General features: G+C 44.6%; 103 protein-coding genes (1 of these 103 cut by a window edge). 32 read left to right on the top strand and 71 right to left on the bottom strand.

Going from position 1 to position 110,674, the window contains the following annotated elements:
* Positions 1 to 101 precede the first annotated feature (101 nt).
* The 4 genes from ACHUFQ_RS01165 to ACHUFQ_RS01150 form a co-directional block, all read right to left on the bottom strand.
* Positions 102 to 278, bottom strand: coding sequence for a hypothetical protein (locus tag ACHUFQ_RS01165; RefSeq protein ID WP_394172181.1), 177 nt, complete (start codon positions 276 to 278; stop codon positions 102 to 104).
* Between the two features lie 122 nt (positions 279 to 400).
* Positions 401 to 1,198, bottom strand: a complete 798-nt coding sequence (locus tag ACHUFQ_RS01160) for a hypothetical protein (protein WP_394172180.1) — start codon at positions 1,196 to 1,198, stop codon at positions 401 to 403.
* Between the two features lie 8 nt (positions 1,199 to 1,206).
* Positions 1,207 to 2,457, bottom strand: a complete 1,251-nt coding sequence (locus ACHUFQ_RS01155) for a M48 family metalloprotease (protein ID WP_394172178.1) — start codon at positions 2,455 to 2,457, stop codon at positions 1,207 to 1,209.
* Between the two features lie 156 nt (positions 2,458 to 2,613).
* Complete coding sequence (locus tag ACHUFQ_RS01150; RefSeq protein WP_394172177.1) at positions 2,614 to 3,288, bottom strand: type 1 glutamine amidotransferase domain-containing protein; 675 nt, start codon at positions 3,286 to 3,288, stop codon at positions 2,614 to 2,616.
* 255 nt (positions 3,289 to 3,543) lie between these two features.
* Here ACHUFQ_RS01150 and ACHUFQ_RS01145 point away from each other — a divergent pair, with 255 nt between their 5' ends.
* Positions 3,544 to 3,921, top strand: coding sequence for an Hsp20/alpha crystallin family protein (locus ACHUFQ_RS01145; protein ID WP_394172175.1), 378 nt, complete (start codon positions 3,544 to 3,546; stop codon positions 3,919 to 3,921).
* 65 nt (positions 3,922 to 3,986) lie between these two features.
* Here the strand turns inward: ACHUFQ_RS01145 and ACHUFQ_RS01140 are convergent, their stop codons facing one another.
* On the bottom strand, positions 3,987 to 5,000 hold the full coding sequence (locus ACHUFQ_RS01140; protein ID WP_394172173.1) for a Gfo/Idh/MocA family protein: 1,014 nt from the start codon (positions 4,998 to 5,000) through the stop codon (positions 3,987 to 3,989).
* 160 nt (positions 5,001 to 5,160) lie between these two features.
* On the opposite strand from ACHUFQ_RS01140, the gene ACHUFQ_RS01135 reads away from it, so the two are divergent.
* Together ACHUFQ_RS01135 and ACHUFQ_RS01130 are read left to right on the top strand one after the other, a co-directional pair.
* Positions 5,161 to 5,580 carry a hypothetical protein gene (locus tag ACHUFQ_RS01135; protein ID WP_394172171.1) on the top strand — a complete coding sequence of 140 codons (420 nt, stop codon included), beginning with the start codon at positions 5,161 to 5,163 and terminating at the stop codon, positions 5,578 to 5,580.
* Positions 5,577 to 5,774: a helix-turn-helix transcriptional regulator gene (locus tag ACHUFQ_RS01130; protein ID WP_138321693.1), complete on the top strand. Its 198-nt coding sequence runs from the start codon at positions 5,577 to 5,579 to the stop codon at positions 5,772 to 5,774. Before ACHUFQ_RS01135 ends, ACHUFQ_RS01130 begins: the two co-directional genes overlap by 4 nt.
* A gap of 100 nt (positions 5,775 to 5,874) precedes the next feature.
* Here ACHUFQ_RS01130 and ggt read toward each other — a convergent pair whose 3' ends face one another.
* Complete coding sequence (gene ggt / locus ACHUFQ_RS01125) at positions 5,875 to 7,530, bottom strand: gamma-glutamyltransferase (RefSeq protein WP_394172169.1); 1,656 nt, start codon at positions 7,528 to 7,530, stop codon at positions 5,875 to 5,877.
* Between the two features lie 266 nt (positions 7,531 to 7,796).
* On the opposite strand from ggt, the gene ACHUFQ_RS01120 reads away from it, so the two are divergent.
* Positions 7,797 to 8,543: a hypothetical protein gene (locus ACHUFQ_RS01120; protein WP_394172167.1), complete on the top strand. Its 747-nt coding sequence runs from the start codon at positions 7,797 to 7,799 to the stop codon at positions 8,541 to 8,543.
* Between the two features lie 14 nt (positions 8,544 to 8,557).
* Here ACHUFQ_RS01120 and ACHUFQ_RS01115 read toward each other — a convergent pair whose 3' ends face one another.
* The 3 genes from ACHUFQ_RS01115 to ACHUFQ_RS01105 all read right to left on the bottom strand — a co-directional run bounded on the left by ACHUFQ_RS01115 (position 8,558) and on the right by ACHUFQ_RS01105 (position 11,809).
* Positions 8,558 to 8,959, bottom strand: a complete 402-nt coding sequence (locus tag ACHUFQ_RS01115) for an MmcQ/YjbR family DNA-binding protein (protein WP_394172165.1) — start codon at positions 8,957 to 8,959, stop codon at positions 8,558 to 8,560.
* 135 nt (positions 8,960 to 9,094) lie between these two features.
* The gene (locus ACHUFQ_RS01110) at positions 9,095 to 10,912 is read right to left on the bottom strand and encodes a S8 family serine peptidase (RefSeq protein WP_394172163.1); all 1,818 of its coding nucleotides are present in this window, start codon (positions 10,910 to 10,912) and stop codon (positions 9,095 to 9,097) included.
* Positions 10,913 to 11,410: 498 nt separating this feature from the next.
* Positions 11,411 to 11,809 (bottom strand): hypothetical protein, encoded by a 399-nt coding sequence (locus tag ACHUFQ_RS01105; RefSeq protein WP_394172161.1) that lies wholly within the window; start codon positions 11,807 to 11,809, stop codon positions 11,411 to 11,413.
* Positions 11,810 to 12,144: 335 nt separating this feature from the next.
* Between ACHUFQ_RS01105 and ACHUFQ_RS01100 the strand changes: the two genes are divergently transcribed.
* Together ACHUFQ_RS01100 and ACHUFQ_RS01095 are read left to right on the top strand one after the other, a co-directional pair.
* Entirely contained in the window at positions 12,145 to 13,398 is a 1,254-nt protein-coding gene (locus tag ACHUFQ_RS01100) for a S1C family serine protease (RefSeq protein WP_394172159.1), read from the top strand.
* Positions 13,389 to 14,366: an FHA domain-containing protein gene (locus ACHUFQ_RS01095; protein ID WP_394172157.1), complete on the top strand. Its 978-nt coding sequence runs from the start codon at positions 13,389 to 13,391 to the stop codon at positions 14,364 to 14,366. Before ACHUFQ_RS01100 ends, ACHUFQ_RS01095 begins: the two co-directional genes overlap by 10 nt.
* An 86-nt stretch (positions 14,367 to 14,452) precedes the next feature.
* Here the strand turns inward: ACHUFQ_RS01095 and trpS are convergent, their stop codons facing one another.
* Positions 14,453 to 15,457, bottom strand: coding sequence for a tryptophan--tRNA ligase (gene trpS / locus ACHUFQ_RS01090; protein WP_394172156.1), 1,005 nt, complete (start codon positions 15,455 to 15,457; stop codon positions 14,453 to 14,455).
* Positions 15,458 to 15,501: 44 nt separating this feature from the next.
* Positions 15,502 to 16,179, bottom strand: coding sequence for a ribulose-phosphate 3-epimerase (rpe, locus tag ACHUFQ_RS01085; protein ID WP_394172154.1), 678 nt, complete (start codon positions 16,177 to 16,179; stop codon positions 15,502 to 15,504).
* A 288-nt stretch (positions 16,180 to 16,467) separates the two neighbouring features.
* On the opposite strand from rpe, the gene ACHUFQ_RS01080 reads away from it, so the two are divergent.
* From ACHUFQ_RS01080 to ACHUFQ_RS01060, 5 genes are all read left to right on the top strand, one after another.
* On the top strand, positions 16,468 to 17,112 hold the full coding sequence (locus ACHUFQ_RS01080) for a TorF family putative porin (protein WP_394172152.1): 645 nt from the start codon (positions 16,468 to 16,470) through the stop codon (positions 17,110 to 17,112).
* Positions 17,113 to 17,432: 320 nt separating this feature from the next.
* Positions 17,433 to 18,218 (top strand): gamma-glutamyl-gamma-aminobutyrate hydrolase family protein, encoded by a 786-nt coding sequence (locus tag ACHUFQ_RS01075; protein WP_394172150.1) that lies wholly within the window; start codon positions 17,433 to 17,435, stop codon positions 18,216 to 18,218.
* On the top strand, positions 18,211 to 19,554 hold the full coding sequence (locus tag ACHUFQ_RS01070; RefSeq protein ID WP_394172148.1) for a glutamine synthetase family protein: 1,344 nt from the start codon (positions 18,211 to 18,213) through the stop codon (positions 19,552 to 19,554). The genes ACHUFQ_RS01075 and ACHUFQ_RS01070 overlap by 8 nt, the downstream gene beginning before the upstream one ends.
* Positions 19,555 to 19,567: 13 nt before the next feature.
* A complete protein-coding gene (locus tag ACHUFQ_RS01065; RefSeq protein WP_394172146.1) occupies positions 19,568 to 20,941 on the top strand; it encodes an aspartate aminotransferase family protein in 1,374 nt (457 codons plus the stop codon).
* A 527-nt stretch (positions 20,942 to 21,468) separates the two neighbouring features.
* Positions 21,469 to 22,317, top strand: coding sequence for a hypothetical protein (locus ACHUFQ_RS01060; protein ID WP_138321718.1), 849 nt, complete (start codon positions 21,469 to 21,471; stop codon positions 22,315 to 22,317).
* 57 nt (positions 22,318 to 22,374) lie between these two features.
* Here ACHUFQ_RS01060 and ACHUFQ_RS01055 read toward each other — a convergent pair whose 3' ends face one another.
* Complete coding sequence (locus ACHUFQ_RS01055; RefSeq protein WP_394172144.1) at positions 22,375 to 24,093, bottom strand: amidohydrolase; 1,719 nt, start codon at positions 24,091 to 24,093, stop codon at positions 22,375 to 22,377.
* A 72-nt stretch (positions 24,094 to 24,165) separates the two neighbouring features.
* Positions 24,166 to 25,449 carry an NAD(P)/FAD-dependent oxidoreductase gene (locus tag ACHUFQ_RS01050; RefSeq protein ID WP_394172142.1) on the bottom strand — a complete coding sequence of 428 codons (1,284 nt, stop codon included), beginning with the start codon at positions 25,447 to 25,449 and terminating at the stop codon, positions 24,166 to 24,168.
* 239 nt (positions 25,450 to 25,688) lie between these two features.
* Between ACHUFQ_RS01050 and ACHUFQ_RS01045 the strand changes: the two genes are divergently transcribed.
* The 4 genes from ACHUFQ_RS01045 (at position 25,689) to ACHUFQ_RS01030 (ending at position 29,839) form a co-directional block, all read left to right on the top strand.
* On the top strand, positions 25,689 to 26,237 hold the full coding sequence (locus ACHUFQ_RS01045) for a cupin domain-containing protein (RefSeq protein ID WP_394172140.1): 549 nt from the start codon (positions 25,689 to 25,691) through the stop codon (positions 26,235 to 26,237).
* 313 nt (positions 26,238 to 26,550) lie between these two features.
* A complete protein-coding gene (locus ACHUFQ_RS01040) occupies positions 26,551 to 27,978 on the top strand; it encodes an amidohydrolase (protein ID WP_394172138.1) in 1,428 nt (475 codons plus the stop codon).
* Positions 27,975 to 29,246 (top strand): amidohydrolase family protein, encoded by a 1,272-nt coding sequence (locus ACHUFQ_RS01035; RefSeq protein ID WP_394172136.1) that lies wholly within the window; start codon positions 27,975 to 27,977, stop codon positions 29,244 to 29,246. The genes ACHUFQ_RS01040 and ACHUFQ_RS01035 overlap by 4 nt, the downstream gene beginning before the upstream one ends.
* 158 nt (positions 29,247 to 29,404) lie before the next feature.
* Positions 29,405 to 29,839: a hypothetical protein gene (locus ACHUFQ_RS01030; RefSeq protein ID WP_394172134.1), complete on the top strand. Its 435-nt coding sequence runs from the start codon at positions 29,405 to 29,407 to the stop codon at positions 29,837 to 29,839.
* 64 nt (positions 29,840 to 29,903) lie between these two features.
* Here the strand turns inward: ACHUFQ_RS01030 and ACHUFQ_RS01025 are convergent, their stop codons facing one another.
* Complete coding sequence (locus ACHUFQ_RS01025) at positions 29,904 to 31,202, bottom strand: MFS transporter (protein ID WP_394172132.1); 1,299 nt, start codon at positions 31,200 to 31,202, stop codon at positions 29,904 to 29,906.
* 30 nt (positions 31,203 to 31,232) lie between these two features.
* On the bottom strand, positions 31,233 to 32,576 hold the full coding sequence (locus tag ACHUFQ_RS01020; protein WP_394172191.1) for an MATE family efflux transporter: 1,344 nt from the start codon (positions 32,574 to 32,576) through the stop codon (positions 31,233 to 31,235).
* Between the two features lie 98 nt (positions 32,577 to 32,674).
* Here ACHUFQ_RS01020 and ACHUFQ_RS01015 point away from each other — a divergent pair, with 98 nt between their 5' ends.
* Positions 32,675 to 33,772, top strand: a complete 1,098-nt coding sequence (locus ACHUFQ_RS01015) for a polysaccharide deacetylase family protein (RefSeq protein WP_394172130.1) — start codon at positions 32,675 to 32,677, stop codon at positions 33,770 to 33,772.
* A gap of 75 nt (positions 33,773 to 33,847) precedes the next feature.
* Here ACHUFQ_RS01015 and ACHUFQ_RS01010 read toward each other — a convergent pair whose 3' ends face one another.
* The gene (locus tag ACHUFQ_RS01010; protein WP_394172128.1) at positions 33,848 to 34,498 is read right to left on the bottom strand and encodes a class I SAM-dependent methyltransferase; all 651 of its coding nucleotides are present in this window, start codon (positions 34,496 to 34,498) and stop codon (positions 33,848 to 33,850) included.
* Positions 34,499 to 34,837: 339 nt separating this feature from the next.
* On the opposite strand from ACHUFQ_RS01010, the gene ACHUFQ_RS01005 reads away from it, so the two are divergent.
* On the top strand, positions 34,838 to 35,503 hold the full coding sequence (locus tag ACHUFQ_RS01005) for a glutathione S-transferase family protein (protein ID WP_394172126.1): 666 nt from the start codon (positions 34,838 to 34,840) through the stop codon (positions 35,501 to 35,503).
* Between the two features lie 97 nt (positions 35,504 to 35,600).
* Here ACHUFQ_RS01005 and ACHUFQ_RS01000 read toward each other — a convergent pair whose 3' ends face one another.
* The 7 genes from ACHUFQ_RS01000 to ACHUFQ_RS00970 all read right to left on the bottom strand — a co-directional run bounded on the left by ACHUFQ_RS01000 (position 35,601) and on the right by ACHUFQ_RS00970 (position 43,401).
* Positions 35,601 to 35,996, bottom strand: a complete 396-nt coding sequence (locus tag ACHUFQ_RS01000; RefSeq protein ID WP_394172125.1) for a hypothetical protein — start codon at positions 35,994 to 35,996, stop codon at positions 35,601 to 35,603.
* Between the two features lie 23 nt (positions 35,997 to 36,019).
* A complete protein-coding gene (locus ACHUFQ_RS00995; protein WP_394172123.1) occupies positions 36,020 to 36,403 on the bottom strand; it encodes a hypothetical protein in 384 nt (127 codons plus the stop codon).
* A gap of 222 nt (positions 36,404 to 36,625) precedes the next feature.
* Positions 36,626 to 38,035 (bottom strand): NAD(P)/FAD-dependent oxidoreductase, encoded by a 1,410-nt coding sequence (locus ACHUFQ_RS00990; RefSeq protein WP_394172121.1) that lies wholly within the window; start codon positions 38,033 to 38,035, stop codon positions 36,626 to 36,628.
* An 84-nt stretch (positions 38,036 to 38,119) separates the two neighbouring features.
* Entirely contained in the window at positions 38,120 to 39,595 is a 1,476-nt protein-coding gene (locus tag ACHUFQ_RS00985) for an aldehyde dehydrogenase family protein (protein ID WP_394172119.1), read from the bottom strand.
* A 114-nt stretch (positions 39,596 to 39,709) separates the two neighbouring features.
* Positions 39,710 to 40,417: a cupin domain-containing protein gene (locus tag ACHUFQ_RS00980; protein ID WP_394172117.1), complete on the bottom strand. Its 708-nt coding sequence runs from the start codon at positions 40,415 to 40,417 to the stop codon at positions 39,710 to 39,712.
* 125 nt (positions 40,418 to 40,542) lie between these two features.
* A complete protein-coding gene (locus ACHUFQ_RS00975) occupies positions 40,543 to 42,033 on the bottom strand; it encodes a CoA-acylating methylmalonate-semialdehyde dehydrogenase (protein WP_394172115.1) in 1,491 nt (496 codons plus the stop codon).
* Positions 42,034 to 42,063: 30 nt separating this feature from the next.
* Positions 42,064 to 43,401: an aspartate aminotransferase family protein gene (locus ACHUFQ_RS00970; protein ID WP_394172113.1), complete on the bottom strand. Its 1,338-nt coding sequence runs from the start codon at positions 43,399 to 43,401 to the stop codon at positions 42,064 to 42,066.
* 142 nt (positions 43,402 to 43,543) lie between these two features.
* Between ACHUFQ_RS00970 and ACHUFQ_RS00965 the strand changes: the two genes are divergently transcribed.
* Both ACHUFQ_RS00965 and ACHUFQ_RS00960 read left to right on the top strand, forming a co-directional pair.
* Positions 43,544 to 44,461, top strand: coding sequence for a LysR family transcriptional regulator (locus tag ACHUFQ_RS00965; protein WP_394172111.1), 918 nt, complete (start codon positions 43,544 to 43,546; stop codon positions 44,459 to 44,461).
* A gap of 84 nt (positions 44,462 to 44,545) precedes the next feature.
* Entirely contained in the window at positions 44,546 to 44,812 is a 267-nt protein-coding gene (locus ACHUFQ_RS00960) for a DUF2970 domain-containing protein (RefSeq protein ID WP_394172109.1), read from the top strand.
* A 6-nt stretch (positions 44,813 to 44,818) separates the two neighbouring features.
* Here the strand turns inward: ACHUFQ_RS00960 and ACHUFQ_RS00955 are convergent, their stop codons facing one another.
* The 8 genes from ACHUFQ_RS00955 to ACHUFQ_RS00920 all read right to left on the bottom strand — a co-directional run bounded on the left by ACHUFQ_RS00955 (position 44,819) and on the right by ACHUFQ_RS00920 (position 52,311).
* The gene (locus tag ACHUFQ_RS00955) at positions 44,819 to 45,649 is read right to left on the bottom strand and encodes a Dam family site-specific DNA-(adenine-N6)-methyltransferase (RefSeq protein WP_394172107.1); all 831 of its coding nucleotides are present in this window, start codon (positions 45,647 to 45,649) and stop codon (positions 44,819 to 44,821) included.
* A 20-nt stretch (positions 45,650 to 45,669) separates the two neighbouring features.
* Entirely contained in the window at positions 45,670 to 46,755 is a 1,086-nt protein-coding gene (gene aroB, locus ACHUFQ_RS00950) for a 3-dehydroquinate synthase (protein WP_394172105.1), read from the bottom strand.
* Between the two features lie 6 nt (positions 46,756 to 46,761).
* Positions 46,762 to 47,280 carry a shikimate kinase AroK gene (aroK, locus tag ACHUFQ_RS00945; protein WP_394172104.1) on the bottom strand — a complete coding sequence of 173 codons (519 nt, stop codon included), beginning with the start codon at positions 47,278 to 47,280 and terminating at the stop codon, positions 46,762 to 46,764.
* Between the two features lie 148 nt (positions 47,281 to 47,428).
* The gene (locus tag ACHUFQ_RS00940) at positions 47,429 to 49,492 is read right to left on the bottom strand and encodes a type IV pilus secretin PilQ (protein WP_394172102.1); all 2,064 of its coding nucleotides are present in this window, start codon (positions 49,490 to 49,492) and stop codon (positions 47,429 to 47,431) included.
* A gap of 2 nt (positions 49,493 to 49,494) precedes the next feature.
* Positions 49,495 to 50,031 (bottom strand): pilus assembly protein PilP, encoded by a 537-nt coding sequence (locus tag ACHUFQ_RS00935; RefSeq protein ID WP_394172100.1) that lies wholly within the window; start codon positions 50,029 to 50,031, stop codon positions 49,495 to 49,497.
* Entirely contained in the window at positions 50,031 to 50,633 is a 603-nt protein-coding gene (locus tag ACHUFQ_RS00930) for a type IV pilus inner membrane component PilO (protein ID WP_394172098.1), read from the bottom strand. The genes ACHUFQ_RS00935 and ACHUFQ_RS00930 overlap by 1 nt, the downstream gene beginning before the upstream one ends.
* The gene (locus ACHUFQ_RS00925; protein WP_394172097.1) at positions 50,633 to 51,244 is read right to left on the bottom strand and encodes a PilN domain-containing protein; all 612 of its coding nucleotides are present in this window, start codon (positions 51,242 to 51,244) and stop codon (positions 50,633 to 50,635) included. Before ACHUFQ_RS00925 ends, ACHUFQ_RS00930 begins: the two co-directional genes overlap by 1 nt.
* On the bottom strand, positions 51,232 to 52,311 hold the full coding sequence (locus tag ACHUFQ_RS00920; protein ID WP_394172095.1) for a pilus assembly protein PilM: 1,080 nt from the start codon (positions 52,309 to 52,311) through the stop codon (positions 51,232 to 51,234). The genes ACHUFQ_RS00925 and ACHUFQ_RS00920 overlap by 13 nt, the downstream gene beginning before the upstream one ends.
* A 310-nt stretch (positions 52,312 to 52,621) precedes the next feature.
* Here ACHUFQ_RS00920 and ACHUFQ_RS00915 point away from each other — a divergent pair, with 310 nt between their 5' ends.
* Positions 52,622 to 55,216 carry a penicillin-binding protein 1A gene (locus ACHUFQ_RS00915; RefSeq protein ID WP_394172093.1) on the top strand — a complete coding sequence of 865 codons (2,595 nt, stop codon included), beginning with the start codon at positions 52,622 to 52,624 and terminating at the stop codon, positions 55,214 to 55,216.
* A gap of 224 nt (positions 55,217 to 55,440) precedes the next feature.
* Here ACHUFQ_RS00915 and argH read toward each other — a convergent pair whose 3' ends face one another.
* From argH to argC, 5 genes are read right to left on the bottom strand one after another with little or no spacing between them, the layout of a single operon-like run.
* Positions 55,441 to 57,330: an argininosuccinate lyase gene (gene argH, locus ACHUFQ_RS00910; protein WP_394172091.1), complete on the bottom strand. Its 1,890-nt coding sequence runs from the start codon at positions 57,328 to 57,330 to the stop codon at positions 55,441 to 55,443.
* 1 nt (position 57,331) lies between these two features.
* Positions 57,332 to 58,546: an argininosuccinate synthase gene (locus ACHUFQ_RS00905; protein ID WP_394172089.1), complete on the bottom strand. Its 1,215-nt coding sequence runs from the start codon at positions 58,544 to 58,546 to the stop codon at positions 57,332 to 57,334.
* 14 nt (positions 58,547 to 58,560) lie between these two features.
* Entirely contained in the window at positions 58,561 to 59,469 is a 909-nt protein-coding gene (locus ACHUFQ_RS00900) for an ornithine carbamoyltransferase (RefSeq protein ID WP_394172087.1), read from the bottom strand.
* Between the two features lie 31 nt (positions 59,470 to 59,500).
* On the bottom strand, positions 59,501 to 60,274 hold the full coding sequence (gene argB / locus ACHUFQ_RS00895) for an acetylglutamate kinase (protein ID WP_394172085.1): 774 nt from the start codon (positions 60,272 to 60,274) through the stop codon (positions 59,501 to 59,503).
* Positions 60,271 to 61,314 (bottom strand): N-acetyl-gamma-glutamyl-phosphate reductase, encoded by a 1,044-nt coding sequence (gene argC, locus ACHUFQ_RS00890; RefSeq protein WP_394172083.1) that lies wholly within the window; start codon positions 61,312 to 61,314, stop codon positions 60,271 to 60,273. The genes argB and argC overlap by 4 nt, the downstream gene beginning before the upstream one ends.
* A 371-nt stretch (positions 61,315 to 61,685) precedes the next feature.
* Between argC and argE the strand changes: the two genes are divergently transcribed.
* Positions 61,686 to 62,834, top strand: coding sequence for an acetylornithine deacetylase (gene argE / locus ACHUFQ_RS00885; RefSeq protein WP_394172081.1), 1,149 nt, complete (start codon positions 61,686 to 61,688; stop codon positions 62,832 to 62,834).
* Positions 62,835 to 63,194: 360 nt separating this feature from the next.
* Here argE and metF read toward each other — a convergent pair whose 3' ends face one another.
* Genes metF through metB form a run of 3 tightly spaced genes read right to left on the bottom strand, consistent with a single transcriptional unit; the run spans position 63,195 to position 67,737 of the window.
* Positions 63,195 to 64,079: a methylenetetrahydrofolate reductase gene (gene metF, locus ACHUFQ_RS00880; RefSeq protein WP_394172079.1), complete on the bottom strand. Its 885-nt coding sequence runs from the start codon at positions 64,077 to 64,079 to the stop codon at positions 63,195 to 63,197.
* Entirely contained in the window at positions 64,076 to 66,562 is a 2,487-nt protein-coding gene (gene metL, locus ACHUFQ_RS00875; RefSeq protein WP_394172077.1) for a bifunctional aspartate kinase/homoserine dehydrogenase II, read from the bottom strand. Before metL ends, metF begins: the two co-directional genes overlap by 4 nt.
* Positions 66,563 to 66,567: 5 nt before the next feature.
* A complete protein-coding gene (metB, locus tag ACHUFQ_RS00870) occupies positions 66,568 to 67,737 on the bottom strand; it encodes a cystathionine gamma-synthase (protein ID WP_394172075.1) in 1,170 nt (389 codons plus the stop codon).
* Between the two features lie 175 nt (positions 67,738 to 67,912).
* Between metB and metJ the strand changes: the two genes are divergently transcribed.
* Positions 67,913 to 68,206, top strand: a complete 294-nt coding sequence (gene metJ / locus ACHUFQ_RS00865; RefSeq protein WP_394172073.1) for a met regulon transcriptional regulator MetJ — start codon at positions 67,913 to 67,915, stop codon at positions 68,204 to 68,206.
* A gap of 51 nt (positions 68,207 to 68,257) precedes the next feature.
* Here the strand turns inward: metJ and ACHUFQ_RS00860 are convergent, their stop codons facing one another.
* From ACHUFQ_RS00860 to ACHUFQ_RS00800, 13 genes are all read right to left on the bottom strand, one after another.
* Positions 68,258 to 69,505, bottom strand: coding sequence for a malic enzyme-like NAD(P)-binding protein (locus ACHUFQ_RS00860; RefSeq protein WP_394172071.1), 1,248 nt, complete (start codon positions 69,503 to 69,505; stop codon positions 68,258 to 68,260).
* A gap of 1,186 nt (positions 69,506 to 70,691) precedes the next feature.
* Complete coding sequence (locus ACHUFQ_RS00855) at positions 70,692 to 71,009, bottom strand: hypothetical protein (protein ID WP_394172069.1); 318 nt, start codon at positions 71,007 to 71,009, stop codon at positions 70,692 to 70,694.
* Between the two features lie 236 nt (positions 71,010 to 71,245).
* The gene (locus ACHUFQ_RS00850) at positions 71,246 to 72,541 is read right to left on the bottom strand and encodes an adenylosuccinate synthase (RefSeq protein WP_394172067.1); all 1,296 of its coding nucleotides are present in this window, start codon (positions 72,539 to 72,541) and stop codon (positions 71,246 to 71,248) included.
* 132 nt (positions 72,542 to 72,673) lie between these two features.
* Entirely contained in the window at positions 72,674 to 72,862 is a 189-nt protein-coding gene (locus ACHUFQ_RS00845) for a DUF2065 domain-containing protein (RefSeq protein ID WP_394172065.1), read from the bottom strand.
* A 71-nt stretch (positions 72,863 to 72,933) separates the two neighbouring features.
* The gene (gene hflC, locus ACHUFQ_RS00840; protein ID WP_394172063.1) at positions 72,934 to 73,812 is read right to left on the bottom strand and encodes a protease modulator HflC; all 879 of its coding nucleotides are present in this window, start codon (positions 73,810 to 73,812) and stop codon (positions 72,934 to 72,936) included.
* Positions 73,813 to 73,814: 2 nt separating this feature from the next.
* On the bottom strand, positions 73,815 to 74,963 hold the full coding sequence (hflK, locus tag ACHUFQ_RS00835; RefSeq protein ID WP_394172061.1) for an FtsH protease activity modulator HflK: 1,149 nt from the start codon (positions 74,961 to 74,963) through the stop codon (positions 73,815 to 73,817).
* A 232-nt stretch (positions 74,964 to 75,195) separates the two neighbouring features.
* Entirely contained in the window at positions 75,196 to 76,482 is a 1,287-nt protein-coding gene (hflX, locus tag ACHUFQ_RS00830) for a ribosome rescue GTPase HflX (RefSeq protein WP_394172059.1), read from the bottom strand.
* A 31-nt stretch (positions 76,483 to 76,513) separates the two neighbouring features.
* Entirely contained in the window at positions 76,514 to 76,759 is a 246-nt protein-coding gene (hfq, locus tag ACHUFQ_RS00825) for an RNA chaperone Hfq (protein WP_394172058.1), read from the bottom strand.
* 224 nt (positions 76,760 to 76,983) lie between these two features.
* Entirely contained in the window at positions 76,984 to 77,919 is a 936-nt protein-coding gene (gene miaA / locus ACHUFQ_RS00820) for a tRNA (adenosine(37)-N6)-dimethylallyltransferase MiaA (RefSeq protein ID WP_394172056.1), read from the bottom strand.
* Entirely contained in the window at positions 77,920 to 79,896 is a 1,977-nt protein-coding gene (gene mutL, locus ACHUFQ_RS00815) for a DNA mismatch repair endonuclease MutL (protein WP_394172054.1), read from the bottom strand. It lies immediately after the preceding gene.
* 6 nt (positions 79,897 to 79,902) lie between these two features.
* Entirely contained in the window at positions 79,903 to 81,210 is a 1,308-nt protein-coding gene (locus ACHUFQ_RS00810) for an N-acetylmuramoyl-L-alanine amidase (protein WP_394172052.1), read from the bottom strand.
* Between the two features lie 16 nt (positions 81,211 to 81,226).
* Positions 81,227 to 81,697: a tRNA (adenosine(37)-N6)-threonylcarbamoyltransferase complex ATPase subunit type 1 TsaE gene (gene tsaE, locus ACHUFQ_RS00805; protein ID WP_394172050.1), complete on the bottom strand. Its 471-nt coding sequence runs from the start codon at positions 81,695 to 81,697 to the stop codon at positions 81,227 to 81,229.
* Complete coding sequence (locus ACHUFQ_RS00800; protein ID WP_394172048.1) at positions 81,697 to 83,190, bottom strand: NAD(P)H-hydrate dehydratase; 1,494 nt, start codon at positions 83,188 to 83,190, stop codon at positions 81,697 to 81,699. Before ACHUFQ_RS00800 ends, tsaE begins: the two co-directional genes overlap by 1 nt.
* On the opposite strand from ACHUFQ_RS00800, the gene queG reads away from it, so the two are divergent.
* Entirely contained in the window at positions 83,162 to 84,343 is a 1,182-nt protein-coding gene (gene queG, locus ACHUFQ_RS00795) for a tRNA epoxyqueuosine(34) reductase QueG (RefSeq protein ID WP_394172046.1), read from the top strand. The genes ACHUFQ_RS00800 and queG overlap by 29 nt on opposite strands.
* 214 nt (positions 84,344 to 84,557) lie before the next feature.
* Positions 84,558 to 84,719 carry a hypothetical protein gene (locus ACHUFQ_RS00790; RefSeq protein ID WP_394172044.1) on the top strand — a complete coding sequence of 54 codons (162 nt, stop codon included), beginning with the start codon at positions 84,558 to 84,560 and terminating at the stop codon, positions 84,717 to 84,719.
* Positions 84,720 to 84,861: 142 nt separating this feature from the next.
* On the opposite strand, the gene ACHUFQ_RS00785 is transcribed toward ACHUFQ_RS00790, so the two are convergent.
* The 4 genes from ACHUFQ_RS00785 to orn all read right to left on the bottom strand — a co-directional run bounded on the left by ACHUFQ_RS00785 (position 84,862) and on the right by orn (position 88,467).
* Positions 84,862 to 85,518 (bottom strand): hypothetical protein, encoded by a 657-nt coding sequence (locus ACHUFQ_RS00785; RefSeq protein ID WP_394172043.1) that lies wholly within the window; start codon positions 85,516 to 85,518, stop codon positions 84,862 to 84,864.
* Positions 85,519 to 85,589: 71 nt separating this feature from the next.
* The gene (locus ACHUFQ_RS00780) at positions 85,590 to 85,877 is read right to left on the bottom strand and encodes a hypothetical protein (RefSeq protein WP_394172041.1); all 288 of its coding nucleotides are present in this window, start codon (positions 85,875 to 85,877) and stop codon (positions 85,590 to 85,592) included.
* A 224-nt stretch (positions 85,878 to 86,101) separates the two neighbouring features.
* Positions 86,102 to 87,814, bottom strand: a complete 1,713-nt coding sequence (locus ACHUFQ_RS00775) for a hypothetical protein (protein ID WP_394172039.1) — start codon at positions 87,812 to 87,814, stop codon at positions 86,102 to 86,104.
* A 104-nt stretch (positions 87,815 to 87,918) separates the two neighbouring features.
* Positions 87,919 to 88,467, bottom strand: a complete 549-nt coding sequence (gene orn, locus ACHUFQ_RS00770; RefSeq protein ID WP_394172037.1) for an oligoribonuclease — start codon at positions 88,465 to 88,467, stop codon at positions 87,919 to 87,921.
* A gap of 204 nt (positions 88,468 to 88,671) precedes the next feature.
* Here orn and rsgA point away from each other — a divergent pair, with 204 nt between their 5' ends.
* The 3 genes from rsgA (at position 88,672) to ACHUFQ_RS00755 (ending at position 91,443) form a co-directional block, all read left to right on the top strand.
* Positions 88,672 to 89,703: a small ribosomal subunit biogenesis GTPase RsgA gene (gene rsgA / locus ACHUFQ_RS00765; protein ID WP_394172035.1), complete on the top strand. Its 1,032-nt coding sequence runs from the start codon at positions 88,672 to 88,674 to the stop codon at positions 89,701 to 89,703.
* 111 nt (positions 89,704 to 89,814) lie between these two features.
* A complete protein-coding gene (gene asd, locus ACHUFQ_RS00760; RefSeq protein WP_394172189.1) occupies positions 89,815 to 90,675 on the top strand; it encodes an archaetidylserine decarboxylase in 861 nt (286 codons plus the stop codon).
* Between the two features lie 12 nt (positions 90,676 to 90,687).
* Positions 90,688 to 91,443: a glycerophosphodiester phosphodiesterase gene (locus ACHUFQ_RS00755; protein ID WP_394172033.1), complete on the top strand. Its 756-nt coding sequence runs from the start codon at positions 90,688 to 90,690 to the stop codon at positions 91,441 to 91,443.
* On the opposite strand, the gene ACHUFQ_RS00750 is transcribed toward ACHUFQ_RS00755, so the two are convergent.
* From ACHUFQ_RS00750 to gspC, 12 genes are read right to left on the bottom strand one after another with little or no spacing between them, the layout of a single operon-like run.
* Positions 91,440 to 92,192 carry a type II secretion system protein N gene (locus tag ACHUFQ_RS00750; protein WP_394172031.1) on the bottom strand — a complete coding sequence of 251 codons (753 nt, stop codon included), beginning with the start codon at positions 92,190 to 92,192 and terminating at the stop codon, positions 91,440 to 91,442. The two genes, ACHUFQ_RS00755 and ACHUFQ_RS00750, sit on opposite strands and share 4 nt — an antisense overlap.
* Positions 92,189 to 92,659: a type II secretion system protein GspM gene (gspM, locus tag ACHUFQ_RS00745; RefSeq protein ID WP_394172030.1), complete on the bottom strand. Its 471-nt coding sequence runs from the start codon at positions 92,657 to 92,659 to the stop codon at positions 92,189 to 92,191. Before gspM ends, ACHUFQ_RS00750 begins: the two co-directional genes overlap by 4 nt.
* Positions 92,656 to 93,906 (bottom strand): type II secretion system protein GspL, encoded by a 1,251-nt coding sequence (gspL, locus tag ACHUFQ_RS00740; protein WP_394172028.1) that lies wholly within the window; start codon positions 93,904 to 93,906, stop codon positions 92,656 to 92,658. The genes gspM and gspL overlap by 4 nt, the downstream gene beginning before the upstream one ends.
* On the bottom strand, positions 93,906 to 95,033 hold the full coding sequence (gene gspK / locus ACHUFQ_RS00735) for a type II secretion system minor pseudopilin GspK (RefSeq protein ID WP_394172027.1): 1,128 nt from the start codon (positions 95,031 to 95,033) through the stop codon (positions 93,906 to 93,908). Before gspK ends, gspL begins: the two co-directional genes overlap by 1 nt.
* Positions 95,030 to 95,629 carry a type II secretion system minor pseudopilin GspJ gene (gspJ, locus tag ACHUFQ_RS00730; protein ID WP_394172026.1) on the bottom strand — a complete coding sequence of 200 codons (600 nt, stop codon included), beginning with the start codon at positions 95,627 to 95,629 and terminating at the stop codon, positions 95,030 to 95,032. The genes gspK and gspJ overlap by 4 nt, the downstream gene beginning before the upstream one ends.
* The gene (gene gspI, locus ACHUFQ_RS00725; protein ID WP_394172024.1) at positions 95,629 to 96,012 is read right to left on the bottom strand and encodes a type II secretion system minor pseudopilin GspI; all 384 of its coding nucleotides are present in this window, start codon (positions 96,010 to 96,012) and stop codon (positions 95,629 to 95,631) included. Before gspI ends, gspJ begins: the two co-directional genes overlap by 1 nt.
* Positions 95,999 to 96,565: a type II secretion system minor pseudopilin GspH gene (gene gspH / locus ACHUFQ_RS00720; RefSeq protein WP_394172022.1), complete on the bottom strand. Its 567-nt coding sequence runs from the start codon at positions 96,563 to 96,565 to the stop codon at positions 95,999 to 96,001. The genes gspI and gspH overlap by 14 nt, the downstream gene beginning before the upstream one ends.
* Positions 96,566 to 96,620: 55 nt before the next feature.
* Positions 96,621 to 97,079 (bottom strand): type II secretion system major pseudopilin GspG, encoded by a 459-nt coding sequence (gene gspG, locus ACHUFQ_RS00715; protein WP_394172187.1) that lies wholly within the window; start codon positions 97,077 to 97,079, stop codon positions 96,621 to 96,623.
* 27 nt (positions 97,080 to 97,106) lie between these two features.
* Positions 97,107 to 98,321, bottom strand: coding sequence for a type II secretion system inner membrane protein GspF (gene gspF / locus ACHUFQ_RS00710; protein ID WP_394172021.1), 1,215 nt, complete (start codon positions 98,319 to 98,321; stop codon positions 97,107 to 97,109).
* A gap of 3 nt (positions 98,322 to 98,324) precedes the next feature.
* Positions 98,325 to 99,908, bottom strand: a complete 1,584-nt coding sequence (gene gspE / locus ACHUFQ_RS00705) for a type II secretion system ATPase GspE (RefSeq protein ID WP_394172019.1) — start codon at positions 99,906 to 99,908, stop codon at positions 98,325 to 98,327.
* Positions 99,909 to 99,919: 11 nt separating this feature from the next.
* Positions 99,920 to 102,067 (bottom strand): type II secretion system secretin GspD, encoded by a 2,148-nt coding sequence (gene gspD / locus ACHUFQ_RS00700; RefSeq protein WP_394172018.1) that lies wholly within the window; start codon positions 102,065 to 102,067, stop codon positions 99,920 to 99,922.
* A 16-nt stretch (positions 102,068 to 102,083) separates the two neighbouring features.
* Complete coding sequence (gene gspC / locus ACHUFQ_RS00695) at positions 102,084 to 103,040, bottom strand: type II secretion system protein GspC (RefSeq protein WP_394172016.1); 957 nt, start codon at positions 103,038 to 103,040, stop codon at positions 102,084 to 102,086.
* Between the two features lie 371 nt (positions 103,041 to 103,411).
* Here gspC and hslR point away from each other — a divergent pair, with 371 nt between their 5' ends.
* The 4 genes from hslR (at position 103,412) to ACHUFQ_RS00675 (ending at position 107,095) form a co-directional block, all read left to right on the top strand.
* The gene (gene hslR / locus ACHUFQ_RS00690; protein ID WP_394172014.1) at positions 103,412 to 103,825 is read left to right on the top strand and encodes a ribosome-associated heat shock protein Hsp15; all 414 of its coding nucleotides are present in this window, start codon (positions 103,412 to 103,414) and stop codon (positions 103,823 to 103,825) included.
* A gap of 2 nt (positions 103,826 to 103,827) precedes the next feature.
* A complete protein-coding gene (gene hslO / locus ACHUFQ_RS00685) occupies positions 103,828 to 104,694 on the top strand; it encodes an Hsp33 family molecular chaperone HslO (RefSeq protein WP_394172012.1) in 867 nt (288 codons plus the stop codon).
* 164 nt (positions 104,695 to 104,858) lie between these two features.
* Positions 104,859 to 106,478, top strand: a complete 1,620-nt coding sequence (gene pckA / locus ACHUFQ_RS00680) for a phosphoenolpyruvate carboxykinase (ATP) (RefSeq protein ID WP_394172011.1) — start codon at positions 104,859 to 104,861, stop codon at positions 106,476 to 106,478.
* Positions 106,479 to 106,756: 278 nt separating this feature from the next.
* Positions 106,757 to 107,095, top strand: a complete 339-nt coding sequence (locus ACHUFQ_RS00675; protein WP_394172009.1) for a hypothetical protein — start codon at positions 106,757 to 106,759, stop codon at positions 107,093 to 107,095.
* 10 nt (positions 107,096 to 107,105) lie between these two features.
* Here the strand turns inward: ACHUFQ_RS00675 and envZ are convergent, their stop codons facing one another.
* The 3 genes from envZ to greB form a co-directional block, all read right to left on the bottom strand.
* On the bottom strand, positions 107,106 to 108,401 hold the full coding sequence (gene envZ, locus ACHUFQ_RS00670; protein ID WP_394172008.1) for a two-component system sensor histidine kinase EnvZ: 1,296 nt from the start codon (positions 108,399 to 108,401) through the stop codon (positions 107,106 to 107,108).
* Positions 108,402 to 108,409: 8 nt separating this feature from the next.
* Positions 108,410 to 109,135 (bottom strand): osmolarity response regulator transcription factor OmpR, encoded by a 726-nt coding sequence (gene ompR, locus ACHUFQ_RS00665; protein WP_394172007.1) that lies wholly within the window; start codon positions 109,133 to 109,135, stop codon positions 108,410 to 108,412.
* Between the two features lie 173 nt (positions 109,136 to 109,308).
* Positions 109,309 to 109,794 carry a transcription elongation factor GreB gene (gene greB / locus ACHUFQ_RS00660; protein ID WP_394172005.1) on the bottom strand — a complete coding sequence of 162 codons (486 nt, stop codon included), beginning with the start codon at positions 109,792 to 109,794 and terminating at the stop codon, positions 109,309 to 109,311.
* 174 nt (positions 109,795 to 109,968) lie between these two features.
* Here greB and ACHUFQ_RS00655 point away from each other — a divergent pair, with 174 nt between their 5' ends.
* A protein-coding gene (locus ACHUFQ_RS00655) for a Tex family protein (RefSeq protein ID WP_394172003.1) crosses the window boundary here: on the top strand, positions 109,969 to 110,674 show its start. Its footprint extends 1,616 nt past the window's final position; the window shows 706 of its 2,322 coding nt (coding positions 1-706); its start codon is at positions 109,969 to 109,971; its stop codon lies off the right edge, out of view.

The following is a 110,674-nucleotide window of genomic DNA, read 5'->3' as shown; positions in this document are numbered from 1 at the left end:
TTTCATTAATATAGAATGACTATATCAATAAAATCTATGTGGTAACTGAACCTCTGCCCTAACTCTGAGTTGTGCACTAACTTAATGTGATTGGTATTAGGCTAGCTATGGCCGAGCTCTATCTCTACTGCTTCTAAATATTCCCTTACCTGCTCGGCCTGATTAAGGCAGTTTTCGCATTCCTGAGGATGACCATTGAGCATTGCCTGCTCGGCTCTTTGGGTAAGCTGAAGATGTTCGGCGATAAGTTGCTCTACGATATCATGTTGAGTAGCCATGATGCCTCCTGAAAACTCTAAGGTGTAATGTTCAAGGCCTTACATGAGTATAACGGGAATTTTAAGCGGCAATATTAAGATTTGCAGGTTGGTCGATACCAACCTGCAAACAGATGTTAGGTCTAAGGGGTTTGAGGCGCTTCGTCAGCGTTTATCTCTTCATTTTTTGAAGCGACTTCAGGGGTATTGGTTAATTCAGATTTCCAAACTAAATCCGGTAGCTCGCTAAACACAACGGACGCTGGAACTTCGTCGGTTGTGGCACCCGGCTTGCGATTGGCCCAAATAACCTTGCCAGAATTCGCGTCCACTAACGCGACGTCTATAAACGACCCCGAGGTAGCCTGAACAGGCACGACAGCACCCATAGTTAGCACACCGACCAAAACGCTTGATGCTAAATCTTTCGCAATTAAACCTTCGGATTTTTCGAATCCAGAGTAATGCATTAACAACACAGCATCGGCGTTGGTTTTGTCTGCGATGATATTCAATACGCTACCAAAACTTGTTTGAAACTCGGCTTTCTTCTTCTCATCAACAAACCCAGTTTGGTACATATCTTCTTTAGCTTTGCCCCAGGCTTCTTTGGCTGTGGTGATTGCGTAAGCAAAATCTTCATTGGCCGCAATTTCAGTGGCAAAATCAAATTCTATAACATTAAGGTTTTCTTCCTTAAGCTTTGCTTTCGCAATCGCGTCAATGCTGTTACGAATTTGCGTCGATTTTTCCTCAAGCATTTCATTCTCACCATCAAATGTCAGAAGTTCAACTTCAACATCTGCAGGTAAAACAACGACCGTTGAAACCGTTTTCGCTACTTCTTCAAAATCCTGATGATGACGAACACTGGTTTGCGCACAACCAGTAACCCAAAGAGCTACCGCGACTATTATTATTTTTTTAAATACGTTGAACATAGTTATCCTTATAAATTATTTAACAACGATTGAATGTAACGGCGATCCGAAATCGAATCTGACTGTATATATTGGGTAAGGTACATTTTTGCCATATCCTTTTCCCCTTGATTCAGAGCTAACAAACCTTGACCTTTAAGCACATCGGCATAATTAGCTTGAAGAACTGCAGCCTGGCGATAATGTTGTGAAGCTTTGCTATACATTTCATCCTGATTTAACGATGCAACAAACAGCGTTGCATCATCTAAATCGATATCATTTAACCAGGCATGTTCCCGCGCATAGGATTCACTATCCGAGGCTTTCAAGCGATAGACTTCCCCCAGCAGATAGTGAAGGTGCGGGTCTGCATCATTAAATTGCAATTCATTATTAATCGCTCGTTCCGCCAACTCGTATTGTTTATATCTGAGTCGAATTTGAATGGCTTTTTTGGCGATGGGAGCCCGAAAATCTAAATAGGAGCTATTATCCTGTTCATTAGGTTTTGATACTGGACCGCTTAACGAATCTGAGTCCGTATATTTACTGTGTAATTTAGACAGATTTTCGATCCGAGTTTGAGTTTGTGGGTGGGTACTCCAAATCGAGAAATCCTCTTTGCCATGACTTTCCTCTTCAAGAAGCTCTAGAACCCGCACACTTTGCTGGATTGGATGTTCGGTTTTTGCGAAATAATCCAGGCCAACTGCATCGGCCTCATTTTCCATATCACGGCTGAATCGGGATAATTCATTTAGCGTTGCGTAATAGACAAAGCCGGTACCGAACAGCATTAAGTCTGCAACATGCGAAGAAACGATAGTGTTTTTTCTTTCAACTAAACTTCTCAACCCATGACGCTGCGTGACGTGCGCAACTTCATGCGCTAAAACCGATATTAACTGGGCGTCATTTTCAAATTTGGCAATTAAGCCCGCGTTGACGTAAATATTACCATTGGGTAATGCAAAAGCATTCACAGACGCTTCTTTTAAGATAAAAAACTGCAGTGATATTTGCGGATGAGTGAACTGGGGAGTAACCTGTGCGGCCAACTTTTGCAAATATTGATTCGCAGATTTTTCTTTATGAATTAGCCCCTTATTGAGGAACTGCTGATGCAATCGCGCCGAACGTTTGAAGATAAGGGTTTCTTCAGATGAGGGGCTATACGTTGCATTAGCCGACAAAGGCTGAATGTCTTTGACATCGATAGTGGACGCGCATGATACGGTAAACATACCAAGCAAAGCGATCCAGGGTTTCGTTTTCATTATTATTACCTTGACGCTTTGTCTCAATGTACAGCGAAACGAGACAGTAAAGTTATCGTCCTAAGGTAACAAAAATTGTTTCAGAAACACAATCTAAAATTCGCTTAAAAAGTCGACATACAAGACATAAATAACACAAATTTCAGAATGTTAACGTTAATCTAAAATTTTATTAACCATAGCTTCACCAACGCTTGAAGCTGATGCAGGGTTCTGACCCGTTATCAGTTGACCGTCGATTACGACATTTTCGCTCCAGGGTGCCCGTTTCACGTATTTTCTCGCCCGGCGAGTAAGTGCTTCTTCAAGCAATAATGGGATTTTGTCTATGGTACCAAACTCTACCTCCTCTTCCCGGGTAAAACCTGTTACCACATGCTTCGCTAACAGTGACTCTCCGTTTGCAAGCGTAACCGGCAGCAATCCTGCTGGGCCGTGACAAACCGCACCAATCAACCCGCCCTGCTCATAGAAGCGTGCCGTGGCTTTTGCTGTCCCCACGTGTTCTGCCAAGTCAGACAGTAAGCCAAAGCCTCCTGGATAAAAAATCGCGGAGTAATTAACAACATCTACTTCTTCCATTTTCAGGGTGTTGGCAATCTTACGGCGTACATCTTCACGGGAAAGAATCATGGCGTTAATGCTATCGCCCTCGGTATCCTCCCCATAGAGAGGTGCCTTCCCTCCGTTTATAGAAGCGATATCAAAACCAAAGCCTGCCGCGAAAAATTTTTCCAGCGCATGGGTAAGCTCAGGTGCATAGGTGCCATTGGTTTCTTCGGTTGACCCTAACGTTCCGTGATTGGTCACCACGACAAGTATTTTAATCATGTTCAGATCTCTTTCTCGACAGATGGCAGCAATTATAGTTGCTGTAGTCAAAGATTATTCGAAACAAATAAGTGATCAGATCACTTACTGGCGACAGTATTAATTCACGAAGCAAATAAACAACCAAAAAATTTTGCATATTCAGGCCCGATGGCAGGTAAAAAATAAAATCTCTGCTAAATTAACTGTTAAGTGATCTGTTGTTCTTTATCTCCCAATCACCTGATGGAACTGAAAAAAATAAAAGGAGCAATTATGACATCTTCAAATGGTAGTGAATTCTGGGACTGGCGTGCCGCTATGCCCGAATTAGCCTCCATTTCCAATAACCTCTCTGCGCAGCCGAATGTAAAAACAGAGGAGTTTGTGGATCATTATAAGGTTATCGCTAAGTTTCCAGGCAGTGTCCGGGACAACATTCGAATACAGATTCATGAAAAAGCGATTTTAATGTCGACAACGATAACGCCACACATGTTGCATTCCAGGACAAAATCGGGCTTAAAGACCGATGCAAATTTTGCAAACCGAACCATCGAACACAAAATTGAGTTCTCGACTCGTGTCAGTAGCAAGCTAGTGCACCGTCATTTTCAAAATGGCGTTCTCATTCTGATTCTCGCAAAGCGCTAAATCCTTTTGCCTTCGCGCTACACTATTTGTCATCGCTGGCGAGCCGACAATTACACGATGCCCGGCTAACTAATATTTTGCCAGCGCTGATTGGTGTGGCTTTGCTGCATAGCTTCAATCAGTGCCATTATCGTTTGTGCATCTGCGAGATCATAAGGGGCTGCCTGATGCGACAATAGTGCATTCGAGTAGTCATCAATCTGAGTTAGATAATGATCGTTATACCCTACCGATATTTTTTCTGCCTGAACTTGCCCTGATGGGAACAGCAAAATGTCGGTATCTGCCACATCCAACGCAAATGGTTCATCAATACGAATCCGTCCTCGCTCACATTGAATTTCAATATATTGACCTGCTGCCAGTTGCGTTGCGCAATTAAAGCTGGCCTGAACATCGCCAAAATCCATGAGTCCTGACGTCATTTTGTCGGTTTGAAAATCCTCATCAATCCATTGGGTTGCAATCACTCGTTTCGGTTTTTTATCGAGCAAGAGTCTCGCCACGGCCAGACAGTAACAACCAATATCATATAGGGCACCGCCGCCGATACCGGATTGATTTCTTACATTGTTGGGATCTCGATTGAAATACGTAAAGGTGACATGGATATATCCGACTTTGCCAAAGTATTGCGAATCCAAAAGGTTTTTCACGATTTGCCATCGGGGATGATGACGATACATAAACGCTTCCATGACCGCCAAATCCGGATATTGATTAGCAACACCGATCAGCTGTTGTAATTGCTGGCTCGTCAGGGCTATGGGTTTTTCACATAACACATGTTTGCCGGCATGCAGCGCGGCAATGGTCATCGGTACATGCAGATGATTTGGCAGTGGGTTGTATATAATGTCGATATCCGCATCGTTAAGTAAATCCTGATAGTCGCCAGTGCAAGCGTTTATGCCTAGCTCGTTTGCCCAATGCCTTGCATTGTCAGGGTTTCTCGAAGCCAGGGTAATATTTCCGACCAAAGTCGATTTCTTTAATGCCGGGATGACCTTTTCCCGCGCAATTTTAGCACTGCTTAAGATCCCCCAATTCAAGGTCTTTTTCTTTCCTTTCAATTTCATAGCCCCATTCAGGTATGTAAATGCGAGTAATAGATTAGCACAGAATCTCACGCCTAAATATCAACCAAACGCGACAAATAGTAAAACAAGCTTGACATAACAATCAGGTTAAGCCTTAATATAGTAAAGCTCACTTTACTTATTGACAAAGGAGATAGACATGAATAGTTCGGCACGGTCGTCAAATTGGCAAACACGCAACAAGAAAAATACTCGGAATCTCGCTATCTGGACACTGGCCTGGGTGTTAACCATGGCTTTAGCAACCTTGGGCCCACAGCTAATCTGGCAGGACGATACGCTATATAGCGTGCTGGCAATTTTATTAAATATCTTAATCGGGATTGGCATGATTTACGCCAACGCCAGGCACTTAACAGGCTTGGACGAAATGCAACAAAGAGTGCAATTACAATCGATGGGGATTACGTTAGGCGTTGGCATGGTTTTGGGGTTTGCCTACTCGAATCTGGATATTGCCAATGTTATTGCCACTGATGCCGAGATCTCTCATTTGATGATGTTAATGGCAATCACCTATATGATTTCACTATTCATTGGATTGAAGCGCTTGTCATGAAGAATAAATTAAAAGTGCTACGCGCCGAACGCAACTGGACCCAGGCGGATTTGGCAAACTACCTTGATGTATCACGACAAACAATAAACGCCATCGAAAAAGGAAAGTTTGATCCCAGTTTACCGCTGGCGTTTAAAATCGCGCGTTTGTTTACCTTAAAAATTGAAGAGGTTTTCGAGGAACAACTGGATTAATGGCCACAACATTGATAAAGCTGGGCCGATCGGCCCAGCTTTATTTTGGCGAGTTGACCATCGGCATGTGACAATCGCTTAGGCAGCAAAGATATCAGCGTTAATCAAAAACTAATGACACACCGCGTGAATACGCATTTTTCTCTGAAGCCGCACTTAGTTCATTTCCCCGATTGATGATCAGCTGCACATCACCAAACGTATCTGGCACCACCTTATATCCCATTGCCTGCAATGCACTAAGTACGTCTGCATTTATCCCGTTGTAATGCCAGATTTCATTTTCCGGCAATAATTGATGGTGAAATCTCGGTGCATTCACGGCTTGATCGGCGGTCATATTAAACTCAATGACGTTTAAAATAGATTGATAAACCGAAGTAATAATCGTTGTGCCACCCGGAGAGCCGGTAACCATCTCAACCTTACCCTCATTTAGTAAAATCGTCGGCGCCATCGAAGACAACATACGTTTGTTCGGTTGAATTTCATTTGCCGTACCGCCTACCGCACCAAAAATATTTGCAGCACCTGGCTTGGCGCTAAAGTCATCCATCTCGTCGTTCAATATAAATCCGGCACCTTCGACAACAATACCGCTGCCAAAGGTATAATTAATAGTCGTGGTATTAGAAATCGCATTTCCCCATTTATCAATGATCGAGAAGTGCGTGGTATCACGACTTTCATCTAAGCCTGGTTTAATGGTTTCGGTGGTTGAAATCCGATTTTCGGTAATATCGGCGATTCGTTTTTGTAGATAAGGCTTTGCCAGTAACTTCGATGTCGGTACATCATAAAAATCTGGGTCGCCTAAGTATTCAGCCCGATCCGCGAATACTCGTTTACCAATTTCTGCAAGAATGTGCATATACCGTTGACTATTGTGATCAATGGGTTTTTCCTGTTTGAGCAAATCAAACATCGCCAGCCACTGAATAATGGCAATACCACCAGAGCTTGGTGGTGGCGCCGTGATAATGTCATAACCACGCCAGGTTTCCCGGATAGGTTGTCGCCATTTCGACTGATAGTTAGCAAGATCTTTTTCGGTGATTATCCCGTCATTATGTTTCATAAATTGGGCAATGATTTGAGCCGTTTCCCCCTGATAAAAGCCATCACGACCATTGTCTGAAATTCTTTTAAGCGTTGCTGCCAGCTCGGGTTGCTTAAACTCTTTTCCAGCTTCAACTGCGCCAAAATAATCGGCAAAGTTAACGTTAATGTTATTCTCTTTAAAACGACGGATGGTGGTTTGTGTACCTGTTGCCAAAACAGGGTGTACAACAAAGCCATCAGACGCCAACTTTATTGCAGGTACCAGTAGTTCCTGCCATGTTTTTGAGCCATATTTTTTATGAGCCTGCCACATACCATCAACAGTACCTGGTACACCTGAAGACAAAATACTAAACGTAGACAAATGTGGGATAACATTGTTTTGTTTGTCTAAGTACATATCTCTCGAAGCCGCTAGTGGCGCAACTTCACGATAATCTAAAAAGTCGGCTTTCCCGTCATGAAAAATCGTCATGAATCCGCCACCGCCAATATTCCCAGCTTCAGGTAACGTAACAGCAAGTACAAATTGTGCCGCAATCGCCGCATCAATAGCATTACCACCCTCTTGCAGTATGTCTTTGGCAACCTGTGCACTATAGCTATCCGGCATAGCAACCGCAGCATCAAACGCATACACATTAAACGTGGAGAAACTAAAGAAAATAATGACGGAATTGAGAAGTTTTTTCATATTATGGCTTTTTATTATCAATGAAGATTACTGACCTTAGCATACACTAAATCCAACAAACACAAGGATAAAAGACAACCTAGCTTTATCGGTGAATCGGTATTGGTATTGGTGGCGAATCATATTTATTGATTGAGTCTTTATAGCAATCACTCTGAATGAGCAATAATTTAATGTGATTGCTATTAGACCAGATGCCAACATTGTCAGATCTGTTTACCCGTAGGTTATACTCAATGTTGTTATAAAATTATCGGGACAATTTGATGCTAACATCTAATATAATCAGTCACTTAAAAAACCAAAACTGGTTAGCCGCAATCATTGACTTTATTATCGTTGTGTCTGGAATTTTTGTCGCCATACAAGTGAATAGCTGGAATGAAGGCCGGGTTAGCAAACAGCAGGAAAAGGTCATTCTTGAGCAACTTTACAGCGACTTTTCCGATAATGTTGACAGTGTTAGCTCAATGGCATTATTTCATAAAAACAAAGCATCAGAACTGGACTATGTTATCGACATGGTCGCGACAGACAACCTAGAACCTACCTCCGAACGCGCCGGCAATGCGTTAATGTCGATGTTTCAAATGCCACCCATTAGTGCATCAATGGGGACATATAAATCACTTATCGCCACGGGCGATATCGGCCTTATTCAAGATCAGGAATTAAAATCACTATTAATTAATCTTGAATCAAAATTAGAATTTGAAAAAAGTATGTTGGACTACTTTCGTGATATGAATATGACAAACATAGAGTATGTCAGAGGGCTGGTTTCGGTACAGCCTAACCCTGACAGAAGTGGCACATTTATCAAAGTTGATTTTGAAAGATTTCGCGTAGATAACTACCTGCTAACGGTTGTCGCGAGTCAGGAGCGAAATCACCTCGTATTCTCGAAAATTCGGGGAGACGTTGCCCAAGAGTTCGAAAACGTAAAAACTTACATTGCTAAGACGCTTAATAAACCTCAAGACGGAACGTCAAAAGGCAATGTGGTTAATTAGCTTATCGTTAGGCGTTAATATTGATGTCCCATTAATTCGTAAAGCCGTATCGACTGTTGATCTTTTTGAGGCATTTTACTCACCACCAGATTAAATGAATTATCGATCATCCGTTCAATCTCTCCCTGAGGGATTGAGCCATCAAGGATCACGGTATTCCACAAGCGCTTATTCATATGATAGCCGGGGATCACTGAGGCAAAAATATCGCGAAGCATTACCGCTTCGTCGGGATCACATTTGAGATTCATCCACCAGTGAGCGTTGTTACCTTCTCCTCCCTTCCCCATTTTTCCAAGGGACAGGGTTGCAAACATTTTGCCCTTTACTTTGTATACTTCAACGTTATCGCCAAATGGAAATAGCTTTTCAGTAAACGGTTTTTTGAGTAAGTAATTGCGAAAATGATCTGCCATTATCGGTCTCTTGGTCGAACACCTATGATTCAATTTATATCAAACTGAGAAGATGAAACCAGCGATAATTGAATAGACACATCAAAAAAGGAGCATAAGCTCCTTTTTTGATGGTGAAATTCTAAAAATTTCTTCTTAGAAAACCACGTTCACTTCTGAAGAACAAGTTGAAGTACCCTGCTCACAGACCTTATAAGTGTAACTACCGCCACCTTTAACACCGATATTATCGGTATAAGCGCCTGAATCAGCACCGCTGAAAACTACTGAATTATCGCGGTATACATCAACATTCGCAGCACTGGTACCTTGCCAGTTCAAATCAACAACCTGAAGACCACGGCTCTTATAACCATTAGCGCTTAATGAAATATCACCACCGCCAGGACCACCGGTATCTCCACAAGCACTTGCTGCAAGGTAATCATAAGCCGCTTTGGCTTTTACGATACCGTAGCCGAAGTAAACATCATTACCGGCTGCGCCAGAATCTTCCGCTGTCGCTTTAAACGCAGCACGAATATCCTCACCACTACACTCCGGGTAGTTAGACCATACTAATGCGGCTAACCCAGCAACGGCAGGTGTTGCCATTGACGTACCGCTCATATAGCCATAATCGGTTGCAAAAATATCAACATCTGCATTCGCTGCAGCTAAGATTGCGGCACGATCTTCTAATGCGGTTCCAACGACAGGAATCGTCGTAGTATTGGTTTCTCCTAACGTACCGAAAAGCATACCTGGTTCGTTGTTGATAATAATGGCACCGACACCACCTGAATCTTCACAGTTTTTAGCCTTATCAAAGAAGCTGATATTGCCGCGATCAATCAAACAGACTTTACCGTCTGCACCAGCGTCAACCGCTTCAGCTGTACCCATAAAGTAAGTGGCACCAGAGGCACTACCAAAGTTTTCCATACCGGAAGATGCATAACCACTGCCATCTAAAGACACTGTACTCGCTGCCGCAGTACCTGCAGGGTAAGTAGATAAGGTATCTACACCACCAGCGGTAACCTCAACACAGATAGTTTCATCGGTACGAACGTTTTTTCCACGACCGGTTTCACAGCTTGGGAACTGTGAGAAATCGGCAATATTATTATCGGCATCATTAGCACCGATCATCATTACAGAGGTATAACCTGCAGGATATGAGCGAACAGCATTACCATCGTTACCCGCAGCGGCTACCACTAAACCACCATTAGCAACAAAATTCTCAAAAGCGTTCGATTCCGCGGTACTGGTACCGCCACCGCCAAGACTCATATTGATAATGTTCGCGCCGGCCTGAGCACAAAGGTCAGTTGCATGGGCCAAATCTGATGAGTATCCCCAGCCATCGGCATTGAATACTTTAATGATATGCATAGGTACGCCCGGAGCCATACCGACAACACCGAAGTTATTATCCGCAGCACCAACGGTACCGGCAACATGAGTACCGTGAGCGCCGCCAGCGTCGAACCAGTTACCCGTACCTGAGTCATTATCACCGGTGATATCTGCCCAGTTGAAATCATTATTGCTAATATCCAGACCGGAATCGATTACACACACCTTCATACCAGCAGATGCGTCAAATGCCACCTGATCAGCTTGTGACTGATAAACGGCGTAAGGCGTAATTTGTTGGGTTTGAGGATTACCCGCATCATCATTGTAGGCTGCGAAAAGCTTACGCTTTTGATCCACTTCTACCAGTTTTACATGCGGGTTATTTAACAAACCGCGAATTTCAGATACATCCTTACCAGCAAAATCTGCAGCGATGAAGTTCTTACCATCAACTTTAATTTCACCACCAAGTTGCTTAGCTAGAGCCTTTACTACACCTTTATTTGGGTTATCAACCTGAATGATTACGCGTTCGGCATGTGCCGCAGTGCTCAATGCACTTAGCACCGAAAGTCCGATTGCGGACACAGTAAACTTTTTAAACATGACGACATTCCTTAAATTAACTTAAATTTAATATTGTGATTTTATGGGGCTAACTTTGAAAACCGCATATTCATGTCAAAGTAAATTCACCTTAGCTCAAAAATAATACAAACTCTATAAGGTGACGAAAAAAATAAACCGTAACCACCTGAATATATTTACAATTTTTAAAATTAAGGAACTCTTATGTAATCGATAGGTAGAAAATTGCATTGACAATAACCTAAAAATCACGTGATTAACGTGATGTGAAGTTTAGATAAAAAGTCATGTTGCGATGACAAAAAATTTAAAATGAGGTGTCAGACCAATTATCTATACCTATGCACAAATGGACAAATGGACAAATGGACAAATGGACAAATGGACAAATGGATAAATGGACAATAGCCTTCAGAAATTGGCCTGTGCAATATGCAGCTAACCATGTCGTTAAACGATGGCGCATAAAAAAAGCGCTGATATCAGCGCTTTTCTATTCCATACAATTCTGGAACATCAAATATCGGAATACACCGTTGACAGCTCTCGCTCAAGCCAGGCAATGGCTTTGCCCCGGCCTAAATCAAGCCCATGAAACTCGCGCAAATTTAGCTTGTCGACTTTTCGCAACTCAACCAATTTCACTACATCTTCAGAATCTTGCTTGGTGTAAGAAACCACACCGATTGCCACCAAATCTTCATGAGAAGCGATGTGCAAGCGCGTTTCATACGTCATAGTATAATTGTGGATACGATTCACTAGCACCGCAAAAGGACCATGAAAATGACTCAATAGAAACTCATCATATTCTTCACACATTTCTAAGGTCATTACGACGCCTTCGTCCACCAGAACTTCAGCAATATTGTCACTAATGATATTAATATAACCAAAACTCAGGGTATATTTCATGACTACTCCAACCACTATTGTTTTTATTCACGGGGGCGTTAAATCGCGCTTAATTTGTACAAAATTACAATATTGCGCGCAAAAAAGAAACAGAATATGACATCAAATTATTCATTTGTGAATAAATAATTTCTTTTTTATGTGAGTGACTTGCAACGATTAACCTAGTAATCGCGTTAGTTTATTGTCAACTTACCCTTCTAAGCGAGTAGACAAACAGAAAAGTAAAAAATTCAATTTGCTCAAAAAAAAACCGATTATTTTTCCTAAATTATCAACTTTGCAGGCCTGCTTATTAATGGCACAATAGCTGAAACAATTATGAAGGAAGAAGAATGCGAGTTGTCGTTCTGCTATTGCTGATATTAAGCAGTACGCTCAGCAGAGCCAATGAAAATGCTGAGCAAATTTTTGCCGATATGGCGCCAGCCCTCTATCAAATTCGAATTATCGACAAAGCTACTGGTGAAAAGTCAGGTATCGGGAGTGGTTTTCAAATAGGTGAAAACGGTTATATTGCAACTAATTACCATGTGATTTCCGGTTATGCCCAACATCCGGAAAAGTACATCATCGAGTATGAAGATCATCAAGGCAATACCGGTCAATTAAGCTTACAAACCGTCGACGTCATTAATGATTTGGCGATTGTGTTGCACGAAGACAATCCACAACCGCTGCACTTTATTGTATCCGAACGTACTCCACAAAAAGGTGAACAGCTTTATTCTCTCGGCAACCCCCATGATCTTGGCATGATCGTCGTTCCGGGTACCTATAATGGTCTGAAAAAAGAAGCGTTCAATGACCGTATTCATTTTACCGGTTCGGTAAACCCTGGGATGAGTGGTGGCCCCGTGGTCAACGCCGTTGGTGACGTAGTTGGCATTAACGTTGCGACATCTGGCAACCAAATAGGCTTTTTGATCCCCCATGAAAAGCTGGCACAATTGATCAATCAATTTGATGTTCAGGTTGAGAAAACGATTAACGAGCAAATCACCGAGCAACTCGAAGCCAACCAAAGCAAGCTAATAACCTCCATTCTGGCCACGCCATGGAAAAGCAAATCGTTTGCTAAAGCCAGCATACCGGAGACGGGTGTGGACTTTATTCGTTGTTGGGGTAATTCCAATGCAGATCGTCCTGATGATCTGTTATTTCAGGCAATAACTCAGTGTCAAATGGAAGAGAGCGTCTATATTTCCGATAGTTTCAATACCGGCAAAGTGTCCATGGAATTTCATTACTTTGAAGGCGATGACATCAGTAGCTGGCGTTTTTATCAAAACTATAAGTCGTCTATTACCCAGGCAGCAGCGGATAATCAAGCTGGCAAAGATGATGTGACGGAATTTGAATGTCAACATGACATTACCCACAACAGCAATAATACGTTGACCAATAAATCCATTATGTGTGTGCGCGCCTATAAGAAATATCAGGGCTTGTATGACATCATGTTTTTAGCTGCCTCTGTCGATAAAGCCAACCAGGCTCTGGTAAGCCACTTTACGCTTGCCGGTGTTAATCAACCATTAGCGCAATCCTTTACGAAACGTTTTATGGAGGCTAGCCAATGGAATTAATTATTGAACAGATCAGCCGTGGAAATAAGCTGATTGGTCGTCATAAATATCAGGGCGACAACCTGCAAATCGGTCGCGGTTATCAAAATGACCTGATACTTTCAGATCCTCACGTCTGTGCCGAGCACCTGCAACTGCGATTCGATAATGAAGAACAGCAATGGTATGTGCGGGATTTACAAACACTCAATGGCAGTGTGAATGGTTCTGGCAAGCCAATGGAGCAAGAACAAAAGCTCAATTCCGGAGACGTGATCCGTGTTGGTAAAAGTTTGTTAAAATTTTTATCGCCAAGTCACCCTGTCGCCGAGAGCGTGAAATTCTCCAGAATGGAGCATTTTGTTGAGTTTAGTGGTCAGTGGTGGGTGATTTTGGCTTTGATGCTCGCATATACCCTCATTAGTGCCTTTTTTAATTACATCAATATCGATGTCCGGGAAATATCCTATTCGAAATTATTTATGGACTCCCTGATCGAGAGTTTGCTGATCCCTATATGGGCATTAGTTTTTGCGTTTATCGCATTTATTAATAAGCATGAAGCACGCTTGCGAAGTCAAATCGGTGTGACATTTATCATTGTCAGTCTGTTTTGGGTTACGGACTTTTTCGAAGCGCTATTTGGATTTAATACCTCCGATGCGATATCCGTTGAATGGTTAATATTTGGCATGGCCGCGTTGCTGACGTTTGCCTTATTCTGGTTCAATTTCTATATTGCTCTGCATCAAAAACCGGCGCGACGATTCAAATTCGCTGGTGGATTAACCGCGTTAATCTATGGTGGTGTTCTGTTAGTTAATGCCGGGGATGAACCTGATTTCACTCCATATCCGGAATACAACGGACAAATTATGACACCGGGATTCTTGTTAACCTCTGGCGATACAACGCAAGCGTACGTGAACAGAAGTGACGACTTGTTTACAAATACCAAGCAAGCCGCTCAGGAAAAACAGCAAGACTGATATCAATTCGTCGACAAAAACAAAAAGCCACCTTCCAGGTGGCTTTTTATTGTGACACGATTTTCAATCGGCGTATGGGTCTGTAGTTAAGGGCGAGCGATAAATCCTACCGCATCATATACCTTAGCCAATACGGAAGATGCCTGGGCAGATGCTTTATCGGCACCTTTGCGCATCACCTCATCGAGAAAAGCCTGGTCTTGTCGATACTGATGGAACCTTTCCTGAATTGGCGCCAGCATGGCAACAACCGCTTCGGCAACATCACCTTTCAAATGGCCATACATTTTATCTTCATAATCAGGAACAAGCTGCTCAACCGTTTTTCCTGTTGCACAAGACAACAAAGATAACAGGTTAGACACCCCAGGCTTTTCCTGAACATCAAAATAGATACGGGCCTGTTCGTCAGAATCGGTCACCGCTCGTTTAATTTTCTTGGTGATTTTCTTCGGATCTTCTAATAGACCAATAAAGTTACCAGGATTGGTATCTGACTTAGACATTTTTTTAGTCGGCTCTTGCAAGCTCATCACCCGGGCACCAAATTCAGGGATATAGGGGTCCGGTACCGCAAAAGTGTCGCCATAAATATTATTAAAACGATTGGCAATATCGCGCGCTAATTCAAGATGCTGTTTCTGATCATCGCCAACCGGAACCCGGTTTGCCTGATAGAGTAAAATGTCGGCCGCCATAAGTACCGGATAAGTAAATAGGCCGGCGTTCATATTCGCTTCCGCCTTTTGTGACTTATCCTTGTACTGCGTCATACGGTTAAGCTCACCCATTTGCGTATAGCAATTTAATATCCAGGCCAATTGCGAATGCTCTGGAACGTGTGATTGCACGAAAATCGTGCTTTTTTCGTGATCAACACCACACGCCAGGTATAACGCCAGACCACCTAAACAGGCATTGCGCAATGCCTTTGGGTCCTGACGTACGGTGATTGCATGCAAATCTACCAACGAATAAAAACATTGATGATCGTCTTGCATCGCAACCCATTGACGTAACGCTCCAAGATAGTTACCTATGGTTAATTCACCTGATGGCTGACAGCCACTTAATACAACAGGTTTTGACATAATTTTCCTTCACATCAGCACTCGCTTGTGCCGTTCAATCAAATTTAAATAGTTTCAAGTTGCGCTAATTTCGAACGCATCTGTGTAATGGTTGCGTGATAATCCTTGCTGGCAAATATCGCCGAACCGGCGACAAACATATCAGCCCCGGCTGCTGCCACATCTGCAATATTATCCAGATTTATGCCACCATCGACTTCCAGTTTAATCGTTAAGCCGTGTTTATCGAACAAGGCTCTTGCCTGTCGAATTTTATCCAGTGTTTGTGGGATAAAAGACTGTCCACCAAAACCGGGATTAACCGACATCAATAACAATACATCAATATCCTGAATAAAAGGCATTGCAGCTTCTAGGGGCGTCAATGGGTTCAACACCAGACCCGCTTTACAACCATTTGCTTTGATAAGTGCTATCGTCGCACCAATATCATCACTCGCCTCTGGATGAAAGGTAATGATATCCGCGCCGGCTTTAGCAAAAGGAGGTATCAGAGCGTCAACAGGCTCGATCATCAAGTGCACATCGATTGGTGCACTAACGCCATAATCTCTTAGCGCTTTGCATACCATGGGACCGACGGTTAAATTGGGTACAAAATGATTATCCATTACATCGAAATGGATAACATCAGCGCCAGCATCAAGCACGGCTGACACGTCTTCGCCAAGTCGGGCAAAATCCGCTGACAAGATAGACGGAGCAATTAAATAATCTGGCATTTTTACCCCCTTTAAATTCATGCGCTACTTTAACCAAATACGAGGTTAATGAAAAGAAAAACGCTTTGCACCATCAGAGAAAAACACGCCCAACAATAGTGCAACATCCCTGAACCTCTTTTCGAAAATGGCTCATTAACCACGGCCTTACATTTTCATAACCTTATAGAAAACGCGGCATAAAGAACAAATGTAGAATAATTATTCGAATTGGCACAATAGTTGAAACATAAACGTCAATAACAATAAAAAACAACAATTTAGTCATAATAAATCTAAGGAATAAAAATGAAACTAATGAATAAAGCTGCGCTAGCTGTTTCAGCGGCATGTATGATGACCGTATCCACTTCTGCTTCAGCAGAATTTAGTGCAAATGCCGGTGTTGTATCACAATATTTCTTCCGTGGTATCGCACAGACTTATACGGCTTCGGCCAGTGCTGGTGTGGATTATGAAGCCGGTGGTTTCTATGTCGGTACCTGGGCGGCTGACGTTCAAGACGGTATTGAAATCGATTTTTACGGCGGATACGGTTTTGAATTCGACAATGGTTTAGGTTTAAGCGCAGGCGTAACTACGTATCAATATACTGGTGATTTTGATTCTGCATACAATGAAGTTAACTTAGGCTTTAGCTTCGGATTCTTCTCTGCATCATATAACTTCGGTACTCACGAAGACGATGCGGGTCTGGGCATCCCAGAGTCAGACTATGACTTTTTATCTGTAACCTTAGAGCATGAAGGTTTCTACGGTACTTACGGTACCTTCGGTAAAGATTTTGACGGCGACTACCTTGAAGTCGGTTACGGTACTGAAGTGGCTGGTTTTGATTTGGGCGTAGCACTTATCGTCAATTCAGAAGAACTAGACGTTGAAACTGGCGAAGGTGATGAAACCTTAGTATTCAGTATTGGTAAATCTTTCTAATCAAACCATTATCATTCTCCCAATGATAACAACCGGAGGCTATGCATAGTCTCCGGTTTTTTATTGCCACTTTTTGCTTTCGGTAATTAAGTATCGATTTACGATTACCAAGAGTGTTGGCCGCTAACGTAACCAAAACGATGCTTATAGATCCTAATTCCATGGATTTATCACCCAGACATAGAGGTCCAAATTGTTTTTTTATTGTCGCTAAAAAACCTCAATTTTGTTTAATTTTCTACACATAACATCTCGACTCGGGTAGAAATACTGTGCTAGTGTGTATTAAATTGAACACTTAGCGATTAAATCGATAATTTATGACAAAACAAGGTAAACCGTGTCCTGCCAAACCGCTTGTCGGTGTTGTCTGTGATATGGAAATTATCGGCCCGCACCCATTCCATGTCGCTGGCCATAAGTACGTAAATGCCATCGTCAATGGCAGTAACTGTACGCCCGTATTAATCCCAGCACTGGGAGATTTACAACAGCTAGAGCAGCTCATTCATACTCTGGACGGGATACTACTTACGGGGGGTTATTCCATGGTAAATCCAGAACACTACCAGGGTGAGACTCCAGATCCTGAGACTAAATTGGATAACGAACGTGACAATACCACGTTACCGTTAGTCACGATGGCCCTTGATGCCGGGGTCCCGATATTAGGGATTTGCCGCGGCTTTCAAGAAATGAATGTCGCTTTGGGTGGCACCTTAATCCAAAAAATTCACGAAAACGGACAATATATCGAACACCGGGAAGATAAAAACCAGTCTTTGCATGAGCAATACGATAGTGCTCACGCGATTGAGTTAAATCCCGATGGTCAGCTGCAGACGTTATTTAACAACACCAGCATTGACGTTAACTCCCTACACACTCAAGGCGTTAAAGAGTTAGCGCCAGGTCTTATTTCGGAAGCGGTCGCACCAGATGGCTTAATCGAGGCGTTCTCGGTGCAACAATCAAAGGCGTTTGCACTTGCCGTGCAATGGCACCCGGAATGGAAATTTCACAACAACGTATACAGTCGCAAGCTATTTTCTGCTTTCGGACAAGCTTGCCAACATCGACAACAGGTAAAAAATAACCATGGATAACATTAAACAATGGCTAATCGACCATAAGATTGAAGAAGTGCAATGTGTCACCAGCGATCAAACCGGTGTTGCTCGAGGAAAAACCCTGCCAGTATCCAGCTTTATTGATGGCGCTAAGGTGAAACTAGCAGAAGGTGCGATGTTGATGGCTGGTAGTGGCGATCTTATCGAAGACAATATCTTGTTTTCACTGATTGATGAGCGGGATATGGATATGATCCTTAAACCGGTTGAACATGGCTGTTACGTTTTGCCTTGGGCAAAGAAACCGACCGCCATGATAATCCACGACGGATATTCTCACCTTGGACATGAATTTGATCTGGTGCCACGAAACGTACTTAAAAGAGTTTTAAAGCTTTATCAGCAACAAAACTGGCAACCGATAATCGCTCCGGAAATGGAATTGTATCTGACCGCCAAATGCACCGACCCAAACCAACCTTTGCAACCACCACAAGGTCGTTCAGGTTATCAGGAAATTGGCCGACAATCGTTTGGCATCGAAGCCACGGATGAGTTCGCCCCATTCATTAATGACGTCTACCAATGGGCTGAGCAAATGCAGCTGCGTCTGGATGCGGTTGTACATGAAGAAGGCCGTGCTCAATTTGAATTTAATTTGGTTCACGGTGATCCGCTGATGATGGCCGATCAGGTCTTTGTGTTTAAGCGCATGGTCAAAGAAGCGGCCAAAAGACACGGTTTTACCGCTACCTTTATGGCTAAACCCATCAGTGGGCAACCGGGTAGCGCAATGCATATTCATCAAAGTGTGGTGGATGCCACGACCGGACAAAACATCTTTGCAACAGAAGAAGGTGATACCGAGCTATTTCATCATTTTATCGGCGGTTTACAAACCTACACACCTGACGTCATGGCTATCTATGCGCCGAATGTAAATTCCTACAAACGATTTGTTGCCGGCATCGCCGCTCCGGTAAATTTGCAATGGGGATTAGAGAACCGCACCGTTGGATTGCGGGTGCCTGAATCGCCAGTGCAAGCTCGTCGAATTGAAAACAGATTGCCTGGTGCCGACTCTAATCCATACCTGGCTATTGCTGCCAGCTTGTTGTGCGGTTATCTGGGAATGATTGAGAAACTTGAGCCGTCCGAACAGACATTAACTAAATGCAACAAAACCCGTTCAACAACCTTACCGTTAAATATCGATGCGGCATTATCCCAAATGATAAACAGTGCAAAAATTAATGAGTTTTTGGGTGAGCGTTTTGTCCAGGGGTTTACCGAAACCAGAAAAACCGATTACGAAAATTATAAAAATGTCATTTCCAGCTGGGAACGACAGTTCTTACTAAATACTGTGTAAGTTGAGACTCACTATGCAATCTAAATTACAACAACTAAACAACGCCCATCACCTTCAGCCTTTTAGTGACAACAAAGCGCTGGCAAAATCCGGACCGCGAATTATTGAACGCGCTCAGGGAGTTTACTTTTATGACAGTAATGGCAATAAATTTCTCGATGGTATGGCAGGTCTGTGGTGCGTTAATTTAGGCTATGGCCGCAAAGAGTTAGCGGACGTGGCGCATCAGCAAATGAATCAATTGCCCTACTACAATCTGTTCTTTCAAACTACAACCACCCCGACAACCAAGTTGGCCTCAAAAATTGCCGAATTGGCGCCGGCGCATATGAATCGGGTATTTTTTACCGGTTCGGGTTCTGAAGCCAATGATACCAATTTTCGCATGGTCAGACGCTACTGGGATTTAAAAGGCCAACCTAACAAAAAGACCTTCATTAGTCGCACGAACGCCTACCACGGTTCAACGGTAGCGGGAGCAAGCCTTGGTGGAATGGACTATATGCACAAGCAAGGGGATTTACCGATTCCCGGCATCGTCCATGTTGACCAACCATACTGGTTTGGCGAAGGTCAGGATATGTCTGAGGATGAGTTTGGTATCAAGGCCGCGCAATCATTAGAGCAGAAAATTCTCGAAGTTGGCGAAGAAAATATCGCGGCATTTATCGCAGAACCTTTCCAGGGTGCAGGTGGTGTTATCATTCCGCCTAAGACCTACTGGACTGAAATTAAACGCATTTTAGCTAAATATGAGATCTTATTTATTCTTGATGAAGTTATCGCAGGTTTTGGCCGCACGGGTGAATGGTTTGCCTGCCAGTACTTCGACCTGAAGCCTGATTTAATTACCATCGCCAAAGGCATGTCCTCAGGTTACCAGCCCATTGGCGGTGTGATTGTTTCCGACAAGGTTGCTGATGTATTAATTGAAGAAGGTGGCGATTTTAATCACGGTTTTACCTATTCCGGACACCCGGTAGCGGCGGCCGTAGCGCTTAAAAATATTGAGATCCTCGAGCAGGAAAACATTGTTGAACGTGTTAAAACCGAGATCTCGCCTTATTTACAAAAGCGCTGGCAAGAATTAGCGGACCACCCACTTGTTGGTGAAGCCAGAGGACTTGGCATGGTCGCTGCGATTGAGCTGGTAAAAGATAAGTCGACCAACGAGCGTCTCGAGGCCGATTGCAAAGCCGGTGGCATTTGTCGGGACTTTGCGATTGCTAATGGTCTGGTTATGCGTCCGTGTGGCGATACCATGATCATTTCTCCACCATTGGTGATTACTAAAGATGAGATCGATGAACTCATAAGTAAAGCGAAGAAAACACTGGATGACACTGCTAACTTTTATGGTATAAGTAAGATGGACTCTGATAAGTAAATTGTCATCCGACGACTTTAAACAAGGGCTAGAATTTAAACAGGGTAGCCAAGCACAGTAAATGTTGGTACTAAATCCGAATTCAGGAAGTTTTGCAACGTTTCCTGAGCGTTTTGACTAGCTCCTATATAAAAATAATTGGTATACATTATACCAATCGCATTAAATTATTGCTCACTCAGTGAGAATTTAAAGGCTTTTAGACAAGGCTTTGATCGCAGAGAATGGTTATTTCATTGTCAAAATCAGTGACGTAGGATAAACGCCTTTAAAACTCACCCGTAGGGAGTTTACCAGAGGCTCATTTACGACCCTATATTTCATTAATATAGAATTGCTATATCAATAAAATCTATGTTGTAACTGAACCTCTGCCCTAACTCTGAGTTGTGCACAAACTTAATGTGATTGGTATTACCTTTGGATATGATAATTGCCGCGTCCAACAGTCACTGTTGGACGTTTCCAAAAAGAAAATAAATAAAGGAAACGCAACCATGGCAGCGGAAAGTTCTTGGAACCAGAATATGACTAAAACCATTGTTAAACATTTTCATTCCTGGGGTTATCAGGCATTTAAATATTTAGTTTACGGCCTACTTGCCTACAACGTAGCGTTGTTTTTTCAAGAAGAGTCACTCGCCGCGCAAGTCACCTTTTCTTCTGGTTTTACGTTTAATTCAATCATTGAAGCATTCTCATCAACCATAGATACCGGTGCCTGGGTAGTATTATTGCTGCTGTTTGAACTGGAAACCTATGTTCTGGAAGACAATAAAATCCATGGTGCAACCAAGTGGTCTTTACATGGCGTGCGCATTTTCTGTTATCTATTTATCCTCTATGCCTTTTATGGCTATTGCACCAAGCTGGGTTTGCTAAATGGTTTTTCCGTAACCACAATTACCGACTTGTGTTCGTTAGGTGGCAACTGGCAATACATGACCACCTTGAATGAATATGTACCCTTGACTCAGGAAAATTGCCAAACGTTTAGCAACGCAGGAGGCTTGTTCAGTAATCCTGATATCCAGGTGATCACCAATAGCGATGATATGTTCTCGACACAAGGATTGGCCTGGGTAGATGTTATCAATGCCGGTGCCTGGTTGTTTGTGGTGTTTATGCTTGAGCTTGACGTGCGCATTCAACTTGGACGGGTAAATAGCGTCTTTTGGACAAACTATAGTCATCTAATTAAGGGGATCGTTTATTCCATCCTGTTGATTGCCGCCATCTTTTGGGGATTTGAAGGCGATTTCATTGACTTTTGGGATGCATTCTTATGGCTTGTAGCATTTTTCCTAATCGAAATGAATGTATTTGAGTGGCAAGCAGAAACCGCACAAGATACACCGGATGCCCCTAACGAATAATTGCTATCAAGACATTAAAAAACCCCGTATTATTCGGGGTTTTTTACTATGCGTACTTTATTTAGCTACAAAAACAGACTCGCCGGCCAAAATCGTTTCCAGCACTTTTACCTGATGAATTTTATCCGCTTGAACATCAAACAGATTGTTATCGACAATCACTAAATCTGCCATTTTGCCAACCTCTAATGAACCAATTTGGGTTTCCATATTTAACTGAAATGCGGAACCCAGGGTATAGCCTTTGATCAAACTGGCAATATCCAGGCTTTCATTTTTATTCGGTTGAATTTTGGCATCGGGCTCTCCCGGATTTTTGCGAGTGTGACCAATTTCCATATTAAAAATCGGTGACATACCAAGACTTCCCGCGCCACTGGCAGGAAAATCACTGCCAAACGATAATGTAACACCGGCTTTGCTCAAACTATTGTAACGAAAATAGCGATTAAACTGGTCGTTGCTGACAAATTCTTTACCATATTCATCATAGGAAGCCCACAAAGGCGTGCTTTGAGCGATAACCCCTAAACTTGCAAAACGTTCAACATCCGCATCGGTCATCACCTGAACATGGCAAATTGTAAAACGGTTACGGTGCCGAGGAAACGCGTGCTTTACGGTTTCAATCGCATTGAGAGCCTGAGTAATTGCCCGCTCCCCTAACGCATGAATATGCACATCCATTTCTGCCTCTGTTGCCTGAGACAGTAATTGCACCATTTGCGGTTCACTAAACACGGTTTCACCACGATTACCGGGTTCTCCCTGATAATCTTCATGCATGGCAGCGGTCTTTCCCTCGATAGTGCCATCATTCATAATTTTCAGCATGTTAATGTGATAACCATCACCTTGCGATTGCGAACGCTTTGCAATCGCTCTATCCACACCTGTGGCAAAATGTTCCTGCGAGTTAATCATATGAGAACCGATATAGCGCACTGTTAACTGCTGATTCTGGGCAAGGTTTTCCAGAACAGATAACTGCACATTATCGACATCCATGGCGCCAGCATCAAAAACGGAGGTGATGCCGTAACTGTTCATAATGTCAATCACATCGCCGGTTCCTAACGCGACGCTGTCGGCGGTAATAATGCCCAGTTTCGCGACCGCATCCATCGCCGTATCTTCGAGAAGATATCCTGTAGGCTGATTATTAACATCACGTTTGTAGTAGCTAAATCCCGGAACTGGATCCGGCGTATTAGCGTCGATACCTAAAACCTCCAACGCTTTTGAGTTGACCCATCCGCCATGAAATCCTTCATCCAAAATCAATATGGGTTTGTCGGCAACAATCTCATCAAGGCGGCGCTTTGATGGGCCATCAGAGCCAAACGCACTGGCAAGAAAACCATATCCAAATAAAATCTCATCATCCTTGTGCTGCTGCGAATATTCCTCAATTTGCTGATACCAACGTTCTGGGCCTGCAAAGGTATCCAAAGACAAACTGCGTATATACGCGCCCCCCATTACCGGATGCGCATGCGAGTCGATAAACCCGGGTAACAGCATATTGTCGCCAAGTTGTTGTACGGCGGTAGTTTCGCCAATGTAATTTTCGACGTTTTGCTTATCACCAACGAAAATTATCTTGCCATCTTTAACGGCAATGCTCTGCGCCCAGGCATTTTGTTCATCAACCGTATAGATATGCTCGCCAATAAAGACTCTATCGGCAATCATTGTTGACTGTGGCTCGCTATCCGATTGACTGCAACCGGCGAGTAGCGTCCATAAACCGGCTATAACTATGCTCGTTCTCATCCTTTGTTCCTTATTGTTATTGTTGTGCGTATTTTTGTACTTAAGCTTTTGTTGGTTATTGCTCAGAAAGCGTTAACCGAACATTTTGTGATACATCATTCCTAGCGCGAGTAATGGCGAACGTAAATACTTGCCCCCTAAAAATCGCATATGTTTTACCTGCTCGAATACCTGCATACGTTGCGATTCGCCATGAATGTGTTGTGCGATTAGTTTTGCTGCCATATGGGTGACGTTAATGCCATGGCCAGCATACCCCTGGGCATAATAAACATTGTGTTGCAGCCGCCCGATTTGCGGCAATCGATTTGCACCAATCCCTATCATGCCGCCCCACTGAAATTCAATTTTTGCTTGCGCCAATTGCGGGAAAACCTGAGTCATTTTCGGTCTGAGTACGGCTTCGATACTGTGTGGATCCCGCCCTGAATAATGACAAAGGCCGCCAAATAACATACGGTTATCGGCAGATAATCGGAAGTAGTCGAGATCGACACGTTGATCACAAATCGCATAATCACTGGGGAGTAACTGCTCAACAAGATCAGGCGCAAGCTGTTCCGTTGCAATAATATAGCTGCCGGCAGGTAGCACTTTGCCGGTAAGTTTCGGCTCGAGATCATGCAAATAGGCGTTGCACCCGTAAATCAGTGTCTTGGCATTGACGTGGCCCTGCGCGGTACGAATTTGATGGGTATCACCGAAGCGCACTGATTTAACCGGTGACTGTTCAAAAATCTGAGCGCCGTTTTGTTGTGCCGCGATCGCCTCGCCAAGACACAAGTTTAACGGATGTAAGTGGCCACTGCCCATATCGACCAGACCGGCAAGCGCCGTTTTCGACCCGATAACCTGCTGCTGTACCTGACGTTCATCGAGCAAACTCAGGGAATGGGGATAGCCACTTTGTTGTAATTGCTCGTAGCTTTGCTGCAGGTATTTAATGTGTTTGGGGTGATTGGCAATATCGCAGTAACCCAGCTTGAAGTCACAATCGATATTGTATTTATTAATGCGATCCTTCACCACCTGCAAGGATTCAACCCCCAACTGTTCGATCAACGCCACCCCCTGCTCGCCGATTTGCGAATGAAACTTAGATAGGTCATGACCAATACCACGGATCAGTTGCCCACCATTTCGTCCAGAGGCACCCCAACCAATAGTATGTGCTTCGAGCAATGCGACTGAATAGCCGCGTTCGCTGAGCTCGATAGCACTGGCAACGCCGGTAAATCCGCCGCCAATAATACAGACATCAACGTCCAGACTATGCTCTAATTTTGGAAAGTTTATGGCGAAATTCTTACTGTGTTGATAGTAAGAATTTGCATCACCATTGCTATATATCGCCATTGTTTGTCTCACCTTGTTGCTTTGCCAGATGTTCGTTTTAACAATCACTTACGTAAACTATATTCAACGATAGTACCTAAGTATGCGATGAACATCGACTAAAAGCATGGTGTTTTTCTCACCAATGATAGAACAACAACTCCTGAAATATTGAACACAATTGCTTTATTTTTTTTACACCGATATATTAGATGTAAGTTGACCGGTTAGTAGCCCTACGAGCAAAAAAAGGAAGTGAAATGGACGTTGGTGAAAGATTAAAAGCCGTGCGTGTGCAAAACAATCTGTCGCAACGGGAACTGGCCAAACGTGCGGGTGTCACAAACAGTACCATTTCCATGATTGAAAAAAATAGCGTCAGTCCATCCATCAGTTCATTAAAAAAAGTATTGAACGGGATCCCGATTTCTTTGGTGGATTTTTTCGCTGAAGATGTCAATGCCCAAAAAACGCAACAAGTTGTCTATAACAGTGATGAACTAATGGAAATAGGAACCGGTGATATCCTAATGAGCTTGGTGGGTAAAGCATTTCCAAGGCGGCAAATGACGTTTCTGATCGAAACCTACCCGCCAAATTCCGATACCGGCGAAGAAATGCTGCAAAATGACGCTGAAGAAGGCGGATACATTGTTGAAGGTAAAATTGAACTGACCATCGGCAATGACGTGTATATTCTTGGCAAGAACGACAGCTACTATTTTGATAATAACCAACCGCACCGTTTTCGTAACCCATACAAGAAAGTGTGTAAGATCGTCAGCGCGACGACACCGGGAAATTTCTAGCGGACATTACTGCAATCGCGGTGCGACAATTTCAGCTGGCAGGTGACCGTTTTAGCGTTCAAGGCACAGAAAAAGCCCACGTATCTTGTGTCATTAGAACCGGTTAATTGCTGACTTCTGCCATAGCCTTTACCTTCGTATAACGCGACGTAATGCGCCGAGCCAATTTGGCATCAACTCCATTTATTGAATGTAATCAGGCTATAAAGTCCAACCGCCTGATTTTCCCGACTAACAACCATGACAATTTACAGTCGCACTGATAGCATGGTTCGGCTAATCTTAAAAATATTTTAATAACGTAAGAGAAACTATGATTAATAAAACGCTCAACAAGGCGTTGTTCACTGGAGTCTCATTGCTGGCACTAGCTACCCTTGCGGGATGTGGCGAAGCAGAGAAAAAAGACTCGAAAGAACAGGACGCCCTGGTCGAAATCAACAAAGACCCTTTTCCAAGTACTTATAAGCCCTTACCTGCACAAACCACATTGATCACAAATGTGACTTTGCTTGATGGTCTGGGAGGTCAACTTGAGAACGCTTCGATATTACTGGAAGATGGCAAAATCAAAGCTGTGGGTAATGACATCAGTGCGCCAGAAAACACTAAGGTTGTTGACGGTAAAGGCAAGTGGGTTACACCAGGTATTGTTGATGCGCATTCTCATCTTGGCGTTTATGCCACACCCGACGCGCACGCACATTCTGACGGTAATGAAATGACCAAGCCAGTGACTGCCGCCGTTTGGGCAGAGCATTCTATCTGGCCACAGGATCCAGGCTTTCGCCGCGCACTAGCCGGTGGCGTTACGTCTATGCAAATTTTACCAGGCAGCGCTAACCTGGTTGGTGGTCGCAGTGTTACGGTAAAAAACTTACCGAATCGTACGATCCAAGACATGAAATTTCCAGAAGCGCCCTATGGCTTAAAAATGGCCTGTGGTGAAAATCCAAAACGAGTTTACGGTAAAAAAGGTGGACCCATGACCCGTATGGGTAATGTTGCCGGTTATCGCCAGGCCTGGATTGATGCCAAGGCTTACAAAGAGCAATGGGAAAAGTACTACGACGATTACGAAGCTGGAAAAGATCCTAAAGCACCAAAACGTGATCTGGCGAAAGATACGTTAGCCGGTGTGCTCGATGGCGATATCCTGGTGCACATGCATTGCTATCGTGCCGATGAAATGGTGGTAATGATCGATGTAATGAAAGAATTCGATTACCAAATTACCAGTTTTCAACACGGTGTTGAAGCTTACAAGATTGCCGATAAATTAGCGGAAAATAACATTTGTTCAGCGATGTGGGCTGACTGGTGGGGCTTTAAAATGGAAGCCTATGACGGTATTCGTGAGAATATTCCTATGGTTGAACAAGCTAATGCCTGCGCCATCGTTCACTCAGATTCTGATCAGGGCATCCAGCGTTTGAATCAGGAAGCGGCTAAAGCGTTATCTGATGGTCAACGTGCTGGTATCGATATTTCGAAAGCCAAGGCCTGGACCTGGTTATCGGCAAACCCTGCAAAATCGTTAGGTATTTTCGATAAAACCGGTTCTTTAGAAGTGGGTAAAAATGCCGATGTGGTTTTATGGTCCGCGGATCCTTTCTCAACCTATGCGCAAGCTGAATTAGTTTACATCGATGGTGGCTTGGCGTTTGATCGCAACAATCCACAAAGCTGGGCGATCAGTGACTTTGAATTAGGACAGGCAGGCGAAGGAGATCACAAATGAACAAGTCATTAATTGCATCAATCATCGCCGCAGGCCTGTGTGTCAGCACAGGTGTCGCGGCTGAAAATATCGCTATCGTCAATGGTAAAGTACATACCATGACCTCAACCGGTACGTTGGAAAAAGCCACGATCCTTATCGAAAACGACAAAATTGTTAAAGTTGGCAAAGACGTAACGGTTTCGGGTGACTATCGGGTAATCGATGCGAAAGGGAAAGTGGTAACTCCAGGATTTATCGGTGCGTTTACCTCACTTGGTTTAATGGAAGTACCGTCTTATGGCTCAGGTGTTGATGCCAATGCGGGTAAAGCAAACATCAGTGCGGCGTTAGATGCCTCTTATGCCATCACTCCTGATACCAGCTTACGTGACATTACGCGTATCGAAGGTTTTACCAGCGTTGCCAGTGCCGTTTCACAAACCGCGACGATTTTCAAAGGTCAGGGTGCGATTGTTACTTTGGGTAATGATCAAACGCCAGTAACCAAAGCCCGTGCGTTTATGGTAGTGGACGTAAGTGAAAGTGGTGCCAGCAAAGCCGGTGGTAGTCGCGCCGCTTTATGGGTTGAACTTCGCGATGCGTTGAAGCAGGCGCAATACGCACAGAACATCCGCTTTACTCCACAAACTGAATGGCATGGATTACCCGTGGCTGATGTGCAGGCGTTAGTGCCGGTGGTAAAAGGTGATATGCCACTATTGGTTATCGCGCATCGCGCCACCGATATTCGCCAGGTTATTGCTTTGCAAGAAGAATTTTCTGCTTTGAATATCACCTTAGTAGGTGCTGCTGAAGGTTGGCGCGTAGCTGATGAAATTGGCAAAGCCGGTTTTTCGGTCATATTGAATCCAGAATCAAATCTGCCCTACAGCTTTGAGCAGAATGCTTCTACGCTAGCAAACGCGGGTCGCTTAAATGAGGCAGGTGTCAATGTTGCGATTGGTATCAATACTCACAATATCCGCCTTGCAGCGCAAAATGCGGGGAATGCTGTTGCCAATGGTATGCCTTATCAGGCTGGTCTGGCGTCACTAACCTCTTCCGTTGCTAAAATCTATGGCCTTGAAGAGAGTCATGGCAGCCTAAAAGCCGGAATGACCGCCGATGTGGTTGTTTGGTCAGGTGATCCGCTAGAGGTGATGCATGCGCCAACAAACGTGATTATCAATGGTGAAGAAGTGAAACTTGAATCCCGTCAGACAAAACTGCGTGATCGTTATTTGAGTTTAACATCTGACAAACCCGTGCAATACACGCGCCCTTAAGCACATAATGCTTAAATCCTTTAAGAAACCGGCCCAGGCCGGTTTTTTTTTCCCCAGGGTTTGTGATTGGTATGATTATTCTTTACGCTTCATTGACAGACCTGACCGATCGCATCCTGTATGCTGAGCCTCTAACCAACACTTTCACGTAACACGCAATGAAACCAAACAATCTCCGCACCGTTTCCATGGTCACCATACTTACCCTGATCGCATGTACCAGCAAACCTCAGGCCATCAATCATAACTTTATCACCAATATCAGCGATGATGGTTCCAAGCGTTTTGAGTTATCGATTGAACTGTATCATACACCTGCTGAAAAACATGCAGGGCAACAAACGCAACAGCGTACTGGCGATACAACAAAAACCACAAGGCCTGAAGGTCGAAAAGGTAAAGGTAGTCGCAAAGGTGGTGGTGGAATGGCAAGCGCTGGCGAGACGGAAAACATGCAAAAATTACTCAATACCCAGCTAGCGCAGGTGATGCTAGATACAGGGTATTGTCAGCAAGGATATATGATCTTTGAACAAAATCTTAGCCGTGAATTTTTAAGTATTCGCGGCGAATGCAATGAAGGCGCCCAATAATGATGACAGCCGTAACGCCCATCTGAAACCGTCAGGGCGTGTTTAACGTTCCGCTTGCGGTTGGTTAATGTATCCCTGACTCAGGCGCTGTCACCGCAACTTTGGCGTTATCGATGCGGTACTGAATGATGCTGATTATAAACATTATCGCAACAAACGGTGAGGCAATGATTATCAATGTTGTCCAGCTACTGGAAAAGAGCAGATAACCTGCGAGCAGGGAACCCATTGCCTGTACGGTAAAAACACCAAAATCGTTGACAGCCTGCACCTTGAAGCGCTCATTGTGCTGGTAGCTTTGTGGCAAAATAACGGTGCCGGTGATAAACAAAAAGTTCCAGCCAATACCGAGCAGGACTAAGGCCCACCAATAATGAATCACCTGTTGTCCCTGCAATGCAATAATCAATACCAGCGCCATGACGATAGACCCGGCAATCAAAATATTTCCAGCACCAAACCGTTTGATCAGACTGCCGGTAAATAATGATGGCAAGAACATAGCGGCAATATGGCTTTGAATAACCCATTTGGTATCACCAAGGCTATGACCATGAACATCATGCATACTCAATGGTGTCGCAGTCATCAACAAGCTCATTACGCCATAGCCAATGGCTGCAGAACATACTGCGATAAGAAATACTGGCTGAGCCATTATGGCTGTTAATCGCCGACCACTTTTTTCAACACTTTTAACTGGTGCAACGTCAGGGTTAGTAAACCCTTGGAAGATTGCCATACTCACCATAATTAATCCTGCTAAAGCGACGAACGACCCCACATAGGTGCCCTGAGAAGGCAACCAGTCTTTACTCATCAAGGCAACTTCAGGCCCGATCATCGCCGCCGCGATCCCCGATAGCATCAGGGCCGATATTACCCGTGGGCCGTCATTTTCGGATACGCTTTCCAGCGCCGCAAACCTGAGCTGTTGAGAAAATGCCAGGCTAGAGCCAAAACATAAGCTCGCGGAAATTAATACGTTGAAATTTTCATATTTAGCAGCGTACATCGCTAAAAACGCACCAAACAGTGCAATTAAATAACCGATGTTGGTGGCCTTTTTGCGGCCAAATTTAGCACTCAGGCGCGCAGCTAATAACGTAGAAAGCGCCAATCCGACAATCATCATGGTTAACGGCAAGGTGGCCAGCGTCGGCTGCGGTGCAATTCTTGTTGCCAACAGGCCGGAGATAAACGTCATGGTAGGTGAAATACACAAAAGCAAAGGTTGGGAAACCACAAGTACCCAGATGTTTCTGGGATATTTAAACACATGGTTTAACACAAAAACGCCAACCAACATTACGGCGGCAACGATGAATAATGTAGGGTTAAGCCATGTGGTGATATTTGCCATTAACTAACTTCTCTTAGGCGCTGCGCCCGGTTAAATAAATTTGTGATAATTACGATGATAATGTAATCCCAAAGTCACACCGCGACTGATCATAAAAATACAGAATGCGGCCCACAAGCCATGATTGCCATAATCTTGTAATAACCACCATGCTGGGAAAAAACAGCCAAAGGTTGCGATTATCATTGAGTTTCGCATGGCTTTGGCCTGAGTTAAGCCAATATAAATTCCATCATATAGATAACACCAGCAACTTAACATCGGTAAGGCAATCATCCAGGGGAGGAATCTATCGGCATATTCGATAACCGCTTCGATATTGGTTAATAAAGTGATAAACCAATGGCCGAGAAATAAAAATAGTAAGCTATAACACAGTGCAAATAAGGCATTAAACACCAGTGCTGTATTGACCGAAAGCGCCAACGCCTTGTTATCCCTGGCTCCCTTGGCTCTGCCAACGCGAGCCTCAGCGCCATAGGCGATACCATCAAGACCAAAGGAGATCAGCAATAAAAAGTTTAATAAAATGGCATTGGCGGCGACCACAGTATCACCTAAGCGCGCGCCCTGAAAGGTGATAAAAACAAAGCAGATTTCCAGACACAGGGTGCGAATGACAATATCCCGGTTCAATTTTACAAAGGGGATTAATTGCGCCTTATCTAATAGGTGTTGCTTTAAACCGTGCCAAATTTCTTCGCGTTGTTGTCGTTTTAACCCTATGGTGCGGTGCACAAAATACAACCCTAACGCGAAGCTGGAATATTCGGCAATCAGCGTCGCCCAGGCAATGCCCAATATCTGCCATTCAAAGCCCAGCACAAACAGCAGATCCAGACACAGGTTCACCAGGTTGGTAATAATGATTAACCACATGGCATATCTGGCTTTATGCATACCGAGTAACCAACCCAGGATAACTAAATTGCACAAAGATGCTGGAAATCCCCAGATCCGAACGCTGGCATATTGCTCAGCATAAAACTGGATTTGCTCACTACCACCAGCTAAGGCTAAAGAAAATTTGATGTAAGGGACCTGAAAAATGACTAACGCCAGGCCAATAACGAGTGCGACTAATAATCCCCGGCTAAATACCAGAAACATCTGGGTCTTATCTTCACTACCGTAGGCCTGGGCGACCAGGCCAGTTGTCGACATCCGTAAAAAACCACAAAACCAAGTGATGAAGGTGATGATCATAGCACCAACGGCGGTCGCACCGAGAAAGTAAGGCTCAGGTAAGTGACCAATTACTCCGGTGTCAACCAAACCCAATAAGGGCACGGTAATATTAGAAAGGATCATTGGGATGGCCAAAGCAAATAATGCCTTACGCTCAGTCTGTCGCCGTTCCTGAACTGAAGTCACAGTCAATTAGGTGCCTTACTTTATAAATTAACTCCTTGAATAATAACACGACTTGGTTGATCATCGGGATTAAATTAGCCACCCCAAAAGAGGTTTGCATGACAATTTTAAAATCAACCTACCCTTATACAAAGGCGTTGTGTCTGCTGGCAATTTTACTAATAACCTTATCTCCAGGTCGGGTCCTGGGCGCTGTGATTCTGGTCTATCATCACGTCAGCACCGAAACACCTGCGAGCACATCACTGTCGCCGGAACAATTTAAAAAACATTTAACGTATCTGCGAGAAAATGAATTTACGGTTATCCCTTTAAATCAATTGATAGAAAGCCTCAAAGCCGGTAAAGCGGTGGCTGATAAGTCTGTGGTGATCACGTTTGATGATGGTTATACGGATATTTTTGAACAGGCCCACCCCATACTTAAGGCGTTTAATTACCCCTACACCCTCTTCATTAACCCAGGCAAAGTGGCAAAGAACAAATCCGGCTATTTAACCTGGGAACAATTGCAAAAAATGTCCGAAGATGGCGTGCTAATTGCCAATCATGGTTTGCATCATGATTCGTTGATCAAAACCCCTAAAGGGGTGTCAGCTACAAGCTGGGCTGCGCAAAAAATTGATGAATTGCAGCAATCTGAAAACATTCTAGCCGATAAGCTCGGGCAAAGCTGGAAATATTTCGCCTTGCCTTATGGTGAATATACTGCCGATATTCAACAAACGTTGCAGGCCTTAGGTTATGTGGTGTTTACCCAACAATCCGGCGCTGTCGGTGTCAATACTGATTTGACCGCAGTACCAAGGTTTCCGGCTTCACAGCCTTATGACAAAATAAAACCCCTGGCGACTAAGCTCAATGCCCTTCCATTTAATGTCGCTGCGCAAAGCCAGCGTAGCATTACGATTGTGGAACCCAACACAAGCCTGGAGCAATTGGATACACACATTGCATTGTCGGTTGAAGATTTCTATCGCTCGGGAATGAATTGTTTCGTTTCGGGGCAAGGGCAAGTGGATATTGCCTGGGCAAAAGATAACAAAAGTTTTAATTTACTCATTAAAAATCCTTTACCTAGCGGCAGAGTGCGGGCTAACTGTACCGCTTTGAGTATCGCGAATCCGGGACGTTATTATTGGTATTCACGCCCCTGGTTTGTGAAAAAAAGTGATGGTTCCTGGTACAAAGATTAATGGCACCATCGAGACTGGGATAGTAGCTCTACAAACAACGCTACGAAGCGGCCCTTGTGATTTATGTATATCGCATCAACGTGTATAAGTCAGGATATGACCTTTAAAATCCTGCGGTAGATAATCGTTGTTTTCGGGTTTTGATTGTGTCGCCGTAAAACCAAATGCCTGCATCCGAGTGCTGAGCTTATTTTTTCGGCCCCGACCTGGATCGACAATAATCACTTCACATTCAGGGTTTGAATGGTCATTGATAAAATTGGCGAGTAACTCTATATGAGTATCTTCATACAATAGGTCGCTGCCGATAATCACATCAAACTTGCCTAAATTATCGCTCTTTGCGGCCCAGTCTACTTGTTCAAAGGCGATATCTGCATCGCCATTTAACGATACATTGCGGTCGAGAAAGGTTTGAACTTCCGGGTGATAATCTGTTGCGGTGACATTGGTGGACAACTTATTTAATAGCAAACTTGAGAGCGCCATACCGCACCCTACTTCCAGAACACTTTTGGCTTCGGTGTCGAATTTCAGCATGTAGTGCGCCAACACAATACTAGATGGCCAGATCACGCCGAAAATTGGCCACGAAGCTGAGCAAATACCGAGTTTATCGGCGACACCTTCCGGGTCTGAGAATTCCTGACGGTTACGCAAGGTACAAACATGTATATCTATTTTACCAAACTCTATGGTTTGATAGTTTAATCGAAGAGCTGTCATTTGGCCGCCTGTTACTGCTTATGCTAAGCCAGGTATCGGAGATAAATGACAAAACGAGAATGGAGCATAAGGTCGAAATCTTTGGACCTTATCTGGGTTCGTCTGGGTTTTTCTGGTTTTTCTCTGTTTTTTGCTGGTCTGCTGGCGCTGAAATTCCCTCGGTATACGCCGATAAGGTATAACTAATGCCCAGTAAAACTGCTTCTAGAGTAAAGCATTTTAAACAAAAGGCAATGTATTTCAGGGTAACAGGCATTTACCAAATTGTCTGATTTGTCATTGATTTTACGATCACTTCCCCCCATATCCCAGATGTTGCTAATCAATAGAGAGATTTATATGAGCCAGGATTTAACCCTGTTCGGTGCCCCGATTTCCCCGTTTGTTCGAAAAGTTCGCCTTGTACTTGCCTATAAAGGTTTAAGTTATGAGCAAATCAATGTTCTGCCTTTTGCAGCAGAAATACCCACAGAGTTCAAAGATAATAGCCCACTAGGAAAGATTCCCTTGTTTAAAACAGGAGAAGACTACATCAGTGATTCAGAAGTGATCTGTGCTTACCTGGAAAAGGCATTTCCCGAAAAACCATTGCTGCCAAAAGAGCCGCTAGATGCCGCACGTGCTCTTTGGTTTAGTCAGTATGCCAGCAGTGTCATGGTTACCGCTATTGGTGCGCACCTATTTGCCGAACGGGTGTTAGCGCCGTTTGTTTTTAAACGTGATCCCATCGAATCGGATATCAAACTGGCATTGGAAACTGAAATTCCGGCAATACTCAACTACCTGGAAAGCCAGTTGCAAAGTGACTTTCTAGTCGGTAATGCACTGACGTTTGCCGACATCATGGTCGGAGGCATGTTTATGACCCTGCACTATTGTAATGAGCAGGTTGATAAGACCCTCTACCCTAAAGTTTCTGCGTATGTGGAGCGTGTTCATAATGAACCTGTCTTTGCCAATATCATTAAAGAAGAAAAAGCGATGTTAAACGCAATGATCGCCTAATTCCTGATAGACATAAGAACTTACTCCGACTCGATTTGAGCAGATAATTGCCTTGCATCGAGTCGAGAGTGGATCCTAAGTGTTTAAAGGCCAGTACTTAATGGTAGGCATACAAAACCACGACTGAAAAAGCTACCGTGACCAACCCAACCGCTACATGAACTAATGGCGTCAGGCGCGCTATCCAGGCAATCAACCGCATAAAGCGATTTCGACCAATTAACATCAATACCAAACCTGCTGCGATTGAAACAAAACCAAGGATTTTAATCACTTCCGGTATTTTGCTCTGGCTGGCGGTATACAGTAATGCAGCACCAAAAATAAATCGTACAACAACCGCAAGGAAATGAAACAAAACCAGATGTTTGAATCGGCCTAAAAAACCGAAAATGGGTGATGGCAGTATGGTGATTACTACACCAAAGGCACCGATGAACATGGCAAACCAGCGGATAAATTCCAGAGCCCAGGTGGTAAGTGTTGCTTCCATATATTGCCCCTATAATTAAATTTTTAATGTAATGAGCTTAGCAAAAACACGCCCAGGATAAAGGCAAGTAAGCCGGCAATATGATGATATTTCGGACCAATAGACAATGCCCATTTCAGTATGGATTGAAACCGCTGTCGTCCAATAATCAAAAAGGCCAATGCAGCGATAATGGAAAGACTACCAAGTATCTGAAAAACCATAGGGAAACTTGATTGTGTGGCGACCCAAATTAATGCCACCCCTAATAACAATCGTACGACCACGGCAAGCACATGGGTGGATAATGCCTGACGATAACGCTCGATATAACCGTATATGGGTTGCGGAAATGCAAAAATCCATACGCCCATGACGATCATAAGCATGGCAAAAATATCGACAAAAAACAGCGCAGCATTGGACATAAGCACTCCTGCATCAGGTACATTACCAGTATAGATAACTTCCGATGTGGGGGTTAATCCCGAGGCGCTGAAACCAGAATGAAACACTTAAACCCATAAAACGATTAAATTCCATGGTGCGTACCCGGATTGTTGTAATGAAGTTTCGATTAGATGGGTGTGTAGGATAAGATCAAAAAAGCCCAGGTCTGAAGCCCGGGCTTTTTCGTGTCTGAATCATGGTTAACAGGTAAACCCCATATTAAGCTTATCCAATAATTTTAACCATAACCCGCGCTTACCATTATTATTATCCGCTCGCACCAGCGCCGCATGGGTCAGTTTGTATCCTAGCCAACGAATAGGCTCCGGCGCCCATGGCATAGGTTTTTTCTGGACAAACTGTAAATCGAGGATCTCTGAGGGATCATAGCCCAATAACTCCAAGGCAATACGAGCACCAAAACGTGAGGCGCCGACACCCAGACCAGTATATCCCACGGCCCACGCAACCCGACCATCATAGGCACTTCCCGGGACCATACAGAAGCGCGTGGACGTAGCGATGATACCGCTCCAGCGATGGGTAAATTTGATCCCTTTTAACAGCGGAAATGTCTCGAAAAATTCTTGCGCCAATTGTTCAAAAGCTTCTGGCACATCAGCGCAGTCGCGTCGGGAAATATTCTTATTATAGTAATAACGAACCGCACCGCCGCCGCCCCAGGTAATACGCTTGTCTTTGGTCAGGCGATAATAGTGGAACATATTATTAAACTCACCCAACGCATGGTGGAATTTATCCCAGCCAATCAGTTGCAATTGCTCGTCAGTAAGTGGTTCGGTGGCAATTTGATAATCCCAAACGGGAATGATCGATTTTCGAATTTGTCGTACTGGAGAGCGAAACGCGTTGGTACCCATTAATACTTTTTTACAGGTAATAATGCCACTAGGACAAAACGCCTTCATTCGCCCTCGACTGCGAGGTAGCAATTTGTCTACCGGAGTGTGCTCATAAATGCGTACCCCCAGCTCAAGCAGTACCCGCTTTAATCCCCAGCAAATGCGCGCTGGATTTACGATACCATCCAGGCCGTTTCGAAACAGCAAACCGGCTTTATAGGTTGGCGAATTTACCTGTTCCTGCATTTCTTCTTCATCGAACCAGGTAACATCTTCGCCAGCAGCTTTTTCTTCTTCGTAGTATTCGCGCAGATCTTTTAGCTGGCCTTCATCAACAGCAACCTCGGTTTCACCGACACACTCATAGTGGGCGTCAATATTGTATTTTTTAAAGGTCGCCAGCATTTCCCGAAGATTTTGTTTGCCCAGTTCATACAGGATCTCTTCTTCGCCGGGAAAGTGATGTTCAGAGTTTGCTTCGCCATGAGCTAAATCGGCACTTAAAAAACCACCATTACGCCCGGAAGCGCCATCGGCAATAAAGGTTTTTTCAATAAGTACAATGTCCAGATCAGGACGACGCTCTTTCGCTTGCAGGGCACCCCAAAGGCCGGTGAATCCGCCACCGACCACTAATAACTCGCAGCTAATGTTCTCTTCCAAAGCAGGCTCTGGTTCAGGACGATCCGGTGAATCGAGCCAGACTGAACCATATTTTGAATCTTTTAACGCTTCGGCGTACTGCATAAATCCTCTCGTTTAAATTGTTATTAGTGGCTCAAATGGTAATTTTCAAGCTTTTTGTGGTTTACGGATAACCACCAAACCGGTTTATTTAATGTACCAACCCCATGGTTGCTCTGGATCGTAAGACGTAATTTGTTTGGTTTCCAGATAGTTATTTAAACCCCAGGTTCCCAGCTCTCGGCCAATACCTGACTGTTTGTAACCGCCCCATGGCGCTTCAACAAAGGTAGGTTGCGAGCAATTTACCCAAATAATACCCGCCCTTAATGCCCGGGCAACGCGATCACAGCGTTGCAAATCTTTCGACATCACAGCACCAGCAAGACCAAAACGGCTATCATTGGCCAGCGCAACGGCTTCTGCTTCTGTGGTAAATGGCTTGACGCACACCACAGGGCCAAAAATTTCTTCTTTCCAGATCCACGAATCTTCCGGCACATCGGTAAAAATGGTGGGTTTCACATAGTAGCCTGTTGGCAGATGTTCTGGACGCTCACCGCCGTAGGCGAGAGTTGCTCCTTCTTGCTGACCTTTTTCGATTGCCGCCAACACTTTCTCATATTGACTTTGATTGACCAGTGGCCCCAGTAAAACGCCATCTTCATTACCTTCGCCTATGGTGATTTTTTTCGCTTCCGCTATCAGGCGTTCCATTAATTTCGGGTACAGTGATTGTTCCACCAGAACTCGGGAAGTGGCTGAGCAAACCTGGCCCTGATTCCAGAAAATACCAAACATGATCCACTCTACGGCTTGTTCGATATCGGTATCTGAGAATATGATTAACGGCGATTTCCCCCCCAATTCAAGGCTGATGTTTTTCACCTGATTAGCGGCCATCGCCATAATTCGACTGCCCGTTGGCACCGATCCGGTAAACGCCATTTTATCGACGTCAGGATGTTCTGCTAACGGCTGTCCCGCGTCCGGTCCTGTGCCAGTGACAATATTAAGTACCCCAGGCGGTAACTCAGCCTGCTCGGCAATCTGTGCCAGTGCTATCGCGGTCAAAGGTGTGACTTCCGAAGGTTTCAATACCATGGTACAGCCGGCGGCTAATGCCGGGGCAACTTTCCAGGCTGCCATAAGCATCGGAAAATTCCAGGGAATAATCGCACCGGCGACACCGACAGGCTCTTTAACGGCCTTGCTGGTAAATCTGGATTCAGGTACTTCGATAACGTCATCATCCTGCTCATCCATCTGTTCGGCAAGTGAGGCATAAAATTCGAAACAACCGGCAGTATCTTCAATATCCCATTCGGCCTCAGGATAGGGTTTGCCATTATCTTCCACTTCCAGCTTTGCTAGCTCGGTTAAACGCTCGTTAATTAACGCGGCGATTTTACGCAAATAAGCACCACGTTCTTTACCGGACAGTCTCGGCCATGGGCCATGGTCAAAGGCATTTCTCGCCGCACTTACGGCCTTATCAATATCCGCCTTATTGCCAGCAGCTACGTCTTTAATCGGCTGCTGTGTGGCTGGATTAATGGTAGCGAACGAACCTTGGCTATCCGCTTGTTGCCATTGTCCGTCAATATAATGTGTAAAAGTCATAATACTGCCTACGCGATTCCCTGTTAAATTAACTGGATGATTCAATTGTTAAATTTATTGAACACTTAACCTATTATGTTCATTTTTTTGCTTTAGGGTCAATATCCCCGGCATTTAGCTCTGGCCGTTATCTGATATATTGATTAACACCACATAACCACTGGAATGACTGAGAAAATTCAGATTTTCCGAGTTAAACTGTTCAATGAGCATCACCTGAGCACTTTGACACTGATTTTGCGCAGCGTCGGACGTTGACGCGGCGGATTGATAAATGGCACAACCCTGCTGACAATAAACAGCCGCCAACGAAGCTCGAAGATTATTGCGTTTGGCGTGGGTAAATTCCGACCAGGAGTATACCGAAAAACTTTTTGCCTCATTTACATACGGCACATCGTTATAATTCGGACCAAAAATTTGAATATCGGTTGCCTGTGCATTGGACGGACAAATAGTCGGGTTATCCACAATCACAAACAGCTTTTTCAAATATCCCTGTTGCTGCCACTGACAATCGGTTCCATGCGGGATCACAAACCCTTCGTCGGTCTGCACCTGACGCATACTGCCTGTCGCCAGTGCGATATCGGCTTTGCCTTCCAGAACCACCATGAACTCCTCCATCGGATATGGTCCTGCAGTTTCACGCATCGAGGTGGTATCCCACAAGCCGACATAAATCCCCCGCTCTTCATCACTAAAAAATTCCTGAGTATGTTGGGTAGGTATGGCAGATTCGAACATATCGGCACTCAATTCATCGGCTTCTGTCGCTAATGGCTGAGTTAACGTTGAGTAAATTTTCACTTCATTGGACATAAATTTTTCGTGTCTCTGTTGCCGGTGTTAGTTTCACTTTTGTTGTGACTATTTTACTGAGCGTGTGTCTGCTTTAATGGCAATGAGCATTGCCACTAAAACAGATAATATGGGAAGACTTACGGTTAACTCGGAAACGAGAAACTTACGCCTTCACGGACGCCACTTGACGGCCAGCGCTGAGTAATGGTTTTACGCTTGGTATAAAAACGGATACCGTCTGGTCCATAAGCATGCAAATCACCAAATAAGGAGCGCTTCCAACCGCCAAAACTATGATACGCCACCGGCACTGGTAAAGGCACATTAATACCGACCATACCGACTTGAATGTGGTCCGAGAAATAGCGAGCCGCTTCACCATCACGGGTAAAGATACAAGTCCCATTACCGTATTCGTGATCATCTATCAGTTGCATAGCTTCTTGCATGGTTTTGACACGAACCACTTGCAGTACAGGTCCAAAAATTTCGACTTTGTAACTGTCCATATCCGGTGTTACGCCATCAATTAATGTCGCACCAACAAAATAGCCATCGGGGTGACCTTCAACCTGAGGGTTACGGCCATCGACAACAACGTTTGCACCTTGCTCCTGAGCACTATTGATAAGACCATTGACGCGATCTTTATGCTGGCAAGTAATAACCGGACCAAAATCATTACTGGCATCCGAGTATGCGCCAACTTTTAAACCTTGCATCGCGGTTTTCATCTTCTCAACCAATGCATCACCGGCAGCATCGCCAACGGCAACAGCAACGGACAACGCCATACAACGTTCGCCAGATGAGCCAAACGCTGCGCCCAGCAATTGGTTCACCGCATTATCCATGTCCGCATCAGGCATAATAATCGCGTGGTTTTTCGCACCACCTAATGCCTGACAGCGTTTGCCATGTGCACTTGCGGTGGCATAAATGTATTCGGCAATAGGTGTCGAACCGACAAAGCTGACCGCTTTAACTCGCTCGTCAGTGAGTAAGGTATCAACAGCGACTTTATCGCCATTAACGACGTTTAACACGCCTGGCGGTAACCCAGCTTCGTGAAGTAGCTTCGCGATAAACAGGGTTGAGCTTGGATCACGCTCCGATGGTTTTAAGATAAAGGTGTTACCGCAGACAATTGCCAGAGGGAACATCCACATAGGGACCATTGCCGGAAAGTTAAATGGGGTAATACCCGCTACGACACCTAACGGTTGAAATTCGCTCCAGGAATCTATGCCTGGACCGACGTTGCGACTGTGTTCGCCTTTGAGTAAATGCGGCGCAGCACAAGCAAATTCGACATTTTCGATACCCCGTTGTAGTTCACCAGCGGCATCATGGCTGATTTTACCGTGTTCTTCACCGATCAGACGACAAATTTCATCGGCATTTTGTTCCAGTAATTCTTTGAAGCGAAACATGATACGAGCCCGCTTAATGGGTGGCGTAGCCCGCCAGGCTGGAAACGCCGCTTCGGCACTGGCGATTGCTTCTTCAACCGTCGCTACACTGGCCAGTAATACAGATTTTTCTGCTTTGCCAGTCGCAGGATTAAATACCGCTTGCTTCGGTTCGTCTAATTGAATGTCTTCGCCGTTAATTAAGTGGCCGATAATGGACATAGTTTTCTCACTTACTTCAAAGTTTAGGAATTATTCGGTTTCACCCAGGGCGTCGCCCAGGGCATTGATTAATAAATCGATTTCATCGGCTTGCGTGGTAAACGGCAAACCGAGCTGGATGGTATCGCCACCGTAACGAACATAGAATCCTTTTTGCCAGCAATTCATGGCAATTTCATAAGGTCTAAGTCCTGGTTGACCATCTTTTGCAGCGATGGTTAAACCACCGGCAAGACCGTAATTACGAATATCGGTTACGTGACTCGCACCTTTAAGGCTGTGTAATTTGTCGGCGAACACTGGTGCTAATTGTGCTGAACGCTCGATCAGTTGTTCGTTTTCAAGAATATCTAAGGTTGCTAATGCCGCAGCGCAGGCAACAGGATGGGCCGAATAGGTGTAACCGTGCGGTAGTTCGAGCATGTAATCAGGACCACCGGTCTCCATAAACGTATCGTAAATCTCCTGTCTGGCGATAACCGCCCCCATGGGCACCACACCATTGGTGATTTGCTTGGCAATCGTCATCAGATCTGGGGTGACATCGAATTCTTCAGCACCAGTTTTGCTACCGACGCGGCCAAAAGCGGTAATAACTTCATCGAAAATAAGCAAAATATTGTGACGATCACAGATTTCCCGAAGCTTTTTCAGATAACCTATCGGGGGCGGAATTACCCCGGCCGAACCCGCCATGGGCTCAACAATCACCGCCGCGATATTGCTCGCGTCATGCAATGCAATTTGCTGCTCAAGCTCCAACGCCAGATGAGCTCCAGTTTGTGGCATCCCTTGAGTAAAAACATTTTCCGGTAACATGGTATGCGGCAAGTGGATAGCATCAATCCCTTGACCATAAAGGGCACGATTAGGACCGATACCACCGACGCTGATACCACCCCAGTTCACACCATGGTAGCCTTTGGCTCGACCGATAAAGCGAGTTTTACTTGCCTGACCTTTTTTGCGCCAGTAACCACGGGCAATTTTAAGCGCGGTTTCAACCGACTCGGAACCGGATCCGGTAAAGAAAACCCGATTCAGGTCCTCTGGCATCCACTCACTGATGCGGTGCGCCAGTTCAAAGGATTTAGGCTGACCAAATTGAAACGCTGGCGAATAATCCAGAGACAGGGCCTGTTTCGAGATTGCCTCTGCAATTTCCCGACGGCCATGCCCCGCACCACAGGTCCATAGCCCGGATAAACCATCAAAAATTTTCCGCCCTTCACTATCGGTATAATAACGGCCTTCGGCACCGGTAATAAGCCTTGGATCCTGTTTGAACTGTCGGTTGCCAGTGAACGGCATCCAGTGAGCATCCAATTGTGCCTTGCTAAGTCCACATAATTTATTGTCAGTAGTCATTATTGTTACCTTTTAACCAGCAATCAGTGATTATTCATCTGGGCATTGTTGATGTTAATAGACTCATTATTGATGAAAATATAGATTATTAAATCCATATTTAATAAAGTAAGGTTAATGAATTAGTTAACTAATAAAATCTATGGTTCAAAATACAACGTTATTGCCGAAACAATTAGGCGATAGCCACATTCGCTTACTACGAATTTATAAATCGGTGGTGGAGAATGGTGGTTTTGCCAATGCCGAAGTCGACCTAAACATATCAAAGCCAGCAATATCGCAAGCAATTAGTGAGTTGGAGTCTTTATTAGCGATGCGTTTGTGTCATCGCGGCCGCGCGGGTTTTTCAGTGACTGAGCAAGGACAACAGGTATACCAATCGACTTTGCAGCTTCTAGCCAGCCTGGAAACATTTCGAGCCCAGGTTAATGGCATCAACACCGAGTTAAACGGTGAGTTGAATATTGGCATAACCGACAATATGGTGACAGTGCCACAAATGCGTATCACCGAGGCGATACGACGACTTAAACATCAGGCCCCTAAAGTCACCATCAATATTTCAATGATCCCACCCGAAGAGATAGAGTCCGGCATTCTTGATGGTCATCTGCATATTGGCATTGTTCCGTACCTGCGCAGTATCGCTGGGCTAAACTATTTCAAACTATATCAGGAAAGATCGCTGCTTTACTGTGCCACAAACCACCCATTGTTTGATAAAGACCTGAGTATGATCAGCGATCAGGCATTAACCGGCTATGATGCGGTCGTACCAACCTACCCTCAATCCCAAGAAAATAAACAGCAACAACTGCTGTTGAATGCAACCGCAACGTCAACGGACCGAGAAGGCATAGCTTTCTTGATATTAACCGGGCGTTTTATTGGGTTTTTACCGACCCACTTTGCCGAGCGCTGGATCAAAGAGGATAAAATGCGCGCCGTCGATGAACGTAATCGCCATTTCACTACTCAGTTTAGTGCGATCACCCGCAAAGGCGCTCGTAGTAATTTAATTTTAGAAGCCTATTTAGAAGCGCTAAACCATACTTGAATCGAGCTACGTAATCGCCGATGCTGTGAAGTACAATAAACGTTAGGGATACAGACCATGCACTTAGGGTTCAATTGGAAGGTTATGCTGGAGAAACTAGGTTTCCAGCTTAGTCGAATGCGAGGGATTAACGCGTCAAATATTTATGCCTCTAAAAGTAATCGCGGCATATGGCGCACCTTATCTAGTGTTATCGCGGCATTTTTTGGTGTGCAAAGTGAAAAGAATCGCGTTCAGGATTTTGAAAGTGGTAGCGCGTTACAATTTATCATTGTCGGCTTAATTGCCGTCATCGTGTTTGTATTAAGTCTGGTATGGGTCGTTACGCTGGTGTTGGACAGTGCCCAATAAAAAAGCTTAAACTTTAGGCTTATAGAGCGCCAGTAATTCGCCTACTTTATTGCGCTTACTTCCTTTTTGCGAAATGGTGCGAGCGACCTTAATCGCTTTTATCTTATCGGCATGTTCATAAATTTTTCGGGTCCAAATGGTATCATGATTAGAAATCAAAACCGTTACCCGTTTTTCCTGAGTTATCTCTTCGGCGGCATTAGCTAAATCTGCCTGCTCGTCCAGACCGAAGCCATTGCCAGCATAACTGGTAAAGCTGGCAGTTTTGCTCAGCGGCACATATGGGGGATCACAATAGATGACATCACCATCTTCTGCTCTTGCAAACGTATCGCGATAGTTTTCACAGACAAACTCTGTCACTTTTGCCTTTTGCGCAAATGCAGTGAGTTCATCCTGGGGAAAATATGGCCGCTTATATTTCCCAAACGGAACGTTATAGCCACCTTTACTATTGTAACGACACAATCCGTTATAGCCATGACGGTTCATATAAAGAAATAACAAAGAACGCAAATAAGGATCATCGGTCTCGTTAAATGCTTTTCGATGTAGGTAATATTGTTCTGCAAGATTTTGCTCAGGGGTGAACAATGCTTTGGCATCGATAATGAACTGTTCAGAGTTATTTTGTAACACCTTATAGAGATTAATTAAATCTCGATTGATGTCATTAAGCAGATATTGTGAGTAGCGGGTATTCAAATACACACTGGCAGCACCAGCAAAGGGTTCAATTAAGCGGCCACCTTTAGGCAGCATCTTACTGATTGTATCACTGAGGGTATATTTACCACCTGCCCACTTTAAAAAAGCGCGCTGTTTCTGCTGGCTCATTATGCTTATTGTTATTTATGTCACTGAGTGTCGGTAAGACAATCAATCACTTGGGCTAATTGCTGCTGGGTAACATCGTCAAAGATATCGCACTGACCGATTTTAATCGGCAGAATAAGACGAATTGTACCATTCATATTTTTCTTATCACGCTGCATATGGCGAATGAAATCGTCAAAGGACATGCTTGCTGGAGCCAACGTCGGTAAATCGAACTGCTTGACTAAATCGGTTACGGCAGCCACATCCGCAGCACTGATTAAATTCAGATCATGAGCAAGTTGCGACGCCATAATCATGCCGGTAGCAACGGCTTCTCCGTGCAACCATTGTCCGTACCCTAACTCCGCTTCAATGGCATGGCCAAACGTGTGGCCGAGATTTAAATGAGCACGAACCCCGGATTCTTTTTCATCACGACCAACAATATCCGCTTTAATGGCACAGCAGTGTTCAATCATGGTTGCCAATACCTGCGAATCTCTTGCCTTTATCGCCTGCTGATTTTCTATTAACCAGTCAAAAAACGCTCTATCTGCTAACACACCATACTTGATGACTTCCGCCATGCCAGCGGCAAATTCCCGTTCGGGTAACGTGTTTAAAGAATCTAAATCGATGAAAACGGCTTTAGGCTGGTAAAACGCGCCGATCATGTTTTTACCTAACGGATGATTGACTGCAGTTTTGCCACCGACTGACGAATCGACCTGAGAAAGTAATGTCGTAGGCACCTGGATAAAATCGATACCACGCTGATAACAGGCTGCAGCGAATCCGCTTAAATCACCAATAACACCGCCACCTAAGGCAATGATGGTGGAATCACGACCATGACCCTGTTCGAGCATATGGGCCATGATTAATTCGAAATTTTGTAAATTTTTGCTCGCTTCACCATCTTCAAGAATGATTTGGTCGAGGTTAAATTGTTTGAGGCTTTGCTTGAGTGTATCGAGATACAGGGGAGCAACGACGGTGTTGCTTAAGATGCACACACGCTTTGAACGTATGTATTGCGAAAGCAGGTTAGCGTCAGACAGTAACCCGCTTTCAATAAAAATTGGATAGCTGCGTTCATCCAGTGAAACAGTCAGGCTAGCCATTGTATGTTAGAAGTCCAGTCGTTCGATGATTTTACTCGCTACAACCTTAGCGCTTTGATCATCCGTTTGAACGATAACATCGGCGATTTCCTCATATAAAGGATTACGCTCTACTGCCAAATTTTCGAGCACGACACGCGGATCTTCTTTGGTTTGTAGTAATGGACGACGACGATCACGTTGTGTTCGCGCGACTTGTTTGTCGATGGTCGTTTCAAGGTAAACAACAATACCACGAGCTGACAAGCGGTTGCGAATTTGAGGACTGATCACACTACCACCGCCGGTGGCAAGGACAATACCTTGCAAGGCGGATAAATCTTCAATCACCGTTTCTTCTCTGAGACGGAAACCTTCTTCACCTTCAAGATCAAAAACCCAAGCAATATCTGCTCCAGTGCGACGCTCAATTTCCTGATCCGAGTCAAAAAACTCGAGGTGTAATTTTTCTGCCAATTCGCGGCCAATTGTGCTTTTACCGGCACCCATTGGGCCTACAAGGAAAATGTTACGTTTTTCTGCCATGAGATTACTTTAATACTCGTAAAATTGTTTAGTTAACGGGTTGAGGACACTCCTCGAAAAAATTAAGGGCGCAATTATCGCAATTGTTATGGGTTAATTGCAAGTAATGCGCCGTTAATTTACCGAAAACTTAAACTTCGGGGTACGATTAGAGAGCTTCGGTAACGATTCTAGGTGTTACAAAAATGAGTAGCTCTTTTTTCTCGTTAAATTCACTGCTGGTTCTGAATAACCAACCAACATAGGGAATATCACCTAATACAGGAACTTTTGAAACCGCATTGATAATTTGCTGCTGATAGATGCCACCGAGAACGATAGTTTCACCATTATTTACCAATACTTGCGTCGCAATTTCCTGTGTATCAATCGCAGTCGCCTGACCCGTACCCGTTTGAACGGTATCGCCACGCGTATCCTGAGTGATAACTAAGTCTAGTATAATACGATTATCAGGGGTAATTTGCGGTGTTACACGCAAACCAAGTACCGCTTTCTTAAATGTAACCGACGTTGCACCGGACGATGCAGCCTGTACAAACGGAATTTCCGTACCTTGTTCTATATACGCTTCTTTCTGGTTTGAAGTCGTAATTCTCGGACTGGCAATTATCTCACCCTTGTTTTCCTGCTCTAACGCTGAAAGTTCAAGATCAAGAATGGTACCATCGGCAAGACGTGCCACCTGGAAAGCGATGGTGCCTGCCGGTCCTGAGATAGGAAGATTAACATTAAGGCGCTCATCAACACCTGGAATCACCCCGGTATTTGCAGTATCGGCACCTGTCAACGTACCCGACGTTGCAAAATCACCACCGTTATGAGTCATGCCCCAGCGAATACCTAAATCTTCGCTGATATTGTCTTTAACGGTTACCATGCGCGATTCGATTACGACCTGGCGAATTGGAATATCCAGTACCGCTACCATGCGTTTGATATCTTCGATACTTTTTGCAGTATCGCGAATCAACAGCGTATTGGTGCGCTCATCAACGGTGACGCTACCGCGTTCCGAAAGTAAACTAGTCCCTTCATTTTTCAATAAACCGGCAAAGTCTGCAGCTTTTGCGTAGTTGATTTGTACATATTCACTATACAAAGGCGCCAAATCAGAGACTTGCTGCTGTGCTTGTAAATCACGGGCTTCACGAGCAATTAATTCATCGTTTGGCGCGATCATCAGGATGTTACCATCCATGCGCTTACCAAGGCCTTTGACTTTTAAAATAATATCCAGCGCCTGATCCCACGGCACCCCGTCTAAACGCAGAGTAATATTACCCGCAACGGTGTCGGAAGTTACCAGGTTAAAACCGTTATAATCGGCAATGATTTGCAGCACGGTGCGAATCGGAATGTCCTGAAAGTTTAACGAAATCGCTTTACCGTTAAAGTCCTGGCCATTTTCCAGATACGATTTTTTCTCTTCCATCTCTTTAATAGACAGAGAGAAAATGTTGTCTACCTGATTATGCTCAAAATTAAAAGGACGGTTGGTTTCGATCTCTATACGGGCATTGTCACCTTCTTTAAAGGTTTCAATGCTGGTCACCAGAGTGCCAAAGTCGGTCACATCAAGTTTGTATAACAGGTCTTCAAGAATGCTGGTGTTATGGAATACCATTTCAATCTTACCCAGCACTTCTTTAACATCCACTAGTGACTGACTGTCATCTAAAAAGACCAGTACCTGACCAGAACTTTCTTCACCCTTTCTAAAATCGATCGCCTGGATATTGTTGATAAATCCGGAGTCATCATTACTGGCAACCGGCACATCATCATAAGTATTCAGACCGTTTAACAGGATAACGAACTTACCTTCAACAACAGCAGATTGATAAAGTTTTAAATCATCCAGATAAATATCTGCAGTCACTTTACCGGCGCTTTTCTTAACACGGATATTTTTAATGCCCGCATGATTTACATCAGTCTGGGTCAGTGGTTCGACAAAACTATCGGCATCAAAGATGATTTGAATACGTGCAGGATCGGTGAATGTCTTTACTTCTGGTTCTGAACTTAATGGTTCGTTAAATCCAAAGGTAAACTCAACTTCATCGGCCAACAATGTATTGTAATAAATGTCATTTAATTCGGTTTCTGCCCTGGAGGAAAATGATACTAATATCAAAAAAGCAGATAATAAAACACCAAGGGTCTGGCGTGCCGTTATTCGGCCTGTAATATAATTATTATTCTTCATAATTACGAGTTCCCTTGCCCCTCTTGATCCTGGTCAATCATACTCAACGTAGTCTCACGTTCAACCCAACAGCCAGCGCCATCAGGAATCAATTCAACGATAATGACTTCTTCCTGGCCGACATTGGTAATGCGTCCATTATACAAGCCCAAATAACTACCCACAGATATACGATGTAACGTTGCATCTGAAGCCTCTACTAAGGCCCAGATAAACCCTTCATCTCCGAGGGTACCTCTCATGTTAAGACTTTCCAGCGCAAATTTTTCCAGGGGCTGCTTACGCCGCATTGGATCCGGATGCAGACAATCAGTCATTTGTTGCATTTTTTCCTGAATGGCTTCCGGTTTTGGTGCAACGAAGGGACTGCGCAGTGCAAACGCGGAATAATCAAAATGATTAAACTCCGCCAGTGTTGGCATTGGCTGAATCGTGCTGGTTGTCGTTGCCTTAACATGTTCTGTGTATTCTTTGATGTCGGTTAGATCATCAAAGCAAGCCGATAAGAAAAATACGGAAAGTAATACTAGATAACGCATTATTTACTCTCCCTGTATTTGTACGTTTTGGCCTGTAATTTTAAACTTAGTGAATTATCATCACCCTTGATATCACCGATAATGGTGAAATCATGTAGGGTTACAATTCGCGGTAACCCCGCGACTTTACTAACAAATTCTCCAAAGTCATGGTAACTTCCCGAGACTTCAACTTCAATGGGTAATTCAACATAGAATTCCTGTGGAATTTCCGGTTGCCAGTTTAGCTTCTTAAAATCGAGGCGGCTGGTAGTTCCCACAAAGGTGATATCATCCAGCAAACCCGGGGTTTCATGACTTTCAGGAAGACGTTTAACCTGATTACGGAATAACTCTTCAGCTTCTTCCATCTGATCACGAAACTGCTCTAAATTTGCCGCAACTTTATATTTTGACTTGTAGTCAATACGCAGTTTGCTTTCTTTAGCAACTTCGGTTTCAAGTGCCGCGATTTTATCATTGACTAACAAATAAAATGCCATTGCACCAAGGAGAATAACCATAAACAACGCCAGTAACGCCTTAGCGGCTTTTGGCCATTGGCCTATGTTGTTTAATTCGAGATTATCAAACTGAGAAGTGTCGAAATTTTTGAAATCCATTATCGACCCCCTACATTTTTATTTTTGCCTTTGCCATTACGATTAGCACTAGCTTGTTCTTCATTACTTAGTAAACCCTTAATGCGCAGGTTCATTTTGAAATCACTCAACAAGGTATTGCCATTCTTACTGGCTGTAATCGATTCCAGTTCGGCGTCAGCCAGTAACTCAGAGCTTTGTACTTCACGGATCATATTGGCAAGATGGTTATTGGATTCACTCTTACCGATAATGGATAACTCTGCCCCATTTTTTTCCAGGCGGACAAGGTAAATACCGGAAGGGACAATCTTAGCCATTTCGTCCAGTACTTGAGTACCGACATTACGACTTTTTTGTAATTGCTCAATAAGTTTCATCCGCTGAATCAAATCTTTCTTCTTTTGTTCCAGGGTATTGATCTCGGCAATTTTAGTGTCGAGGATTTTGATTTCATTGGTCAGATATTGATTACGTGCCTGCTGGCCATCAATGCGCGCCTGAAAATAAGAGCTAATCAGGAAAAATATTAAAAACGTTGCGAGCGCCAGAAATGCCAAAATTGACAAATATTGCTGTTGTTGCAGCCGTTGCGCCTCTTCCCGCCAGGGGAGAAGGTTTATATGTGGCATGGTGAAAAACTCCTTAACGCAAGTCCAGAAGCAACCATTAGTTGGGGGGCGACTTTAGCAAGTTCTATTTGGTCGACGTCAACACTTATACTCATGTTGTTAAATGGATCAGCAACTATCGTGTGAATACCCAATTCCGTGGTCAGTAACTCTTTAATGCTCTCCAGGTTGGCGGAGCCACCAGAGATCACCAGATAATCAAGTTTATCTTTACCGCTAAATGTCAGGTACATTTGGATGGCCCGACGGATTTGTTGAATCAAGGTTGTCTGGAATGGCGCCAGAACCTCGAATGTATAGGTTTGCGGTAACGTTCCGGACAATTTTTCCCTTTCCGCTTCCTCAAAAGATTTATTGTAATAAGATACAATTGAGCGGGTATATTGTTCCGAGCCAAACAGCTGATCTCTCGTATAAATATTTTTACCATCTTCCGGTACTGCAAACAAGGTCATCGTTGCGCCAATATCGATATAGGCGACCACTTTGTCCTGGGCATCATCGGGTAACATAGGTAAGCATAAGTCGCTGGCACGGGCTAGAGCGAAGGATTCAACATCAACCACTTTGGTTTGGAAGCCACCGGTTTCCAGGGAAGACACCCGGGCTTCTACCGTTTCGGTACGTACAGCACTTAACAGAATATTGTTTTTACTTGGATCGGCTTCATTCACCTCGATTTTTTCAAAATCCAGGCTTACTTCATCAAGTGGATAAGGTATTAAGCTGTCGGCTTCAATTTCGATTTGACTGGCAAGTTCGTCGTCGGTCAGCGAAACGTCCATATAAATGGTTTTGGTAATAACAGTTGAACCGGAAACGGCAACCGCAGCATTACTTACCGAAGACATGACTTTTTTGCGAATTTTTCGTATGACTGCGCCAACGGCTTCGATATCCTGAACTTTGCGTTCAACGATAGCACCCTTTGGCATTGGCTCAATTGCATAGGCATCCAGTTGATAGCCCTGAGCACCTTCGCTAATCAGTACCGCTTTTACAGAATGCGATCCAATGTCGACCCCCACCATCAGTGAGGCATTTTTATTCCATAATTTACTTAGCATAACTTCCCATACATATTGTTATTAATCTTTGCTTGGGGGCTCTGGATTATCCTGTGTACGCTTTTGCAATGTTCAACATTGCCGGCGAGCGATTTTCCCTTACGCCTTCCCGTGTTGCATGTTTTCACAAATCCCATTGAGAGTCGTAAAAAATCAGACACTTGCAAGACATCTTACAGGTAGATGTCATAACGGTTAACGCCATTTAACCATAAGTTACAATAAAAATACATTTATTGACACGAAAATACCGATATACTATGGGTATTAGGGACACATATTTTATAAAAATTCTATTGGAATCAGTTAAGTGGTATTGATTAAACGTCTATTACAATTTTCACTATTTATTGCAATCGTCGGAATAATAACCCTCACAGGGTTTTATTTTCAAATGAAAGATGATTTGCCAAGCGTTGCAGTACTCAAAGATATTGAATTGCAAACCCCGATGAAGATATATTCTGCCGAAGGCGAATTAATCTCACAATTTGGTGAAAAAAGACGTATTCCAGTGAAACTGGAAGACATGCCACAAAATCTGATCAATGCCTTCCTCGCTACGGAAGACAACCGCTTTTATCAACATTTTGGTGTTGACCCTGTCGGAATGGGTCGTGCAATTTGGGGCCAGTTAATCGGCGTGCACCGAGGCGGTGCTTCCACCATTACCATGCAAACTGCACGAAATTTCTTTTTAACCCGAGAACAAACCTACACGCGTAAATTGCGGGAAATATTCATATCCTTGCATATGGAAAGCCTGTTAACGAAAGATGAAATTCTTGAGCTTTACCTTAATAAGATTGAATTAAGTCATCGCGCTTTTGGCGTAGGTGCTGCGGCTCAGGTTTATTATGGTAAGCAATTAAATGAACTTACTCTGGGTGAGATGGCTGTTATCGCGGGTTTGCCTAAGGCACCGTCAACTTACAACCCGATCAGCTCACCAGAACGAGCGAAATTTCGCCGCACCACGGTTTTACAGCGCATGCTGGCAAGCGGTTATATCACCGAAGCCGAGTTCCATCAGGCCAACGAAGAAGAAATCCGCACCAAACGCCATGGCGCGCAAATTGAATTGAGCGCCCCTTACGTGGCGGAAATGGCGCACAAGAAAGTGCTGGAAATGTACCCCCGCGATATCGCCTATAACGAAGGATTTAAAGTCTACACCACGGTATCGACGCCACTGCAGCGTGCAGCCCAGGCCTCGGTGCGAAACAACATCTATGCCTACGACGAACGCCATGGTTATCGAGGCCCGGTAAAGCGTTTATGGATTAGCAAAGAAAATCGCGATCTTCTGTTGGCTCGGTTGAGTCAGTCACTCACCGACCAGGAGTTAGCGGAGTTGATTGCCGAGCTCGATCTACTGCCTGAATCCATGCCGGATCAAGAGATCGTTATTGAGCAACTTCAAGACGTTGAAACCTATCAGAATCTATTTGCTGGCACGGTTTTAGAGGTTAATGAACAACAGGCGACATTGTTGTTAAAAAATGAGTCACAAGTAACCCTTGAATGGCAAGGCATGTCCTGGGCACGGCCGTTTCTTGGCGATAAGCGTCAGGGAAGAGCTCCGAAAACAGCCGCCGACATACTTACGCCAGGAGAAGTGGTCTATCTCAGAAACAATGAAGCAGGTTTGCAATTAAGTCAGTTACCCGATGTTTCCGGTGCTGTCGTTGCCATTTCACCGGATTCCGGGGCCATCATTTCCAGTGTCGGTGGATACAGCTTCAAACAAAGTCAGTTTAACCGGGTAACCCAGGCAAATCGACAGGTCGGTTCGAACATTAAACCATTTGTGTATTCTGCTGCATTAGAAAATGGTTATACCCTGGCAAGCGTTATTAACGACGCCCCAATCAATCAATGGGATCGCCGTTCCGGCTTCACCTGGCGTCCAAAAAATTCCCCGGCAGTATATGAAGGTCCGTTGCGAGTTCGTACCGGCCTGGCAAAATCCAAAAACGTTATTTCTGTACGTTTGCTGCGCGGCATTGGTCTGGAAACCTTAATCAATCACTTATCCAAATTTGGGTTTGATCGCGACGAACTGCCGCGCAATGAATCCATAGCCCTGGGCTCAGCCTCGTTAACACCGCTACAAATTGTCACTGGATTCGCTGCATTTGCCAACGGCGGCTACCTTGTCGAACCCTATATTATTGATCGCATTGAGAACCGTGACGGCGAAGTGATATATCAGGCAAATCCTAAAATGGCCTGTTATTCCTGCGAACTTGCGCAACTTGAGTACGCCAATAATCTCGACACTTTAGATACCATCGACCTTGAATTGCTTACACAACCACTGGCAAAACGCATTATCAGCCGTCAAAACGCGTTTTTGATTGCCGATGCGATGAACTCGGTTATTTGGGGCGGCGGCGGTGACTGGTCGGAAGGCACAGGCTGGTCTGGCACTGGCTGGCGCGCCAAGCAATTGCAACGCCGCGATATCGCCGGTAAAACAGGTACCACAAACGAATCAAAAGATGCGTGGTTTACTGGCTTTAGCCGCCGTATTGCTGCAAGTTCCTGGATTGGTTTTGATGATCCAAAACGTAATCTCGGACGCACAAGCTCAAACAGAAACCTTGGCGCTGGGCAAACAGTAGGGGCTGAAGCGGGTGCAAATGCTGCGCAACCGTTCTGGATTGATTTTATGGCGACGGCGCTTGAAAACTATCAGGTAGAGCCATTTGAGCAACCAGAAGAAGTGGTTTCTATTCGCATCGATAGATTGACTGGCAAACGCAGTGATCGCACCGATCGAAGCTCGATTTTTGAATACTTTATTAAAGGCACGGAACCAACGGGCTGGGCCACTCAGGAAGTACTGGCAACCGCTATTGAAGGGGAAAGTGAAGAGGCGCCTGAAGACGAGCTGTTTTAAACCTGATGTGAAATTGCAGAAAAAGAAAAAGCCCCGATTTGGGGCTTTTTTTATAGCGCGAGCATTTATGACTAATTACTTGTCGTTAATCATTGCGAAACTAACGCTCTGAAAAACTTAGAAGGTTATACCATTAATATAGATTGACTATATCAATGAAATCTATGTTGTAGCTGAATCTCTGCCCTAACTCTGAGTTGTGCACAAACTTAATGGGATTGGTCCTAAACGACTTCATTAATTTCAATCGCATTGAGCATTTGCGGCATCGAATGATGATCACTTAAATGATACAGCAATGCTTCTTCATCGCAGTTATTCTGCTTCGGACAAAGATCGCAGTCTTTCATTACTTTTTCCGGCAACGCGTCTTTATCACCAGGATTAAAGCCAAGATTTTCAAAGAATTTTGGCTTACGAGTCAATACAAAGACTTTCAACAGCGACATTTCTTTGGCACGATCCAATAAATAACGACAAAGCTTTTGACCATACCCTTTACCCTGATGATTCACTGATACACCAAGAGAGCGAATTTCTGCAAGGCCTGTCGAGTAAACATACAGAGCCGCACAGGCACATACTTGTCCGTTCACTTCAACAACCGCAAAATCGCGAATACTGCGTATTAAGTCCTCTTCGCCACGGGGTAAATTTTCTTCCCGTGAAGACCAGTAATTCACCAATTTAACAATGGCTCGAATGTCGGTAAGTTTGGCATCCCGGACCACAAATTTAGCACTGCCAAACTGGTGGCGATTTTGTTCAATCACTTTTTCAACCGGTTCGATCCCGGTACCACCAAGGATACTGCGTTTATCCACCAGATATTCCAGTTCAAGAATCGGATACACATCATCTTCAATCAAATTTGAAAACTGTTGAAATTCATCCAGTCGTAAATTTTCCAGCGGCAGACGCTGATTGATGGCATAAAGCACGACAGCGCCTGTGATTTCATGGGCAGTTCTAAATGGTACGCCTTTAGAAACCAGGTAATCTGCTAGTTCAGTGGCATTGGCATAACCTTCGCGTGCAGCTTTTTGACACGCCGCAGAATTCAGTTCAATGGAATTCACCACTTCTTTCATCATGAACAAACAGTTTGACCATTGCTCAAGGGCATCAAATAGGCCCTGTTTGTCTTCCTGCATATCCTTGTTGTAAGCCAAAGGCAGGCCTTTTAGCGTAACTAACAAAGCTTGCAAAGAGCCAAACACCCGGCCGGTTTTACCACGCATCAATTCGAGCGCATCCGGGTTTTTCTTCTGTGGCATTAACGAGCTGCCTGAAGTGACCTGATCCCCTAATGAGATAAAGTTTGCTTCACCAGAATTGAAAAAGATTAAATCTTCAGCAAACCGTGACAAATGCATCATCCCTGTACTTGCAGCAAACAACAAATCGAGGACATAGTCACGATCTGAAACGGCATCCAGGGAATTCATGCAAGGACCATCAAAGCCTAAAGATTCCGCCAGTTCGTAGCGGTCAATATCGTACGTAGTCCCGGCAAGTGCGGCGCATCCTAGTGGCGACTGATTCAAACGAACACGGGCATCTTCAAGGCGGGAAATGTCACGCTTCAGCATTTCAACATAAGCCATACACCAATGCGCAAATCGTACAGGTTGTGCCCGTTGTAAATGGGTATAACCCGGGAGGATGTGGTGCTTGTTGTTGTCGGCAAGGTTAAGCAACTCTTGTACACACATGGTCAAGGTTTTCAGAAGTACATCGACCGTTTCCCGTGACCATAAACGTAGATCTGTTGAAACCTGATCGTTACGGCTTCTGCCCGTATGTAACTTGCGGGCAATATCTCCGAGCATCAGGGTAAGTTCAGACTCTACCCAAGAATGAATATCTTCGGCACTGGACTCGCTAAAATCGACTTCACCGGCGTCAACTCGGGCAGCAAGGTCTAATAAACCCTGCTCCATTTGTTGTTGCTCTTCTACCGTTAACACGCCGGCTTTTTGAATCGCTTTCGACCAACCGATTGAACCTTGAATATCCTGTTTTACCAGAACGTGATCAAACGGCAGGCTATCATTAAACGCTTTAAAAATATCACTACTACCGGATTGAAACCGGCCACCCCATAATGCCATGTTATTTCTCCTGAGCCTTTAAGGCAGCAATGCGGCTAGACAGGCTGAATAAACGAATAAAGCCTTCCGCATGCTTTTGATCATAGACGTCATCTTCACCAAAGGTGGCGAACTCTTCTGAGTACAGGCTATTTTCAGAGCGACGCTGGGTAACAATTGCCTGACCTTTATACAGTTTTACGACGACATCACCACTGATTTGCGCAGCGAAAGATTCACACGCCGCAAGCTGTGCGCTTGCCAATGGCGTAAACCAACGCCCGTCATAGATGACATGGGAAAATTCCAGACCTACCGACTCGCGAAATTTCAAAGACTCTTTATCAAGAATCAAAGATTCCAACCCTTTGTATGCGGCCATTAATACCGTGCCACCCGGGGTTTCATAACAGCCTCGGGATTTCATCCCAACCAAACGGTTTTCGACGATATCAATGCGTCCAACACCATGGGCAGCGGCTTTATCGTTTAAGTACACTAATGCTTCATACGGAGACAGAGCCTGGCCATCAACGCTTACCAGCTCACCTTTATCAAAGCTCAGAGTGACAGATCCTGGCTCATTCGGCGCATCCATAGGATCAACCGTCATGGTCCAAACTTCTTTCGAAGGTTCGCACCAGGGATCTTCTAGCTCACCACCTTCGTGAGAAATATGCCATGCATTTGCATCACGTGAATAAATTTTTGTCAGCGATGCTGCGCATGGGATATTGCGCTCATCCAGATAGGCCAATAGATCTTCACGCGAAACCATGTCCCACTCACGCCATGGAGCAATCACTTTTAGTTGCGGTGCAAGGGCTGCAAAACAGGATTCGAACCGAACCTGATCATTGCCTTTACCGGTACAACCATGACATACCGCATCCGCGCCGACTTTCAGTGCCACTTCAACATGAGCTTTGGCGATGACCGGGCGGGCCATCGAGGTACCTAGCAGGTACTGACCTTCGTAGACGGCGCCGGTTTTTAAAATCGGGAAAATATAGTCTTTAACAAATTCTTCTTTAAGGTCAACAACGTGACATTCACTGGCACCTGACGCAATGGCCTTTTCCTGAATACCAATAAGTTCTTCGTCACCCTGACCTACATCGGCACAAAACGCGACGACTTCACAACCGTCATAATTTTCCTTTAACCAAGGAATAATCGCTGATGTATCCAAACCACCGGAATACGCTAAAACAACTTTTTTAATATTTTGACTCATAATCTTACTTCTCATTAATCTTGTAATAGGGTGACCAGCACGGCGTTTTGCGCCCACATGCGGTTTTCTGCCTGAACGAATGCCAAAGATTTCTCGGAATCGAACAATGCGGTTGTGATTTCCTGCTCCAGATGTGCCGGCTGACAATGCATTACAGCGCTGGCGCCAGTTTTTGTCATTAAAGCGTCATTTACCTGAAACGGCATAAATTTATTTAAAATGTCTTCGACCTTAGTGTTATCTCCCATTGAGATCCACGTATCGGTATATATCGCTTGTTGCTCACCAATATCATCGATATTATCACTGACCTTAAATTTGGCGCCACTGGCGGTGGCAAGTTTATCTGCTTGCTCTATAAACTCAGAACCAGGTCCATGGCCTTGAGGGGTAATCACGGTGACATTTGCCCCTAAAATACTCCCCATCAGCATCAGCGAGTTAGACACATTATTTCCATCACCAACATAAGCAAGGTTAAGATTTTCCACCGTGCCAAAGGTTTCGGTCAAGCTTTGAAAATCTGCTAACGCCTGGCAAGGATGGTATTTATCACACAATGCATTGACCACGGGTATTGACGCATGTTGCGCCATTTCCTGCAAAACCTGGTGATCAAAAACCCGCGCAACGATGGCATCAGCCCAGCACGCCAGATTTTTGGCGACATCTTTAACTCGTTCACGTTTTCCCAACTGACCATTTTGCTGACCAATATACAGACTGTGGCCACCAAGCTTCGCAATACCGATGTCAAAGCTGACATGAGTACGTAACGACGGTTTTTCAAATAACGTTACCACCGATTTACCTTTTAAGGCCTGGCTATATTTAGGGGTATTTTGTTTAATATCGATGGCAAGTTTAATCAGCTGTTCCAGCTCGGTTTTGCTCGCCTGAGTATCTTTGATAAAGTATTTCATTGACAAAGTATCCTGTAAATTTAAAAAGTTATTATTCGTTGGGATAAATGCGGGTACCGAGTAATTCTCCTTGGTGAAGCGTTAATAATTGCTCCGGAGCTTTCCAACTGGTAACCGCGATACTTCGTCGTAAACGGGTCGCTGCGTCAAACGCCGCATTCACTTTAGCGATCATGCCTCCTGCTATGACCCCATCTTTTATTAATTGACTGGCCTGTTGCTGATTTAGTGAAGGCAGGTAATCACCATCCGCGCCTTTGACACCGGCAACGTCGGTCAATAAGAGCAGTTCACCATTGACCAGTTCACTAATCGCAACGGCAGCATCATCAGCGTTAACATTGACCAGTTCGCCATTTGCCAACTGACCGATAGAGCAGATAATTGGCAACATCTTAGCCGTTAATAATGCCTGCGCCAGCTCTGGATTTGCCGCCTCTGGAACACCCACCTGGCCCAATTCTTGGGCTGCGGGTTTGCAATTCACCATAGCACCATCGTGCAATGCCAAACCAACCGAATGAATTTGTTTGCTATTGGCCTGCGCTACGAGCTGCTTATTCACGGTACCAGCCAATGCACCAGTGATGATTGGCATGTGTCGTTTATCACTCACCCGTAAGCCATTTATCTTTTCGCTACGAAATCCAGCCTTTAACAGATGCTCATCCACAACACAGCCACCACCATGGACAATGATCACACCCCGCGTTTGCTGAAGCTTTACCAATACCGAAAATAGTTTATCCAGCGCCTGGAGATTTTCCATGATCGCGCCGCCAATTTTTATCACTAACGGGTTCACGAATGGTCTCCGTTGGCAGTCAAGGCACAACCAATGGGTTGTTGCATCACCAGATTAAAGCATTGTACCGCCTGAGACGCGGCACCTTTCAATAGGTTATCAATAACACAGCTAACCACTAAAATATGTTTGCTTTCGTCATATTGCCAATGCAGGTTTGCAAATGGGGTATGGCTGACATCATCAATTTTTGGCCAGCCATGAGTGACGCGAACCATGGCATTTTGCGGAGTTTGATAGGCTTCGTTAAATGCCTTTTCTACATCGGCACTGGTTACCTGAGATCGACAATGAATAGTCACTGTCGCCATCAGACCACGCTTAAATGGCGCCAAATGAGGATTAAAAATCACCGAATGGCCGCATTCTTGAGAGATTTCAGGTTGATGTCGGTGTTGCAAGATATTATAGGCTGTCAGGCTTACTTCATTAAATGAAGATGCCATTGACGCTTTACGCCCAGCACCACTAACACCACTAACCCCATTGACAATGATATGGCTATCGGGGTGTTGCAGGTTAGCATTGGTGACAGGCTTTGTTGCCAGCAAGCTTGCTGTTGGGTAGCAACCAGGAACGGCAACCAGATCCGCTTTGGCAATTTGATCAAAATTAAATTCAGCCAGACCATAAACCGCACTTTTCAGGAGATCCGGATAATGATGTTCAAAGCCGTAATATGCGGGATAATCTGCTGGCTGGTTTAAACGAAAGGCACCGGATAAATCAAATACTTTTATATTTTGTTCTAAAAAGGCACTAGCCCATTGCTGTGAATACTCATGGGGAGTTGCCATAAATACGGCGTCTAACTGCCCGCCATATTGAGCGAGCCAATCACTATTAAATGCCTGCAGTGCCTGCTCTGAAAACGTTGAGGTTGATTGTAAGCGCGGATACAGTTGAGAGAACGCAACATTCTTTGCTTCGCTATTTTCCGATACCAACAAATGCATCTCTTCTATCAAAGGATGCTTTGCTAATATTGCGACCAATTCTGCGCCAACGTATCCACTGGCCCCAACCACTGCTATTTTCACTTAAACCTCTATTTCGACTAAACTTTATTTGTTAAATGATTCTTAGTGCCGTTTTCAACCCAAAATCTCAATATTATGTTGTTATTAAACAACGAGTTGAGTAATTGATTTTATTGACACATATTTATTTAATGAACAGGTTCGTGAATAACTAGTCATTTATTGAATATTTATTCACTTCAGGTTCGCCTGGCGCGCCGTCCTGTTCATTATTTAGACAAACCTTTACAACCTACCGCAATAGTTAACAATAATTTTGAATATAGACGAATCAAATAATGCTGGCCAGCGCTTTTCCGGTTGTTTACACTGAAAGGCGAAAGATAACAATAAATGGGAATTTATGCAATAAAAGAGCATAAATAGTTTAAATGACGAATTTACCAGATTTTACTCGGGCATTAACTGACTTAATCGGTGTGCCTTCTATCAGTTCCTGCGATTCTGAATGGGACCAATCCAATCGTCCGGTTATTGATTTACTTGCTTCCTGGTTTGCCGATTTGGGTTTTAAGATTTCCATTCATGAAGTCCCCGGTAGCCCAGGTAAATATAACTTGCTGGCACAATTAGGCGAAGGTGAAGGCGGGTTGTTACTGAGTGGTCATAGTGACACCGTGCCATTTGATGAAGCACGCTGGGGTAGCGATCCCTTTAAACTTATTGATAAAGACAATAAATTTTATGGTCTGGGCACTTGCGATATGAAAGGCTTTTTTGCCTTTATTCTGCAGGTATGTAAAACCTTAAGCGCCAAATCCTTAAAAAAACCCGTTTATATCCTTGCCACCGCCGATGAAGAAACCACCATGGCGGGTGCGAGATTTTTTATCGATCAGCAACTCATACGACCGGATGTTGCCATTATTGGAGAACCGACAAGCCTTGAACCGGTAGTTATGCATAAAGGTCATATGTCGCATCGTATTAGCGTGCAGGGAAAGTCCGGGCATTCCAGTCAGCCTGACAAGGGTGTCAATGCGATCGAAATCATCTACCACGTCATAGAAGTGTTGATGTTACTTAAACAGAACCTACAACAAAATTATCGCAATGAAGCATTTAGCGTTCCCCAACCCACGTTAAATTTCGGAGCCATACGTGGTGGTGACAATGCCAACCGCATTTGTGGTGACTGTTACCTGGATATCGATATCCGCTCGCTACCGGGTATTAAAGACGAAGAATTACTAAGCTGGTTAGCTGATGCGTTAAAACCGGTTGCCCATCTGTACCCCGGGCGAGTACATCTAAAAGAATTACATCCAAGTTCACCAGCATTTGCCGAAGACAATACCAGCGAATTGGTAACTAAAGTTGAATCCCTTACCGGGCATTGTTGTCGGGCGGTGAACTATGCCACAGAGGCACCTTTTATTCAGCAATTAGGATGTCAGACCATTGTTCTTGGACCTGGCTCAATTGATCAGGCGCATCAACCGGATGAATTTCTTGCGTTCGATCAAATTCCACCAACGCTAAATTTGCTTACCCGATTAATTAAAGATTATTGTATGTAAAAAATGGCCTCGGCATATCGGTCACTATGCGGTAGGGTTCAAAGTCTGTCGGTTCGACGTTTAACCCTACCCAGTAATTATACCAATCACATTAAGTTTGTGCACAACTCAGAGTTAGGGCAGAGGTTCAGTTACAACATAGATTTTATTGATATAGTCATTCTATATATATGAAATATAGGGCTGTAAATGGACCTCTGATAAACGCCCTACGGGTGAGTTTTAAAGGCATTTATCCTGCGTTACTGATTTTGACAATGGAGCGACCATTCTCTGCAATCAATGCCTTGCCTAAAAGCCTTTAAATTCTCACTGAGTGAGCAATAATTTAATGTGATTGGTATTACCGTAACACCATACTTAAGGGCGAATACCTAAGGTATGGCATATAGCATAAGTTAGTTCGGAGCGATTTAACGTGTAGAAATGAAAGTGGTTTACGCCTTCGCTTCTCAGAATTTTTACCATATCCATGGCAATACTGGCACCTACCAGATTGCGGGTGGCTGGATCGTCTTCCAGACCATCATACATAGAGTACATCCAGTTAGGCACATTCACATTGGTCAATCCGGCGAACCGCTTTAAGGTGTTAAAATTAGAAACCGGTAAAATACCCGGGACTATCTCCACATCGATACCAACCGATACACAGCGGTCACGGTAACGCAGATACGAATCGATATCGAAAAAGAACTGAGTAATAGCCCGGTTTGCGCCAGCTTCAACTTTACGTTTTAAATTTAGCAAATCAAACTGTGCGTTGGGCGCTTCAGGATGGGTCTCAGGATAGGCCGCAACCGAAATATCGAAATCTTCAACCTCTCGCAGCAGCGACACCAAGTCAGATGCATACATACCTGGCTTTTTGTCGGAATCAGGCAGATCGCCTCGTAACGCGACAATATGACGAACACCGGATTGCCAGTAATCTTTGGCTATCTGGATTAATTCGTCGCGACCAGCATCAATACAGGTAAGGTGAGGAGCAGCAATTAACCCAGTATCTTTTTGAATACGCTTAATTACTCCATGGGTGCGATCGCGAGTTCCGCTTCCGGCACCATAAGTTACTGATACAAAATTTGGTTTTAATGGTGCAAGTCGCTCGATAGAATTCCACAGCGTTGTTTCCATTTCCGGAGAATTTGGCGGAAAGAATTCAAAAGAAACCTGCAGGTCAGCAGTCAGTTCACTGACCGTACGATTTAGTGAGTCCAGTTGTCTGGCGGAACGATAATTCATGAGTTAATCCCCTTAATGTCGACGTCCTGATGTTTGCTGTTAAGTTGTCTGCACAGGTGAACGAGGTCCGAATGCAAACCGGCAGCAGTAACTTCTCGTCCTGCGCCCGGCCCCTGGATAATCAAAGGGTTGTCCTGGTACCAATTGGTTTTGACTAAAAAGATATTATCGCACGGATTTAAATTGGCAAACGCATGTTTATTATCAAGCACGTCAATGCTCACCCGAGCGGTTAATTTACCTTCAATAAATGAAAGTTTTGCAATGTATCTCAAACAAGCCCCCGATCCCTGAGCTGCGGCCAGTTGTCTGTTAAAATCGTGATCGAGGAGGTGACTTTGTTGAAGAAACTCTTCCTTAGTTAGCGATTTAAGTGATTCAGGTACTAGAGAGTGGCAATCGATATCTTCAAGATCTAACGCAAATCCCGCTAGTCTGGCAAGGATCAATAATTTACGCTGTACATCCAACCCCGACAAATCATCTCTTGGATCCGGTTCCGTTAAGCCAAGTTCCAGAGCGTCTTGCACCAACTGCGAGAAAGGCTTACTGCCATCAAAATTACTGAATAGCCACGACAAAGTACCGGAGAAAATACCGCTGATTTCTTCAACTTGATGCCCACTTTCGATCAAGTCCCGAAGTGCATAGTTTATCGGTAACGCCGCCCCTACGGTAGTGTTGCTCAACCATTGGCAATCTTGTTTTTTGGCTGTACGTTGCAAGTCTTTTAACACATTACCAGCGAAGGTGTTTGCACATTTATTGGCGGCGATAATATGCACGCCGGCCTCAAAGAATTGCTGATAGCTATTGGCAAAAACGTGACTTGGGGTAATATCGACAACAATCACTTCATCAAATGGATGGCGCTGCAACCAAGCCACTAAACCATTAATATCGCAGGACTTAGCGTGATCATTAAATTGAGAGATCACCTTGTCGGCGGGCAGACCTTCGACATCGAACCAGGCTTTTGTGGAGTTAAGCACACCAATCAAGTGAACCTGATTCAGCGCTTCCTGGGATCGCTGCTGAGCGACAAAATTACTTAGGAAGGTTTCCCCGATATTACCAGTACCGGCAACAATCACACCGATATTGCGATGTTGGCGCGTTAACCGGCTATGCAGCTTGTTTACCCATTCAATCTGACATTCCGATTTAGAAAATGCCACTAAAGAGTGCGAATTAACACGGATTTTTTGTATCGGATACGGCGAGTTTCCCATGGTTTTATCAAACTCGCGATGCCAATGGCTATCGCGAATTGAAAACCCGACGGCGGCCAACAAAGACATGGAGTGGGTTTGAAAGTCCACACATAAATTTTGCAGATATTGACGCAATCCATAGGCTTGTTCTGCCGAGACAATCACTTGCTGAAGCGTTTCATCGACATCAATTAACACATACCTGAGCTGAAGTTGAGTTAACAACTTGTCATCAAAATGCTTGGATTGAAAACCAATTAATTGATTGCAGTGAGTGATGGAAACCTCCTGCCGGGCAATATCTCCAAACAGTCCGACTTCCGAGCCCAACTGCTGTGGATAAAAGGTATTGTTGATATGCAGATGAATATTCTTATCTTTTAACGGCGACAATGTTTTGCTGTGCAGAACCGGATTACCTAACCGGCCCAACTCTCTGGCGACAGATGTTTCGATACGTTGTAGCTTTTTCGCACTCGGTACAATACGCGGGTCAGCACTGTAGATGCCGTCGACATCTGTCCACAGGCAGACATCACTGGCATCAATTAAACTGGCGGCTAAAGTAGCACTGTAATCACTGCCGTTGCGGCCTAGTGTTTGCGTAATCCCTTTGTCATCGACCGCAATAAAGCCCGTCAGTATATGTAAAGTTTGCGGTTGAATTACCCGGTGTAAGCGTTGTGCAGAGCGCTGATGATCTAAGGTGATTTTTACCGGACACTCCAGCACAAAACATTCTCGGGTATCAACGGCTACCGTTTTCCGACCACGCTGATTTAATACCGCACTCAATAGCCGGCTCGACCAAACTTCTCCGAATGCTAGAACATTATTGCGATTTTCAATTAATGACTGGTTTAGATACCATTGTTGGATTTGTCTGATGTCCGCCTTCAAAGACTGGACTACAGCTTTTTTAAGATCTTTGTCTGTGCCCAGAAGTTGTGCGATAAGCTGTTCATGCTCCGCCTGAATCAGTAACAGCAGATGAGTGAATGCCTCGTCTTCCGTTTCCTGACACAGGCTCACCAATTCGATGATCTCAACCAATTTATCGGTCGTTTTACCATTGGCGGATACGACTACTAAGTCATTGTCATTGACGCGTTGTTCAATAATAGCCAACACGCTCTCAATGGATTGCACGGTGCCGAGGCTTGAGCCACCAAATTTGTGAACCGTTTTGTTGTTGAGGATACGGTTCGACAAAATCCCGGATGTGACGACAGCTTCGGCGCTATCGCCAACGGCAGTTGTATGTGACATGGTAATTACGACTCCGAGATGTCCAGACACTTGTCCAGAGCAGTGGTTAAATCATTGAGTAAGTCGTCAGCATCTTCGATGCCAACCGACAAGCGTACCAACCCGGGTTTAATACCTGCGGTGAGTTGCGCGTCGAGATCCATGCCAGCGTGGGTCATGGTAGAAGGATGGGAAATTAAACTTTCTACCCCGCCTAGCGATTGTGCCAGGGTAAATAAGGTTAAATGTTCAAACAGACATTTAACGGCAGCCAGTCCACCTTTGAGTTCAATGCTCAGCATAGAACCAAAACCTGCTTGTTGTTTTGCCGCCAGTTCATGCCCGGCATGTGTTGCAAGACCAGGGTAATAGAGGCTCTCTACGGCGGGGTGCGCCGCAAGCACATCGATTAGGATTTGTGCATTTTTCTGATGTTGCTGTAAACGCACAGGCAACGTTTTTAAACCACGTAAGGTAAGGAAACTATCAAAAGGACTGCCCGTTATGCCAATGCAATTGGCCCACCATGCCAGCTCCTCACCCAAGGCTTTATCTTTGGTAACAACGGCGCCGGCGACAACATCGCTATGTCCATTGATGAATTTGGTCGTTGAATGGATAACAATATCCGCACCTAGCGTTAACGGCTTTTGAAGCAAGGGCGTCAAAAAGGTATTGTCCACTGCAACCAGTGACCCTGCCGCTTTGGCTAAGCCACAAATTTTTTCGATATCGACGATACGCAATAAAGGATTGCTCGGGGTTTCTATCAACGTCAGGCGCGGCTTTTTCGCCATTACGGCTTCAACTTGTGCAATGTCGGTTTGATCGACAACCGCAAGTTTAAACAAGCCTCGTTTTTCCAGATGCGTAAATAAACGGTAGCTACCACCATAACAATCATGGGGGATCACTAATAAATCATCGGTACTCAATAATTGACAAATAAGATGGATAGCCGCCATGCCGGTGCTGGTTACAATGCCAGTGCACCCCTCCTCTAGTTCGGCGATAGCCGTCCCTAGAGAGCTTCGCGTTGGATTGCCTGAACGGGAATAATCGTAATCGCCTTTTTGGTCATAACCGGCCAGGCGATAGGTACTGGAAAGATGGATTGGAGGTACCACCGCGCTGTGATGCTGGTCGGTATTTATGCCGGCGCGGACGGCGATTGTTGCTGCTTTGTCCTGACTCATGATGGTTCCAATTAGAAAGTAGATGTTTAGACGTCTATAAATCTATACGTATTATTTTAGTGGGTCAAGAACTTTTAGACGTCTATACATCTTTGCTTATAGACGTTATCGGTTGACTCAAAGGGGATAACGGGTACAATTTCACTAGCAATAATTATGGTCGTGAGGAACTAACATGGCGGAATGGAATGGCGAATACATTAACCCATACGCGGAACACGGTAAGAAAAGTGAGCAGGTAAAAAAGATTACGGTGTCTATCCCGCTTCGGGTACTCAAGGTATTAACCGATGAGCGAACCCGTCGTCAGGTTAATAACCTACGTCACGCCACGAACAGTGAGCTCCTTTGTGAAGCATTTTTACATGCGTTCACCGGTCAGCCGCTGCCAAATGATGAAGAGCTGTCAAAAGAAAGTGAAAGGGCAATCTCTGAAGCCATTGAAAGCGCTAAAAAAGAGCAGGACTAACTCATGTCCTCAATGAAAAAGGCCCTATCCAGGGCCTTTTTTGTCAATGGCTTAACCTTGATAAATCGCATTATTTGGAATGGGTGCTTGCGCCACGCCTGAATCGATTGCCGCTTGGGCAACCGCACGTGCAACTTCGGTAAGTAATCTCGGGTCCATGGGTTTAGGAATGATATAGTGTTTGCCAAAAACCAAATCCACTTCCCCACTTGCCGTTAATACGTCATCTGAAACAGGTTGTTTGGCAATAGCCCGGATCGCATGAACCGCTGCCACTTTCATGGCGTTGTTAATTTCTTTGGCACGAACATCGAGAGCTCCCCTGAATATAAACGGAAAACACAATACGTTGTTCACCTGATTCGGGTAATCTGAACGCCCTGTAGCAATAATCACATCGTCGCGTGCCTGCAATGCAATTTCCGGTGTAATTTCAGGATCAGGGTTTGAACATGCAAATACCACGGGATTTTTCGCCATTAATTTCAAATCGTCGGCCGATAACAGATTGGGACCGGATACTCCGACAAACACATCGGCTTCAAATAGCACATCCTGCAAGGTCCGTTTATCGGTGTTATTCGCAAACAATCGCTTGTACTCATTTAAATCATCGCGGCAGGTGTGAATAACCCCTTTGCGATCCAGCATATAAATGTTTTCCCGTTGCGCACCACAGGTGATCAATAACTGCATACAGGCAATGGCGGCGGCCCCCGCTCCTAAACAAACGATTTTTGCATGATTTATATCTTTGCCCTGAATTTCCAGCGCATTAAGCATTCCCGCTGCCGTAACAATCGCGGTACCGTGTTGATCATCATGAAATATGGGTACTTGGCAACGCTCAATCAATGCTTTTTCGATCTCGAAACATTCCGGTGCTTTAATATCTTCAAGGTTTATGCCACCAAAGCTATCAGCAATATTAGCGACGGTTTCAATAAACGCTTTCGGATCTTCGTTATTAATCTGTATATCAAAGCTATCAATATTGGCAAAGCGCTTAAATAAAAGTGACTTTCCTTCCATCACAGGTTTTGAGGCCATTGCCCCTAAATTACCTAAACCTAAAATCGCAGTACCGTTAGATATCACGGCAACCGTATTGCCTTTATTGGTATATTGAAACACGGCATCCGCATTATTTGCTATCTCACGCACCGGTTCGGCTACACCTGGGCTATAGGCAAGCGCCAGGTCATGACTGGTCTCAGAGGGCTTAGTAACCGTCATGGAAATTTTTCCAGGTTGCGGATTCGCATGGTAATCGAGAGCTTGTTGGCGAAGATCGGACATAAATGAAAGCCTTATTGTAATTTTTCAGATGCACTCACACAGTCTCTCTATATTACGCGTTAGACCAACAGAATGTTAAGAGAGAATTGGTATAAATTAGAACGGTCGAACCTCCTACCAGATTTACCTGGGGCGAATTGTTTACGGACGCAGGGAGTTGAAGCTCCCTTAGAACGTATTGTAAACGATACTCCGGGAACGTGACGGAAAACGTCGCTTCGGGTACGCTGATGTCATCAGCTTGGAGCACACGCTGGTTCGTGTGAGGTAAGCTTCGCTGGTGGAAGGTGGGAGGTGGAAGAAACAGCAAAAACTATTGCGTCATGCCGTGACACTACACGGCATCTAAGGCTAGAGCCGAACGTCTCTGATGTGCCAACAACGGGAATTGAAATTCCCTCAAGGTGGAGAAAGAAACACGTTTCTTTGGGTGGAGATTACGATAAATCGTAATGGAGGGATAATGCGTAAAACGCATTGGGTGGATAACGTTTCATTTTATGAAACGTTGGTAAAAGCCACAAAAACTGCGTCATGCCGTGACACTACACGGCATCTAGGGCGAGAGCCGAACGTCTCTGATGTGCGATTCAGAGTCATACGCTATCCTGTTGATATACTCCGTCATCCCCTGCTCCGACAGGGGACCTCCCTTCGTTTTACTGAGACTTGTTTACTTAGTTCTTGAGCTAAGAAGTTGAAATAATTAGGATCACAGGATGCGATAGGAGGTCCCGCATCAAGTGCGGGATGACGGTCGACCTTATAAAAATTGCGGGAGGTTCAATGACTCAAACTCGATCTATTCGGACCGTGGATTAGAGATAATTTTTACAGCGAGTGGACCAAGAGATACTCCAAATCCCATAAAAATCTGGCCTATTACACCACCAAACATTGGTCTTTCGACAACTCCAATTATTAAGAACAATTTGCATATAACTAGAGCAGCAAAAATAGTACATATGGACCGCAATAAAAATTGGAGGCATTTATGCTGACGCAGAATTCCCATTATAAATTTTCGAGATTTGCTCATTGGCTTCATTTTAATATCAAGTTCTTTTATGTGCTTTGCAGATTAGAAATTGAATGTCTCTAGTTCGCTCATTGAAGCCCTAGGCTGTACTTCCAAATTACCGGATAAAACCGACCGACTCAAACGTCCCACATACAGAAATTACAATCATAAAAACTCGTAAGCTTGTTCTTTGTATTTCAAAACGAACTCTTTAGCCTCTTCTAGAGACTTGGGATATTTTTCTCGATAATGAGCATACCCCTCTTTCCTATATATTTTTTGAAAAAAGAATCCGTGAGCCACAAGATATTCCACTTTTTTCCATTGTTTATCATCTGATTTTTTAGGTGGGCGAAACCGAATGTCCATCATTACAGTTTGTTTACTACAAGTGGGACATTTTCTGTAAAAAACCTTTTTCTCGAAAGGTCTTTTAAATGTGCATCTGCAACTAAAGCAGGTATAAGGTACTAAATTGCGCATGGCGGTTCCGTTGCTCATTTGGTAAGCGGTAACGACGGTATAGTAATCATAAGATAGATATCCTTCAACGTTTGTTCCTCACAGCTCTTCACGGCCGTAGGCCGCCTGATTAAATTACCCGATAAAGCTAACCAGTGCAATCGGGCGCTAAAGGCACACATTGTCGCTTAGTCAATCGGTCAAAAAAAAACCCGCTATCAAGCGGGCTTTCTTAAATCAGTATTATATCAATTCGATTACTCGAACGGATTAACCAGAATCATAGTTTCGTTACGATCTGGGCCAGTAGAGATAATATCTACCGGAACGCCGGTGACTTCTTCGATACGCTTGATATATGCAATCGCGTTCGCAGGAAGCTCTTCACGCTTAGTCGCGCCTGCCGTTTTTTCATCCCATCCAGGCATGGTTTCATATACCGGTGTGATGTTCTCGTAACCTTCAGCCGCCATTGGTGGAACCGTCAAGATTTCACCAGATGCAGTTTTGTAACCGGTACAGATCTTCAATTCTTTCAGGCCATCAAGAACGTCTAACTTAGTTAAACAAAAGCCACTGATAGAATTGACTTGTACAGCACGGTGCATTGCAACGGCATCAAACCAGCCACAACGACGTTCGCGACCTGTGGTTGCGCCAAATTCGTGTCCAACCGTACCTAAATGGTTACCAATATCGTCGTTTAATTCTGTAGGGAATGGACCTGAACCGACACGAGTCGTGTAAGCCTTAGTGATCCCTAAAACGTAATCCAAATAACGAGGACCGAAACCACAACCGGTAGCTACACCACCGACTGTCGTGTTAGAAGACGTTACATAAGGATAGGTACCGTGATCGATATCAAGCAACGTGCCTTGTGCACCTTCAAACATGATGGACTCGCCATTGATGCGTGCCTGATCCAGTAGTTCACTAATATCTGCCGTCATCGCCTTGATAATATCGGCTACCGCCATCGCATCAGCAAGGACTTTATCAAAGTCCAGTGGCTCTGCTTTGTAGTAATTAGTTAACACGAAATTATGATATTCCATGATTTCTTTTAACTTGCCTGCAAAGCTCTCTGCATCGAATAAATCGCCTACCCGTAAACCACGGCGTGCAACTTTATCCTCATAAGCAGGACCGATACCACGACCTGTGGTACCAATAGCTTTATTACCACGCGCTGCTTCGCGCGCCATATCTAAAGAAATATGGTAAGGCATAATTAATGGGCAAGCATCGCTGATAAGTAAACGCTCACGCACAGGAACACCGCGATCTTCGAGCATTTTGATTTCTTTCATCAAGGCTTCCGGGCTCAAGACTACCCCGTTACCGATGAGACATTTTACGTTGTCACGCAACACGCCTGATGGGATCAAATGCAGGACGGTCTTCTCACCGTCAATTACTAATGTATGACCAGCATTGTGTCCACCTTGATAACGAACGACATATTTTGCCTTCTCCGTTAACAGGTCAACGACCTTACCTTTACCTTCGTCACCCCATTGGGTGCCTAACACAACGACGTTTTTGCCCATATCTATTGCAGTTTTTGAAAGAAAATTAGGCGGGGATTCTACCAAAATATAGAGGTAAAGATCACCCGTTTTATCGACTTTTTTACAGTTCTGGGGTTAATTCTAATCTAACTTGGCATAATTGCAGGGAAATTACGTAAAAAGTAAAAAGAAACCCAAACCAGAGATAATCAATACTAAGCCAATTTGGCGGATGACCTTGGCGTCTTCACTGGCCAGTTTTTGCATCAGCGATTGCCAACGTTTAGGAAAAAGGAATGGTCCTAACCCTTCAAGAATTAACATCAAGGCCAAAGCGGTAAGAAATGTGGATAACGTCATATTCAAGTATTCGCGAAGAAAAACGCTGCAAAGGATACAAAAAAGCCCACAGTCATGTGGGCTTTTGCAAATTATTTATCGGATTGGTTCAGATACTTAAAGAAGTCGGAGTCTGGCTTGACCACCAGAATATCGGACTTACTGTTAAAGCTATTTTCATAAGCTTGTAACGAACGGAAGAAGGTAAAGAACTCCGGATCTTTCTGATAAGAATCCGCGTACACCTTAGCCGCTAACGCATCACCTTCACCGCGCAGTGTAAACGCCTGCTTTTTGGCGTCGGCTAACATAACCGTTACTTTAGCATCAACGGTCGCACGAATAACCTCAGCTTTCTCTCTACCTTGTGAGCGATGTTCTGCTGCTACCGCCTGACGGTCGGCCCGCATACGGTCAAAAATTGAATTTTGTACTTCTTTAGGCAAATTAATACGCTTAACTCGAACATCGACAACTTCGATACCTAAGTCTTTGCGTGCACTCTGCGCACTTAATTTTGCCTTTTCCATCAGAGAGTCACGGTCACCGGAGACAATTTGACGAATCGTACGAGTACCAAACTCAGTCCGCAGGCCGTTGTTCACTTTCTGTTTCAACAGATCCTGAGCATTTTCCAATGAGCCACCGTTGGTACGAACATAATAGGTGGAGAAATCGGCAACACGCCATTTCACATAGGTATCAACCAATAAATCTTTTTTCTCAGCGGTAACAAAACGATCCGGTGCCGCATCCAAAGTTTGAATACGTGCATCAACTTTGCGTACGCGTTCAATTAATGGGATCTTAAAATGAATACCTGGCGGATAAATTTTCATCTCTCCAGCATCCGTTCGTTTAATTTTAGAGAATTGGAACACAATACCGCGCTCCGTCTCGTTAATCACGAATACCGAAGAAATCGTGAGTAAGCCTAAGGCTATGATGATTATCACTAAAAAGTTTTTCATGATTAGTTATTCCCCCGACTAAAGCGGTCACTTCGACCCGGTGGGTTGTTCGGGGTCGAATTTGTCGATTGTACGGGTGTTTGTTTGGTGGTTGGCAAGCCCTGGCTGTAAGGCAAAGTCAACTGAGGCTGTTGTTGCATAATTTTATCCAATGGTAAATACATCATGTTGTTACCACCTTCGACATCAACCATAACCTTAGAGGTTTTACTATATACCTGTTCCATCGTTGCCAGATACAAACGATCACGAGTTACTTTAGGCGCAGCTTGGTATTCTGGTAACAGTTTGTCAAATTTGGCCACTTCACCTTGCGAAGCCAATACAATTTGCTGTTTATAAGCCAGTGCATCCTGTTCCATACGTTTGGCTCGACCACGAGCTTCTGGTTCAACCGATAGCGCATACTTCTCCGCTTCCAGTACAAAACGTTCTTCATCTTCTCGAGCAGCAATTGCATCATCAAACGCATCTTTTACCTGCTCAGGTGGACGCGCATCTTTAAAGTTAACGTCGGAAATCAAAATCCCCATATTGTATGGTTCAATGATTTTTTCCAGCTCTTCCCAGACCGCCTGACGCACTTGTTCACGACCACTCGTTAGTACTTCATCCATTTTGGAGTGACCAATAACATAGCGAATAGCACTATCGAACGCATGAGCAAGACTTTCATTAGCATTGGTGACGTTGAACAGGTAGTTGCGCGCATCAATGATTCGATATTGAACCTGCATTTCGACCAACACAACATTTTCGTCTTCGGTAAGCATATCACCACGCGAAGGAAGATTATTGGTTGTCTGCACATTGACCGAAATCACACGCCTGATGAATGTCGGCAACCAATGGATACCAGGATCCACTTCGCCTTGATATTCGCCAAACTGCAACATCACGCCACGGTCAGATTCTTTGATGGTATAGAAACCGCTAATACCCCAAACCACAAGCGCCAGAATCAAAACAATGGAAAAACCAAAACCGCTAAAGCTATTTTTGCCATTGCGATTCGGTTTATTTCCGAATATTCCACCGAATTTATTACCTAGATCTTTAAGTAATTCGTCTAGATCTGGGGGTCCCTGATCACGACCACCTTTATTTTTCCAGGGATCCTTATCATTATTCCCCGGTTCGTTCCAAGCCATTTCGCTCTCCGTTAGATTGCAATTCTTATTAAGGGCAATTGTATATTATAAATATACTATCAGTAGGTTATACCAATTACACTAAGTTTGTGCACTACTCAGAGTTAGGGCAGAGGTTCATTTACAACATAGATTTCACTGTTATAGTCATTTCTATATTAATGCAATCTAAGGCCGTAAACAGGCCTCTGATAAACTCCCTACGGGTGAGTTTTATTTAATGTAATTGATATTAATGTTGGATAAAGTTCTGTAATTGAGAATTATCCTGTTTTAATAACTTTTTCCATTCGCGCAAAGGAAGTTTAACGTCCAATAGACAATTTCCCTGCTCATCAAACTGCTCATCTGATATACAGTTTAGTTGGTATAATGCTCCCCGCAATTTTCCTGCACTCGGTGGGATTTTCAGCCGATATTGCACAATGTCTTGTCCAAGGCGCTCAGTAAGTGCCTGAAATAAAAGCTCTATACCTATATTAGCACGAGCAGAGAGCCAAACCCGTATGGGGTTGCCATGTTCATCCCGATCAATTTTTGGCGAGACATCATCCAGATTATCTATTTTATTACAAATCAACAATTGATCGATGTCATCAGCTTCAATTTCTGCGAGCACCGATTCGACCTGAGCGATGTTATCAGAGCGCCGGTCATCGGAAATATCAACAACATGCAGTTGTAACTGAGCTTCGCGGGTCTCCGTTAATGTCGCTTTAAATGCAGCAACCAAGTCGTGTGGCAGGTGGCGAATAAAGCCAACCGTATCGGCAAGGATCACTTTACCCACTTCTTTTAAACTTATCTGCCTAAGTGTAGGGTCCAACGTCGCGAATAGCTGATCGGCAGCATACACCTCGGCATCTGTAATTTGATTGAATAAGGTGGATTTTCCAGCATTGGTATAGCCAACCAAAGAAACCGTTGGTATTTCGGCACGTTCCCGCAATCGTCTGCCCTGATGTCTTTGCTTTTCCACTTTTTCCAGGCGCTTTTGAATATTGTGCATACGTTCGCGCAGTAACCGACGATCAGTTTCCAATTGCGTTTCGCCGGGGCCGCGCAAACCAATACCACCTTTTTGTCTCTCAAGGTGAGTCCAACCGCGAATTAATCGACTGGATATATGACGTAATTGCGCCAGCTCTACCTGAAGTTTACCTTCATGGGTGCGAGCGCGCTGGGCAAAAATATCGAGAATTAGGGTTGTGCGATCGATTACCCGACACTGGCAAAGTGCTTCTAAGTGTTTTTCCTGGGAAGGTGACAAGGCATGATTAAATAGGATAACGTCAGCTTGAAACGCCTTAACGGCTTCGGCAACCTCTTCGGCTTTACCACTACCGACAAAATATTTTGGGTGCGGAGTATCGCGTCGTCCAGTGACAACGGTCAGAGCATTGACACCGGCGGAAGACACCAGCATTTCAAATTCTTGTAAATCTTCGCGTGCGTTTTCTTGCGGAAAATCGATGTGAACAAGTACTGCTTGCTCACCTGCTTGATGTCGATCAAACAAATGAGCAACCCCAATTCAATCTCATCAAATGTTATTCCATCGGTTGGTTATATTCAGTTGGAGTACTGGTATTCACCGCCCGGGAAGGGACTACCGTAGAAATCGCGTGTTTGTATACCATCTGACTTACGGTGTTTTTAAGTAAAATCACAAATTGATCAAACGATTCGACCTGACCTTGTAATTTAATCCCATTGACAAGATAAATCGCCACAGGAATGCGGTCACGTCTCAATGCGTTCAAAAACGGGTCTTGTAAAGATTGCCCTTTTGCCATTTTTAAGGCCCCTTATTTTTTATTCTTTCTAATAATTTTGTTTCAAATTTAGCTAGTTACACAACGAGCCATTTAATTATACACACAGATCATAAACTTGGTTGTTTTTTCTCTAAAAATTTTTAGCACTCGAACAATATCCAGACAAAAGCCGTATATATTTGCCGCTAAGCCTTAAAACAACCGAATATGAGTGATATACCTTAAGCAACAATAGGTAATCGTTACGTCAAGGCGCGTAATATTGTTTGCAAATTCTTTTCATCATCGGTTTTCAGCCAGGTTAAATCCGGCCAACTTCGTAACCAGGTCAACTGCCGTTTTGCCAATTGCCGAGTAGCACAAACTCCACGGAACACCATCTCGTCGTAATCATAGTCACCGTCAAGATATTCCCACATCTGGCGATAACCAACACATCGAATAGACGGTAAGTCAGGATGCAGATCCTGTCGCTTTTTCAGGACTTTCACTTCATCTTCAAAGCCCTGTGCCAGCATTTGCTGATACCTGAGTTCAATACGTTGATGCAAGGTCGATCGCTCTGGTGTGCTAATCGCAAATTGCAGTACCGGTCCCTCGACGGTCTCACCTTTGTGTTCTGTTAGCTGGGTGAGCGATTTTCCAGAGATACGATACACTTCCAAAGCTCGAGTCAATCGCTGTGGATCGTTCGGGTGAATCCGCTCAGCCGAAATAGGATCGACGTTTGCCAGTTCCTGATGGATATATTCCCAGCCGTGTTTGTTTGCCTGAGCTTCAATGTCCTTGCGAATAGATGCATCTGCCTCAGGTAATGGCGATAGCCCCTGTAACAAGCTCTTAAAGTACATCATAGTTCCACCTACCAGGACCGGGTAACGTTGCCGCTCTCGAGCTGAAAAGATGGCGGCTTTTGCATCACGACAAAAATCCGCGGCAGAATAACTCTGCTTAGGATCGATTAAGTCGATTAATTGATGTGGGTAGTCCTGCAGCTCTTTTGCCGTGGGTTTGGCCGTACCAATATCCATTCCTTTGTATACCAGAGCAGAATCAACGCTAATCAAATCGCAAGGAAGTTGATCAGCAAGTTGCATCGCCAGACTTGTTTTTCCTGAGGCGGTTGGCCCCATAATACAAATCACAGGTAATAAGGACGGTTGTTTAAGGTCGGTCATTCACTCAGCTAGCTTCAATTGATGTAAGTACGAAGTAAGGTCTAGTTCTATACAATTCAAGTCAAACAGGGCAAAAAAGTCCAATTCCGCACAATCACACAACACATCAAGCATCGACTGCAACGCACTGGATGATGTAACGGGATCGCTCAACAGTCTGGCGAAGCAGTCTGACCAATCAAAATCCCCAGCGGTTTGCTGTTGAAGGATGTTTAGGACCTTTTCAAAGCTGGACTGGATATCCTGCTCTCTAAGTAAAGCTGGATACTGACGAATGATGCATTTGCCCGGTGATGTAATTTCAAGCACAAACCCATGATCGATAAAGTCTTGCATGTATTGTTTGATAAAGTCGAGAACATCACGGTCAAAATTGATGGCAACGGGCAGCAATAAAGGCTGGGAAACAATCTCATCCGATAATATGCGTGCCAGTTTAAGCTTCTGAAACTGATAAATCAGTGGCAAGGTATTTAACAAGTACAAGGCGTCCTGATGCAATATCACGGCAGTCTCTTGTTGCGCCAGTTTGATCACCCGATAATCACGATTTACTAATGAGTCGGTACGAACTCCAGGTTCAGATATTATCGTGTCATGGCCTGCCCCTAATTCACGGTGCTCGTTACTAAAATCCGGTTTATTGCCTCTAGCAAACGGTTGGTTTAGCGCTTTGTCACCGGCCCATTCTGCACCTTTGTCTGTCCCGTCAGGAATCGCTGTCGATAGCAACCTGTCATAGTTTGTCAGTGCCTGCTTACTCGGTTTTTCAGAAAAATAGCCCATTGCCGATGACCGAGCCGAAAAATCCGGTGACGACGATGCGCTATACGTTGCTCTACCGGAGGGGGATTGTGATCCATGGGGCGGCGAATCTGCGGAGCGCAGTGGTTGCACATAATCGCCATGCTCTTCAATATGCCCAGCATCACAAACGGACTCAGCTGTGTCAGTTTCGCTGTTGAGTAAGCTCTGTTGCAAACTCTGTTGTAAGCTCTGAGAAATGGCACTGACTATAAAGTCATGGACAAAGCGGGCGTGATGAAAACGCACTTCATGCTTAGCGGGATGGACATTAACATCGACCTGATCGAAATCAAGATTTAAAAACAACACAAAAGCCGGATATGCATCGTGTGCCAGACGCTGTGAATAGGCCTGACGAATTGCGTGATTGATCAATTTATCTCGCATCATCCGGCCATTGACATAGCTGTAACACAGATCATTTTGACTACGGGTGAACCCCGGATCCGCAATCCAACCAAACAGATGCAGCCCCTGGTGCTCAAAATCAACAGCAATGGCACTGTCAACAAATGCCTGTGAACAAATGCTCGCTAACCGCTTCTCGACCTGCTTATCAGTTTTCGAAGCTCGATACTGACGGATGGTTTTTCCGTTATGATTAAGGGTAAAACTAATATCGAGTTTTGATAATGCAATGCGACGAATTACTTCGTCAATGTGAGAAAACTCAGTTTTGTGAGTACGCAGAAACTTACGCCGGGCGGGTGTATTAAAGAATAAGTCTTCAACGTCAATCGTGGTGCCGTCAGGATGCGCAGCTGGCTGGATATCGACGTCCATTTCACGGCCGGTCGCCATTGCTTGCCAGGCTGTATCTTGATCGGCGGGCTTTGATGTCAGGGTTAATCTCGAGACCGAGCTGATACTGGCCAGAGCCTCACCGCGAAATCCTAGACTTGCGATCGATTCTAAATCATCAAGATCTTTAATTTTACTAGTGGCATGGCGAGACAACGCCAGAGCTAACTGATCGTGATGGATACCTTTACCATTATCACTAATGCGAATACGTTTATGGCCGCCCTGCTCAATGTCGATAACTATTTTATTGGCGCCGGCATCAATGCTGTTTTCCACCAGCTCTTTTACCACTGATGCTGGTCGTTCAACTACTTCGCCAGCCGCAATCTGGTTAGCCAGACGCGGTGGTAATATCGCTATGGTCATGGCAGCTTAATTCATTTGCGGTATGGTCAATGTCTGACCAATGCGAACCACATCAGACTTTAAATTATTGGCAAGTTTTAATTGTCTTACCGACACTTTATAGCGCTGCGCGACGACGGATAGAGATTCACCCGCACGTATTTTATGTTTGGTAGGACGCTGGCTTGCCAGTAGTGAACCTTCCGGTGGAAATTGATGGAAATAACGCTTCATTCCCGAGAAGATTGCTTTGGCTAATTTACTCTGGTGCGTCGGCGAGGTTAAGTTTTTAAAATCATAGGGGTTGGAGATAAACCCGGTTTCCACTAGCATCGATGGAATGTCCGACGCCCGCAATACCGCCAGACTGGCATTTTGTGGCTGCGTCTTGTGCATCCGGGTAACCTTACGCATTTCAGAAATCACATTCCGAGCCATAACGTCGGAGATTTCCAGCGACTTATCCTTGGTCAGATCCGCTAGGAATACCGCCAGATTTTCATCATTGGTTTTTTTAATCAACTCCCCGCCGCCGCCAAGCAAGGCAGAATTTTTCTCTCGATTGACGAGCCAACGCGACAATTCCGAGTCAGCTCTACGGTCATTAACAATCCATACGGACGCACCACGGGGTTGATTGGTATGAAACGCATCCGCGTGGATCGATACCAGAAAATCCACCTGTTTTTGACGGGCAATTTCGGTCCGTCGATTGACATGAATATAGTAATCACCACTGCGGATCATTACCGCTTTCATACCCGGTTCTTTATCAATAATGGCTTTCAGCTTTTTGGCGATTTGCAGGGTAATTTTCTTTTCATAGGTGCCATCTTTCGAAATGGAACCTGGATCTTCACCACCATGGCCGGCATCAATCCCGACAATCACGTCACGGTTTGTCGCCTTAGGTTTATTGATCACCACTTCTTTGCGTTCTTGATCGAACAAGTCGACCACCAGGCGATTGCCATAAGGTCCTGCAGGTTTTAAGGGAAAAATTTTATCTTGGAAGCCGCCATTTAGTTCAATAACAATACGGGTGCTTTTTTTGTCTTTGGCGGAACTGGTACGGATTTTTTTTATACGGGTGTCGTTAGCTGCCAACTCAGCCAGGGAAACCTGGTTATTGGTACCTTTAAAATCAATTACCAGACGTTCAGGATTCTTTAAAAAGAAATAACTGTAATCTGGGGTATTACTGAGATCAAAAACCACCCGAGTATAATCTGGCGATGGCCAGACACGAACACCATCAATGGTGCTCTTTGCAAATACGGGGGCGATTAGCAGACCTAGTAACAAGGTTATTATTTTTATATGACCACGAAACATAATGTGACGAGTAACCCTAAACTAGTTTATTTATTATTTGTTCACCAGTAACGCTCTTAGCCACAAGTGTGACTCGACGTTGTTGTTCAACATACTCAAGATTAATAATAAGATCTTCTGCGGGTAAAATGCCAGCGCCTTTTTCCGGCCATTCAATAAAACTAAAACAAAACGGCTGAAAATAATCACGAATACCCATGTATTCGAGCTCTTCCGGATCCGCGAGGCGATACAAATCAAAATGGAAAACTCGATAGGGATCAAGTTCATATGGCTCTACTAAAGTATACGTTGGACTTTTAACATTGCCATTATGTCCCATTCCCTGAACAAATCCCCGAGTTAATGTCGTTTTACCTGCCCCCAAATTGCCATTCAAAAATACCACCATAGATTCGATGGGAATTGAGGTTACAAGACTGGCCAATCGTTTACCAAAATCCACGGTGGCCTGTTCATCTTCAAGGTTAAATTGCAGTCTTTTCATTATCCGGGTCTGTTTACAAGTTGACGAAGAATGGGCAAAAGGTCACTGGCTAGCATACCTTTGATGCCATTTTCACTGGCAATATCGGCAGCCTGGCCGTGAATAAAGACGCTCGCGCAGCAAGCATCACATTCAGAGGCAGATTGTAAGCGTAAAGCCGCCAGTATGCCAGTTAACAAATCTCCCATACCGCCACTGGCCATTCCCGGATTGCCGGAGGTATTGATCAAAACGTGGTTGCCGTCACTGATCAGTGTACCTGCCCCTTTAAGCACACATATACCGCCATACTGTAACGCTATGGATTTAGCCGCTTCAAATCTGTCCGACATGATTTTGTCTACGCTGGTATTTAACAATCGAGCCGCTTCTTTCGGGTGTGGTGTTAATATCCAGTTATCCCGACTTTGCGGATGGGCTGCCAACAGGCCTAGACCGTCGCCGTCGACGATTATCGGCTTCTCAGTTGATAGCACTTTAACGAACAATTCCTGTGCCCAGGCATCAAGGCCAAGACCTGGCCCCAGCACAATCGAATCACTGCTGGATAAATGTTCCTGTAGCTGCGTGTCGAAATCCGTGACTCTCATGATTTCCGGGCGGTTAGCCAGGACCATTGCTCCACAATCCGGATGACAGGCAACACTTACCAAACCGGCACCACATCGTAACGATGCTTCTGCAGCCAGCTTTATCGCACCCGGCGTCGATACATTGCCACCGACCAGAAGAACTCTGCCGCTATCACCTTTATGACTGGAGCCCGCCCGCGGCTTAAGTTGAGGTAAATTTAGCAAAGAGATAACGCCCACATTATCGCTACAGGATTTTTCGAAAGCCTCTTTGATCCCTAATCCTGAGATGAAAACCTCACCGCAGTGATCTACCGCCAAACCGGTTAATAAGCCTTGTTTCAAAGCCACAAAGGTTACCGTTGCATCGGCAACTACCGCACTTCCCATCGGCATCCCGGTATTGGCATGTAAGCCCGATGGAATATCCAGTGCCAGAATCGGTGCGGGTAACTGATTCATCAGTTCAATCACGTATCGATAGTTTTCTCTGACATTTCCGGTTATCCCCGTGCCCAACAATCCATCGATAATGACATCGATGCGACTGACATCTATATCGTTGAACTTATGGAACTGACCGCCATGCTGGATAAACTGCTGACAGGCTCTTTTTGCATCTGAGCGCAAATTATCCGGGTTGGCGACACTGTGCACATAGACATGAAAATTCGCTTCGATGGCCAGTCGCGCCAATATCAGGCCATCGCCGGCATTGTTGCCACTTCCACAGACCACCAAAATGGTTTTTGCGTGCGGGTATCTGTGTCGCAACAAATTAAACGCCGATTCACCAGCATATTGCATTAATTGCATCGATAACACGCCTAACTTTTCAGCTACTGCCAATTCATTATCACGAACCGTTTCAGCGCGATAGGCGTGTTGTGGTATGCTGGTATTAATATTTACTGGCAACATATTATTGTCCATGGATCAAAGGTCTGACGTTAACTATCTCGAACTGGCAGAAAAAATCAAGCTTTGGGGAACAGAGTTAGGTTTTGCGAAGGTCGGAATTTGCGAACCGGATCTGAGCGAGCACGAACCTGCCCTGCAACAATGGTTAGATAATAACTACCACGGCAATATGGATTATATGGCTCGACATGGCATGATGCGTGCCAGAGCTGACGAACTCCTGCCAGGGACACTGCGCGTGATCACTGCCCGCATGGATTACCTGCCAACCCATGCGAAATTCGCAAAAGTATTAAAACAAACCGATCATGCCTATGTCAGCCGCTATGCCTTAGGCCGCGATTATCATAAGCTGTTGCGCCAGCGCCTGAAGCAATTAGGCGAACGCATTAAGACCTATTGTCAGAATCTCAATTATCGACCCTTTGTCGATTCTGCACCGGTTTTGGAACGGCCATTAGCCGCTAAAGCTGGCCTTGGCTGGGTTGGCAAGCACAGCTTGTTATTAGATCAACAGGCTGGTTCGTGGTTTTTTCTTGGTGAATTACTGATTGATATTCCCCTGCCGGTCGATACTGCACTCGAACAAAAATGTGGTCATTGCGTGGCATGTATTAAAATATGCCCGACAGACGCCATTGTCGCTCCCTATGTGGTTGATGCAAGGCGTTGCATTTCTTATCTGACCATCGAGCTGCGCACCGCCATTCCAGAAGAGTTTCGTCCTTTAATGGGCAATCGCATCTATGGCTGTGATGACTGCCAGCTAATCTGCCCGTGGAATCGTTTTGCTAAAGTCAGTGAAGAAGCGGATTTTCAACCGAGAAAAAACCTCGATGAAATATCCTTGCTGGAATTGTTTTCCTGGTCCGAAGCCGCCTTTGATAAAAATCTTCAGGGCTCTCCAATACGCCGCATTGGATTTGAGTGCTGGCAGCGTAATCTCGCCATCGCACTTGGCAATGCCAAGCCCAGCCTAATCATTCAACAAGCGCTACAAGAAAAATACGCAACGTCCACCCCGATGGTACAAGAGCATATCGAATGGGCAATCCAGCAGCAACAAAGCCACGAGCAAGCCGTTGCAACAACATTACGTAACAAAGAACGCTTAATCCGCAGCATTGAGAAGGGATTACCCAGGGATGCGTAGCGCGAGGAATTGAACATTCTTCGAGTGAGAAGGTGGCAGGTTTCAGGATTCAGAAAAAGCAATTTTAAAAGCGTCATGCCGTGATACTACACGGCATCTAGGGCTAGAGCCGAACGGCTCTGATGTGCCAACAACGGGAGTTAAAATTCCCTCAAGGTGAAAAAGAAACACGTTTCTTTGGGTGAAGATTACGATAAATCGTAATGGCGGGATAATGCGCAAAACGCATTGGGTGGATAACGTTTCATTTTATGAAACGTTGGTAAAAGCCAAAAAACTCGCGTCATGCCGTGATACTACACGGCATCTAGGGCGAGAGCCGAACGGCTCTGATGTGCCCAGGCCCTGTGAAAACTATTTCGATGTGAAAAATTAAAGGATGCTACGTAAAGCTTTTCCCTTTATAGGGGGGAAATCGTCGCAGAATTAAATCTCAGACGCGAAATGGAGTAGTTTTTCTCGATTTTTAGGAGCTAATTTTAATATTCACACAGTCTGTGCCAATAGCAGACTGAGCGTTATACGCTTTCGATAAGAAGCTTTTTGTACATTACTGCATCATTGTATAAGGATTCATAGGCTGAAAGCTCATGCTCACCTTTGTTATAAATTAAGATGCAGTTTTTTCTGGCTTCAATAAAGACACCTTCTTTTTCTTCTAATATCTTCATTAGCTTTTGTGGAAAGCACTTTTCTACTTTTTCCTTATCTGAGGAATTTAAGGCGTATTTATTCGAGAAGACTTTGTAGTCATTAAAATCGATATCCTCAAAACCAATTGCTTGTTTAAACTTGTCAAAATAACTTTCAGGTTTGAGATCAAAGCTATATAGCAAATCATTTTTTAGCTTAATAAAGGCGACCCGTTGCGTAGCCAATTGAGATGTTCGACCACCATCTTTTTTTACGTGTTTAAAATCAAAAATATAAACATCATCCGAAGAGCCTGTTTTGATAAGTATATTTTCTAATAAGCCATCATCGTCAAGATCGAAAATACTAAATCCATGTCTATAAAGCTCTGAGGAAATAGAGGTTATCCTTTCCAAACCATAGGTCGATATGAATTTGTCAGCAGATATTTTGAACTTTGCTTTCCTTTTGGTGGCTAATTTTGAAGTGAATACACCTACAATTAGAATGACAACTAAAAAAACTAAATCAACTTCGCTCATTATTTTTTATACTACCATTCTTAGTCCGCTGTTCGCTCTTTGCTGCCCCTGGTTGCTATACGCATTTTGCACTACTCCGTGCTTTTTCTTTTTTTCGGTTTAGGGCGCCAGAGTATTGGTTTTTTCACTAATTTAGGCCTGCGCCATCTAAACAAAGAAACGATTAGCTCGGCTATCCATAAAATAAACCAAAGAACAACTTCAAAAAACAAGACTACGAGCAAGGCTCCTAAATCTATAAAAGTTAGTGTCTCACCAGCAGCTACAAAAAAGCCCGCTACGAATTCAACTAGTGCTGCAATTAACGCGAACACAGCTTCAGCTATTGCTGCAACTAATGAAAACAATCCTTCAAGCAAAGTACACAATCCTTGATATGTTCAACAGTTTATCCGTTTGTCACTAAGTTGAGTGACCGTTCCTCGCTCAACTTAGTGACAACGCTCAGCCAAATTATCGGATTCGATCACAGCACGCGACATGGGTTCTGCACTCAAAACTACGATTAATAGCAATCGATGCGAATGAGAAGCTCAGAGAGCATATCTCATTCGTTAAACCTGATAACCGTGAATACTCTGACTTAAGCGGTATACTCGCTAATTTCAGTCATCGCCTGCTCAATCGCTGGCAGCAGGCTTTGGGCATTCTCAAATTCTTTTTCGTGACAATATTGGCGCAAAATCTGACAGACTCGGATTAATCGTGGTGCAAATAGAATTTTGGCGGTTTGTAAAATCGCTTCATTGATTTTTGCCACCAAAAGCAGGTTGTTTGAGTCAAATGCGGATTGTAAACGCTGCAAATTGGCTTCATTGCGCTGCAAATAATCATCGAACATAGACGCAGCCATTTCTTTGGTCGCATGGTAATGATTGAATTTATCCATGTCCATCACCACCGTAGGATGGGCATCGCTGACCGGTAAGACACTGAGCATTGGGTCAACCGCCACGGTTTTCGAGGTTACCTGTGGTTCACTTTCAAGCGCTCTGGCATCATCCAAAGCTTGCTGTTCAATTAGTGCAAGCTCATTGGCTAATATTTCAGGTTTGGTTTCCATAGCGAGCACCGCAGAGACTCTCTCGTCATCCAATATGGACGAGTCGGTAGGCGTTTTGGGGTGTACTTTCTGATTGCCCATAGCAAAGCCTAGCTCTGCGCCTTGATAAAAACTGCGTTGAATCAATACCAGCATACGCCAGGCTATCAATGCGCTAAAGGCTAGCAAAATCACCATGACCAAAAAGCCAATGGGAAGCATCATTGACTCACTCAAGTTAATGTTTATCAGCGGGATATTGAGAGAAAATTCCGGTAGATCAAAAAACTGACTGGAAGAAACCAGGGTACTGGTTTGCTGCAAGAAACCTTGATAGCTGCTTAATCGATTGACCACCCGCTTAGTGACCTGTGCATCTTCCCGCCATTTCGCAAACAGCTGGCCGGAACCGATAAACTGATTTATTAACTCTTCAATGTCTGCGGATACCTTGATAAACGCTTTTTCCTTAGGCCCGTTATCCATATGCTGAGAAATTAACCGCGCCTGATGAGCAACATCAGCAGCGGTATCATTAAAGCTCTTGGTGGTCAGATTGGATGACAAAGAACTCATTTGAAGATTGATTAACAGCAATTGTTGATACAGATACTGATAATACTCGACAGATTCTACCGCCTCTATTTGCGCATTTATCAGTTGTGTATTAATCCGTTTGTTAGCTGATACGAACGCGGTCGATTGTTTATCCAGTGCTATCTGTTGCTGATTTTTTAAAGACCCGACCTGGGCAATAATGCCATTAAGGGTCTTCATGTTGGCCAGATATTGTCCATTCCTGGCCTGCCTGACCAGTAACAGCTCATCGACAAGTTCAGAAAATTGATGATAATCATCCACAAAATTTTGTGCCTGAATCTGAATATCACTGGCTTGATCCATGCGCACCTGATCGTTGAGCCACAATATATGCATATCCGTCAATTTGATAATCCCCATCCAGGCGTCGCGAAGATCGTCTAATGGACGGTTAAATTGTTGATGCTGAATCGCCAGTTGTTGCTGGCTTAAGTGGTATTCCAGTTTGGTAAGTTTGGTTAGCAACTGCGCATTATTTTTTATAAAGGGGATTTGCTGTTGTTGTAGGTAATCTGCTCGTTGTGCCAATTGTTGGTATAGCCAGCTTGACATGGCAACAAAGAACACTAAACAAGCCAGCAGCATGGCCAGGTAGATGCCTGCTTTTGAAAATAAACCGGAGGGCATAGTGACGGATTTGAGGGGCTGTGTCATAACATACGTCCATTTAATATTATTCTGATACAGCACAGAATAATTCTGCCGCTGTCACATTAGTCTATCGGTAAACAAGCTGAGGGTAAATGGCTAATTATTCATCAGATTTTAAATGCAAGTTGACGATAAACTTTAAGCTCTGCAATCGATTCCCGAATATCGTCCAGGGCCAGATGTGTCCCGGTTTTACTTACCTTCTGTAAAATATCAGGCTGCCAGCGACGCACCAGTTCTTTTATGGAACTGACATCGAGATTTCGGTAATGAAAGTAATTTTCAAAATCTGGCATGTAAGCGTTCAAAAATCGTCGATCCTGACCAATGCTATTACCGCACATCGGTGATTTTCCTTCAGGAACATATTGAGACAAGAAAGCATGGGTCTGCTCCCACGCTTGCTGCAAGGTTACCTTAGATTCCAGGCAACGCGTTGTCAGACCGCTCTTGCCATGTTGTTTGATACACCATGCATTCATGCTGTCCATGGTTTGTTGGCTATGGCCAATGGCAAACACCGGCCCTTCCGCTAAAATTTCCAGTTCGGAGTCGGTGACGATGGTAGCAATCTCCAGTATCTGATCCTGCTGCGGATCAAGCCCGGTCATTTCCAAATCCAGCCAGATTAAATTGTTTTCATCAATAAGACTCATTTTTACTCCTGTGCATCACATTGTGTCTCCATCCAGCATATCCGCATTATCCGTCAATTCCTAAATTCGTCTAAAGAAATTCGTACAAATATTGCACAGATGCAATATCCCATAGCTAGCGGTATAATACGCCAAATTTTTACCAATTAATATTTGTTCGGGCATCTGGCCCTGAACAATAGGCAATTTAGATGAATCAAAACCGTGGCTAAGCGCAAAAAGCTGACCAAAGGTCAGCATCGACGTATCAAGGCAAATCTGTCCAGCAAACTCAACAATGAGAAAACGCACTGGCAAGATGATGAGCTCTCAGAGCAACAAGCCGGTCTTGTTATCTCCCGATTCGGCCAACATGCCGATGTCGAAGACGAAGCAGGCAATATTTTTCGTTGTAATATTCGTCGAACCGTCAAGAGCATTGTTTGCGGTGACAGGGTTGTATGGCGTCTGGGTAAAGAAACCCAACACTCGATAAATGGCGTAATAGAAGCGGTCCATGAACGCACATCGGAACTGTCTCGACCCGATGTCTATGATGGCCTCAAGCCCATTGCCGCTAATATCGATCAGATTTTTATCGTCTCCTCTATTTTACCGGCTTTCAACGCCGACATCATTGATCGCTATCTGGTGGCAACCGAGTTAACGGGAATAGAGCCGGTGATCGTCTTAAACAAGATTGATTTAGTCACCGACGACCAAGAAAAAGCGCGAATTGATGCGCAGCTAACCCTGTACAAGTCGATTGGCTATCAGGTCATAGAAATCAGCAATAAGACCGGTGAAGGCATCGATGCCATTCGAGCGAGACTTGATAACCGGATCAGCATTTTTGTTGGTCAGTCCGGGGTCGGCAAATCGACGTTGGTTAATTCTCTGATGCCAGGATTGGAGCTACTTACCCAGCAAGTTTCCGATAACTCTGGTTTAGGCCAGCATACAACAACCGTGGCTCGTCTCTATCATATCGAAAACCGTGGTTCTTTGATTGATTCTCCGGGTATCCGGGAGTTTGGTTTATGGCACCTGACGCCAGAACAGGTCGATGCTGGATTTATTGAATTCCAGCCGTTTTTTGGTCACTGTAAGTTCAGAGACTGTAAACACCAAAACGATCCTGGCTGCGCTCTGGTAGCGGCCGTTGACGAAGGCCAGATCAATCCTGTACGATTCGCCAGTTATCAACGAATTTTAGCAAGCCTGGACGGTAATAAACTTACCTCTCGCTTTCAATAATACCTATTTGAATATCGATAACTGTTGGTGAAATAATATCTATACTTGCAGTAGTCGGTATCGTCGGCCTCAGGCCGAATGAACACTATTTAAAGGAAACCTTTCGTGTCATTGGATAATTTAAAAATTGCCCTGCAGTATGCCATGCCCAAACATGGATTGTCCCGTTTAACCGGTTATTTTGCTGCGGCTGAAGCGGGCGGTTTAACCCGATTTGCAATCAAGCAGTTTATCAAAGCCTATGGTATTGATATGAAAGAGGCGAAACTGGAGAATGCTGAAGATTATAAAACCTTTAACGATTTCTTCACCCGCGAGTTAAAAGGCGGCATGCGCCCTATCAACCCAGACGTTGCTGAAATCTGCTACCCGGTTGATGGTGCGATCAGTCAGCAAGGCGACATCGTAGACGACCAAATCATTCAGGCCAAGGGCTTTAATTATTCACTCCAGACATTACTGGGGGGCGAAGCAAGTACCGCTGAACCATTCCAACAAGGAAAATTCTCAACCATTTACCTGGCGCCAAAAGATTATCACCGTATTCATATGCCAATTACCGGTACTTTAAGAGAAATGATTTATATACCGGGGGAGCTGTTTTCGGTCAATCCACTAACGGCACAGAATGTTCCTAACCTGTTTGCCCGAAACGAGCGAGTGGTAGCCATCTTTGATACCGAAATTGGCCCGATGGCGATGGTTTTAGTTGGTGCGACAATCGTAGCCAGTATAGAAACCGTATGGGCAGGAACCGTTACCCCACCGGCAGGAAAAGACGTTGTTCGCTGGCAATACGCAAGCTCAGGTGACGATGCCATTGTCCTCGAAAAAGGACAGGAAATGGGGCGATTTAAGCTTGGCTCAACGGTCGTTTGCGTATTCGCTAAAGACACCATTGAATTTGCACCGGATGCTGGTCCACAAACGGTCACCAGACTTGGGCAACCTTACGCACACGTTATTAAATAATTGAGGTGAACTATGCTGGTATTCGCGCATCGGGGTGCCAGCGGTCATGAACCTGAAAATACAATTCTCGCGATTGAACGAGCGCTGGCCATGCAAGTGGATGCTATCGAAATCGATGTGCACTTGCTGGCCGATGGTGAATTGGTGGTCACTCATGATCGCTGGCTAAAAAACCAGCCCAACGTGCCAACACGTATTCGTGATTTAACGTTAGCGCAAATCAAAACCATCGATGTGGGTAAAGGTCAGTCCATTCCAACCCTTGATGAAGTATTGCAATGTATCAATGGCCAATGTCTGGTAAATATTGAACTCAAAGCTGATCGTACCGTGATCCCATTGCTGAAAGTTATGGACCGGGCGATTACAGATTGGCATTTTCAACCGAGTCAATTTCTCCTGTCATCCTTTAATCATCATTTGCTGTTCGAACTGAAAACCTTGAATCAACAAATCAACACCGGTGCCCTAACCGCCAGTTGCCCGCTAGATTATGCCGCATTTGCCGAGCGTCTGGATGCCTATAGCGTGCATATCGATATTGATTTTGTAAATCAGGACTTCGTTAATGATGCCCATGAAAGAGGCTTGAAAGTATTTGTTTATACTGTTGATAATGAGCAAGATATTGTTGAGATGCACCACTTAGGCATCGACGGTATTTTTAGCAATTACCCAACCCGTTCACTGGTGAAAATCGCGCACCTGAACAGTCAACAGGTGCCTGATTTAAATCCGATGATTGCCAATTCCAATATCTCTGGCTAAATGCGAATTCGATAACGTCCCTGGGCGTCTTTATTGCCAAGAAAACCTAATATAGAACGGGCGTTTTCTGGAAATTCAGGACCAGGCGTTAAATAGCCCTGCGCCGCAACACGGCCTCGTTGGCGAATAAATACCGACAATTCCAATCCGAGGTTATTATCAGGGTCGACAGTAATCTCCAATGAGTCATTTTCACAACGCAATTTTCCTTTAAAATTACCCAGTTCGACCTTTTCATCAAATGCATTGATACTGGCCTGCTGCCAGAAAATTTCACCATCGACTTCTGAACATACCTGTTTGCCGGTAATAAATTTATGCAAATCGATTGATACCAGACCACTGGCTTGCATATCTAAGGGTAAGGTGACTAAATCCACAATGCGGCTTGCTTCGATTTTTATATCGGCATTATGAAAACCAACGAGCGGGTGATCATTTCTGATGGTAAGGCTGCCAGTAGGGCCAAGTCGAGGAGAGCGCCCGAAGTTAATATCGGCACTCGGTGACATGGTTAACAGCGACAGAAAACTCAAACGCCAGTCTACGTCTTTGATTTCATAATTGCTGGTGGACATACTTTGTGCCTCACCCGCCCAGACTGAACCTGCAACGCCATGCAGAACAACATCCTGTGGTAATTCGACCATAGCGACCAGTTTGTTGGCCGGCGCAATCGCTATCACAAAGACCAGATAAACCAAGAAAAATCCCAGGCTATACAACAAGCCTTTTTTTATGTTTTTCATACTCGCCCAACCTGTAATCGACGAACTTTTACGGTACCCTGTTCGTCGCCTTTTACAATATCAATGGCCTGTATTACCAATCCTTCGCGGCTATGTAGCTGCTCAAGCCAGTGCAATAAATCATTAAACGCCACTTCATCAACCCAGACCTGAAGATTATCACCTTGAGGCTGCATTCTGGCAATTTCAATCTGATAACGCTTGGCGGTGCGATTAACGACGCTGGATAAGCTTCCGCTGCTAGGTCGAGCTCCGCCCTGGCGTTTTAACGATTCATACTTAGCCAGATTGTCATGTACCCACACCAATAATTGTTGTTGCTGTTCCGATTTTTCTGCAGAGCGCACTAAACTCTCATTAATAGGTTGCCACAGCGCAAACCAAAACACCGACAACAATACAATGACCGAACAACCGGCAACCATTTTTTGCTCTCTTGGGTTCAATCCCTGCCACCAGTCGTTCATGACTTACTCCTGATATTAAAAGACCCCACCACCTGGTCGCCCTGGTTATTCTGTGCGCCTGTGGTTACGTCCATTTCGGCTTTTTCCAATTCGGACTTAAATTGTTCAAACGCCTGGTAGTTTCCGGCTACTACCGAAATTCTCAATTCTTGACGTTTATCGTCGTATTTCATGGATTCAGGTTTCATCGTCGGCACATTTGCAAACGCCGGACGCAGCTTTTCCAACATAGTGAGCAAATTATCATCGCCACCTGCACCGCCAAGTTCGCTAATACGTGCACTGATTTGACGTTTTACCGTCGCCATTCTCACCGTTTGGGTTTGACCAAACGACTTTTTGTATTGCTGCTCAATTTTGTCAGAGTAGAGCTCATACTTGGCATTATTCTGGTAAATTTCGAACCCTTTAAGCAACATATTTAGCACTAAAGCGATGCCCGCAACAGCGGCCACTTTCAGATACATACGTATCATCGGCGAACGCTCTTCCTTAAATTGATAAGGCCCTTGTAACAGATTAAAACGACTTTGCTCGGCGTAATCTGCCAACAACTTCATCGGCAATTCCTCAGGCATCTGCTCTAAGACCAGACCTTTGGGTATGGCTGCCGACTGGTTCACATCATCGATATGGGAGAACGATTGGATATGAACATCTCCAGTCTCCTCGTCCCGTTCATGCATGTGTTGTTGCAAAAACAAGTCAAGGTAGTCCTGATCTACCACGAACCCTTGCCATGCGTCAGCTCGGACTAGCCACTGGTTATCCAGATTGACACAAACCCATTGTTGTTGATGAAACGGCAATGCCAGTACATCCGGCAGCATATTTTTTACTTTGATGTCTGCCTGCTTTAACCAGGATAGCCATTGTTGCATTTGCTGGTGGGCGACAATCGCCACGAACGTGTTTGCATCCCCTTGATAGTCCTGAGGCTCACTGGCAAAGGCAAAAAATAATCCTTCAACGTCTTCAGCCAAATCTTCCTCAAGCATATAAGGTGTAGCCTGACGGGTGGCTCGCTCATTTTTGCCGGGTACTTTTAATGTCTTTAATCGAACATCGGCACTATTAACCAGTACCTTAACGTCACGAATGTAGGCTTTTTCCGTCAGTTCGGATAATTGCGAGGCATGATCCAACTGCCCAGACGCAATCTCATCTTCCTGACCAGGGGCTGTAATTAGCCAATGGACAGGATCTACATCCTGACTCCCAAGCCTGATATATAATGTTTCTCTCATTAATGTGCTCCGATACTTCGGTTAACCACAAGCAATTCGTCATTCTTTACCATAAAGGTAGAGTTTAACGTAAAAAAGCTACCATTGAAGCTGGTTTTAGTGGTCAATTTAAAGTAATCGCTGTCGATAACAAATTGCTGTTTTAATTGATTTATATTTTTCACTTTGGCTAATTCCGATAAGCCGGTAAATGCGGCTATGGTGGCAAAACCATCTTCCGGGCGTGCCGACAAGATATCCTGAGCGGTCCCTTCATCCGTCCCGCCCAGTAACGCCTGCAATAATTTTACATCTTCGCCATCCATGGTGTTGATATTGATCTTGTGTAAATCAGAATCCGGCAGAACGCAGACATAGGGTTTCAGGGCCAAAATTACCTGTGGGGTAAAGTGCTCAATCACCCGTAATTCGTTCACTGATCCGAGTTTGCTATTGGCGGCAAGATAGGGAAATTCTTTTGCGGCATAATCATCGTCTTCGGCGCCACCAGCACTAACAATCGAATTATCTTCATCCAGCCAGTCTACTAATGCATCGGTCATCGATTCCGCTTCAAAATTGCCAATACCGTCAATTTCCAGAGAAACGATCAATTCTTTTAATGCCTCTTTTGCCAATTCGCCATTGGTTTTACTACCGCTAGAAGCACTGCCTGAGGTCGTTGTTCCACTAGCAGGTGTTGCTGCACCGCCGGTTGTTCCTCCCGCAGGTGCGGACGCAGAGGGGGTTGAGGACGAAGCTCCTCCTGGTGGTGAAGTAGAGCCCTGATTAGTTTGATCGCTATTTAGGGCATTTAAGTTCAGGCATGCCTGAAGATCGAAGATTTCACCGCTGATTTCCCCTAGCTCAACCGGAAAGCGCATTTCGCCACTTGCCCACATCTGCCCTATATGTGTTACGTTTTTACTTTCATTGAAATCCTGATACAAAACGCTTTTTGCAAATGCTTCTGCGCCCATCGCATACCAATAGGCCTGTTGATTGGATTCGAGATTCTCGTTTCGTTGTTGCTGGAACATCAGCGTCCCGCTCATTTGGGTGGCAATTATTGTCGTCAGCGCAATCACCATGAGCACGATAATGAGTGCAACACCCTGCTGCTTTTTAGGACATAGCGTTGGCATCATTGGCCAACTCCCGGTACCAGAAATTCGCGCCGAATAAGCCCTAAATCCTGTAATTCGATTTCTATCGCGATAGCCTTGGGCAACGCAGGGCCGCCGAGTTCAGCGACCCATTTATCGACGTAGAAGTATTCAAAATCGACATTATCGACACCGGTGATCAACGGGCGAATTTTTGGCTCTTCACCAACAATGCTATCGACAAATATTCGATGTAAGCGATTCAGGGTTTCTTCTTCAAGTTGATAGGCAACAGCCTGTAAGTCACTGCGAGGCAACATTAGTGCCGGGTTTGACCAGCCCTGACGCACAAACGCAATACCGTGGGTATTACCGGAATAGGTTGATTCATTACTGTGTAAAAAACCTTGCAAAGGCGCTTCGCCGTCAATTCTGACCGAGCGTTTAGTCATTTGCAGAAAGTCACGTTCCATAACCAAAAATGCACGTTGCAATTCGACCAGGCGGGCATTTTTTTCGTTTACTTTATCTCGTGAATCGAGCACCGTTGATAACATGGTCGCACTGGTTAGTCCGACCATCGCAAAAATGGCCATGGCGAGAATCACTTCCAGAAAAGTAAAACCATTGCGTTTCATCAGCGTTTACCCTGACTAAGGTAAGTCATCATCTGCGCGACAGGATATTCATCGCTGGGATCAAGACGAACTTCAATGGTGACAGCCCGCATGGATTCATCTTCGGTTTCTTCGACAATTTGCCGCCAATGCCATTGCCGATCCAACATTTCGATTTCACCTTTTTGATTTTTCTTTGGTGGCCAGTTTTTCTCAAGTGTCACCGCAACCAACTGATTTGACGCAACCCATTGAGCAACCGTATTGGTTTCCATGCGTGCTGTGCCTAACAAACTCGAGCTGGCAACTTTAATAATTGCAGTACCGGCAATGGCAAAGATGGCCATCGCTATCATCACTTCAATCAGGGTAAAACCGCGACGCTGAGAATTACGGTAATTCATCAAGCGGCCCCTCTGTGATTAACGGTAAGGTATATCCGGAACTTACTCTATAGTAAATCGGCGCATCAAAACCGTCATCAAAGGCAAAAGTCAGTTGAAATGGGGTAATGTCACCACCGGATAAGATGTAAACCTGGGGGAAAACCGGTTCTTCCTCTTCGTCAAGGTAGAACTCTTCCTGGCGCTCTTCGAAATCCTCGGTGTCGATACCAAGTTGGGTCTCGATAGGTAAATCTTCAAGATTAAGGCTGATAGAAAAGGGGTCACTGAACTCAACCCTTTCGAGCCTGTCAATGTCGTCTAGCGGTTGCCAGCGCTGGCCATCGAATCCATAAAACTCGTAAATATTGTCTTCGACCAACAACCCCAGTTCGAGGTTATTTAGTAATGCGTACTCTGCTGCCAAGGTAAATAACGAATCAAAGCGCTTGGCGTGAACTTCGAGATCCTGGCTAAAATCCTGGCCACGTAATGTTGGAATAAGCAATGAGGCCATAATGCCGATAATGACGATTACCAGCATCACTTCGAGTAACGTAAAGCCTCGCGACATTCGCCTCACTTGCTATTCTCCTCAGGATAAAACGCGTGACTAATCAGTTACTGCGTTAGTCGTCGTTTGACGCTTTACCTGAACGCCATTCTTCCAGATTCCAGTTACCGATATCATCATCAGTACCCGCTTCACCATCTTCGCCAGGGCTAAACACGTCAAACTTGCCAAATTCACCCGGGCTGATCAGTATGTAATCGCTGCCCCAAGGGTCTTGCGGTAGACGGTTTATGTAACCGCCCGATTGAAAACGACGAGGGATCGGTTCAATATCCGATTCTTCAACCAATGCTTCAAGGCCTTGGTCAGTCGTTGGATAACGATAGTTATCGGTTTTATACATATTCAAAGCATTTTCCAAAGCGCTAACATCCGATATCGCTTTTTGAATGTTCGCCTTCCCTAAGTTACCCATAATATTAGGCACCACTAAACCGGCAAGAACACCTAAAATAACGATGACTACCATGATTTCGATCAGCGTAAAGCCTTTTACGCGTTTAATATTTCTAATACGTTTCATGTTACTACCTATTCCATCTTAAACTAGTGTATTCAATTGAATGATTGGCAGCATAATTGCCAGGACAATCAATAATACCACGCCTGCCATCACCACCATAATCAATGGCTCAAACACCTTCAAGGAAATGCTGACAACGGCGGAAAATTCACGATCCTGATTATCCGCTGCACGACCCAGCATTTGTTCCAGCTCACCACTTTTTTCACCACTGGCTATCATATGAAGCATCATCGGTGGAAACAACTTGGTTTGCTCTAATGCTTTGCGAAGGCTGGAACCTTCCCGCACCAGTTCGGCGCTTTGTTGTACTTTTTCTTTAATGTAATCATTGGTCAGCACCTCTCCGGATATTTTCATACTATCGAGTAAAGGCACGGCACTGGCCGTTAATATACTTAATGTTCGGGCAAAACGAGCGGTATTCAAACCACGAATGATTTTACCTACCAACGGCAATCGCAACGAGTGCTGGTGCACCTTTAAGCGAAAGCCACTGCGTTTCATCATTTGATTAAATATCAAATAGAATACGGCCAGAGCAATAAGAATAATGACAATGTAATCTTGTAAAAATTCACTGGTGGCAATTAAAAATTGGGTAATGGCTGGCAGCGATTGCCCCATGTGTTCAAACTGACTGACAATTTGAGGCACTACATAAATCAATAACGCAATAATAACCGCACTGGCTACCAGCACCATCACTATCGGATAAATCATCGCCTGAAGCATTTGACTGCGGGTTTGCTGGCGTTGTTCGGTATAATCTGCCAAGCGATTCAGCACCTTATCGAGATGACCGGATTTCTCACCGGCGGCAACCATGGCCCGAAATAAATCGTCAAAGATAAGCGGATAGTCGGCCATACTCTCGGCCAGGGAATAACCTTCGGTAACTTTAGAGCGTACCGACATAATCATACTTTTCAGTCGATCTTTGTCACATTGTTCGCCCACAGCCACCAGGGCTTCTTCTAGCGGTAAACCAGACTCTACTAGCGTTGCCAATTGGCGCGTAATCAACGCCAGATCCGTAGAAGAAATCTTTCGTGCAAACAATGACTTGGCGGCGCTTTGTTCCTTGGCCTTGTTTAGGCTTGGCGTGACTTCCAGTGGAATTAATCCTTGCTCTCGCAACTGCGAACGAACCTGGCGAGCATTATCCCCTTCGATAACACCCTTAACGTTCTTACCGCTTGAATTAACGGCCTGATAATCAAATGCTGGCATAAATTAACCTTCCCGGGTAACTCTCATGACCTCTTCAAGGGTCGTTATTCCTGCCAGCACTTTGTCGACACCATCATCACGAATACTTGGCGTATGGGAGCGTACTGCTTTTTCAATGGCTCGCTCGCCTTTGCCATTTTGAATCAGTTCCCGGACCATATCATCGACCACAATCAGTTCGTGTATGCCGGTACGTCCCCGATAACCGCTGTAGTTACAACTCACACACCCTTTAGCTCGGTAAATAGTAGGCGTTTGCGATGCATCCAGCTCCATTAATACGCGCTCTTCTTCCGTCGGAACGTGGGTTTCTTTACATTCATCACATAATGTTCGCACCAGTCGTTGGGCAAGCACGCCAAGTAGTGAAGAAGAAATCAAAAACGGCTCAATCCCCATATCTTCAAGTCGGGTAATAGCACCGGCTGCCGTATTGGTATGCAAGGTAGATAATACCAGGTGACCGGTTAAACTGGCCTGAACGGAGATTTGTGCCGTTTCCAGATCGCGGATCTCACCAACCATAACCACATCGGGATCCTGACGCAAGATGGCTCGAAGGCCACGGGCAAAGGTCATGTCCACTTTGGTATTAACCTGGGTTTGACCTATGCCTTCAATATCAAATTCAATCGGATCTTCTACAGTCAGAATATTACGCTCATTATTGTCAATTTGCGTCAATCCAGCGTATAAGGTGGTACTTTTACCGGAACCTGTAGGACCGGTGACCAGAATAATGCCATGGGGTTTGGCGATAATATTACTGAATCGCTCACGAGCAGCATCGGTCATCCCCAAATCCTGCAGGTTCAATCGCGCGGCATTTTTGTCTAATAGACGCAGAACCACGCGCTCACCATGACTTGAAGGCATCGTAGACACCCGGACATCGACCGCCCGGCCACCAATCCGCAATGAAATACGACCATCTTGCGGGATGCGTTTTTCGGCGATATCCAGCTTTGCCATAACTTTGATCCGGGAAACGAGCATAGATGCCAGTTTCCGGTTCGGTTGCAGCACTTCTCGCAAGACACCATCGACGCGAAAACGAACCCTTAGCACTTTCTCAAAGGTTTCAATATGAATATCTGAGGCATTTTCTTTGATGGCTTCACTTAACATCGCATTAATCAATTTAATGATCGGTGCATCGTCTTCATTATTAAGCAAGTCTTCCGCTTCATGGATTTCATCGGCAAGTGAGTACATATTCACTTCTTTACCGATATCTTCCATCATTTGCTTAGCTTCCGATGAATCTCGCTGATACGCCAGAGTCAGCAATTGTTCAAATTCATCATCACTATGTTGTTCTACGATAAACGTCTGACCAAGATAACGGCGAACTTCTAATAATGCATCGGTTGTTACCTGTGAGGTGCAATGCAGTGCAAATCCTTCATCACGATGCTCAAGTAACACGTTATGACGGTTTGCAAACGCAAACGGCAATTGTTGAGGGGCTGTTTCTACAATCGCCTCATCTTCTGATAACTCAACGTCGACAGCATTGGTTTCGGTAACCAATGCGTCTTTTTGCTCGCCGTCGCTCGCCTGTTTGTAATGATCAAACTGACTCATAAGTAAATCCTTTAAGCTGGATCCCGGGGTTTTTGCTCGTCACCTTCCGGTGGCTGTTCTTTACCCTCTTCATATTGCTCATCTTCAAGGATTTCACGTTGTTCCATGTAATCTTCAAAAGTTGGAGGCAATGCCAGACTTTCATTCCACTCTGGCAATAACGGCAAGGCTTCATCATCTAACAAATACAGCCCATCTTCCTGTTTGCGGATTTCCTGAGCCCGGATAAAGTTATATTTTTCTCGGGATATCATATCCATGGCTGTGCCTTCGCGCACAATGGTCGGACGAAGGAAAACCATAAGGTTACGTTTACGCACGGTATTACCGGTTGAGCTAAACAGATGACCAAGAATCGGGATATCACCAAGCAGAGGAACTTTTTGCTGACTTTCCTGCACATCTTCATCAATCAAACCACCGAGGACAATCGTCGCACCATTATCGGCCATCACCGTGGTTTTGATTTCGCGTTTATTGATCGCAATATCAACTTCCGTCGCGCCGCTGACACTGGAAACTTCTTGCTCTATGGTCAGTTGCACACCAGTGCCTTCATTCACCTGAGGGGTAACTCTTAACTTGATACCCACTTCTTTACGATCTACCGTCTGGAATGGATTTGAATTGTTCGAACCAGTAGATGAGCCAGTGATAATCGGGACTTCCTGACCGACAATAAAATACGCTTCTTCGTTATCTAAGGTGGTGATGCTCGGCGTTGCCAACAAGTTTGAATTAACATCGCTTTGTACTGCCTGAATAACCGCACCCCAATCATCTTCGAGGATGCCAAACATCATGCCGTTAACGTTACCTAACAGTTGCGCTAATAACGTATAATCATCAGGTTCATCTGGATTATTTGAACGCGTAATTGAACCATCTGGATTTACAATTTCTGTTTGCGAAGCTTCCTCACCTTGACCGGCAACATAGGCACCGGCGATTTGTGAAATTGGCACAACGCCATTGGTAAACTGGGTAAAACCGCCTTCGGCACTTCCCCACTGCACACCAAGTTGCGCACCGTCACTTTCGAAAACTTCAACGATAATGGCTTCGATATGCACCTGCGCACGACGAATATCCAGCTGGCGTATAACCGATTCTAATGAGCGCAGCATATCCGGCTCTGCGGTAATTACCAAAGCGTTGGTATCACTATGAGATTCAATGGTAACGTTACGGTTGCCGCCGCTGCTGCGACGCGCTGTTGAATTTGTCCCTGATGTTTTTGCCTGAGATTCGCGTTGCATGGTGTCAGAAACACTTTGTAAAACGGTGACAAGATCTTCCGCCTTGGCATATTTCAAATAGTAAACCCGGGTATTGCCTGAAGTCTCCAGTTCACTATCAAGACGACTAATCAAACGCGCGATACGATCGCGAGCCTGGCCTTCGCCCGAAATAATGACTGAATTAGTGCGATCATCGGCGACGATTTTGGGAATAAGGAATGCTGGCGTATCGGCTTTTCCCGAGGCAGGTTTATTGATGTTTTCAATAATACGCACCATTTCACTGGCAGACGCATATTTCAATTTGACGATATTAACATCCTGATCGCCAGCGCGGTCAACACGAGTGATGATTTGCACCAGGCGATTCACCACGGCAGCCGTGCCCGTTAGCATAATGACATTGGAAGGCTCATAGTGAACGACATTGCCGCCACCAGCCTGATCGCTCAGTTGTCGCAATAACGGTGATAGCTCACGGACCGAGACATTTTTAACCGATACCACGCGGGTAACCATTTCATCGCCCTGACCTGGAGCTTCATCACCAACAACGGGGATAGCCGCGCTCTTGGCATCTTTATTCGGGATAACTTTTAATACATTGTTATCCATTTCCACAACCGAAAAACCATACACTTCTAACACGTTCAAAAAGAACTGATAGTATTGTTTTTCGGTCAGCAAATCGTAACTGCGAACATTTATTTTACCGCGAACTTTAGGGTCGACAATGATGGTTTTTTTGAGGTTTTTGCCAACGATATTGACGAATTCGGTGATTTCAGTCCCTTTGAAATTCGGTGAATACTGAGCGGCAAAGCTCGATGCCGTCCACAGGGTGCTGGACATAATCAATGTACTGACACTAAACAGTGCTGCACGCTTGAGCTGTTTTGCGCTAGCAAAGAGGCGCATGGGGTTTCTCCAATTATTAATTTTCTAAATCGAGGGAAATATTCTGTATTTCCCCGCCTCGTTTGACCACGAGCGACAATTGTGTCGACTGACGTAATTCCATCAGGGCTTGTTGTGCCTGACGCATGTCAGTTAAATCATTGCCATTGATCTGTAACGCGATATCACCGGCCTTGAGGCCAACATCGCTAAAAAATTCTCTGTCTTTACCAGGCGATAATCGATACCCCTGTATTTTTCCCCGCTCGCGATGGGGAGACACTTTTATATAGTCGGTAAATTTTCCCGGGTTATCTTTAAGATCGGCTTTTAACTGAGCAACTCGCTCTTTAATTTTTGCCTGATTCACTTTCACCTGGTTGCTGTCCGGGGAGTTGGCCTGTGCCTTGGTTAACGTTTGTCGCGAATTTGCACGGTTGGTTGTAGGACCATCAGAGTTTGGCGCCCCAGCGGCAGGTGTTTTTTTCGAATATTCAAACCCATCGAGCATCAGGGTTTCTAAACGGCCAGCAGATTCGATAATGACTCTATCGGTTCTGACCCGTTTTAAAATCGCCCGGGTCCCTTCAATTTTATCTTCAACGCCGTAAGTTTCCTGCTTGCCTTGAGACTCAATAATAGCCGCCGCTACAGAAGGATCATCGGAAGCGACCAGGCCGGTCAGGGTAAGGTTAAGACGGGTTTCAGGCGCAGATTCTTCTTCAAGCTCGGTGGCCTGAGCATTTTTCTGCTGTTCGGTTTTGACCCCAAATAAATTAAGCTTTTTAAACTCAGCAGTATCAAACGACTCGGCGTTCGTTTGGTTATTCCCGGAAGATGCGCTTTTCATCGCAACAACTTGTGGATCCGGAAAAAACAGCCAAGTGCCTTTAGCCAGCATGTAAGCTATATATGTTATCAGGATAATTCCCAGAGCCTGACTAATTCCCTTTTGCGGGAGTTTTTGCCAGATCTGGACAAGCCTGTCTGTCATTTGAGCCAAATCCATAAATATTTGTTTAATTTATTATAATAGTTTACAGGCTGTTTTTTAGTGTTGTAATTTTCCAGCGTAACCCTAATGCTTATAGCGCTGATAGAAAGGAGCGAGACGGAGGCGCGTGGTACAATTCTCAGTCTCAGAATAACTGGTTTTTTAAAATATTCCCCTTTCTTTTTTTGGGAATAAAACGAAACAGACTCTGTAATTTGATTGCCCGATAATACGTTACCCACACGGAGTCAACAAGGTATTGCGAGATTTTTTTCTGATTATTTTCAGAACCGGTCAAATTACCAGCAACCACAACTGGTTTCAAGCACATGACTATGGTAGATTCGCGCCCCATTATAAGTGGAGAAATTATGGCTAAAAAATCCGATAAATTAAGCGCTTGTGATAATCAATATCGCCTGGATAAATGGCTGTGGGCAGCTCGTTTTTATAAAACCCGCGCGATAGCCAAGCAAATGATAGAAGGCGGCAAAGTGTTCTATAATGGACAGCGAACAAAATCGGCAAAGATAGTTGCCATTGGTGACAAAGTTCGAATACGTCAGGGATTCGACGAAAAAGAAGTCATTATCGAGGCACTGGCGGATCGTCGTAAAGACGCCACCTTTGCCCAGACTCTTTATCAGGAAACCGAAGAAAGCTTAAACCGTCGGGAAGCAACAGCCCAGGCCCGCAAGCAAGGGCTGCTATTATCACCGGGCACAGAAACCAAACCTGATAAGAAACAACGCCGGCAAATACGACAATTTAAAGAAAGGATCTAATCGTGAGCGAAAACTTTGATGTCTTAAATCGTTATCTGTTTGAAGAATTACATGTTCGTGGAGAAATCGTTCAGCTAAAGCAAAGCTTTGGCGACATTATTGGTGTTCATGACTACCCGTTAGCCGTCACGCGCTTGCTTGGCGAACTGTTAGCGGCGACGAGCTTGCTCACTGCAACCCTGAAGTTTGAAGGGGAGATTTCTGTGCAACTACAGGGGGATGGACCTGTAGCTTTTGCGGTCATTAATGGTAACCATGAGCAACAAATGCGCGGTGTCGCGCAGGTTAATGGCACGATTGTGGGCGACACCTTAAGCGATATGCTGGGCAACGCCAATATGGTCATAACCATCATGCCAAAGCATGGCGAACGATATCAGGGTATCGTTGCCCTGGAAGGTGAGACGTTAAGTCAATGTCTGGAGCACTATTTTGCGACCTCTGAACAGCTAACCACAAAAATCTGGTTGAGCGTTGATGCGCAGAATCGTCAGGCAGCAGGTATGTTGCTACAGGTTTTGCCCGATTCTGACGATAAAGAACAACAACTTGCCGACTTTGATCATATAAGCCAATTAACCAATACGGTTAAAGATGAAGAGTTATATTCTCTAGAGGCCGAACAATTATTGTTCCGCCTTTATCATCAAGAGAAAGTGCGTTTGTTTGAGCCGCAACAGGTTAGCTTCAACTGCGGTTGTTCCGAAGATAAATGTTTGGCGGCGATCATGAATCTTTCCAAGCAGGAAATCGAAGAACATATCGAAGAATACATGACTATCGACATGACCTGTGATTATTGTCAAAAGACTTACCACTTTGACCGACAAAAATTACAACCTATTCTCAACCCACAAACTCAGCATTAACAAGTGTTAACGCTAACCTTTCACAATTATGAAAGTTTGCCTGAAAACTTTCACAATTGACTTCCACTACTCTTGAATTTTCGTTACTATTTGCCCGTATTTCACCGGGCAATTTGCCTTATTTGTTAAAGCAACAATAAATCGCATTCAGGAGCACAGCTAAAATGACCGCCGCCAAGTCACTTGATCTATCCCAATACGGCATTGAAAATACTGCGGAAATTATTCACAACCCTTCGTATGACACCCTCTTTGAGGAAGAAACAAAGCCGGATCTAACTGGCTTTGAACAAGGGAAAGTCACAAAATCTGGCGCTGTCGCTGTTGATACCGGCATTTTTACGGGCCGATCGCCAAAAGACAAATATATTGTCCGCGATGAACTGACCAAAGATACAGTCTGGTGGTCGGATCAAGGTAAAAACGACAACAAACCCATGTCACAGGAAACCTGGCGGTCACTAAAAGATCTGGTTACAAAACAGCTTTCCAGTAAGCGACTATTTGTTATGGACACGTATTGTGGCGCAAATCCCGATACCCGATTAAAAGTTCGCTTTATCACTGAAGTTGCTTGGCAGGCACACTTTGTAAAAAATATGTTTATTCGTCCCAGTGACGAAGAACTTTGCGGTTATGAACCGGACTTTGTCGTTATGAATGGTGCTAAAACCAATAATCCGGATTGGCAGCAGCAGGGATTAAACTCTGAAAATTTTGTCGCCTTTAATCTAACCGAACGGATCCAATTGATCGGTGGTACCTGGTACGGCGGTGAAATGAAAAAGGGTATGTTCTCAATGATGAACTACCTACTACCTCTGCAAGGGATCGCATCAATGCATTGTAGTGCGAATGTATGTGAAAAAGGCGACGTGGCGATTTTCTTTGGGTTATCCGGAACCGGTAAAACGACGTTATCTACTGATCCCAAACGTCAGTTAATCGGGGACGACGAACATGGCTGGGACGACAATGGTGTCTTTAATTTTGAAGGCGGCTGTTATGCAAAAACTATTAACCTGAGCGCCGAAAATGAACCTGACATTTATCAGGCTATCCGTCGCGACGCGTTGCTGGAGAATGTCGTGGTCGATGATCAGGGTAATATCGATTACGACGATGGCTCAAAAACCGAGAACACCCGAGTTTCCTATCCGATTTACCACATCGATAATATTGTTAAGCTAGTATCAAAAGCCGGCCATGCAACTAAAGTGATTTTCCTGACCGCGGATGCTTTTGGTGTACTTCCTCCGGTCGCGAAACTGGATGACAAACAAACCGAATATTACTTCCTTTCTGGGTTTACGGCTAAATTGGCAGGCACAGAGCGAGGCATAACGGAACCGACTCCAACCTTTTCGAGCTGTTTTGGGGCGGCCTTTTTAAGTCTGCATCCAACCCAATATGCGGCTGTACTGCGCAAGCGCATGCAGGCATCTGGCGCGCAAGCGTACCTGGTAAACACCGGATGGAATGGTTCTGGTAAACGTATCTCAATTAAAGATACGCGAGCGATTATCGATGCAATTTTGGATGGCTCCATTGATGATGCCCCGCAAAAATCTCTGCCTATCTTCAACTTAGATGTACCGTTAGCGCTTCCAGGGGTAAATGATCAAATCCTCGACCCGCGTGATACCTACGAAGATGCGGATATCTGGAACCAAAAGGCTGAAAATCTGGCGGAATTATTTATCAATAATTTCGAAAAATTTACCGACACTGAGCATGGTGAACAATTGGTAGTTGCCGGTCCTCAGCTTAAAGTAAACGCCTAAAATAAACGCTCAAGCTTAGGCTTTGATAGAATATGGGAATTGCGGCTCATCGCAATTCCCATATTTTTGTAGCTTCCCAACCTGTAATTCTTATACACCAGCGCATTTAACGACACGACTAATGTGCGTGTCATCTTACCCTTTTTGACGTGAAATCTTTGTGCTTAGTTAAGTAGCTTTTTTGCCATTTCCCATCTAACTTTAAACATCTGCACCGTGTATTTTGTTAGGACGGCGATAATGGAAAGCAAAACTACTTAACAATAATAGCGAATAAAATGATAATTCTTGATCAGGAAGTCCCTTTAAAAGAGAACCTGTTGTACGCCATCGAACGCCACAAAATATTGTGGATGTTACTGATCCTTTCCGCTGTTTTTGATTTTATCACCACCTACCACTTTATGACGCAAGGCAGTATCGACCTGGAAGCTAATTTAATTATTCGTTACCTGGCCCATACGCTGGGCATTGTTGTTGGTGTTGGATTAGGAAAAATAATGCAATTGGGGGCAGCGATGGCCTTTTGCGCATTAAACAAAGAAATGTCCAGAGGTGTGCTGTTAATTATTCTGGCGCTAAACTGCTTTGCGATCACCGTCAATACCATTTATTAGATCGGTGATGCTATTTTAAGGGTAATTCCACAATCGCTAACAGGCCGCCCTGACGGCGATTTTGCAGGCGTACATGACCACCGTGACCATCGACTATCCGCTTGATGATTGCCAGCCCTAACCCACTTCCTTTGGTACCGCGAGCAGTATCCCCCTGAGTAAAAGGCTCAAACAGGCGGTCAATGTCTTCATCCCGGATCCCCGGCCCTTTATCTGCCACATGGATACAGGCCAGATTGCGTCTTCTATCGACCTCAGTGGTTATTTCTATGCTGTCATCACTGTATTTCAATGCGTTTTGAATCAAATTTGCCAGAACCCGTTTCATTGCCACATACACCATTGGAATATCAACGGATTCGCCATATTCAACATGAAACTGACGATCTTCAATCGCTTCTTGTTCGAGCACATCCTCAACCAGTTGGTTCACATTGACCTGCTGGGTATTTTCCTGCATATCCTGGCGAATATAGTCGATGAACTGATCGATAATCGCGTTCATATCATCAATGTCTTTTTCGATTCCATCTTTAAGATAATCTTCATTTTCGGACATCATTTCACTAGCCAGACGAATTCGGGTTAATGGTGTACGCAAATCGTGGGAAATACCGGCCATGAGTAAACTGCGGTCTGATTCCAGTTGTTTTATGCCTTTGGACATATGATTAAACGCCCGGGTTACGGCCATGACTTCGGTAGAGCCCTGCTCTTTCAACGGCTCTGGGAATTTCCCCTGGCCCACTTCCTCCGCCGCTTTTTGTAATGCTTTTAACGGCCGATTTAGCTGTCTGACAAATAACCAGCCTCCGGCAACACTTAAAATTCCGATCAATACTAAGAACGAGATAAGAGGAGAAAAACTTCCCTGCTCCTCCACCCCGTCGAGGGGAATTTTCACCCATAAACTCGGCGCCTGAGGTGGGCGAATCCAAAATAAATACTCTTCACCCTGGGAGACACGAACTTCGGCTTCACCGCCAAGCAGTTCGCTCATTTGCTGCGATAGGTAAGGATAATATATCGCCTGAGACAGACCAGACATCTGAGCATCACGTTGACGATAAACGCCGATACCCGTTTCCTGATGGAATGCTTCAGCCAGCGCTGGGCTAAATTTAGCATCACCGCCGTCAATAAAGACGACCTTGACTTGCTTTGCCAACAGTTGATTGATTTGTTGTAGGTTTGGGTTGATCACATAAACCGCCACCGATACATAAGACACGACCTGATTGATCAACAATAAAAAACCAATCAATAATACCGTCTGACCAAATGCACTACGGGGCAGTATTCTCATAAAATCGTTTAACCTGCAGCAGAACCGTCAGGCACAAAAACATAACCCAGGCCCCAGACCGTTTGAATATAACGCGGGTTCGCGGGGTCTTGCTCCAACATACGACGTAATCGAGAAACCTGAACATCAATACTGCGCTCCAGTGCCGAATAATCTCGGCCTCGGGCTAAATTCATCAGTTTATCTCGGGACAAGGGCTCTCTTGGGTGGGTGATTAACGCCTTGAGAACGGCAAACTCGCCACTGGTCAATGGCATACTCACATCACCTTTGCGCATTTCTCTGGTACCCAGATTTAACGCAAATTCGCCAAATTCGATGACATCTTCGGCCATCGCTGGCGCTCCCGGAGCTTCGGTAGTTTTGCGACGCAACACGGCTTTTACCCGGGCAAGTAGCTCTCGCGGATTAAAAGGTTTCGGCATGTAGTCATCCGCACCCAGCTCCAGACCAATAATGCGGTCGACTTCATCCCCTTTGGCGGTCAGCATAATGATTGGGATTTGGTTTTCATTTTGGCGTAAACGCCGACAAATCGATAATCCATCTTCACCCGGCAGCATCAAATCCAAAACCAGCAAATGAAAATTTTCACGTTCCAACAGTCGATCCATCTGCTCGGCATTCGCAGCGCTGCGCACCACAAAACCTTGCTCTACCAAGTAACGCTCCAGCAAAGCTCGAAGGCGCATATCATCATCTACGACTATTATTTTCGGGGTTTCCTGTCCCATGGCATGTCTCGCTTATAAATTGTGAAATTGTGACCGACCTAAACTACTTACAGCACTATAAGCCATAGTTGACTGATGTCAAAAGCTGCATTTGCAAATAACGACCTGGTTTTGTTACAAATTATGTGCATAACGCGAAGAACCAAGCTGCCAGTTTTCAATAAGCAGCCATGTCAGAAGGTATTGTAATCGTATTCAATGCTTACCACTTCCAGGTAGCGCTCCCCCTGAGGCGTTTTTACTACGACCTCATCGCCCACCTGTTTACCTAACAATGCTCTGGCTATCGGGGAATCAATACTGATTTTGCCCCTGTTAACGTCAAATTCGTCGGGGCCGACTAACTGATACGCAACGGCTTTATCTTGTTCATCAACCAGCGACACCCAAGCGCCAAAATACACCTTTCCTGCCTGTTGGCGTTGAGGATAAACGATAGTGAGTTCATCAAGACGTTTCATCAAAAATCGTACCCGACGATCGATTTCTCTTAATCGTTTTTTGCCATAGATATATTCGGCGTTTTCACTTCTATCGCCCAGTGCTGCGGCTTCAGATACGGCTTGGGTGACTTTTGGACGTTCCTGTTTCCACAGGTATTTCAATTCATCATCCAGTACTTGCCAGCCTTGGCGTGTGATATAGTTTGATCGCTTCATTGTAAGTCTTTTAAATTAAGTGGGGCTCAATTTCGGCTCGTTTTGTATAAACAGGCAGTTATCTTACCGGAATTCTCGAAAAATACTGGATTAAATAACCCAATCCTAGTATACAACTGTCAATTCAATATTCGCACTATTGCGAAGCACTAAACTGCATCAGGATTTGGTTTTATGATTAACATTTCCCAGCAAATCGCTCAGGAACTTACCGTCACTCCAGCACAGGTTCAGGCCGCTATCAATCTTCTCGATGAAGGCGCTACCGTGCCATTTATTGCCCGCTACCGGAAAGAGGCTACGCAAGGACTGGATGACAATCACCTTCGCCACCTTGAGCAACGTCTCACCTATTTACGTGAACTTCAGGAGCGTCGTGAATTGGTGCTCAAGAATATTCAGGAACAAGGCAAGCTAAGTGCTCCATTGAAACTTGCGATTGAACAGGCTGATAACAAAACCACGCTTGAAGATCTGTATTTACCCTATCGACCTAAACGTCGAACCAAAGGGCAAATCGCCATTGAGGCAGGATTAGAGCCATTGGCTGATGCCCTGCTGAATGACTGGGATCTAGATCCTGAAGCTCAGGCAAGCAACTATATCAATGCTGACGCAAATTTCCCAACCACGAAAGAAGTCCTCGATGGTGCCGCTTACATTCTTATGGAGCGCTTCAGTGAAGATGCACAGCTCATTCAAAAGCTCCGTCGTCACCTAATCAAGCAAGCCCACATCAACGCTAACGTTGTTAACGACACGATTCAGGGTGCCAATAAATACAAAGATTATTTTCAATTTAGTGAAAAGCTCAGCAACATTCCTTCACATCGGGCACTGGCTATTTTACGGGGCCGCAATGAAGGCGTATTACAATTAA

The organism is Thalassotalea litorea, assembly GCF_043642205.1.
GTDB classification, from domain to species: Bacteria; Pseudomonadota; Gammaproteobacteria; order Enterobacterales; family Alteromonadaceae; genus Thalassotalea_A; species Thalassotalea_A litorea.
Note: the sequence above shows the minus strand (reverse complement) of the source record. Positions and strands in the feature narration are given on the sequence as shown.

What these genes read in the sequence shown, in the direction of transcription:
- ACHUFQ_RS01165 (WP_394172181.1), bottom strand. Translation starts at nt 278, where the DNA reads ATGGCTACTCAACATGATATCGTAGAGCAACTTATCGCCGAACATCTT.
- ACHUFQ_RS01160 (WP_394172180.1), bottom strand. Translation starts at nt 1,198, where the DNA reads ATGTTCAACGTATTTAAAAAAATAATAATAGTCGCGGTAGCTCTTTGG.
- ACHUFQ_RS01155 (WP_394172178.1), bottom strand. Translation starts at nt 2,457, where the DNA reads ATGAAAACGAAACCCTGGATCGCTTTGCTTGGTATGTTTACCGTATCA.
- ACHUFQ_RS01150 (WP_394172177.1), bottom strand. Translation starts at nt 3,288, where the DNA reads ATGATTAAAATACTTGTCGTGGTGACCAATCACGGAACGTTAGGGTCA.
- ACHUFQ_RS01145 (WP_394172175.1), top strand. Translation starts at nt 3,544, where the DNA reads ATGACATCTTCAAATGGTAGTGAATTCTGGGACTGGCGTGCCGCTATG.
- ACHUFQ_RS01140 (WP_394172173.1), bottom strand. Translation starts at nt 5,000, where the DNA reads ATGAAATTGAAAGGAAAGAAAAAGACCTTGAATTGGGGGATCTTAAGC.
- ACHUFQ_RS01135 (WP_394172171.1), top strand. Translation starts at nt 5,161, where the DNA reads ATGAATAGTTCGGCACGGTCGTCAAATTGGCAAACACGCAACAAGAAA.
- ACHUFQ_RS01130 (WP_138321693.1), top strand. Translation starts at nt 5,577, where the DNA reads ATGAAGAATAAATTAAAAGTGCTACGCGCCGAACGCAACTGGACCCAG.
- ggt (WP_394172169.1), bottom strand. Translation starts at nt 7,530, where the DNA reads ATGAAAAAACTTCTCAATTCCGTCATTATTTTCTTTAGTTTCTCCACG.
- ACHUFQ_RS01120 (WP_394172167.1), top strand. Translation starts at nt 7,797, where the DNA reads ATGCTAACATCTAATATAATCAGTCACTTAAAAAACCAAAACTGGTTA.
- ACHUFQ_RS01115 (WP_394172165.1), bottom strand. Translation starts at nt 8,959, where the DNA reads ATGGCAGATCATTTTCGCAATTACTTACTCAAAAAACCGTTTACTGAA.
- ACHUFQ_RS01110 (WP_394172163.1), bottom strand. Translation starts at nt 10,912, where the DNA reads ATGTTTAAAAAGTTTACTGTGTCCGCAATCGGACTTTCGGTGCTAAGT.
- ACHUFQ_RS01105 (WP_394172161.1), bottom strand. Translation starts at nt 11,809, where the DNA reads ATGAAATATACCCTGAGTTTTGGTTATATTAATATCATTAGTGACAAT.
- ACHUFQ_RS01100 (WP_394172159.1), top strand. Translation starts at nt 12,145, where the DNA reads ATGCGAGTTGTCGTTCTGCTATTGCTGATATTAAGCAGTACGCTCAGC.
- ACHUFQ_RS01095 (WP_394172157.1), top strand. Translation starts at nt 13,389, where the DNA reads ATGGAATTAATTATTGAACAGATCAGCCGTGGAAATAAGCTGATTGGT.
- trpS (WP_394172156.1), bottom strand. Translation starts at nt 15,457, where the DNA reads ATGTCAAAACCTGTTGTATTAAGTGGCTGTCAGCCATCAGGTGAATTA.
- rpe (WP_394172154.1), bottom strand. Translation starts at nt 16,179, where the DNA reads ATGCCAGATTATTTAATTGCTCCGTCTATCTTGTCAGCGGATTTTGCC.
- ACHUFQ_RS01080 (WP_394172152.1), top strand. Translation starts at nt 16,468, where the DNA reads ATGAAACTAATGAATAAAGCTGCGCTAGCTGTTTCAGCGGCATGTATG.
- ACHUFQ_RS01075 (WP_394172150.1), top strand. Translation starts at nt 17,433, where the DNA reads ATGACAAAACAAGGTAAACCGTGTCCTGCCAAACCGCTTGTCGGTGTT.
- ACHUFQ_RS01070 (WP_394172148.1), top strand. Translation starts at nt 18,211, where the DNA reads ATGGATAACATTAAACAATGGCTAATCGACCATAAGATTGAAGAAGTG.
- ACHUFQ_RS01065 (WP_394172146.1), top strand. Translation starts at nt 19,568, where the DNA reads ATGCAATCTAAATTACAACAACTAAACAACGCCCATCACCTTCAGCCT.
- ACHUFQ_RS01060 (WP_138321718.1), top strand. Translation starts at nt 21,469, where the DNA reads ATGACTAAAACCATTGTTAAACATTTTCATTCCTGGGGTTATCAGGCA.
- ACHUFQ_RS01055 (WP_394172144.1), bottom strand. Translation starts at nt 24,093, where the DNA reads ATGAGAACGAGCATAGTTATAGCCGGTTTATGGACGCTACTCGCCGGT.
- ACHUFQ_RS01050 (WP_394172142.1), bottom strand. Translation starts at nt 25,449, where the DNA reads ATGGCGATATATAGCAATGGTGATGCAAATTCTTACTATCAACACAGT.
- ACHUFQ_RS01045 (WP_394172140.1), top strand. Translation starts at nt 25,689, where the DNA reads ATGGACGTTGGTGAAAGATTAAAAGCCGTGCGTGTGCAAAACAATCTG.
- ACHUFQ_RS01040 (WP_394172138.1), top strand. Translation starts at nt 26,551, where the DNA reads ATGATTAATAAAACGCTCAACAAGGCGTTGTTCACTGGAGTCTCATTG.
- ACHUFQ_RS01035 (WP_394172136.1), top strand. Translation starts at nt 27,975, where the DNA reads ATGAACAAGTCATTAATTGCATCAATCATCGCCGCAGGCCTGTGTGTC.
- ACHUFQ_RS01030 (WP_394172134.1), top strand. Translation starts at nt 29,405, where the DNA reads ATGAAACCAAACAATCTCCGCACCGTTTCCATGGTCACCATACTTACC.
- ACHUFQ_RS01025 (WP_394172132.1), bottom strand. Translation starts at nt 31,202, where the DNA reads ATGGCAAATATCACCACATGGCTTAACCCTACATTATTCATCGTTGCC.
- ACHUFQ_RS01015 (WP_394172130.1), top strand. Translation starts at nt 32,675, where the DNA reads ATGACAATTTTAAAATCAACCTACCCTTATACAAAGGCGTTGTGTCTG.
- ACHUFQ_RS01010 (WP_394172128.1), bottom strand. Translation starts at nt 34,498, where the DNA reads ATGACAGCTCTTCGATTAAACTATCAAACCATAGAGTTTGGTAAAATA.
- ACHUFQ_RS01005 (WP_394172126.1), top strand. Translation starts at nt 34,838, where the DNA reads ATGAGCCAGGATTTAACCCTGTTCGGTGCCCCGATTTCCCCGTTTGTT.
- ACHUFQ_RS01000 (WP_394172125.1), bottom strand. Translation starts at nt 35,996, where the DNA reads ATGGAAGCAACACTTACCACCTGGGCTCTGGAATTTATCCGCTGGTTT.
- ACHUFQ_RS00995 (WP_394172123.1), bottom strand. Translation starts at nt 36,403, where the DNA reads ATGTCCAATGCTGCGCTGTTTTTTGTCGATATTTTTGCCATGCTTATG.
- ACHUFQ_RS00990 (WP_394172121.1), bottom strand. Translation starts at nt 38,035, where the DNA reads ATGCAGTACGCCGAAGCGTTAAAAGATTCAAAATATGGTTCAGTCTGG.
- ACHUFQ_RS00985 (WP_394172119.1), bottom strand. Translation starts at nt 39,595, where the DNA reads ATGACTTTTACACATTATATTGACGGACAATGGCAACAAGCGGATAGC.
- ACHUFQ_RS00980 (WP_394172117.1), bottom strand. Translation starts at nt 40,417, where the DNA reads ATGTCCAATGAAGTGAAAATTTACTCAACGTTAACTCAGCCATTAGCG.
- ACHUFQ_RS00975 (WP_394172115.1), bottom strand. Translation starts at nt 42,033, where the DNA reads ATGTCCATTATCGGCCACTTAATTAACGGCGAAGACATTCAATTAGAC.
- ACHUFQ_RS00970 (WP_394172113.1), bottom strand. Translation starts at nt 43,401, where the DNA reads ATGACTACTGACAATAAATTATGTGGACTTAGCAAGGCACAATTGGAT.
- ACHUFQ_RS00965 (WP_394172111.1), top strand. Translation starts at nt 43,544, where the DNA reads ATGGTTCAAAATACAACGTTATTGCCGAAACAATTAGGCGATAGCCAC.
- ACHUFQ_RS00960 (WP_394172109.1), top strand. Translation starts at nt 44,546, where the DNA reads ATGCTGGAGAAACTAGGTTTCCAGCTTAGTCGAATGCGAGGGATTAAC.
- ACHUFQ_RS00955 (WP_394172107.1), bottom strand. Translation starts at nt 45,649, where the DNA reads ATGAGCCAGCAGAAACAGCGCGCTTTTTTAAAGTGGGCAGGTGGTAAA.
- aroB (WP_394172105.1), bottom strand. Translation starts at nt 46,755, where the DNA reads ATGGCTAGCCTGACTGTTTCACTGGATGAACGCAGCTATCCAATTTTT.
- aroK (WP_394172104.1), bottom strand. Translation starts at nt 47,280, where the DNA reads ATGGCAGAAAAACGTAACATTTTCCTTGTAGGCCCAATGGGTGCCGGT.
- ACHUFQ_RS00940 (WP_394172102.1), bottom strand. Translation starts at nt 49,492, where the DNA reads ATGAAGAATAATAATTATATTACAGGCCGAATAACGGCACGCCAGACC.
- ACHUFQ_RS00935 (WP_394172100.1), bottom strand. Translation starts at nt 50,031, where the DNA reads ATGCGTTATCTAGTATTACTTTCCGTATTTTTCTTATCGGCTTGCTTT.
- ACHUFQ_RS00930 (WP_394172098.1), bottom strand. Translation starts at nt 50,633, where the DNA reads ATGGATTTCAAAAATTTCGACACTTCTCAGTTTGATAATCTCGAATTA.
- ACHUFQ_RS00925 (WP_394172097.1), bottom strand. Translation starts at nt 51,244, where the DNA reads ATGCCACATATAAACCTTCTCCCCTGGCGGGAAGAGGCGCAACGGCTG.
- ACHUFQ_RS00920 (WP_394172095.1), bottom strand. Translation starts at nt 52,311, where the DNA reads ATGCTAAGTAAATTATGGAATAAAAATGCCTCACTGATGGTGGGGGTC.
- argH (WP_394172091.1), bottom strand. Translation starts at nt 57,330, where the DNA reads ATGGCATTATGGGGTGGCCGGTTTCAATCCGGTAGTAGTGATATTTTT.
- ACHUFQ_RS00905 (WP_394172089.1), bottom strand. Translation starts at nt 58,546, where the DNA reads ATGAGTCAAAATATTAAAAAAGTTGTTTTAGCGTATTCCGGTGGTTTG.
- ACHUFQ_RS00900 (WP_394172087.1), bottom strand. Translation starts at nt 59,469, where the DNA reads ATGAAATACTTTATCAAAGATACTCAGGCGAGCAAAACCGAGCTGGAA.
- argE (WP_394172081.1), top strand. Translation starts at nt 61,686, where the DNA reads ATGACGAATTTACCAGATTTTACTCGGGCATTAACTGACTTAATCGGT.
- metF (WP_394172079.1), bottom strand. Translation starts at nt 64,079, where the DNA reads ATGAATTATCGTTCCGCCAGACAACTGGACTCACTAAATCGTACGGTC.
- metL (WP_394172077.1), bottom strand. Translation starts at nt 66,562, where the DNA reads ATGTCACATACAACTGCCGTTGGCGATAGCGCCGAAGCTGTCGTCACA.
- metB (WP_394172075.1), bottom strand. Translation starts at nt 67,737, where the DNA reads ATGAGTCAGGACAAAGCAGCAACAATCGCCGTCCGCGCCGGCATAAAT.
- metJ (WP_394172073.1), top strand. Translation starts at nt 67,913, where the DNA reads ATGGCGGAATGGAATGGCGAATACATTAACCCATACGCGGAACACGGT.
- ACHUFQ_RS00860 (WP_394172071.1), bottom strand. Translation starts at nt 69,505, where the DNA reads ATGTCCGATCTTCGCCAACAAGCTCTCGATTACCATGCGAATCCGCAA.
- ACHUFQ_RS00855 (WP_394172069.1), bottom strand. Translation starts at nt 71,009, where the DNA reads ATGCGCAATTTAGTACCTTATACCTGCTTTAGTTGCAGATGCACATTT.
- ACHUFQ_RS00850 (WP_394172067.1), bottom strand. Translation starts at nt 72,541, where the DNA reads ATGGGCAAAAACGTCGTTGTGTTAGGCACCCAATGGGGTGACGAAGGT.
- ACHUFQ_RS00845 (WP_394172065.1), bottom strand. Translation starts at nt 72,862, where the DNA reads ATGACGTTATCCACATTTCTTACCGCTTTGGCCTTGATGTTAATTCTT.
- hflC (WP_394172063.1), bottom strand. Translation starts at nt 73,812, where the DNA reads ATGAAAAACTTTTTAGTGATAATCATCATAGCCTTAGGCTTACTCACG.
- hflK (WP_394172061.1), bottom strand. Translation starts at nt 74,963, where the DNA reads ATGGCTTGGAACGAACCGGGGAATAATGATAAGGATCCCTGGAAAAAT.
- hfq (WP_394172058.1), bottom strand. Translation starts at nt 76,759, where the DNA reads ATGGCAAAAGGGCAATCTTTACAAGACCCGTTTTTGAACGCATTGAGA.
- miaA (WP_394172056.1), bottom strand. Translation starts at nt 77,919, where the DNA reads ATGACCGACCTTAAACAACCGTCCTTATTACCTGTGATTTGTATTATG.
- mutL (WP_394172054.1), bottom strand. Translation starts at nt 79,896, where the DNA reads ATGACCATAGCGATATTACCACCGCGTCTGGCTAACCAGATTGCGGCT.
- ACHUFQ_RS00810 (WP_394172052.1), bottom strand. Translation starts at nt 81,210, where the DNA reads ATGTTTCGTGGTCATATAAAAATAATAACCTTGTTACTAGGTCTGCTA.
- tsaE (WP_394172050.1), bottom strand. Translation starts at nt 81,697, where the DNA reads ATGAAAAGACTGCAATTTAACCTTGAAGATGAACAGGCCACCGTGGAT.
- queG (WP_394172046.1), top strand. Translation starts at nt 83,162, where the DNA reads ATGCTGGTATTAATATTTACTGGCAACATATTATTGTCCATGGATCAA.
- ACHUFQ_RS00800 (WP_394172048.1), bottom strand. Translation starts at nt 83,190, where the DNA reads ATGTTGCCAGTAAATATTAATACCAGCATACCACAACACGCCTATCGC.
- ACHUFQ_RS00790 (WP_394172044.1), top strand. Translation starts at nt 84,558, where the DNA reads ATGCGCAAAACGCATTGGGTGGATAACGTTTCATTTTATGAAACGTTG.
- ACHUFQ_RS00785 (WP_394172043.1), bottom strand. Translation starts at nt 85,518, where the DNA reads ATGAGCGAAGTTGATTTAGTTTTTTTAGTTGTCATTCTAATTGTAGGT.
- ACHUFQ_RS00775 (WP_394172039.1), bottom strand. Translation starts at nt 87,814, where the DNA reads ATGACACAGCCCCTCAAATCCGTCACTATGCCCTCCGGTTTATTTTCA.
- orn (WP_394172037.1), bottom strand. Translation starts at nt 88,467, where the DNA reads ATGAGTCTTATTGATGAAAACAATTTAATCTGGCTGGATTTGGAAATG.
- ACHUFQ_RS00755 (WP_394172033.1), top strand. Translation starts at nt 90,688, where the DNA reads ATGCTGGTATTCGCGCATCGGGGTGCCAGCGGTCATGAACCTGAAAAT.
- ACHUFQ_RS00750 (WP_394172031.1), bottom strand. Translation starts at nt 92,192, where the DNA reads ATGAAAAACATAAAAAAAGGCTTGTTGTATAGCCTGGGATTTTTCTTG.
- gspM (WP_394172030.1), bottom strand. Translation starts at nt 92,659, where the DNA reads ATGAACGACTGGTGGCAGGGATTGAACCCAAGAGAGCAAAAAATGGTT.
- gspL (WP_394172028.1), bottom strand. Translation starts at nt 93,906, where the DNA reads ATGAGAGAAACATTATATATCAGGCTTGGGAGTCAGGATGTAGATCCT.
- gspK (WP_394172027.1), bottom strand. Translation starts at nt 95,033, where the DNA reads ATGATGCCAACGCTATGTCCTAAAAAGCAGCAGGGTGTTGCACTCATT.
- gspJ (WP_394172026.1), bottom strand. Translation starts at nt 95,629, where the DNA reads ATGAAACGCAATGGTTTTACTTTTCTGGAAGTGATTCTCGCCATGGCC.
- gspI (WP_394172024.1), bottom strand. Translation starts at nt 96,012, where the DNA reads ATGAATTACCGTAATTCTCAGCGTCGCGGTTTTACCCTGATTGAAGTG.
- gspH (WP_394172022.1), bottom strand. Translation starts at nt 96,565, where the DNA reads ATGTCGCGAGGCTTTACGTTACTCGAAGTGATGCTGGTAATCGTCATT.
- gspF (WP_394172021.1), bottom strand. Translation starts at nt 98,321, where the DNA reads ATGCCAGCATTTGATTATCAGGCCGTTAATTCAAGCGGTAAGAACGTT.
- gspE (WP_394172019.1), bottom strand. Translation starts at nt 99,908, where the DNA reads ATGAGTCAGTTTGATCATTACAAACAGGCGAGCGACGGCGAGCAAAAA.
- gspD (WP_394172018.1), bottom strand. Translation starts at nt 102,067, where the DNA reads ATGCGCCTCTTTGCTAGCGCAAAACAGCTCAAGCGTGCAGCACTGTTT.
- gspC (WP_394172016.1), bottom strand. Translation starts at nt 103,040, where the DNA reads ATGACAGACAGGCTTGTCCAGATCTGGCAAAAACTCCCGCAAAAGGGA.
- hslR (WP_394172014.1), top strand. Translation starts at nt 103,412, where the DNA reads ATGGCTAAAAAATCCGATAAATTAAGCGCTTGTGATAATCAATATCGC.
- pckA (WP_394172011.1), top strand. Translation starts at nt 104,859, where the DNA reads ATGACCGCCGCCAAGTCACTTGATCTATCCCAATACGGCATTGAAAAT.
- ACHUFQ_RS00675 (WP_394172009.1), top strand. Translation starts at nt 106,757, where the DNA reads ATGATAATTCTTGATCAGGAAGTCCCTTTAAAAGAGAACCTGTTGTAC.
- envZ (WP_394172008.1), bottom strand. Translation starts at nt 108,401, where the DNA reads ATGAGAATACTGCCCCGTAGTGCATTTGGTCAGACGGTATTATTGATT.
- ompR (WP_394172007.1), bottom strand. Translation starts at nt 109,135, where the DNA reads ATGGGACAGGAAACCCCGAAAATAATAGTCGTAGATGATGATATGCGC.
- greB (WP_394172005.1), bottom strand. Translation starts at nt 109,794, where the DNA reads ATGAAGCGATCAAACTATATCACACGCCAAGGCTGGCAAGTACTGGAT.